This window comes from Pseudomonas sp. SMSB3 (assembly GCF_052041965.1).
In the GTDB taxonomy this organism is placed as follows: Bacteria; Pseudomonadota; Gammaproteobacteria; order Pseudomonadales; family Pseudomonadaceae; genus Aquipseudomonas.
In genome coordinates this window covers 1-114,130 of the sequence record NZ_JBKGGV010000013.1, presented here as the reverse complement: position 1 = coordinate 114,130, position 114,130 = coordinate 1, and the positions used below count along the sequence as shown (strand labels likewise).

The 114,130-nt window shown below is 63.3% G+C and carries 98 protein-coding genes (1 of these 98 cut by a window edge); 42 read left to right on the top strand and 56 right to left on the bottom strand.

Translation table 11 applies throughout. From position 1 onward, the window contains the following. From ACLEJW_RS19525 to pdxJ, 8 genes are all read left to right on the top strand, one after another. Positions 1-416, top strand: partial view of a MucB/RseB C-terminal domain-containing protein gene (locus ACLEJW_RS19525; RefSeq protein ID WP_313294964.1) — the final stretch only. Its footprint begins 559 nt before the window's first position; only the last 416 of its 975 coding nucleotides appear in the window; its start codon lies off the left edge, out of view; its stop codon occupies positions 414-416. Positions 417-635: 219 nt separating this feature from the next. Next, positions 636-2,042, top strand: coding sequence for a DegQ family serine endoprotease (locus ACLEJW_RS19520; RefSeq protein WP_371921264.1), 1,407 nt, complete (start codon positions 636-638; stop codon positions 2,040-2,042). A gap of 192 nt (positions 2,043-2,234) precedes the next feature. Continuing rightward, on the top strand, positions 2,235-4,034 hold the full coding sequence (gene lepA / locus ACLEJW_RS19515; RefSeq protein WP_313294962.1) for a translation elongation factor 4: 1,800 nt from the start codon (positions 2,235-2,237) through the stop codon (positions 4,032-4,034). Between the two features lie 5 nt (positions 4,035-4,039). Next, on the top strand, positions 4,040-4,894 hold the full coding sequence (gene lepB / locus ACLEJW_RS19510; RefSeq protein WP_145187934.1) for a signal peptidase I: 855 nt from the start codon (positions 4,040-4,042) through the stop codon (positions 4,892-4,894). Positions 4,895-5,055: 161 nt separating this feature from the next. After that, the gene (gene rnc / locus ACLEJW_RS19505; RefSeq protein ID WP_027917873.1) at positions 5,056-5,745 is read left to right on the top strand and encodes a ribonuclease III; all 690 of its coding nucleotides are present in this window, start codon (positions 5,056-5,058) and stop codon (positions 5,743-5,745) included. Next, the gene (gene era, locus ACLEJW_RS19500) at positions 5,738-6,640 is read left to right on the top strand and encodes a GTPase Era (protein WP_313456892.1); all 903 of its coding nucleotides are present in this window, start codon (positions 5,738-5,740) and stop codon (positions 6,638-6,640) included. The genes rnc and era overlap by 8 nt, the downstream gene beginning before the upstream one ends. A gap of 62 nt (positions 6,641-6,702) precedes the next feature. Then, a complete protein-coding gene (gene recO, locus ACLEJW_RS19495) occupies positions 6,703-7,386 on the top strand; it encodes a DNA repair protein RecO (protein ID WP_440778071.1) in 684 nt (227 codons plus the stop codon). Between the two features lie 61 nt (positions 7,387-7,447). Continuing rightward, positions 7,448-8,170: a pyridoxine 5'-phosphate synthase gene (pdxJ, locus tag ACLEJW_RS19490; RefSeq protein WP_371921263.1), complete on the top strand. Its 723-nt coding sequence runs from the start codon at positions 7,448-7,450 to the stop codon at positions 8,168-8,170. 62 nt (positions 8,171-8,232) lie between these two features. Here pdxJ and cmoB read toward each other — a convergent pair whose 3' ends face one another. The 7 genes from cmoB to ACLEJW_RS19455 all read right to left on the bottom strand — a co-directional run bounded on the left by cmoB (position 8,233) and on the right by ACLEJW_RS19455 (position 19,205). Then, positions 8,233-9,189 (bottom strand): tRNA 5-methoxyuridine(34)/uridine 5-oxyacetic acid(34) synthase CmoB, encoded by a 957-nt coding sequence (gene cmoB, locus ACLEJW_RS19485; protein ID WP_145187921.1) that lies wholly within the window; start codon positions 9,187-9,189, stop codon positions 8,233-8,235. Next, positions 9,186-9,929: a carboxy-S-adenosyl-L-methionine synthase CmoA gene (gene cmoA / locus ACLEJW_RS19480; RefSeq protein WP_313294958.1), complete on the bottom strand. Its 744-nt coding sequence runs from the start codon at positions 9,927-9,929 to the stop codon at positions 9,186-9,188. The genes cmoB and cmoA overlap by 4 nt, the downstream gene beginning before the upstream one ends. Before the next feature lie 89 nt (positions 9,930-10,018). Continuing rightward, positions 10,019-10,411 carry a protease inhibitor I42 family protein gene (locus ACLEJW_RS19475; protein WP_440778070.1) on the bottom strand — a complete coding sequence of 131 codons (393 nt, stop codon included), beginning with the start codon at positions 10,409-10,411 and terminating at the stop codon, positions 10,019-10,021. Positions 10,412-10,555: 144 nt separating this feature from the next. Further along, positions 10,556-12,976 (bottom strand): endopeptidase La, encoded by a 2,421-nt coding sequence (gene lon / locus ACLEJW_RS19470; RefSeq protein WP_145187905.1) that lies wholly within the window; start codon positions 12,974-12,976, stop codon positions 10,556-10,558. A 137-nt stretch (positions 12,977-13,113) separates the two neighbouring features. After that, the gene (locus tag ACLEJW_RS19465; RefSeq protein WP_440778069.1) at positions 13,114-15,525 is read right to left on the bottom strand and encodes a glucose/quinate/shikimate family membrane-bound PQQ-dependent dehydrogenase; all 2,412 of its coding nucleotides are present in this window, start codon (positions 15,523-15,525) and stop codon (positions 13,114-13,116) included. Positions 15,526-15,567: 42 nt separating this feature from the next. Then, positions 15,568-16,911, bottom strand: a complete 1,344-nt coding sequence (locus ACLEJW_RS19460) for a carbohydrate porin (RefSeq protein ID WP_440778068.1) — start codon at positions 16,909-16,911, stop codon at positions 15,568-15,570. Between the two features lie 230 nt (positions 16,912-17,141). Beyond that, entirely contained in the window at positions 17,142-19,205 is a 2,064-nt protein-coding gene (locus ACLEJW_RS19455; RefSeq protein ID WP_440778067.1) for a TonB-dependent receptor, read from the bottom strand. 165 nt (positions 19,206-19,370) lie between these two features. Between ACLEJW_RS19455 and ACLEJW_RS19450 the strand changes: the two genes are divergently transcribed. Together ACLEJW_RS19450 and ACLEJW_RS19445 are read left to right on the top strand one after the other, a co-directional pair. Continuing rightward, entirely contained in the window at positions 19,371-19,592 is a 222-nt protein-coding gene (locus ACLEJW_RS19450) for a VF530 family DNA-binding protein (protein ID WP_145187896.1), read from the top strand. Position 19,593: 1 nt separating this feature from the next. Next, on the top strand, positions 19,594-20,220 hold the full coding sequence (locus ACLEJW_RS19445) for a Pr6Pr family membrane protein (protein WP_313456876.1): 627 nt from the start codon (positions 19,594-19,596) through the stop codon (positions 20,218-20,220). 6 nt (positions 20,221-20,226) lie between these two features. On the opposite strand, the gene ACLEJW_RS19440 is transcribed toward ACLEJW_RS19445, so the two are convergent. From ACLEJW_RS19440 to ACLEJW_RS19420, 5 genes are all read right to left on the bottom strand, one after another. After that, the gene (locus ACLEJW_RS19440; RefSeq protein ID WP_313456873.1) at positions 20,227-20,985 is read right to left on the bottom strand and encodes a siderophore-interacting protein; all 759 of its coding nucleotides are present in this window, start codon (positions 20,983-20,985) and stop codon (positions 20,227-20,229) included. After that, positions 20,978-21,523 (bottom strand): PadR family transcriptional regulator, encoded by a 546-nt coding sequence (locus ACLEJW_RS19435; protein WP_145187887.1) that lies wholly within the window; start codon positions 21,521-21,523, stop codon positions 20,978-20,980. The genes ACLEJW_RS19440 and ACLEJW_RS19435 overlap by 8 nt, the downstream gene beginning before the upstream one ends. Positions 21,524-21,607: 84 nt before the next feature. Beyond that, complete coding sequence (locus ACLEJW_RS19430) at positions 21,608-24,745, bottom strand: transglycosylase domain-containing protein (RefSeq protein WP_313456870.1); 3,138 nt, start codon at positions 24,743-24,745, stop codon at positions 21,608-21,610. 108 nt (positions 24,746-24,853) lie between these two features. Next, positions 24,854-26,473, bottom strand: coding sequence for an FMN-binding glutamate synthase family protein (locus tag ACLEJW_RS19425; RefSeq protein WP_313456867.1), 1,620 nt, complete (start codon positions 26,471-26,473; stop codon positions 24,854-24,856). A gap of 119 nt (positions 26,474-26,592) precedes the next feature. After that, complete coding sequence (locus tag ACLEJW_RS19420; protein ID WP_440778085.1) at positions 26,593-30,894, bottom strand: DEAD/DEAH box helicase; 4,302 nt, start codon at positions 30,892-30,894, stop codon at positions 26,593-26,595. 134 nt (positions 30,895-31,028) lie between these two features. On the opposite strand from ACLEJW_RS19420, the gene ACLEJW_RS19415 reads away from it, so the two are divergent. Next, positions 31,029-31,442: an NUDIX hydrolase gene (locus ACLEJW_RS19415; RefSeq protein ID WP_145187879.1), complete on the top strand. Its 414-nt coding sequence runs from the start codon at positions 31,029-31,031 to the stop codon at positions 31,440-31,442. Here ACLEJW_RS19415 and metR read toward each other — a convergent pair. The 7 genes from metR to ACLEJW_RS19380 form a co-directional block, all read right to left on the bottom strand. Further along, a complete protein-coding gene (gene metR / locus ACLEJW_RS19410; RefSeq protein WP_313294947.1) occupies positions 31,426-32,343 on the bottom strand; it encodes a transcriptional regulator MetR in 918 nt (305 codons plus the stop codon). The genes ACLEJW_RS19415 and metR overlap by 17 nt on opposite strands. 138 nt (positions 32,344-32,481) lie before the next feature. Next, positions 32,482-33,810 (bottom strand): sigma-54-dependent transcriptional regulator, encoded by a 1,329-nt coding sequence (locus tag ACLEJW_RS19405; RefSeq protein ID WP_313456863.1) that lies wholly within the window; start codon positions 33,808-33,810, stop codon positions 32,482-32,484. After that, positions 33,807-35,711, bottom strand: a complete 1,905-nt coding sequence (locus ACLEJW_RS19400; RefSeq protein ID WP_440778066.1) for a sensor histidine kinase — start codon at positions 35,709-35,711, stop codon at positions 33,807-33,809. Before ACLEJW_RS19400 ends, ACLEJW_RS19405 begins: the two co-directional genes overlap by 4 nt. A 69-nt stretch (positions 35,712-35,780) precedes the next feature. Beyond that, a complete protein-coding gene (locus ACLEJW_RS19395) occupies positions 35,781-36,515 on the bottom strand; it encodes an amino acid ABC transporter ATP-binding protein (protein ID WP_145187866.1) in 735 nt (244 codons plus the stop codon). Beyond that, entirely contained in the window at positions 36,512-37,183 is a 672-nt protein-coding gene (locus ACLEJW_RS19390) for an amino acid ABC transporter permease (protein ID WP_145187863.1), read from the bottom strand. The genes ACLEJW_RS19395 and ACLEJW_RS19390 overlap by 4 nt, the downstream gene beginning before the upstream one ends. Then, positions 37,184-37,930 carry an amino acid ABC transporter permease gene (locus ACLEJW_RS19385; RefSeq protein ID WP_145187860.1) on the bottom strand — a complete coding sequence of 249 codons (747 nt, stop codon included), beginning with the start codon at positions 37,928-37,930 and terminating at the stop codon, positions 37,184-37,186. It abuts the gene before it with no gap. A gap of 146 nt (positions 37,931-38,076) precedes the next feature. Further along, positions 38,077-38,994: a glutamate/aspartate ABC transporter substrate-binding protein gene (locus tag ACLEJW_RS19380; RefSeq protein WP_313294942.1), complete on the bottom strand. Its 918-nt coding sequence runs from the start codon at positions 38,992-38,994 to the stop codon at positions 38,077-38,079. A gap of 330 nt (positions 38,995-39,324) precedes the next feature. Between ACLEJW_RS19380 and ACLEJW_RS19375 the strand changes: the two genes are divergently transcribed. After that, on the top strand, positions 39,325-43,455 hold the full coding sequence (locus ACLEJW_RS19375) for an NEL-type E3 ubiquitin ligase domain-containing protein (protein WP_440778065.1): 4,131 nt from the start codon (positions 39,325-39,327) through the stop codon (positions 43,453-43,455). Between the two features lie 39 nt (positions 43,456-43,494). Here ACLEJW_RS19375 and glpD read toward each other — a convergent pair whose 3' ends face one another. The 4 genes from glpD to ACLEJW_RS19355 all read right to left on the bottom strand — a co-directional run bounded on the left by glpD (position 43,495) and on the right by ACLEJW_RS19355 (position 48,436). Beyond that, complete coding sequence (gene glpD / locus ACLEJW_RS19370) at positions 43,495-45,021, bottom strand: glycerol-3-phosphate dehydrogenase (RefSeq protein WP_440778064.1); 1,527 nt, start codon at positions 45,019-45,021, stop codon at positions 43,495-43,497. A gap of 165 nt (positions 45,022-45,186) precedes the next feature. Then, a complete protein-coding gene (gene glpR / locus ACLEJW_RS19365; RefSeq protein ID WP_313294939.1) occupies positions 45,187-45,942 on the bottom strand; it encodes a DNA-binding transcriptional repressor GlpR in 756 nt (251 codons plus the stop codon). 101 nt (positions 45,943-46,043) lie between these two features. Beyond that, positions 46,044-47,543 (bottom strand): glycerol kinase GlpK, encoded by a 1,500-nt coding sequence (gene glpK, locus ACLEJW_RS19360; RefSeq protein ID WP_145187846.1) that lies wholly within the window; start codon positions 47,541-47,543, stop codon positions 46,044-46,046. A 41-nt stretch (positions 47,544-47,584) separates the two neighbouring features. Beyond that, positions 47,585-48,436: an MIP/aquaporin family protein gene (locus ACLEJW_RS19355; protein WP_145187843.1), complete on the bottom strand. Its 852-nt coding sequence runs from the start codon at positions 48,434-48,436 to the stop codon at positions 47,585-47,587. 301 nt (positions 48,437-48,737) lie between these two features. Here ACLEJW_RS19355 and ybaK point away from each other — a divergent pair, with 301 nt between their 5' ends. Further along, a complete protein-coding gene (gene ybaK, locus ACLEJW_RS19350; protein WP_145187840.1) occupies positions 48,738-49,208 on the top strand; it encodes a Cys-tRNA(Pro) deacylase in 471 nt (156 codons plus the stop codon). Between the two features lie 41 nt (positions 49,209-49,249). Here the strand turns inward: ybaK and ACLEJW_RS19345 are convergent, their stop codons facing one another. Both ACLEJW_RS19345 and argF read right to left on the bottom strand, forming a co-directional pair. After that, entirely contained in the window at positions 49,250-50,353 is a 1,104-nt protein-coding gene (locus tag ACLEJW_RS19345; protein ID WP_440778063.1) for an ABC transporter ATP-binding protein, read from the bottom strand. After that, positions 50,350-51,270 (bottom strand): ornithine carbamoyltransferase, encoded by a 921-nt coding sequence (argF, locus tag ACLEJW_RS19340; RefSeq protein ID WP_440778062.1) that lies wholly within the window; start codon positions 51,268-51,270, stop codon positions 50,350-50,352. Before argF ends, ACLEJW_RS19345 begins: the two co-directional genes overlap by 4 nt. 384 nt (positions 51,271-51,654) lie before the next feature. Here argF and ACLEJW_RS19335 point away from each other — a divergent pair, with 384 nt between their 5' ends. Continuing rightward, positions 51,655-53,763, top strand: a complete 2,109-nt coding sequence (locus tag ACLEJW_RS19335) for a molybdopterin oxidoreductase family protein (protein WP_145187831.1) — start codon at positions 51,655-51,657, stop codon at positions 53,761-53,763. Between the two features lie 91 nt (positions 53,764-53,854). Then, entirely contained in the window at positions 53,855-54,190 is a 336-nt protein-coding gene (gene grxD / locus ACLEJW_RS19330; RefSeq protein ID WP_136913238.1) for a Grx4 family monothiol glutaredoxin, read from the top strand. Positions 54,191-54,247: 57 nt separating this feature from the next. On the opposite strand, the gene bfr is transcribed toward grxD, so the two are convergent. Next, positions 54,248-54,721 carry a bacterioferritin gene (gene bfr / locus ACLEJW_RS19325; RefSeq protein ID WP_145187828.1) on the bottom strand — a complete coding sequence of 158 codons (474 nt, stop codon included), beginning with the start codon at positions 54,719-54,721 and terminating at the stop codon, positions 54,248-54,250. Between the two features lie 201 nt (positions 54,722-54,922). Then, complete coding sequence (locus ACLEJW_RS19320) at positions 54,923-55,144, bottom strand: bacterioferritin-associated ferredoxin (protein ID WP_145187825.1); 222 nt, start codon at positions 55,142-55,144, stop codon at positions 54,923-54,925. A gap of 212 nt (positions 55,145-55,356) precedes the next feature. Between ACLEJW_RS19320 and ACLEJW_RS19315 the strand changes: the two genes are divergently transcribed. Next, positions 55,357-55,959: a peroxiredoxin gene (locus ACLEJW_RS19315; protein ID WP_145187822.1), complete on the top strand. Its 603-nt coding sequence runs from the start codon at positions 55,357-55,359 to the stop codon at positions 55,957-55,959. 88 nt (positions 55,960-56,047) lie between these two features. On the opposite strand, the gene rnt is transcribed toward ACLEJW_RS19315, so the two are convergent. Both rnt and pyrC read right to left on the bottom strand, forming a co-directional pair. Beyond that, entirely contained in the window at positions 56,048-56,650 is a 603-nt protein-coding gene (gene rnt, locus ACLEJW_RS19310) for a ribonuclease T (protein ID WP_371921261.1), read from the bottom strand. Positions 56,651-56,706: 56 nt separating this feature from the next. Then, positions 56,707-57,753, bottom strand: coding sequence for a dihydroorotase (pyrC, locus tag ACLEJW_RS19305; RefSeq protein WP_313300557.1), 1,047 nt, complete (start codon positions 57,751-57,753; stop codon positions 56,707-56,709). A 129-nt stretch (positions 57,754-57,882) separates the two neighbouring features. Between pyrC and ACLEJW_RS19300 the strand changes: the two genes are divergently transcribed. Next, complete coding sequence (locus tag ACLEJW_RS19300; protein WP_440778061.1) at positions 57,883-58,791, top strand: flagellar protein MotY; 909 nt, start codon at positions 57,883-57,885, stop codon at positions 58,789-58,791. Between the two features lie 136 nt (positions 58,792-58,927). Further along, entirely contained in the window at positions 58,928-60,145 is a 1,218-nt protein-coding gene (locus tag ACLEJW_RS19295; protein ID WP_440778060.1) for an argininosuccinate synthase, read from the top strand. A gap of 95 nt (positions 60,146-60,240) precedes the next feature. On the opposite strand, the gene ACLEJW_RS19290 is transcribed toward ACLEJW_RS19295, so the two are convergent. Then, positions 60,241-60,681: a hypothetical protein gene (locus ACLEJW_RS19290; protein ID WP_313300565.1), complete on the bottom strand. Its 441-nt coding sequence runs from the start codon at positions 60,679-60,681 to the stop codon at positions 60,241-60,243. 297 nt (positions 60,682-60,978) lie between these two features. Here ACLEJW_RS19290 and ACLEJW_RS19285 point away from each other — a divergent pair, with 297 nt between their 5' ends. Beyond that, positions 60,979-61,605 carry a response regulator transcription factor gene (locus ACLEJW_RS19285; RefSeq protein WP_145187804.1) on the top strand — a complete coding sequence of 209 codons (627 nt, stop codon included), beginning with the start codon at positions 60,979-60,981 and terminating at the stop codon, positions 61,603-61,605. 43 nt (positions 61,606-61,648) lie between these two features. On the opposite strand, the gene ACLEJW_RS19280 is transcribed toward ACLEJW_RS19285, so the two are convergent. The 3 genes from ACLEJW_RS19280 to metG all read right to left on the bottom strand — a co-directional run bounded on the left by ACLEJW_RS19280 (position 61,649) and on the right by metG (position 64,693). Next, positions 61,649-61,825 (bottom strand): PA3496 family putative envelope integrity protein, encoded by a 177-nt coding sequence (locus ACLEJW_RS19280; RefSeq protein WP_178108329.1) that lies wholly within the window; start codon positions 61,823-61,825, stop codon positions 61,649-61,651. A gap of 104 nt (positions 61,826-61,929) precedes the next feature. Continuing rightward, complete coding sequence (nth, locus tag ACLEJW_RS19275) at positions 61,930-62,568, bottom strand: endonuclease III (protein ID WP_313300570.1); 639 nt, start codon at positions 62,566-62,568, stop codon at positions 61,930-61,932. A gap of 79 nt (positions 62,569-62,647) precedes the next feature. Further along, positions 62,648-64,693, bottom strand: a complete 2,046-nt coding sequence (gene metG, locus ACLEJW_RS19270) for a methionine--tRNA ligase (protein WP_440778059.1) — start codon at positions 64,691-64,693, stop codon at positions 62,648-62,650. 155 nt (positions 64,694-64,848) lie between these two features. On the opposite strand from metG, the gene apbC reads away from it, so the two are divergent. Beyond that, positions 64,849-65,943, top strand: coding sequence for an iron-sulfur cluster carrier protein ApbC (gene apbC, locus ACLEJW_RS19265; RefSeq protein ID WP_145187796.1), 1,095 nt, complete (start codon positions 64,849-64,851; stop codon positions 65,941-65,943). 125 nt (positions 65,944-66,068) lie between these two features. Here apbC and ACLEJW_RS19260 read toward each other — a convergent pair whose 3' ends face one another. After that, the gene (locus tag ACLEJW_RS19260; protein WP_016488765.1) at positions 66,069-66,278 is read right to left on the bottom strand and encodes a cold-shock protein; all 210 of its coding nucleotides are present in this window, start codon (positions 66,276-66,278) and stop codon (positions 66,069-66,071) included. Between the two features lie 328 nt (positions 66,279-66,606). Between ACLEJW_RS19260 and dcd the strand changes: the two genes are divergently transcribed. Then, complete coding sequence (gene dcd, locus ACLEJW_RS19255) at positions 66,607-67,173, top strand: dCTP deaminase (protein ID WP_145187793.1); 567 nt, start codon at positions 66,607-66,609, stop codon at positions 67,171-67,173. Between the two features lie 98 nt (positions 67,174-67,271). Beyond that, the gene (locus ACLEJW_RS19250; RefSeq protein WP_145187791.1) at positions 67,272-67,490 is read left to right on the top strand and encodes a hypothetical protein; all 219 of its coding nucleotides are present in this window, start codon (positions 67,272-67,274) and stop codon (positions 67,488-67,490) included. Here ACLEJW_RS19250 and pdeM read toward each other — a convergent pair. From pdeM to ACLEJW_RS19200, 10 genes are all read right to left on the bottom strand, one after another. Beyond that, entirely contained in the window at positions 67,476-68,150 is a 675-nt protein-coding gene (pdeM, locus tag ACLEJW_RS19245) for a ligase-associated DNA damage response endonuclease PdeM (RefSeq protein WP_440778058.1), read from the bottom strand. The genes ACLEJW_RS19250 and pdeM overlap by 15 nt on opposite strands. Continuing rightward, positions 68,147-70,591 (bottom strand): ligase-associated DNA damage response DEXH box helicase, encoded by a 2,445-nt coding sequence (locus ACLEJW_RS19240; protein WP_440778057.1) that lies wholly within the window; start codon positions 70,589-70,591, stop codon positions 68,147-68,149. Before ACLEJW_RS19240 ends, pdeM begins: the two co-directional genes overlap by 4 nt. Positions 70,592-70,657: 66 nt before the next feature. Further along, a complete protein-coding gene (locus ACLEJW_RS19235) occupies positions 70,658-71,773 on the bottom strand; it encodes a succinylglutamate desuccinylase/aspartoacylase family protein (protein WP_440778056.1) in 1,116 nt (371 codons plus the stop codon). 87 nt (positions 71,774-71,860) lie between these two features. After that, positions 71,861-73,519 carry an ATP-dependent DNA ligase gene (locus tag ACLEJW_RS19230; protein ID WP_440778055.1) on the bottom strand — a complete coding sequence of 553 codons (1,659 nt, stop codon included), beginning with the start codon at positions 73,517-73,519 and terminating at the stop codon, positions 71,861-71,863. Continuing rightward, entirely contained in the window at positions 73,516-74,532 is a 1,017-nt protein-coding gene (locus ACLEJW_RS19225) for a ligase-associated DNA damage response exonuclease (protein WP_145187776.1), read from the bottom strand. The genes ACLEJW_RS19230 and ACLEJW_RS19225 overlap by 4 nt, the downstream gene beginning before the upstream one ends. Positions 74,533-74,616: 84 nt before the next feature. Further along, on the bottom strand, positions 74,617-77,058 hold the full coding sequence (locus ACLEJW_RS19220) for a penicillin acylase family protein (protein WP_313300596.1): 2,442 nt from the start codon (positions 77,056-77,058) through the stop codon (positions 74,617-74,619). 115 nt (positions 77,059-77,173) lie between these two features. Beyond that, a complete protein-coding gene (locus tag ACLEJW_RS19215; protein WP_145187771.1) occupies positions 77,174-77,371 on the bottom strand; it encodes an SEC-C metal-binding domain-containing protein in 198 nt (65 codons plus the stop codon). A gap of 7 nt (positions 77,372-77,378) precedes the next feature. After that, entirely contained in the window at positions 77,379-77,855 is a 477-nt protein-coding gene (locus ACLEJW_RS19210) for an LEA type 2 family protein (RefSeq protein WP_313644484.1), read from the bottom strand. 2 nt (positions 77,856-77,857) lie between these two features. Next, on the bottom strand, positions 77,858-78,334 hold the full coding sequence (locus tag ACLEJW_RS19205; RefSeq protein ID WP_440778054.1) for a YchJ family protein: 477 nt from the start codon (positions 78,332-78,334) through the stop codon (positions 77,858-77,860). A 2-nt stretch (positions 78,335-78,336) separates the two neighbouring features. Beyond that, positions 78,337-78,831: a DUF6231 family protein gene (locus ACLEJW_RS19200; protein WP_440778053.1), complete on the bottom strand. Its 495-nt coding sequence runs from the start codon at positions 78,829-78,831 to the stop codon at positions 78,337-78,339. 158 nt (positions 78,832-78,989) lie between these two features. On the opposite strand from ACLEJW_RS19200, the gene ACLEJW_RS19195 reads away from it, so the two are divergent. From ACLEJW_RS19195 to ACLEJW_RS19185, 3 genes are all read left to right on the top strand, one after another. Further along, positions 78,990-79,688 carry an OmpA family protein gene (locus ACLEJW_RS19195; protein ID WP_145187759.1) on the top strand — a complete coding sequence of 233 codons (699 nt, stop codon included), beginning with the start codon at positions 78,990-78,992 and terminating at the stop codon, positions 79,686-79,688. A gap of 138 nt (positions 79,689-79,826) precedes the next feature. Continuing rightward, the gene (locus tag ACLEJW_RS19190) at positions 79,827-80,102 is read left to right on the top strand and encodes a DUF1145 domain-containing protein (protein WP_145187756.1); all 276 of its coding nucleotides are present in this window, start codon (positions 79,827-79,829) and stop codon (positions 80,100-80,102) included. Then, complete coding sequence (locus tag ACLEJW_RS19185; protein WP_145187753.1) at positions 80,095-80,853, top strand: collagen-like protein; 759 nt, start codon at positions 80,095-80,097, stop codon at positions 80,851-80,853. The genes ACLEJW_RS19190 and ACLEJW_RS19185 overlap by 8 nt, the downstream gene beginning before the upstream one ends. A gap of 48 nt (positions 80,854-80,901) precedes the next feature. On the opposite strand, the gene ACLEJW_RS19180 is transcribed toward ACLEJW_RS19185, so the two are convergent. Then, complete coding sequence (locus tag ACLEJW_RS19180) at positions 80,902-81,366, bottom strand: CopD family protein (RefSeq protein ID WP_313300612.1); 465 nt, start codon at positions 81,364-81,366, stop codon at positions 80,902-80,904. Between the two features lie 98 nt (positions 81,367-81,464). Here ACLEJW_RS19180 and dinG point away from each other — a divergent pair, with 98 nt between their 5' ends. The 6 genes from dinG to ACLEJW_RS19150 all read left to right on the top strand — a co-directional run bounded on the left by dinG (position 81,465) and on the right by ACLEJW_RS19150 (position 89,603). Beyond that, positions 81,465-83,609, top strand: coding sequence for an ATP-dependent DNA helicase DinG (gene dinG / locus ACLEJW_RS19175; protein ID WP_145187748.1), 2,145 nt, complete (start codon positions 81,465-81,467; stop codon positions 83,607-83,609). Between the two features lie 80 nt (positions 83,610-83,689). Further along, positions 83,690-85,927 carry a beta-agarase gene (locus tag ACLEJW_RS19170; RefSeq protein ID WP_440778052.1) on the top strand — a complete coding sequence of 746 codons (2,238 nt, stop codon included), beginning with the start codon at positions 83,690-83,692 and terminating at the stop codon, positions 85,925-85,927. Positions 85,928-86,028: 101 nt separating this feature from the next. Beyond that, complete coding sequence (locus tag ACLEJW_RS19165; RefSeq protein WP_145187742.1) at positions 86,029-87,174, top strand: serine hydrolase domain-containing protein; 1,146 nt, start codon at positions 86,029-86,031, stop codon at positions 87,172-87,174. A gap of 98 nt (positions 87,175-87,272) precedes the next feature. Next, the gene (locus ACLEJW_RS19160) at positions 87,273-88,274 is read left to right on the top strand and encodes an OmpA family protein (protein WP_145187739.1); all 1,002 of its coding nucleotides are present in this window, start codon (positions 87,273-87,275) and stop codon (positions 88,272-88,274) included. A 19-nt stretch (positions 88,275-88,293) separates the two neighbouring features. Then, entirely contained in the window at positions 88,294-88,941 is a 648-nt protein-coding gene (gene pdxH, locus ACLEJW_RS19155) for a pyridoxamine 5'-phosphate oxidase (RefSeq protein WP_313300624.1), read from the top strand. 197 nt (positions 88,942-89,138) lie between these two features. After that, positions 89,139-89,603 (top strand): glycine zipper 2TM domain-containing protein, encoded by a 465-nt coding sequence (locus tag ACLEJW_RS19150; protein ID WP_145187733.1) that lies wholly within the window; start codon positions 89,139-89,141, stop codon positions 89,601-89,603. A gap of 59 nt (positions 89,604-89,662) precedes the next feature. Here ACLEJW_RS19150 and ACLEJW_RS19145 read toward each other — a convergent pair whose 3' ends face one another. The 7 genes from ACLEJW_RS19145 to ACLEJW_RS19115 form a co-directional block, all read right to left on the bottom strand. Next, the gene (locus ACLEJW_RS19145; RefSeq protein WP_145187730.1) at positions 89,663-91,270 is read right to left on the bottom strand and encodes an NAD(P)/FAD-dependent oxidoreductase; all 1,608 of its coding nucleotides are present in this window, start codon (positions 91,268-91,270) and stop codon (positions 89,663-89,665) included. Positions 91,271-91,373: 103 nt separating this feature from the next. Then, positions 91,374-92,048, bottom strand: coding sequence for a COG3650 family protein (locus tag ACLEJW_RS19140; RefSeq protein ID WP_145187727.1), 675 nt, complete (start codon positions 92,046-92,048; stop codon positions 91,374-91,376). Positions 92,049-92,180: 132 nt separating this feature from the next. Beyond that, entirely contained in the window at positions 92,181-92,882 is a 702-nt protein-coding gene (locus tag ACLEJW_RS19135) for an ABC transporter ATP-binding protein (protein WP_145187724.1), read from the bottom strand. After that, complete coding sequence (gene livG / locus ACLEJW_RS19130) at positions 92,883-93,650, bottom strand: high-affinity branched-chain amino acid ABC transporter ATP-binding protein LivG (RefSeq protein ID WP_145187721.1); 768 nt, start codon at positions 93,648-93,650, stop codon at positions 92,883-92,885. It lies immediately after the preceding gene. Then, positions 93,647-94,903, bottom strand: coding sequence for a high-affinity branched-chain amino acid ABC transporter permease LivM (locus tag ACLEJW_RS19125; RefSeq protein WP_145187718.1), 1,257 nt, complete (start codon positions 94,901-94,903; stop codon positions 93,647-93,649). The genes livG and ACLEJW_RS19125 overlap by 4 nt, the downstream gene beginning before the upstream one ends. Then, positions 94,900-95,823 (bottom strand): high-affinity branched-chain amino acid ABC transporter permease LivH, encoded by a 924-nt coding sequence (gene livH, locus ACLEJW_RS19120; RefSeq protein WP_145187715.1) that lies wholly within the window; start codon positions 95,821-95,823, stop codon positions 94,900-94,902. The genes ACLEJW_RS19125 and livH overlap by 4 nt, the downstream gene beginning before the upstream one ends. A gap of 186 nt (positions 95,824-96,009) precedes the next feature. After that, positions 96,010-97,125, bottom strand: coding sequence for a branched-chain amino acid ABC transporter substrate-binding protein (locus ACLEJW_RS19115; RefSeq protein ID WP_313301942.1), 1,116 nt, complete (start codon positions 97,123-97,125; stop codon positions 96,010-96,012). Positions 97,126-97,485: 360 nt separating this feature from the next. On the opposite strand from ACLEJW_RS19115, the gene ACLEJW_RS19110 reads away from it, so the two are divergent. After that, positions 97,486-97,791: a DUF2288 domain-containing protein gene (locus tag ACLEJW_RS19110; RefSeq protein WP_145187709.1), complete on the top strand. Its 306-nt coding sequence runs from the start codon at positions 97,486-97,488 to the stop codon at positions 97,789-97,791. 151 nt (positions 97,792-97,942) lie between these two features. Here the strand turns inward: ACLEJW_RS19110 and ACLEJW_RS19105 are convergent, their stop codons facing one another. Beyond that, on the bottom strand, positions 97,943-100,126 hold the full coding sequence (locus ACLEJW_RS19105) for a hypothetical protein (protein WP_313456811.1): 2,184 nt from the start codon (positions 100,124-100,126) through the stop codon (positions 97,943-97,945). A gap of 194 nt (positions 100,127-100,320) precedes the next feature. Here ACLEJW_RS19105 and ACLEJW_RS19100 point away from each other — a divergent pair, with 194 nt between their 5' ends. Next, complete coding sequence (locus ACLEJW_RS19100; RefSeq protein WP_440778051.1) at positions 100,321-101,208, top strand: NAD(P)-dependent oxidoreductase; 888 nt, start codon at positions 100,321-100,323, stop codon at positions 101,206-101,208. On the opposite strand, the gene ACLEJW_RS19095 is transcribed toward ACLEJW_RS19100, so the two are convergent. Next, positions 101,108-103,372, bottom strand: coding sequence for a putative bifunctional diguanylate cyclase/phosphodiesterase (locus ACLEJW_RS19095; RefSeq protein WP_440778050.1), 2,265 nt, complete (start codon positions 103,370-103,372; stop codon positions 101,108-101,110). The genes ACLEJW_RS19100 and ACLEJW_RS19095 overlap by 101 nt on opposite strands. A gap of 210 nt (positions 103,373-103,582) precedes the next feature. Next, the gene (rapA, locus tag ACLEJW_RS19090; RefSeq protein ID WP_313301929.1) at positions 103,583-106,429 is read right to left on the bottom strand and encodes an RNA polymerase-associated protein RapA; all 2,847 of its coding nucleotides are present in this window, start codon (positions 106,427-106,429) and stop codon (positions 103,583-103,585) included. A gap of 131 nt (positions 106,430-106,560) precedes the next feature. On the opposite strand from rapA, the gene ACLEJW_RS19085 reads away from it, so the two are divergent. From ACLEJW_RS19085 to ACLEJW_RS19045, 9 genes are all read left to right on the top strand, one after another. Continuing rightward, positions 106,561-107,256, top strand: coding sequence for a M949_RS01915 family surface polysaccharide biosynthesis protein (locus ACLEJW_RS19085; protein WP_145187693.1), 696 nt, complete (start codon positions 106,561-106,563; stop codon positions 107,254-107,256). Positions 107,257-107,344: 88 nt separating this feature from the next. Then, complete coding sequence (locus tag ACLEJW_RS19080; RefSeq protein ID WP_145187690.1) at positions 107,345-107,674, top strand: aspartate-semialdehyde dehydrogenase; 330 nt, start codon at positions 107,345-107,347, stop codon at positions 107,672-107,674. Positions 107,675-107,740: 66 nt separating this feature from the next. Further along, the gene (locus ACLEJW_RS19075; protein WP_023379090.1) at positions 107,741-107,902 is read left to right on the top strand and encodes a hypothetical protein; all 162 of its coding nucleotides are present in this window, start codon (positions 107,741-107,743) and stop codon (positions 107,900-107,902) included. 135 nt (positions 107,903-108,037) lie between these two features. Then, positions 108,038-108,154: a cytochrome c oxidase subunit CcoM gene (ccoM, locus tag ACLEJW_RS19070; RefSeq protein ID WP_306102582.1), complete on the top strand. Its 117-nt coding sequence runs from the start codon at positions 108,038-108,040 to the stop codon at positions 108,152-108,154. Between the two features lie 164 nt (positions 108,155-108,318). Next, a complete protein-coding gene (locus ACLEJW_RS19065) occupies positions 108,319-110,307 on the top strand; it encodes an FUSC family protein (RefSeq protein ID WP_440778049.1) in 1,989 nt (662 codons plus the stop codon). After that, complete coding sequence (locus ACLEJW_RS19060; RefSeq protein ID WP_145187684.1) at positions 110,294-110,500, top strand: DUF1656 domain-containing protein; 207 nt, start codon at positions 110,294-110,296, stop codon at positions 110,498-110,500. Before ACLEJW_RS19065 ends, ACLEJW_RS19060 begins: the two co-directional genes overlap by 14 nt. Before the next feature lie 11 nt (positions 110,501-110,511). Further along, positions 110,512-111,381: an efflux RND transporter periplasmic adaptor subunit gene (locus ACLEJW_RS19055; RefSeq protein ID WP_440778048.1), complete on the top strand. Its 870-nt coding sequence runs from the start codon at positions 110,512-110,514 to the stop codon at positions 111,379-111,381. Between the two features lie 135 nt (positions 111,382-111,516). Further along, complete coding sequence (locus ACLEJW_RS19050; protein ID WP_440778047.1) at positions 111,517-111,837, top strand: DUF2025 family protein; 321 nt, start codon at positions 111,517-111,519, stop codon at positions 111,835-111,837. Positions 111,838-111,924: 87 nt separating this feature from the next. Further along, positions 111,925-113,019, top strand: coding sequence for an MBL fold metallo-hydrolase (locus ACLEJW_RS19045; protein WP_440778046.1), 1,095 nt, complete (start codon positions 111,925-111,927; stop codon positions 113,017-113,019). Between the two features lies 1 nt (position 113,020). Here the strand turns inward: ACLEJW_RS19045 and ACLEJW_RS19040 are convergent, their stop codons facing one another. Continuing rightward, positions 113,021-113,905: a formate/nitrite transporter family protein gene (locus ACLEJW_RS19040; RefSeq protein WP_145187672.1), complete on the bottom strand. Its 885-nt coding sequence runs from the start codon at positions 113,903-113,905 to the stop codon at positions 113,021-113,023. Between the last annotated feature and the right edge of the window lie 225 nt (positions 113,906-114,130).

The window sequence follows — 114,130 nt, the reverse complement described above, 5'->3', positions numbered from 1 at the left end:
TGGACACCGACCACGTGCCCAGCGATCAGGATCTGCAGGCCAGTGCTACCTGCCAGGCGGTCGAACCCGGTGCCACTGCCTCCAAAGAGACCGTTGCCGGTTGGCGTTCCGATTGGTTGCCGCCGGGCTTCGAGCTGGTGACCAGCAGTGTGCGGCGCGACGCGCAGCGCGATAGCAGCATCAGCAGCTTGATGTATGACGACGGTCTGGCGCGTTTTTCGGTGTTCCTGGAGCCGATCAAGGACGAGGGCGGTGCTGACGTGCGCACTCAACTAGGCCCGACCTCGGCTGTGTCGCGGCGTTTGAACACGCCCAAGGGCAAGGTCATGGTCACTGTGGTCGGCGAGATTCCGCTGGGCACGGCAGAACGGGTCGCGCTGTCGATGCGCCCGCAGGATGCCCAGGCGCGCCAGTGATGGCGCGTTTTTTCCGGGCTTGAGCAGGCTGCGGTCAGGCGGACGGACATGCGTCTGAAATGAAATTAAAGCATTGTCATTTGCATTCTTCCGGCAAATTTTCTATAGGTCAGGCTTCTGGGAGCCTGGCCTTTCCTGCGTTTTGCGGGGCCATTTCTAACTACCGCTCGTTGTGACGGGAGCCGTATGTCAATACCACGCTTGAAATCCTACCTATCGATGTTCGCCGCCGTGCTCATGCTTGGCCAGGTGCTCACGGCCCAGGCCGAGGAAGCCCTGCCGGACTTCACCACGCTGGTCGAGCAGGCTTCGCCTGCGGTGGTCAACATCAGCACCAAGCAGAAGCTGCCGGAGCGCCGCATCGCTGCCGGGCAGATGCCTGACCTCGAAGGCCTGCCGCCGATGTTCCGCGAGTTCTTCGAACGCAACCTGCCGCAACAGCCACGCTCGCCACGCGGGGATCGCCAGCGCGAGGCGATGTCGCTGGGCTCGGGCTTCATCATCTCCAGCGATGGCTACGTGCTGACCAACAACCACGTTGTGGCCGATGCTGATGAAATCATCGTTCGCCTGTCCGACCGCAGCGAGCTGCAAGCCAAGCTGATCGGCACCGATCCGCGTACCGACGTCGCCTTGCTCAAGGTCGACGGCAAGAACCTGCCAACCGTCAAGCTCGGCGACTCGGAAAAGCTCAAGGTCGGCGAATGGGTGCTGGCCATCGGTTCGCCGTTCGGCTTCGACCACTCGGTGACCAAGGGTATCGTCAGTGCCAAGGGGCGCACCCTGCCTAACGATACCTATGTGCCGTTCATCCAGACCGACGTGGCGATCAACCCGGGTAACTCCGGTGGCCCGCTGTTCAACATGCAGGGTGAAGTGGTAGGCATCAACTCGCAGATCTTCACCCGCTCCGGCGGTTTCATGGGGCTGTCGTTCGCGATTCCCATCGACGTCGCGCTGGACGTCTCCAATCAGCTGAAGAAAGATGGCAAGGTCAGCCGCGGTTGGCTGGGTGTGGTGATTCAGGAGGTCAACAAGGACCTGGCTGAGTCGTTCGGCCTGGACAAGCCGGCGGGTGCCCTGGTCGCGCAGGTGCTGGAAAACGGCCCGGCAGCCAAAGGCGGGCTGCAGGTGGGCGATGTGATCCTGAGCATGAATGGCCAGCCCATCGTCATGTCGGCCGACCTGCCGCACCTGGTCGGCAGCCTGAAGGACGGTCAGAAGGCCAAGCTCGAGATCATTCGCAACGGCAAACGCCAGACCCTCGACGTGGCCGTTGGTCCGATGCCTGACGACGATGCCGACATCGCCAGCGGCACCGGCCCTGAAGGCAGCGCCGAGCGCAACAGCAACCGCCTGGGGGTAGCCGTTTCGGACCTGACCGCCGAGCAGAAGAAAACCCTCGAACTCAAGGGCGGCGTGTTGATCAAGGAAGTGCAGGATGGCCCGGCGGCGATGATCGGCCTGCGTCCAGGTGACGTCATCAGCCACCTCAACAACCAGGCGGTGGTTTCGGCCAAGCAGTTCACCGAAATCGCCAAGGACCTGCCGAAGAACCGCTCGGTGTCGATGCGGGTACTGCGTCAGGGCCGTGCCAGCTTCATCACCTTCAAGCTCGCCGAATAACCGCGCGATCGCATGAAAAGGGCAGCTTCGGCTGCCCTTTTTGCTGGGTGCGGCAGTTCTTCAGCACCGCCGTGGCTGCTGGGAAACATTAAGTCCGATAGAGGAATCTCCCATATCCGGGCAGCATCAGGTACAATTCCCGGCTATTTTTCGGCGGGCGTCCCGGCTCGCAGCCTTTTCGAGTGTTGACCCGTGAGTGATTTGAGTCATATCCGCAATTTCTCCATCATCGCCCACATCGACCATGGCAAGTCGACGCTGGCCGACCGTTTCATCCAGATGTGCGGTGGCCTCACAGCGCGCGAAATGGAAGCCCAGGTACTGGACTCCATGGACCTGGAGCGCGAACGCGGTATCACCATCAAGGCCCACAGCGTCACGCTCAACTACAAGGCGCAGGACGGCAAGGTCTACCAGCTGAACTTCATCGACACCCCTGGCCACGTCGACTTCACCTATGAAGTCTCGCGTTCGCTGGCGGCCTGCGAAGGCGCCTTGCTGGTGGTCGATGCTGGCCAGGGCGTCGAAGCCCAGTCCGTGGCCAACTGCTATACCGCCATCGAGCAGGGCCTGGAAGTGATGCCGGTGCTCAACAAGATGGACCTGCCCCAGGCCGACCCGGACCGCGTCAAGGACGAGATCGAGAAGATCATCGGCATCGACGCGACCGACGCTGTGGCGTGCAGTGCCAAGAGCGGCATGGGCGTCGACGAGGTCCTCGAGCGCCTGGTGCACAGCATTCCTGCGCCCCAGGGCGATATCGACGCGCCGCTGCAGGCGCTGATCATCGACTCCTGGTTCGACAACTACCTGGGGGTTGTGTCGCTGGTGCGCGTGCGCCACGGTCGCGTCAAGAAGGGCGACAAGATCCTGGTCAAGTCCACCGGCAAGCTGCACCTGGTCGACAGCGTAGGCGTGTTCACTCCCAAGCACACTCAGACCGCCGATCTCAAGGCCGGTGAAGTGGGCTTCATCATTGCCAGCATCAAGGACATTCACGGCGCACCGGTGGGTGACACCCTGACCCTGTCGACGACCCCTGAGGTCGAGGTGCTGCCTGGCTTCAAGAAAATCCAGCCGCAGGTCTACGCGGGCCTGTTCCCGGTCAGCTCCGATGATTTCGAAGACTTCCGCGACGCCTTGCAAAAGCTGACCCTCAACGATTCGTCGCTGCAATACATGCCAGAAAGCTCCGATGCACTGGGCTTCGGCTTCCGCTGCGGCTTCCTCGGCATGTTGCACATGGAGATCATCCAGGAGCGCCTGGAGCGCGAGTACGACCTGGACCTGATCACCACCGCGCCAAGCGTGATTTACGAGCTTGAGCTCAAGACCGGTGAAACCATCGTGGTCGACAACCCGTCGAAGCTTCCGGATGTGTCGGCGGTAGCCGATTTCCGCGAACCGATCGTGACGGCGACCATCCTTGTGCCTCAAGAGCACCTGGGCAACGTCATCACCCTGTGCATCGAGAAACGTGGCGTGCAGCGTGACATGCAGTTCCTCGGCAGCCAGGTGCAGGTGCGCTATGACATGCCGATGAACGAAGTGGTGCTGGACTTCTTCGACCGTCTGAAGTCCACCAGTCGTGGCTATGCTTCGCTGGACTACCATTTCGATCGTTACCAGTCGGCCAACCTGGTCAAGCTGGACGTGTTGATCAACGGCGACAAGGTCGATGCCCTGGCATTGATCGTGCACCGCGACAACGCGGCCTACAAAGGCCGTGCGTTGACCGAGAAGATGAAGGAGCTGATCCCTCGGCAGATGTTCGATGTGGCGATCCAGGCAGCCATCGGTGGCCAGATCATCGCGCGGACAACCGTCAAGGCGCTCAGAAAGAACGTACTGGCCAAGTGCTACGGCGGTGACGTCAGCCGTAAGAAGAAGCTGCTGGAGAAGCAGAAGGCCGGTAAGAAACGCATGAAACAGGTCGGTAACGTGGAAATTCCACAGGAAGCCTTCCTCGCCGTGCTCAGGTTGGATAGCTAGGTCCTATGTCGCTAAATTTCCCGCTGTTGCTAGTCATCGCCGTTTTCGTCTGCGGTCTGCTGGGCTTGATCGACCTGTTGTTCCTGGCTCCGCGCCGGCGGGCAGCAGTCGCCACTTATCAGGGCAGCGTCACTCAGCCAGAAATGGCTGTGGTCGAGCGCCTGAACAAGGAGCCGCTGCTGGTCGAATATGGCAAGTCGTTCTTCCCGGTGTTGTTCATCGTGCTGGTGCTGCGCTCGTTTCTGGTCGAGCCGTTCCAGATCCCGTCGGGGTCGATGAAACCAACCCTGGAAGTCGGCGATTTCATTCTGGTCAATAAGTTCTCCTATGGCATTCGCCTGCCGGTGATCGACAAGAAAGTGATCGAAGTCGGTGACCCGCAGCGCGGCGATGTGATGGTGTTCCGCTACCCCAGCGACCCGAACGTCAATTACATCAAGCGCGTCGTCGGCCTGCCGGGCGACACGATCAGCTACACCAGCGACAAGCGGCTGTTCGTCAACGGTCAGCCGATTGCCGAGCAGTTGGTCGGTACCGAGCCGGGCACCCTGGGCAGCGCTGAGCTGTACAAGGAAAAACTCGGCGCTGCCGAGCACTTGATTCGCAAGGAAATGACCCGCTATCGCATGCCGCCGGACCAGCAATGGACCGTCCCGGCAGGCCATTACTTCATGATGGGCGACAACCGCGACAACTCCAACGACAGCCGCTACTGGGACGATCCGAATATCCCCAAGGCGCTGCACGGCATGGTCCCGGACCGCAACATCGTCGGCAAGGCCTTTGCGGTGTGGATGAGCTGGCCAGAGCCCAAGCTCAGTCACCTGCCCAACCTGTCGCGGGTCGGCCTGATCCATTGATACCCATCGGCGCTGTCCTGAAGACAGCGCCGAATGCATTTCTGACATAGGCTGTGTTTTCAAGGAACGAGAGATTCGCCGCTCGGCGCGACGAACCACAGCCCAACAGTCTTTCAGGATGTTGATTTGAACAACGCGTTTAACAACCCACGGGTGGCTGCATGAGTGCTTCCCTTGCCCGTCTCGAGCGCAAGCTCGGCTACACCTTCAAGAACCAGGAGCAAATGCTGCTGGCCCTGACTCACCGCAGCTATGCCGGACGCAATAACGAGCGCCTGGAGTTTCTCGGTGATGCCATTCTCAATTTCGTCGCTGGCGAAGCGCTGTTCGAGCGCTTCCCCCAGGCCCGCGAAGGGCAGCTGTCGCGCCTGCGCGCGCGCCTGGTCAAAGGCGAGACGCTGGCCCGCCTGGCGCGGGGCTTCGACCTGGGCGACTACCTGCGCCTGGGCTCCGGCGAGCTCAAGAGCGGCGGCTTTCGCCGCGAGTCGATCCTGGCCGATGCGCTGGAAGCGCTGATCGGCGCGATCTACCTCGATGCCGACATGCAGACCGCGCGCGAGCGCGTGCTGGCCTGGCTCACCGATGAGTTCGAAGGCCTGACCCTGGTCGACACCAACAAAGACCCCAAGACCCGCCTGCAGGAATTTCTGCAATCGCGCAGCTGCGAGCTGCCGCGCTACGAGGTGGTCGACATCCAGGGCGAACCGCACTGCCGCACGTTCTTCGTCGAATGCGAAGTGGTACTGCTGAACAACAAAAGCCGTGGGCAGGGCGTAAGCCGGCGTATCGCCGAACAAGTCGCCGCCGCCGCGGCATTGATCGCCCTGGGCGTGGAGAATGGCAATGACTGACAACAATCCGACCCGCTGCGGTTACGTGGCCATCGTCGGCCGCCCCAACGTGGGCAAGTCGACCTTGCTCAACCACATCCTCGGGCAGAAGCTGGCGATCACTTCGCGCAAGCCGCAGACCACACGCCACAACATGCTCGGGATCAAGACCGAGGGTGACGTGCAAGCGATCTACGTCGACACGCCGGGTATGCACAAGGCCAACGACAAAGCGCTGAACCGCTACATGAATCGTAACGCCTCGGCCGCCTTGAAGGATGTCGATGTGGTGATCTTCGTGGTCGATCGCACCAAGTGGACCGACGAAGACCAACTGGTGCTCGAACGCGTGCAGTACGTCACCGGTCCGTTGATCATCGCCGTCAACAAGACCGACCGCATGGAAGAGAAGGCCGAGCTGATTCCGCACCTGCAATGGCTGCAGGAACAGCTGCCAAACGCCGAAGTGATGCCGATCTCCGCGCAACAGGGTCACAACCTGGAAGCCCTGGAAGCACAGATCGCCAAGCACCTGCCGCAGAACGAGCACTTCTTCCCGGAAGATCAGATCACCGACCGCAGCAGCCGCTTCCTGGCCGCTGAGTTGGTGCGCGAGAAGATCATGCGCCAGCTCGGAGCCGAGCTGCCGTACCAGATCACCGTGGAAATCGAAGAGTTCAAGCAGCAGGGCCATGTGCTGCACATTCACGCGCTGATCCTGGTCGAGCGTGACGGCCAGAAGAAGATCATCATTGGCGACAAGGGCGAGCGCATCAAGCGCATCGGCTCCGAAGCGCGCAAGGACATGGAAGTGTTGTTCGACTCCAAGGTCATGCTCAACCTCTGGGTCAAGGTCAAGGGCGGCTGGTCCGACGATGAACGTGCCTTGCGCTCGCTGGGCTACGGCGACCTGTAATCCCGGCACCGCCAGCCCCCGGTAGGCGCGGCCAGTGCAACCCCGGGGCGAGTGATCTTTTCATGGAACAACCTGTCAGCCAGCCAGCCTACGTCCTGCACAGCCGGGCCTACAAGGAAACCAGCGCCCTGGTGGACTTCTTCACCCCACAGGGGCGCGTGCGCGCAGTGTTGCGCCGTGCGCGCGGCAAGGGCGGCAGCCTGGTGCGACCGTTCGTGCCGCTTGAGGTCGAGTTGCATGGCAAGGGCGAGCTGAAGAACGTCAGGCGTCTGGACACGGTCGGCATTGCCGCCTGGCTCATTGGCGATGCGTTGTTCAGCGGGCTGTACCTCAACGAGCTGCTGATGCGCCTGCTGCCTGGGGAAGCCCCGCAGCCCGAGTTGTTCGAGCACTACGCCCTGACCTTGCAGGCCCTGGCGGCTGGCAGGCCGCTGGAGCCGCTGCTGCGCGCATTCGAGTGGCGACTGCTGCAGGACCTTGGCTACACCTTCTCCTTGACCCTGGACGTCAACGACGAGCCGATCGCCGCCGATGGCTTGTACCGGCTGCAGGTCGATGCCGGGCTCGAGCGCGTGCACTTGCTGCAGCCGGGCCTGTTCAACGGTACCGAGTTGCTGGCATTGGCCGAGGCGAACTGGGAGGCGCCGGGCACCTTGCTGGCGGCCAAGCGCCTGATGCGCCAAGCACTGGCTGTGCACCTGGGGCCGCGACCGCTGGTCAGCCGGGAACTGTTTCGCAAGCGCTGAGCACGTCGTATGCTGTGTGGCTCAATCTTCAGGAGAGCCCTTCGTGACTCACAGCAACCGCATGCTCCTAGGCGTCAACATCGACCACGTGGCAACCCTGCGTCAGGCCCGCGGCACCCGCTACCCGGACCCGGTCAAGGCTGCGCTGGATGCCGAGGAAGCAGGCGCCGACGGTATCACCGTGCACCTGCGCGAAGACCGGCGGCATATTCAGGAGCGTGACGTGCTGCTGCTCAAGGACGTGCTGCAGACCCGCATGAACTTCGAGATGGGCGTCACCGAAGAGATGATGGCCTTCGCCGAGAAGATTCGCCCGGCGCACATTTGCCTGGTCCCGGAAACCCGTCAGGAGCTGACCACCGAGGGCGGCCTGGATGTGGCGGGGCAGGAGGCACGTATCAAGGCGGCAGTCGAGCGCTTGGCGCGCACCGGTGCCGAAGTGTCGCTGTTCATCGATGCCGACCAGCGCCAGATCGAAGCGGCGCAGCGCGTCGGTGCGCCGGCCATCGAGCTGCACACCGGGCGTTATGCCGATGCCCAGACACCGACCGAGCTCGCCGAAGAGCTGCAACGCATCAAGGAAGGCGTGGCATGTGGCATCGGCCAGGGGCTGATCGTCAATGCCGGCCATGGCCTGCATTATCACAACGTCGAGGCAGTGGCCGCGATCAAGGGTATCAACGAACTGAACATCGGCCATGCGCTGGTCGCGCATGCGCTGTTCGTCGGCTTCAAGGCGGCGGTAGCGGAGATGAAGGCGCTGATCGTCGCTGCAGCGCGCTGATTGCACTGCGAACTGGCCCGCGCCGGAAGCGGGTGCGGGCCAGTTGCGATCTGAGCTTGCGGCTATTTGCGGGCAACGAGCGTGGCGCGCAGTGGGGCAGGCAGCCCCTCGATCGTTTTACTGTGATCGTCAGGGTCGAGGAAGTCGCTCAACGACTGGTAACGCATCCACTCAGTGCTGCGTTGCTCGTCGACACTGGTAACGCTGACATCCACGCAGCGCACATCGCTGAAGCCTGCGCGGCGCAGCCAACGTGACAACGCCGGCACCGAGGGCAAGTACCAGACATTGCGCATCTGCGCATAACGGTCTTCAGGCACCAGCACCTGGTTTTCGTCACCTTCGATCACCAGTGTCTCCAGCACCAGTTCGCCCCCCTTGACCAGGCAATCCTTGAGCGCCAGCAAGTGTTCGATCGGCGAGCGGCGGTGATAGAACACGCCCATGGAAAACACCGTGTCGAAGCCCTCCAGGCCCGCTGGCAGCTCCTCCAGGGCGAAGGGCAAGTGCCAGGCGGGCAGCTCGGGCAGGTATTTCTGCACGGCCTGGAACTGGCAGAAGAACAGCCAGTTGGGATCGACGCCGACTACCAGGTCGGCACCGGCGCCGAGCATGCGCCATTGGTAATAGCCATTGCCACAGCCGACGTCGAGCACGCGCTTGCCGCGCAGATCCAGGTGCGGGCTGACCCGCGACCATTTCCAGTCCGAGCGCCATTCGGTGTCGACGTGGACCCCGAACAGGTCGAACGGGCCCTTGCGCCAGGGCGACAGGCCCATCAGTGCCTGACGCATCTGCACGCGGCTGGCGTCGTCGCACCGGCAATCCAGGCGCAGGCCGTTGACCAGGTCTATCTCGCTGGGTGTGAGGGCCGGCAGCGCCTGCAGCGCACCACGCCAGCGGTCGAGATCGCCGTGGCCTTTTTCCAGCTTGTTGTCGAGTTGTGCTTGCAGGCCTTGCGACCAGTTAGCCAGGGGCGTGCCGGCAAGACGCCGCACCAGTGGGGACAGATCGATCATGGCAGGGCTATCAGCGAGGCAAAGTTGAGGCATTGGAACCACGGCACCACCTTGCTGAAGCCGGCCGCGTAGAGGCGCTCCTGGTGGGCGTGCAGGGTGTCGGGCTTCATCACGTTTTCGATGGCGCTGCGCTTCTGGGCGATTTCCAGTTCGCTGTAGCCATTGGCCCGTTTGAAATCCAGGTGCAAGTCGTTGAGCAGGGCATGTTCATCGGCGTCGGCGAAGCGCAGTTTTTCCGAGAGAATCAACGCGCCGCCCGGCAGCAGGGCCTGGCGAATCTGCGTGAGCAGGGCCAGGCGTTGTTCGGGGGCGATGAATTGCAGGGTGAAATTCATCGCCACCACCGAGGCCGGCTGCAGCGCCAGGCTGAGGATATCGGCCTCGAGCACCTCGACCGGCAGCAACTCCTGGAACATCGAGTCCTGGGCGGTGAGGTACTGGCGGCAGCGTTCGACCATGGCGGCCGAATTGTCCACCGCGATCACCCGGCAACCCTCGCTGCGCACATGGCGGCGCAAGGCCTGAGTGACTGCGCCGAGGGACGCGCCCAAGTCATACAGCGCGGTGTTCGGCTGGGCGAAGCGGGCCGCGAGCACGCCAAGGTTTTCGACGATGGTCGGGTAACCCGGCACCGAGCGCTTGATCATGTCCGGGAACACGCGCACCACGTCTTCGTTGAACACGAAGTCAGGGACCTGCTCCAGAGGTTGGGCGAATAGGCGGTCGGGTTGTTTGCTCACGGTGAATCCAGGCGGCTTGCGACATGCAGGGCCGGCATTCTAGCCAAACCGCGCGGATGATGCATGGTTGCCTGACCAGCGCTGAGCGCTCAATGGACCCGAATGGCGCAATCGAAGCTCTGCACGGGGCGAACTTCCGGAGCCCAAGGCTGCTGATAGACCAGCACCAGCTGGCCGTTGCCTGCCGCGCGGGCCTGGAAGCGCCAGGTGGAAACCCCCGAACTGCCGACCAGGCCTGCGTCTTCCGGCGTGCTGTAGACCTCCGGGCCGAGGCTTTGCAGCACCGACGAGGCCGGGTTTTGCACGAGCCAGCGATAGCCGGTGGTGGGGTTACTGGGCAGGGTCAAGGTCAGGGTCTGGCCGACCTGCAAGCGCGCGGGGCACTCGCTGTCGGCATCCAGTTCGACGGTTTGCGAGCGCTGCTGGGCGCAGGCCCCGAGCAGCGCCAGGCTCAGGGGAAGAAGCAGACGCAGGGCAGTCATGGTAGCTCCTAGGCAGGTGAAGACCCGAGGATAACCGATGATCGAGGGATTTGGCGTGACTTTGCGCAATGCCGCGACCGTTGCCTCATTGTTTTCAGTCGTAGTGGGAACGCCAGCGCGGCGCTCCCACGTGTCGGTTAGCGGTCAGAACAATACCTTGGCCACGTCAGCGAAGCGCTTGGCGAAATGCACTGTCAGGCCCTCACGCAGGTACTCCGGCAGTTCCTCGAAATCGCCGCGATTGGGCTCTGGCAGAATCAGCTCGAAGATCTTCTGCCGACGCGCCGCAATCACCTTCTCACGCACGCCGCCAATGGGGAGAACCTGGCCGGTCAAGGTCAGTTCGCCGGTCATGGCCACGCCTTTTTTCGGCGCTTGATCACGGGCCAGCGACAGCAGGGCGCTGGCCATGGTGATACCGGCACTCGGGCCGTCCTTGGGCGTGGCGCCTTCGGGTACGTGCAGATGGATGAAAGCTTCGTCGAAGAACGTCGGATCCCCGCCGAATTGCGTGAGGTTAGAACTCACGTAGCTGTAGGCGATTTCCGCAGATTCTTTCATCACGTCACCGAGCTTGCCGGTGAGCTTGAAGCCGCGGTTAAGGGTGTGGATACGCGTCGCCTCGATCGGCAGGGTCGCACCGCCCATGCTGGTCCAGGCCAAGCCGGTGATGACGCCCTTGCCCGCCAGCACCTGCTCACTGCGAAACACCGGCATGCCCAGGGCGGTTTCCAGGTCTTTGTTGCCGATCTTGAGCTTGGCGTCAGGGTTGTCGATCAACTTGACCACCGCCTTGCGCACCAGTTTGCCTAGCTGTTTTTCCAGCTGGCGTACGCCGGCTTCACGGGCGTAGCCCTCGATCACCAGGCGCAGCGCGGTGTCGCTGATGCTCAGGCTGGTCTTGGCGACGCCAGCCTTGGCCAGTTGCTTGGGCCACAGGTGGCGCTTGGCGATGGCCAGTTTTTCTTCGGTGATGTAGCCGGAGAGGCGAATCACTTCCATCCGGTCGAGCAAGGGGCCTGGGATCGAGTCCAGCGTGTTGGCCGTGCACACGAACAGCACCTTGGACAGGTCCAGGCGCAAGTCCAGGTAGTGATCGAGGAAGTCGACGTTCTGTTCCGGATCGAGGGTTTCGAGCAGCGCCGACGCCGGATCACCCTGGTAGCTCTGGCCCATCTTGTCGATTTCGTCGAGCATGATCACCGGATTCATCACCTCGACGTCCTTCAGGGCCTGCACCAACTTGCCCGGCTGGGCACCGATGTAGGTGCGACGATGGCCCTTGATCTCCGCCTCATCGCGCATGCCGCCGACGCTGAAACGGTAGAACGGTCTGCCCAGGGACTCGGCGATGGATTTGCCGATGCTGGTCTTGCCCACGCCAGGCGGGCCCACCAGCAGCACGATCGAGCCGCTGATTTCGCCTTTCCAGGCGCCCACGGCGAGGAATTCGAGGATGCGTTCCTTGATGTCGTCCAGGCCGGCATGGTGCTGGTCGAGAATCTTGCGTGCATGCTTGAGGTCGAGCTTGTCCTTGCCGTACACGCCCCAGGGCAGGGCAGTGGCCCAGTCCAGGTAGTTGCGGGTCACCGCGTATTCGGGGGATCCGGTCTCGAGGATGGCCAGCTTGCCCATCTCTTCGTCGATGCGTTTGCGCGCCTGCTCGGGCAGGGTCTTGTCCGCCAGGCGCTGCTCGAACTGTTCCAGATCGGCGCTGCGGTCGTCCTTGGTCAGGCCCAGCTCCTGCTGGATGACCTTGAGCTGCTCCTTGAGGAAAAACTCGCGCTGGTGCTCGCCGATCTGCCGGTTGACCTCGGCCGAGATCTCGTTCTGCAGGCGTGCCACCTCGACTTCCTTGCGCAGCATGGGCAGGACTTTCTCCATGCGTTTGAGCATAGGCACGCAATCGAGCACCTCCTGCAGCTGGTTGCCCGTGGCGGAGGTCAGCGCGGCGGCGAAATCGGTGAGTGGCGAGGGGTCGTTGGGGCTGAAGCGATTGAGGTAGTTCTTGAGTTCTTCGCTGTACAGCGGGTTGAGCGGCAGCAGCTCCTTGATCGCGTTGATCAACGCCATGCCGTAGGCCTTGACCTCGTCGGTCGGCTCGGCAGGTTGGCGCGGATACTCGACCTCGACCAGGTAGGGCGGCCGGTGATGCTTGAGCCAGGTGCGGATACGCACGCGGGTCAGGCCCTGGGCGACAAATTGCAGCTTGCCGTTTTCGCGGCTGGCGTGGTGCACCTTGACCAGCGTGCCGTACTCAGGCAACGCAGAGGTATCGAAATGCCGATGGTCTTCGGGCGGGGTGTCCATGAAGAACAGCGCCAGCGAGTGATGGTCGGTCTTGGCCACCAGGTCGAGCGTTTCGGCCCAGGGCTCTTCATTGACGATCACCGGCAGCACTTGCGCAGGGAAGAAGGGGCGGTTGTGAATCGGGATCACATAGACCTTGTCCGGCAGCTGCTGGCCGGGCAGGGCAAGGGCATGGCCGGGAAGGGCCTGGGTGTCGGGTGGTTCTACTGCGCTGTGTTCGTCGGGTTGATCCGGCAAATCCTGCTGGTCGCTCATGGGGCACCTGCGTCAATGACTATGGTGCTTAGATGGGGCAGAGCGGCAGGGGTTTCAAGCTTCAAGCTGCAAGCTTGAAGCTGCAAGACAGAAGCGCATCCGCTTTTGCTTGCAGCCCGCCGCTTGCAGCCCGCCGCTTAGTCCCGAAGTTTGTAAGCGATGATGTAATCGCCCATGGTGGTGCCGAGCGAGCCATGGCCGCCGGCCACGATCAGCACGTATTGCTTGCCATCCTTGCCGGTGTAGGTCATCGGAGTGGCCTGGCCGCCTGCTGGCAGGCGCGCTTTCCACAGCTCCTTGCCGTCGTTCACGTCATAGGCACGCAGGTACTGGTCCAAGCTGCCGCTGAGGAAGCCGACGCCGCCAGCGGTGACGATCGAGCCGCCCATGCTCGGTACGCCGACCGGCATGCCGATCGGGATCGGGGTGCTGTCACGGGTGGTGCCGTTCTTGCGCTTCCAGACCACCTTGTTGGTGAACAGATCGATCGCCGCGACGTAGCCCCAGGCCGGCGCCTGGCATGGCACGCCCAGGGGCGACATGAACGGATGCATGGTGACTGCGTAGGGTGCGCCGGTGTTGGGCTGCACGCCGCTGGTTTCGCTCTCGCGCTTGCTCCCGGCCGCGACTTGCTCACGTGGCACCATCTTCGACACGAAGGCCATGTAGTTCGGCGAGGTGAACAGCAGCTGGCGTACCGGGTCGACCGACACGCTGCCCCAGTTGAACACGCCCACGTTACCCGGATAGATCAGGCTGCCTTGCTCGGACGGTGGCGTGTACTGGCCTTCGTAGCGCAGCTCGCGGAACTGGATGCGGCACAGCATCTGGTCGAACGGCGTAGCGCCCCACATGGCCTGTTCGGTCAGTTCAGGGCCGAGCAGGTTGAGGTCCGAACGCGCCTGGGTCGGCGCGGTGTGGTCGCCTTTGACCGCACCTTGCGGCACCGGAATCTCGCGGATCGGTACGATCGGGGTGCCGTCGCGGCGGTCGAGCACGTACAGGCTGCCCTGTTTGGTCGGCACGATGATCGCAGGCTTTACGCCGTCTTGAGTCTTCAGGTGAACCAAGGTCGGCTGGCTGCCGACATCCATGTCCCACAGGTCATGGTGAGTGAACTGGTAGTTCCAGCGCGCCTTGCCGGTAGCCAGGTCCAGAGCGACGACACCAGCGCTGTATTTTTCAGCACCCGGGGTACGATCGGCGCCCCACTGGTCTGGCGTCTGGTTGCCCAGCGGCAGGTAGACCATACCCAGTTCTTCATCGACGCTGGCCAGCGACCACATGTTCGCCGAGTTGCGGCTGTACAGCTTGCCGGGTGCCAGCGGCTGGGTGTCGTCGGGATTGTCGCTGTCCCAGTTCCACACCAGGCGACCATCGTGCACGTCGTAGGCGCGGATGACGCCCGAGGGCTCGTTGGTTGACTCGTTATCGGTGACATGGCCGCCGATGATCACCAGGCTGCGCGTTACCGCCACCGGCGAGGTGGAGTAGTAGCCACCCGCGGTGAACGGGCCGATACCGGTCGTCAGGTCGATCGCGCCCTGATTGGCGAAGCCTTCGCAAACCTTGCCGTTGTCGGCATTGATGGCGATCAGGCGCGCGTCGGCGGTCGGCAGGTACAGGCGGCGTGGGCATGCCTGTGCTACCGCCTGGCCGGCGTCGGAGACCTTCGGTGCCGGGCTGCCGTCGCGGCTGACATAGCTGTTTTCGTCGTAGTACGAAACGCCGCGGCAGGTCATGTGGGCAAAGCCCTTGAAGGTGCCGACCGGCGTCTTGATCTGCGGGTCGTAGCGCCAGATTTCGGCACCGGTATCCGGATCAAGGGCCAATACCTTGCTGTGCGCGGTGCACGCATAGAGCATGCCGTTGGCTTTGAGCGGGGTATTTTCGTTGGTCAGTTCCACCGGATCGTTGTCGGTGGGCAGGTCGCCGGTGCGAATGCGCCAGGCCTCTTCCAGGCGATAGGCATTCTGCGCGGTGATCTGGCGCAGCGGCGAGTAGCGATGACCGTGCTCGGTGCGTCCATAGGCCTGCCAGTCGCCATCGGGCATGGCCGGCGCGGCGCTGCCCATCTCACTGTTGTCACGGCCCAGCTCGCCGAACACTTCACCGGGGTGGGTGAACTGGCTGGCCAGGGCGCAGGCGCCCGACGCCAGCACCGCAACGCTCAGCAGTGCGGTATTGGCTTTGGCGCCGGGGCCGATCAACGGACGACGCGTCCACGGCAGCAGCAATACCACACCGATCGCGAACCAGATGGCCAGGCGCGGCACCAGTTGCCACCAATCCAGGCCGACTTCCAGCAAAGCCCACACCGTGCTGCCCAGCAGCACCAGGCCATACAGGCCCAGGGCCAGGCGTCGTTGTGCCAGCAGCAAGGCGCCAGAAACGGCGAAACCGATGCCGGCAATCAGGTAATACAGCGAGCCGCCGACCTGGCTCAGTTTGATGCCGCCCGCCAGCAGGGCCAGGCCCATCAGCAACAGCAGCACGCCCATCAGGCGCGGTAGCCAGCGGCGTCCTTGTTTGGCACTTTCAGTGCTCATCTTAGGTTCTCCGTTGTGTGAAGGTTGTCAGTGTGCGAAGGGTTAGAACGTGCTTTGAATCTTGAGACCGCCGACCAGCGCGCTGTCGACCTGCGACACCCCACCTGGATGGCGGATGTATTGCAGGTTCGGGCGCACCGTGAGCCAGTCGGCCAGATGAATGCCGTAATAGAGTTCGGCGCTGTACTCGGTGTCTTGCACCGGCAAGTAGCCAGGATTGTCGTAGTCGTCCAAGCCTGCCGCCTGGTTGGCCAGGCGCGCATTCTTGCGGTAGGCCGGGTTGGCGTGCACGCGGGCGACGGCAAAGCCGATGTCGTCCTTGGCGCGGGCGTCGAGAAGGCCTTTGTAAACCAGTCCAGCCTGAACGTAGTTGTCGATGACATTGGTTTTCTTGTCGTGCACCGTGGCGTTGGCGAACACGCTCAGGCCACGTGACTGGTCCGATGCCAGCGAGGTCACTTGCTGCTGGGCGCCAAGCCACATGCCGTGCTTGCTCGAACTGCTGCGGTAGGCGGCGCCACTGAGGGCGGCCGGCTGGCCGTTGCGGTCGTTGAGAACATCCTGGGCGTTGGCACTACTGTAGTAGTAGCCGGCGCGATATTCCCCCTTCAGACCTTGGATGCGTGGCGCCCACACCAGTTCGATCGGCATGACCGCGCCCTGGGTGCCGCTGCCGCTGAGCTTGAAACCGTTGCCCGATTGCAGGTTCGACGGGTTCTGCTCGTACACCCCGACCTGGGCGTACAACGCTGGGCTGAGGTTGTAGCGCACCCGCAGCGCCCATTGGCTGACCGGCCAGTTGTACCAGATGCCGCCCACCCAGTTGCCCACCTGGGAGCCGCAGAACGCCAGGTTCTGGAAGTCGCACGGGAAGCTGTTGAAGTCTTCACCTTCGCCAAAGCGGCCGAATTTCACGTCCAAGGCGCCGTCGAAATACTTTTGCTTGATCCACATTTGCGTCAGTCGCCAGGTTTCGCCCCGGCCCCAGACTTCCTGTGCCGAGGTGAAGCCACCGACGCGTGGGTCATTGATGCGGTCGTTGCTGATGTTGTCGCCGTGCCGTTCGGTCACGGTGAGCTGAAATTCGCTGTCGTGCCAACCGAGGATCTTCTGCAGGTCCAAGTGGCTAGTGAAGCTGAACTGATCGCTGTAGCGCGCGGTACGCTCGTGGTCATAACCGCCGTGCAGGTTGCTGCCCATCTCGCCGGTGTAGCCAAAGGTGAAGTCGTAGCCTTGTTCGAGCAGCTCACTGCGGCTACCGCCCCAGTCGCCGAACATCCATGGGGAATCCTGGGCGAATGGCTCGCTGGCATTGGCCGCGGCGCACAGTGAAACGGCCAGGGTAGTGGCTGCAAGGTGGGTGTAACGAATGTAAGGCAGTGGCATGAGGTAGCGCTGTCTTTTAATAATCGAGGAAACGGCGAACGCACCAATGAGCGTGCCCATCGATGCATCGAATAACGGGGAAGTGGCTGGTGAAGCGATTCAGCCAAGGGGCGGGGAGGATATAGGGGAAGCGCGTGGAAAAAAAGACAATTTGTCGCAGGGGATTGTTACCGTTGCGGCAACAGTAGTCTCGCGGGCAGCCAGTGCGTTGCCCGCGAGCCTCGTGGTGCTTAGAACGTAGTGCGCAAGCCGACTTCGACGCTGCGCCCTGGCGCCGGTGCGATGTCGCGCAGGATGGAACTGGCATAGCGCACGGTCTGATCGGTGAGATTTTCACCGCGCACGAATGCCAGCCACTGGCTTTGGCCGACATCGAAGCGATAGCCGACGCTGGCACCCAAGGTGGTATAGCCGTCGGTGCTGGTTTCGTTGGCCGGGGTGCGGTGCTGCCCAGCCGCGTACTGCACGTCGACCCGCGCCTGCCAGCGCTCCAGCTCCCAGACCAGGCCGCTGTTCAAGCGCAGTGGGGCAATGCGCGGCAGCGGTTGGCCATTGTCGAGGTTCTTCGCCCGGGTGTAGTCGCCAGAGAGCTCCAGCGCGAAACTGCCGTAGCGATTTTGCGCCAACTGCCAGCGATCCTGCGCCTCGATACCGTAGAAGCGCGCACGCACGCCTTGGTATTGATACTCGGGGAAGCCGCCCTCGTCATGCTCGTGATCGTGATCGTGATCGTGGTCGTGCTCATCGTCATCATGATCATGATCGTGCCCTTCGCGCAGATTGCCGGTGCCGATCAAGCCGATGTAGTTGCGAAAGTGACTGTAGAACACCCCGACACTGCCCTTGTGCGTGCCATTGTCGAAGCGCAGCGCCAGGTCGGTGGAAATGGCTTTTTCCTTGTTCAGGCTGGCGTCGCCGACCTCATAGGCCCCGGTGGCCACGTGAGCGCCATTGGCGTAAAGCTCATAGAAAGTCGGCGCTCGCTCGGTGTACGCCAGGTTGGCGGCCAGCGACCACACCGGATCGAGCTGATACACCGCACCTGAGGACAGGCTGAAGGCGTTGAAGCTGCTGCTGCCGTCGGCACCGGCGAAGGTCTCGTTGCCCTTGGCATCGGGCTCGACCCGGGTGTGCTCCAGCCGCGCCCCCAGGCTCAGATCCAGACGCTCGGTCGCCTGCCATTGTTCGAGCATGAACAGCGCCAGGCTATCGGTATCGGTGTGCGGGACGAAGGCTTCTTCACCCAAGGCGGAGAATTGGTTGCGGCTGACCTGCGCCCCGACCACGCCTTGCAGCGGCCCGAGCGGCTGGTGACGTGCCTCTATGCGGGCCTCATAGCCCTTGTTCTTGAAGGTGGTGTGCACCTCGCCTTGTTCAATCTCGCTATGTTGGTAGTCGGTGTAGCCGGCATCGAGCTTGACCGAACTGAACGGGCCGTCCAGATCGCGCAGTTCCGACGCAAACGCGTAGTGGTCCTGCTTCATGTCCAGGCGCACGCCGGATTCAGCGACCGAGCCGTAGTTGCTGTCATAGCGGCTGTAGGACAAGCCCGCATAGCCATGCTCCCAGTTGTAGGAGCCGCCGAGCGCGCCGCCATCCTGGCGACCGTCGCTGTTTTCCAGGCGGTGGCGGCTACCCGCGGCGTCGGCGTCGCGCACTTTGCTGCTAAGGGCGTAGCCGGGGATGCGCAAGTCGTTGAACTGGCGGCTGTTGGCATCCAGGTGCAAAGCGAAGGTGCCGTCGCCGGCTTCCAACTTGCCGGCGCTGCTGCGCGTGGTGTCGGCGCCACCGTAACGCAGTTCGCCCGCGCCGTGGATGCCGTCGATCGGCGCGTCGGGAATGCGGTTGTCAAACGTGTTGACCACGCCGCCAATCGCACTGCCGCCGTACAGCAGCGCCGCAGGGCCGCGGACGATCTCGACGCGCTCGACGCTGACCGGATCCAGCGGCACGGCGTGGTCGTAGGACAGCGCCGAAGCGTCGAGGGCGCCGACTCCGTTGCGCAGGATGCGAATCCGGTCGCCGTCCAGGCCACGGATCACTGGCCGGCTGGCGCCTGGGCCGAACCAGGTAGAGGCGACGCCAGGTTGCTTGTTCAAGGTTTCACCGAGACTGGCGTGCTGCTGTTGCAGCAGGTCGTCGCCTTCGAGCAAGGTGCTGGGGGTTGCCAGTTGAGCGTTGCCCAGGGGGTTGGCAGTGATCACTTGAGGTTGCAGTTCCACGGCGTGGCTCGGCAGGGAGGCCAGCCACAGCGCAGCAGCGAGAGGGGAGAGGCGAAGCGGTATGTGCAGCATGGGGATGAGGCGTTCCTTGGCAGATGCTTTTATGTTGTTACAATATAACATCACTATTTCAGCACAGAAGGTTTTGCCCCTGCCAGCGGTTTTTCAGCGCGCAACGCGCGCCCCACCCATCACTACACTGGTGTAAGGTGCGCATCTTTCCCACGGAGCACTGGCATGAGCACGGCCCACCACAACGCGCTGCACGGCAAGACCCTCGAACAGATCCTCACTGAACTGGTGGCGCACTACCAATGGCAGGGGTTGGCCGAACGCGTGGACGTGCGCTGCTTCAAGAGCAATCCGAGCATCAAGTCGAGCCTGACGTTCTTGCGCAAGACGCCCTGGGCGCGGGAGAAGGTCGAGCAGCTGTACATCAAGCTGCAGCGCCAGGCCTGACGTGCCTAAACGTCCCTGGCTGACGGCGATGGCGTTGCTCGGCTGGTTCGCCCTGGCGATCCAGGTCTATCTGGTGCTGCTGGACCGCTGGCAAGAGCAGGCCAGCCTGATCGGCGGGCTGATCAACGTCTTCGGTTACTTCACGGTACTGACCAACACCCTGGTGACCACGGTGCTGAGCTATGCCGGGTTCGGCCGTGAGTCAGCCGCCAAGCGCTTCTTTCTCTCGCCTGTGGTCAGCTCGGCGATCGCTGCCAGCATCATTCTGGTGGCCCTGGCCTACAGCGTGCTGCTGCGCCACCTGTGGCATCCCGAAGGCTGGCAGTGGCTGGCCGATGAGCTGCTGCACGATGTCATGCCTGCCTTGTTCACCCTGTATTGGTGGCGCGAAGTGCCCAAGGGCAGCCTGCGCTGGCGCCATCTGGCGCTGTGGGCGCTGTACCCGGCGGTGTATTTCGTCTATGCGCTGTGGCGTGGCAGTGAAATCGGCGTCTATGCCTACCCGTTCATCGACGTGGCCAGCTTGGGCTACGGGCAGGTGATGCTCAACGCCCTGGGCGTACTGGCGGGGTTCTGGGCCATCGCGCTGGTGCTGCTGGGGCTTGATCGGTGGCGTGGCCACCGATAGGCCAGGTCACTCGTCGTCTGCACTGCCTTCTGCGCGCCAGTAGGCGGCGGCCTTGAGGGCATCTTCGGCTACGCCCTTGTCGAGCAGCAAGGCCTTGGCCTGGCGGGTCAAGGATTTTTCCAGCGCTACCCAGCTGTAAAGCTTGCCTGCTGGCAGTTCCAGGCTGCGCAGCCGTGCCAGCAGGTCTTCGCTGCGGGGTATCCAGATCACTTCGACCTCGGCGGCGCTTGGCAACGGTTGGCGTTCCAGGTCATTTTCGATCTGGATCAGCGCCAGCACACGACGCCCAGCGGCCAGCGCTTGCAAGCGCCGGCCAATGGCGGGCATGGCCGTCTCGTCACCGATCAGCAAGTAGCTGTCGAAGATATCCGGCACCACCAGCGAGGCCCGCGGACCTGCGATGTTCAGCGTCTGGCCAGGCGCAGCCTGAGCCGCCCAGGTCGAGGCAGGGCCGTCGCCGTGCAGCACGAAGTCGATGTCCAGTTCATTGGCATCCAGGTCGATCCGGCGCGGTGTGTATTCGCGCATGGTCGGCCGAACTGCGCCATCACGGCCCAGACCGCGGGCGTCGATGGCCTGCTGTTGCTCGGCGGATTCGGCAAACAGCAGCTTGATGTGATCATCGCTCCCCAGGCTGGTGAAACCCTGCAGCTCAGGGCCGCCCAAGGTGATGCGGCGCATGCGCGGGGTGAGGTCGGTGACCCGCAGCACCTGCAGGCGGCGCTGGCGGATTTCATGGTTGACGCGATGGATGGAGTCACTCATGGGGGTTCTCCTTGACGGGATCGGCCGGCGCGCAGGCGATGGCCTTGGCGGTGTCGTTGAGCAGGCTGCGCACGCGCTCGATTTCTTCGGGGGTCCAGCGTCCGCTGTGCATGTGCAGGGCGTGGCGCAGGTTGCCCACCGCTTCATGGATTTGCGGCGGACGGTCGTGCCCACGCAGGGCGCGCTTGCTGACTTCAATGCGCATGCGCACGCCCTCCAGCGCCACCGCCTGATCGACAAGGGCACTGCGCCCGGCAGCGGTGATGGTGTACAGGCGCTTGCTGCCCTGCACCTGGCCGCTGATCAACTCGGCTTCTTCGAGAAAATTCAGCGTGGGGTAGATCACCCCAGGGCTTGGCGTGTAACTGGCGTCGAACAGGTTCTCGATCTGCCGGATCAAGTCATAGCCATGGCCGGGTTGCTCGGCGAGCATCGACAGCAGCAACAACTTGAGGTCGCCTGGGGCGAATACGCGTGGCCCGCGCTCGCCGCGGCCGGGGCGACGCTCGAACGGGTCATGGGTGGGGTGCTCACGCATGTGCAGGTCCTGTGTTCAGATATATCGCAAGATATTACTCAAGATATATCTAAACACAACCCGGCAAATGCCGATGATTATCATCTACGTTTTAGATGTGTCGCTGCCCTGCATGGCCACTTGCGGCGCTTTGCATTGATTCGGGTTGCCTGGCTGCAAGTAAGGCATGAGGATCGGCGCCATGCCCTTGAGCACCTGCACTGGCAGGGCCGAGGTGAATTTGAAGGCTTCGGCCGAGCGCCCCGGCACAAAGGCGGTGAGGGTGCCGAAGTGGTTGTCGCCGAGGAAGAACACGAACGTGGCAGTCCGATTGAGCGAGCGTGAGCCGATCAACCGGCCACCCGCGCCAAAACTCTCTATGCGGTTGTCGCCGGTGCCGGTTTTGCCGCCCATCACCAGAGGTGTGCCGTCATCGAGCTTGAAACTGCCGGAAATGCGCCGTGCCGTGCCGGCATCGACCACTTGCGACATTGCCCCCTTGAGCGCCCGCGCCACTTCGACCGGCAGAATCCGCACGCCTCGGTCCGGGTCGCTGATCAGTTTGGTCTCATAGGGAGTGGCGGCGGCGAAATGCAATGTGTCGATGCGCAGCGTCGGCAGGCGCACGCCGTCGTTCTGAATGATGCCTACCAGCTCCGACAGCGCTGCCGGGCGGTCACCCGAGCTGCCGATGGCGGTGGCCAGCGACGGCACCAGGTGGTCGAACGGATAACCCACACGTTTCCAGCGCTGGTGAATGTCGAGGAAGGCCTCGATTTCAACCATGGTCCGGATACGGCTGTCGCGAGCGCCTTGATGACGGCTCTTGAACAGCCAGCTGTAGACTTCCTGGCGCTCGAAGCGGCTGGCGTTGACCATTTCGCTCAAGGTGGAGCTTGGGTTTTTCAGCAGGTAGCCGAGCAGCCACAGGTCCAGTGGATGCACTTTGGCGATGTATCCTTGATCGGGCAGGTCATACTTGCCCGGCCCGTAGGCCTCGTACATCTGCGCCAGCTTGCCGTCGTTGAGCTTGCTCAAAGCCGCGCGGTCATCCTTGCTGTGGGCACGCACGAAGGCATTGAAGGTTTCCTGGCCGGCCTCGGGGAACAGATAGCGGTGCACTGCAGCCAGGCGCTGGGGCGTGGCGCGCATGCTGTCGAGGAAGGTGTCCAGGCGTTGCTGGGAAGTCTTGCGCTGGTACTTCTTCCAGAAGCGCATCAGGTAACTGGTGCCTTCCTTGTCGGCAAAGCGCGCCAGGTATTCCTGGCGTCGCGGGTCCGAATCATCCTTGAGCAGCGGTACGCGGTTGTAGGGCTGCTGGTAGGTCACATAACGCACCAGGTCGCGCATCAGACGAATGAAGGGCAGGTTGATCGATTCGCGCAGGGCATCCTTCAAAGTAGGATTGCGGCCGTTGTCTTCCTTGCGGAAGTTGTTGAACACATGCATGCCGCCGCCGGTGAAGAAGGCCTCGCCGGTATTGGCCGAGTACTTGCGCTCCAGCGCCGCATCGAGCATGGCGTCAAGGTTCTGGTTCCTGCTGTTCTGTGCCAGCCACTCCAGCGACCACTGGCTGATGCGATCGAGCTCGGCCACATCGACTTTTTTCAACTCGGCCACCGGTTTGCCCGCGTATCTGTCGTGCAGCTCGGCAATGATCTCCAGGTAGGTGGTGAGCACCCGCAGCTTGGCCGTGGAGCCCAGCTCCAGCTTGCTGCCCTCGTTGATGTCGAAAGGCTGGTTGGTGCTGTCGGTCTGCACCCGGACGCGCGAGCCGTCGGCAGTGCGTTCGAACAGGGTGAAGCTGTAGCTCACCTGGTCGGTGGTCTTGGCGGTCAGCAGGCGTTCACCGATCAGGCCGATCTGCGCGGCGAATTCGGGGTCAGCGAGGTTCTTCAGGTACTGGCTGACTTGCAACTGCAGGTCGGCCTGCAGCGTGCTGGTCGCCGACAGGTCCAGGCGGTCGAGGTCGTAGAGGGGACGGTTGAGCATCGCCGCCAGGCGATTGCGCGCCAGGCTGATGCCCTTGTTGGTGACGATCGGCACGATGGTCGGCTGCGCTACCCAGTCACGGTACACCGCCTTGCTGGCCAGCGCGGCGTCGGCCAGCGGCTGCTCGATGACCTTGCTCGCGGCCAGCACGCGGATGTGCGCGTCGGTCAGCTCGGCCAGCTCCACGCGGCCTTTGGACAGATAGTGGGACGGCCGGCGCTGGGCAATCATCAACGACAGCACCTCGCGCAAGGCCAGACCGCGTGCGGCCATGCTCTGCGGATCACTGGCGGTCGAGGTCAGGACCTTGTTGACCTCATCGAAGTCGGCGCCGTACCACACCCGCAGACCCTCGGCCATGCCATGCACTTCACCATGCCCAGGCACCGCCGACAACGGCACGCTGTTGAGGTAATCACGCACGATGCGCTGGCGCGCTTGGGTAGTGTCCGGGCCGCCCTGGTAGGCCCGAACGCTCGCCGAGATCATCTGGCGGATCTTTTCGCCACCGCTGACCGTCAGCCCGTCCGGCGAATGGCGGTATTTTTCCAGCTGGGTCGCCAGGGTACTGCCACCTGCCGACTGCCCTGGCAGGGCCAGGTACTTGGCGACCTGGCTATAGGCAGCCTTGGCGAAGCGCGGCCAGTCCACGGCCGGGTTGTTCTTCACGTCCTGGGTGTCGAGCAGGTCGCGGTTTTCGATGAACAGCAGGCTGTTGACGATCACCGGCGGAATCGACGCGAAGTTCGGGTACAGGTGCTGGGGATAGTTGTACTGATAGAGCATGTCGCCGCGGCAATCGGTGATCGCCAGCCCGGCCTGGATCTTCTCGATGTAGGGCGCGAACAGGCCATGATCGACATAGCGCATCAAGGCTGGGGAGAACTGCACCTGCTCGCTGATCAGATAATCGCGCTTGAGCAGGCGTGGCAGGAATTCGCCCAGCGCGCTGTAACCCAGGCGCTTGTCGAACGGGCCTTCACCTGGATAGACGATGGCGTCGCTGGGACCGGGTTGCAGCGAGTAGGTCAGGGTCGCCGCCAGTTTGCTGAACTCGCGCGATTGCAGCTCGGAGCTGCGAAACTCGTCATAAGCGGCAATGCCGATGGCGATCAGGGCCAGCAACAGGATCAACACGATCAGCCGCCACCACAGCCTGCGTTTACGCGGGGAAGGCGGTTGTGGTGGAGTGGCCTGCGCTGATTCAGGTGCTTGCGTTCTGGGTGGTTCCGATTGCCACAGTGCGCCCATAATCTTCTATCCGGCCAAATATTTTCGTCCTGCTTGCGTGAAGCTTAGACGTTGACGGGCCGAGGTGAAAAATTTGTCGAAAGGCCACTGCCGTGGCCCCGGACAGCCTCAGGCGGCCGCTTCGCTGTGCGGCTCGAAGCTGTCGGCCCGGGCCAGCTGCCACATGCGCGAGTAAAATTCGCCGTCCACCTCGCCGGTCAGCAGCTCGCCGGGCTTGAGGAACACGTGCATCTGCGAGAACAACTTGATCTCGGTGGCCGACACCCGCCGCACCAGGTGCTTGGCCTCCAGCTGCGCCGGGTGTTCCAGGCCTGCGGCGGCGAGCATCTCGGCCAGGGCGCGCAAGGTGTTGTGATGGAAGTTGCGTACCCTCTGGGCTTTGTCGGGCACCACCAGCGCGCGCTGGCGCAGCGGGTCCTGGGTCGCCACGCCGGTCGGGCATTTGTTGGTGTGGCAGCTCTGCGACTGGATGCAGCCGACCGCGAACATGAACCCGCGCGCCGAGTTGGCCCAGTCGGCGCCGATCGCCAGCACGCTGGCGATGTCGAACGCACTGACGATCTTGCCGCTGGCACCGAGCTTGATCTTGTCGCGCAGGTTCAGGCCGACCAAGGTGTTGTGCACGAACAACAAACCTTCGCGCATTGGCACGCCGATATGGTCGGTGAACTCCACGGGCGCGGCACCGGTGCCGCCTTCCTTGCCGTCGACGACGATGAAGTCCGGCACAATGCCGGTTTCCAGCATGGCCTTGGCGATGCCCATGAACTCCCACGGGTGACCCAGGCACAACTTGAAGCCCACCGGCTTGCCCCCAGACAGCTCGCGCAGCTGAGCGATGAACTGCATCAGTTCGAGCGGGGTGGAAAAGGCGCTGTGCCGCGAGGGTGAAATACAGTCTTCGCCCATCGGCACGCCACGGGTTTCGGCGATCTCCTCGCTGACCTTGTGCTTGGGCAGGATGCCGCCGTGGCCAGGCTTGGCGCCCTGGCTCATCTTGATCTCGATCATGCGCACTTGCGGGCTGCGCGCCTGGCTGGCGAAGCGCTCGGGGTCGAAGCGTCCGTCGGCGGTGCGACAGCCGAAGTAGCCGCTACCCAGCTCCCAGACCAGGTCGCCGCCATGTTCCCGGTGGTAAGGGCTGATGCTGCCCTCGCCGGTGTCATGGTGGAAATTGCCCAGCTTGGCGCCTTTGTTGAGGGCGCGAATGGCGTTGGCGCTGAGCGAGCCGAAGCTCATGGCCGAGATGTTGAAGATCGATGCCGAATACGGCTGGCTGCACTGCGGACCGCCGATGGTGATGCGAAAGCTCGCGGGATCAGCCAGCGGGGCCGGGCGCATGGAGTGACCGATGAACTCGAAGCCCGATTGGTACACATCGATCAAGGTGCCAAAGGGTTTGTCCGATACTTCGTTCTTGGCCCGGGCGTAGACCAGCGAGCGCTGCGCCCGCGAGAAGGGCAGGGCATCGCTGTCGGCTTCGAGCAGATACTGGCGGATTTCCGGGCGGATGGCTTCGACCAGGTAGCGGATATTGCCCAGAATCGGGTAATTGCGGCGTACCGCGTGGCGCTGCTGCAGCAGGTCGAACAGACCGATCAGGCTGAGGATCGCCGTGGACAGCGTGAATGGCCAGAGCCATTCATGCTGCACGAACGGCAGGCTTGCCAGGGTGAACAGAACACAGGCTGCGAAGCAGGCGTAACGGCTGAGAAGTGACAGGCTCATACAGATTCCTTGCAATGGCGCGGTCAGGCTCAGGGCCTGGGCAAACCCCGACCATAACCAAGTTGGCCGGTGCTGCACATTAAATCTGCATTAGCGGCACTCGTTCGCGCCGCCGCGCCTTACAGTGTCAGCCGCCCAAGCCCGGGCGTGGCACGCTGCAGCGCCTGCTGCCACAGCGCCTGCTCCTGCACCGAAGCCTGCACCAGGTAGCGACAGCGCCCTGCAATGCGCACCGCCACCGGCACGCCATCGCGATAGAGCAGCCGGTTGCCGCCCACTGCGGGCACCTTGGCGCCCGGCAACAACGAGCCAAGCAGGTTCAACGGGTCGCTGGCGCTAACCATGACCAAGGTTTCGTCTGGTTCACGCCGGCGTACCTGGCGCAGCAGCCCGACCGCCTCGGGCAGGGCGAATTGCTCACCTGCCAGGCCGGCGATGAAACGCCCGCCGCGAATCTCGCCACGCGCTTCAAGGCGCTGATAACAGCGCAACAGCTCGCGCCAGGGCGGCAGCACGTCGCTTTCGCGGGCCAGCAGGCGCCAGCACATCACGCCGTAGCGGCGCAGCAGGCTGTAGGCAATATGCTCCAGGCGCTGCTGTTGATCGACGTCTTCAGCGCCGCGGCGCAACACCGCCCAACGGCCGGCGTGGGCCATGCTGCTCGACAGCGGGGCAAAGCCGCGCCTGCTGCTGCGCGGCGAGCGCTTGGCGGCCGGGGCGATCAAGCTGCGCAGGCCGGTGAAACTGTCAGCGCCGACCAGGCCTGCCCCCACCAGTGCCTGCAACGCCGCTTCCAGCTCGCTGGGCAGCAGGCGTGCCTCACTGACCAGCTCGTCGAAGAACAAGGCCCCTTGCGTCTGCAGCACCTCCAGCACCCGTTGTGCCCGGCCGCCCAAGGTCTCCGGCGCCGGTACGCTCGCCAGGCTCCGCCACAGCTTCATGTGCTCGCGCGGCAGCAACACCAGCGGGGTACTGGCCAGGGTGTTGCTGGCCGGGTTCGCCGCCAGCCGGCTCCAGGCGTATTGCCCGCTGCGACAGGCGTCATCGAGCCACTGTGGACTGTAGTCGTGAATGCGCGCCGGCAGCAGTTCCGCTTCCCATGCGCCGGCAGCGCTGGGGAAGCCCTGCAGTTGGCCGAGCACCTGGGCAAGCGCCTGCGGACCGCGCAGACGCTCATCAGGCGCAATGTGCTGCCAGTCGAACAGAAAGCGCAGGTAGTCCTGCAGGCTGACCGGCTCGATCTCCCGGCGCAGCCGCTTGACCGTGTAGCGGTGGATGCGCGCCAGCAGATGCCGCTCGCACCATTGCAGGTCGCGCGCGTCTGGGCTGAAGTAGCCACGCAGCAGCTGCCCTTCGCCTTCCAGGCGGGCCAGCGCCTGTTCGATGCGCGCAGCCGGCAGGGCCAGCGGCGCGGCGATCTGCGCCAGGGTCAGCGGGCCATGGCCACTGAGCCGGGCGCGCAGCAACTCGGCCAGCGCGGCATCTTCATCGAGCGCCTGATCGAAGCCTGGCAGCACCTCCAGCGCCGGTTGCCGTTGCGCCTGGGGATACAGCGTTTGCAGCAGCTGCAGGCGCTCGCGCGCCAGCCACAGCCCGACATCGACCAAGCGCAGCGCCCGTCCGGCCTTGGCCAGTTGGCGCAACAAAGCGGCCCAGCTGGGGTTGCCCAGGACTTCGGCGTCGCTGACCGCCCCCAGGCTCATGAGCGCTTCATGCATTTCATCGGCACCGACCGGCTGCGGCCAGGCTTCGGCCTGCACCGCAGCGATCGCTTCCAGGTCCAGCGCGCCCAGGTCATCGGCGCTGTGCACCTCGCTCCAGCGCCGATTGAGCACGGCCTGGGTGCGCCGCTCCTCCAGCGGTGCGTCGTCCAGGAAGGCGTACGGCCGGGCATTGAGGATCGCCGCTGCCAACGGCGAAGGCGCTGGCAGGTCGCGGCACAACAGGCGCACCTGGCCGCTTTCCATGCGCCGCAGCAGGGCCAGCCAGCCTTCGCTGTCCATGGCCTCGTGCAGGCAATCGTCGAGGGTCTGCTCGATCAATGGGTGCTCGGGGATCTGCCGCTCGCCGGCGATGTTCTCAAGGCAGGCGATCTGGTCGGGAAACACCGCAGCGATCAAGTCTTCGCTTTTCATGCGCTGGATCTGCGGCGCGACCTTGCGCCCACCGACAAAGCGCGGCAAGGCCATGGCCACGCCCGCGTTCCAGCGCCAGCGCACCCCGAACAGTGGCGCATCGAGCAAGGCCTGGATCAGCACCTGCTCGGCGCTGCGGCTGTTGAGGTAGCGCCACACCTCATCGAGCTCAAAGCTGTGGCTGGTCGACAGCGACAAGACGATGGCGTCCTCGCTGGCCGCCGCTTGCAGCTCGAAGTTGAAGGTGCGGCAGAAGCGTTTGCGCAGGGCCAGGCCCCAGGCGCGATTGATGCGGCTGCCGTAGGGCGTGTGAATGACCAGCTGAGTGCCGCCGGATTCGTCGAAGAAGCGTTCCATGATCAGGGTTTGCTGCGAGGGCAGGGCGCCGAGCACTTCCCGGGTTCGTCCCAGGTAGTCGAGCAATTGGCTGGCGCAGGCCTCGCTCAGGGCGAAACTGCCCTGCAACCACTGCAGCATCGCCGGCCAGTGTCCTGCACAGAGGCCCAGCTGTTCGTCGATCGCTGCCTGCAGACGGGCGACCGCGACCGACAGCTCGTCACTGCGCCCTGGCGCCTCACCCAGCCAGAACGGAATGGTCGGCGGCAGGCCCTGGGCGTCCTCCACCCGCACGCGGCCGGGTTCCACGCGCAGGATGCGGTAGGAAGCATTGCCCAGCTGGAAGATATCGCCGGTGATGCTTTCCACCGCGAAATCTTCATTGACGCTGCCGATGTTCAGGGCCTGCGGTTCGAGCAGCACCGCGTAGTCGGCGGTTTCGGGGATGGTACCGCCACTGGTCAGCGCGGTCAGCTGGCTGCCCCGCCTGCCGCGCAGGGTGCCACTGACGGCATCCCGGTGCAGATAGGCGCTGCGCAGACCCTGACGGCCGTTATAGCCTTCGGCGAGCATGCGCAGCAACGCCTGGTACCGCGCAGGGTCAAGCTCGGCATAAGGGGTCGCCTGGCGCAGACAGTCGAACAGCGCCTGTTCGTGCCAAGGCTGGTTGCTGACCTCGGCGACGATCTGCTGCGCCAGTACGTCCAGCGGCGCCTTGGCGATGTGCACCTGGTCGAGTTCGCCACGGCGCACGCACTCCAGCAAAGCCACGCATTCGATCAGATCGTCCCGCGAGGTGGCGAACAGCCGGCCCTTGGGAATGCCGTCGACCTGGTGCCCCGAGCGTCCGACCCTTTGCAGAAACGCCGCGATCGAGCCGGGCGATTCGATCTGGCAGACCAGGTCGACATCACCGATGTCGATGCCCAACTCAAGGGACGCGGTGGCCACCAGCACCTGCAACTGGCCACCCTTGAGGCGCTGTTCGGCGTCCAGGCGCAGTTCCTTGGCCAGGCTGCCGTGGTGCGCAGCCACCGCCTGCTTGCCCAGGCGATCGCCCAGGTGGCGCGTCAGGCGCTCGGCCAGCCGGCGCGTATTGACGAACACCAAGGTGGTGCGGTGCTCGCGCGCCAGGTCCGCCAGGCGATCATAGAGCAACCCCCAGACATCGCTGGCCATCACCGCCCCCAAGGGCACCGGTGGCACCTCGATGGCCAGATCGCGCTCCCGCGCATGGCCCACGTCGACGATCGCACAGGGGCGTTGTTGGCCCACCAGAAACTGCGCCACGCGTTCCACCGGGCGCTGCGTGGCCGACAGCCCGATGCGCCGCAGGCTGCGTCCAGCCAGGCTTTGCAAGCGCTCCAGGGTCAGTGCCAGGTGAGCGCCGCGCTTGTTGCCGGCCAGCGCGTGAATCTCATCGACGATCACCGTGTGAACGTTGGCCAGGCCCTGCCGACCGGAGGCCGAGCCCATCAATACATAGAGCGATTCGGGGGTGGTGACCAAAATGTGGGGTGCGCGCCGACGCATCGCCGCGCGGTCCTTCTGCGGCGTATCGCCGGTACGCACGGCGCTGGTGATGCGCGGCGCCCGCAGGCCCTGTTCGAGCAGCGCAGCGCCGATGCCTTCGAGCGGCGCTTGCAGGTTCAGGCGGATGTCGTTGGACAACGCCTTGAGCGGTGACACATAGACCACCAGGGTTTGCTCGGGCAGTTCGCCGCCCAGCTCGAGGCCTTGGCGGAACAATTCATCGAGAACGGCTAGAAACGCGCTGAGGGTCTTGCCCGAGCCGGTCGGGGCGGCAAGCAGCATCGACTGCCCGCCATGGATCAGCGGCCAGGCCTGAGCCTGGGCGGCAGTGACCGTGGCGAAATGGCGGGCAAACCAAGTGCTCACCGCTGGATGAAACAGTTCGAGCACGGGATGCTGATGGGCTGGCAGGTTCATCTGATGGTTATGGCGGCTCGCCAGGCGCTTGGCAAGTGGCCATTCGTCTTGCCGCGTCGGCCTTGTCAGGCTGGCCGGCTGCATGGGATCCTCGCCGGCCTTTTCCCTGAGCCCTTTTATCCAGGATCAACCCCATGGCCAATATCATCCGCATCGCTGCCGCGTTGCTCATCGATCCCCAAGGCCGCACCTTGCTGGTGCGCAAGCGTGGGACCGAGGCGTTCATGCAACCCGGTGGCAAGATCGATGCCGGTGAAACCCCGGTTCAGGCACTGGTGCGCGAGCTGCATGAAGAGCTGGGCCTTGCCATCGACCCCGACCAGGCCCGATACCTTGGCCAGTTCAGCGCGCCAGCGGCCAATGAGCCGGGCTTCGTGGTGCAGGCCGAACTGTTTCGCGTCGACAGCGCCGCCACCGTGACCCCGGCAGCGGAAATCGAAGAAGTGCAATGGTTGGCCGCCGATCAGACCGCGACCCTGCCGCTGGCGCCGTTGACCCGCGACCTGATCTTGCCGCTGTATCGCGAGGCCGTCAGCGCACCGCACTGACCCCGTCGAGGGTGGCGAACGAGGTGTCTTTGGCGGTCAGCAGAAAATCGCGCATGTAGGGTGCATCGAGCATGTCGGTGCGCACCGCCGCATACAGGGTGGCGAACAGGCCTTTTTCGCCCAGGCGCTTGCCCTTGACGTAACCGCGCGAGCTGTATTCGTGCAGCGCCCAATGCGGCATGCCGCAGACGCCGCGGCCGCTGGCGACCAACTGCATCATCATCACGGTCAGTTCGGAGGTACGCACGGCGGCAGGCTCGATGTCGGCGGGCTCGAGGAAACGGGTGAAAATGTCCAGGCGATCGCGCTCCACCGGATAGGTGATCAGCGTCTGGTCGAGCAGATCCTGCGGCACGATATGGGCCTTGCCCGCCAGGGCATGCTGGTTGGCCACGGCCAACATGGCTTCATAGGTGAACAGCGGCACATAGGTTATACCGGCCAGGTCCAGCGGATCGGAGGTCACCACCAGGTCCAGGTCACCGCGTGCCAGGGCCGGTAGCGGGGCGAAGGCGAAGCCTGAGGCCAGGTCCAGTTCCACCTCGGGCCAGGCGTCGCGAAACTGGTCGATGGTCGGCATCAACCATTGGAAGCAACTGTGGCACTCGATGGCCATGTGCAGACGCCCGGCAGTGCCGCCGGCCAGCCGGGCAATGTCGCGCTCGGCGCCGCGCAGCAACGGCAGGGTGGCATCGGCCAGTTGCAGCAGGCGCAGGCCTGCGCTGGTAAAGCGGATCGGCTTGCTCTTGCGCACGAACAAGGGCAGGCCCAGGCGTTCTTCCAACTCCTTGAACTGGTGCGAAAGCGCCGACTGGGTCAGGTGCAAGCGCTCGGCAGCCTCCACCAGGCTGTCAGCTTCGCGCAGGGCATGAAGGGTTTTGAGGTGGCGGATCTCCAGCACGGCTGACTCCGAGAAAATATTTTATGTTAACGGGGAATCAGTTGAGTTTCGCTCATGTTGCAGGCGCCTGTCGACGGTGCAGGCAAACTGCTGGTGTGCGGAGCGTCGGACTATTACCGCAGTAGGCGAGGTCCAGGGTCAGCCAAGTCCGTATTTCTTGACCTTGTCGAACAGCGTGGTCTTCGCCATGCCCAGCTCCTGGCTGGCCTGGCTGAGGTTGCCGCCGCTGCGTTGCAGGGCATCGCTGAGCAAGGTGCGCTCGAAGGCTTCCACGGCTTCGGCGAAGCCAACACCCTGGCTGGCGGTGCCGCTCGGGCTCTTCTTGAACGCTGGCAGCCCCAGCGCATAGCGCTCGGCGACGTTACGCAGTTCGCGCACGTTGCCTGGCCAGTCGTGGGCCATCAGCCGGGACAGGGTCTGGCTGTCGAGGGTCGGCGTCTCGCGGTCGAAGCGCAGGGCCGATTGCTGCAAAAAGTGCTCGAACAACTGCGGTACGTCTTCGCGGCGCTCGCGCAAGGGCGGCAGCTCCAGGGTCACCACGTTCAGGCGGTAGTACAGGTCGCTGCGAAATTGCCCTGACTGGCCGAGGGCGTCGAGATCGGACTTGGTGGCCGCGATCACTCGACAGTCAACGGCGATGCTCTGGTTCGAACCCAGGCGCTCGAGGGTGCGCTCCTGCAGAACGCGCAGCAGCTTGATCTGCAGGTTGATCGGCATGCTTTCCACTTCATCGAGGAACAGGGTGCCGCCGTTGGCATGTTCGATCTTGCCGATGCGTCGCTTGCCCGCGCCAGTGAAGGCGTTGGCTTCGTGACCGAAAATCTCGCTCTCGAACAGGTTCTCTGGCAGGCCACCGCAGTTCAGCGCCACGAATGGCCCGGCCTGGCGCCGGCTGGCGTCGTGCAGACAACGCGCGACCAATTCCTTGCCGGTGCCGGTTTCACCTTCGATCAGGACGTTGGCCGAGGTGTCGGCGACATTGGCGATCAGCTCGCGCAAATGCTGCATGGCCGGGGAGCGCCCGATGATGCGGCCCTCCAGGCTGCTTTGCTCGACCAATTGCCGGCGCAGCGCCAGCACTTCGCGCGACAGCCCGCGTTGTTCCAGGGCGCGGCGCACCACATCGACCAGGCGCTCAGGGGAAAAGGGTTTTTCCATGAAATCGTAGGCGCCGTTGCGCATCGCACCCACGGCCATGTCGATATCGCCGTGCCCGGTAATGAGCACCACCGGCAGGCTCTTGTCGCGCGCCTTCAGGCGGGTGAGCAGTTCCAGACCATCGATGCCTGGCAGGCGGATGTCGCTGACGACGATGCCGGCAAAATCATCGCCGACCCGCTCCAGGGCCTGCTCGGCGCTGCCCACGCCCTCGCAGGCGATGTCTTCCAATGCCAGCGCCTGCTGGCAGCCAAGCAGCACATGCGGGTCGTCTTCGACGATCAGAACGGTAAGGGGCACTGGATTCATGGTTGCTCTGCCGATTCGCTGGGGGGCGGGACCAGCGGCAGGGCGAGGACGAAGGCGGTCCCGCCAGCGGCGGGGTGCTCCACATTCAGGCTGCCCTTGGCGGCGGCCGCGAGGCTTGCCGACAGGGTCAACCCCAGGCCCAGGCCGCGTTCGCCCGGTTTGGTGGTGAAGAAGGGTTCGAACAGGTGCTTGCGGGTTTCATCGTCGATACCGTGGCCGTTGTCGCGCACCCGCAGGCGGTACTTGTCAGCCGCCAGCTCACCCTCCAGCCACAGCGCCGGTAACGGTTGGCTGGCCATGGCGTCGAGCGCGTTGCCGATCAGGTTGACCAGGATCTGTTCCAGGCGGGTCTGGTCGATCGCCAGTTGCTGGTCTTCAAAGTCGCTGTGCAACTGCACCTGGCCGCCGGCGATGCGCTCGCCCAGCACCTGCAGGGCCGCGTCGACCGCCTTGGCCAGCGATGCCTGGCCGCTGTCATCACCGCGCCTGGCGAACGAGCGCAGGCTGGCGGTAATGCGGCCCATGCGATCGATCAGCTCGTTCATGGTACGCAGGTTGGTGCTGGCGGTTTCCAGCGCGCCACGCTCGAGAAAGCGCACGGTGTTGCCAGATAGGGTACGCAGCGCCGCCAGCGGCTGATTGAGTTCATGAGCGATGCTGGTCGACATTTGGCCGATTGCCGCCAGCTTGCCGGCCTGGACCAGTTCGTCCTGGGCATGGCGCAGGGTCTGCTCGGCGTGCCGACGTTCACGGATCTGGCCCTTGAGGCGCTCGTTGCTGGCGCGCAGGTCGGCGGTGCGGTTGGCGATGCGCTGCTCCAACTGGTTGTTGGCCTGTTGCAGCGCTTCGCGCGCGGCCAGGCGGGTGGCGATCACCTTGCGTCGCTCGTTCCAGGCGATGCCGAGGATCGCCAGCAGCGCGAACGCCACGCCTACCAGGATGCCCTGGACCATCGATTCGCGGCGCAGATCCTGCAGCGGGGTGAGCAGGGTGAAGTGCCAGGGAGTGTCCGCCAGACGCCGGGTCTGCGCCAGGTACGTCACTTCATGGGGTTTGCCCTGGGCGGTCTCGCTGTTGGCCGGGAAGGTGAGCTTTTCCACGCCATCGGCCAGGGTTTCCCGGGCCAGGGGCTGCAGCTCGTTCAGCGGCCACCAGTAATACTGCAGGCTGCGCGCCAGGCGCTCCTTCATTTGCGGCGACAACGGGCGCACCGACTTCAGGCGCCGGGCAGGGTCGCTGGAGAGGATGATGATGCCATTCTCATCACTGACGAAAGCCTCCAGGCGGGCGCGCTGCCAACGCTCTTCGAGGGTGTCCAGGCGTACCTTGATGACCGCGACGCCGATCACCTTGCCATGTTCTTCCAGGCCATGGGCCAGGTAATAACCAGCTTCGCCGGTGGTGCTGCCGATGCCATAGAAGCGCCCGGGCTCGCCGCGCACCGCGGTCTGGAAGTAGGCCCGAAACGACAGGTCTTCGCCCAGGAACGAGTCGGCGTCACGCCAGTTGCTGGTGGCCTGCACCCGGCCGCTGGTATCGAGCACGAAGATCGCCCGGCTGCGGCTGCGGCGGTTGAGGCCCTCGAGGTATTCGTTGACCGATTGCCGGTTGGCGCCATCGGGGTCGGTGAGCAGCCGCGAGACACTGTCTTCGAGCTCGAGCACGCTGGGCAGGTAGGTGTATTTACTGATTTCGCTCTCGACGGTGCGCGCATGCAGTTCGAGGGCGCGTTCACCGCTTTCGCTGAGCACCCGGATACCGTTGCTTTCACTGATCGAATAACCGGCCCAGCCGAGGCCGACCATCAGCAGGATGATCAAAGGTGGCAGCAGCAGTTGGCGGATCAGGCGGGATTTCACGGCGGGCTTGGCAGGCAGAAGAAGCGAGGGGTCGCATTTCATCACAGTGGCCTTGTCACGGCCAGCATCCGCTGCCGGCCTGAGCCGGGCAGCGCTGCCGTTGGTGCCGAATCAGTGTTGCAAGATCTTGCTGAGGAAATGCTGGGTACGTTCGTGGCGCGCTGTAGGGTCGCCGAAGAATGCCTCTTTCTGGCAGTCCTCGATGATGTGGCCCTTGTCCATGAAAATCACCCGGTTGGCCACTTTACGGGCAAAGCCCATTTCGTGGGTCACGCACATCATGGTCATGCCTTCATGGGCCAGTTCGACCATGACGTCGAGCACTTCATTGACCATTTCAGGGTCCAGCGCCGAGGTCGGTTCGTCGAACAGCATGACGATCGGGTCCATCGACAGCGCGCGGGCGATGGCCACGCGCTGCTGCTGACCACCGGACAACTGCCCAGGGTGCTTCTTGGCGTGGGCGCCAAGGCCGACCCGATCGAGCAGGGCGAGGCCCTTCTTGGTCGCTTCCGCCTCGCTGCGGCCGAGCACCTTGCGCTGGGCAATGGTCAGGTTCTCGGTGATGCTCAGGTGCGGGAACAGCTCGAAGTGCTGGAACACCATGCCGACCCGTGAACGCAGTTTGGGCAGGTTGGTCTTGGAATCGGCGATCGAGGTGCCATCGACCACGATGTCACCCTTCTGGAACGGCTCCAGCGCATTCACGCACTTGATCAAGGTCGATTTGCCTGAGCCCGAGGGGCCGCAGACCACCACTACTTCACCTTTCTTGACCTCGGTGCTGCAGTCGGTCAGCACCTGGAAGTCCCCGTACCACTTGTTGACGTTCTTGATGGAAATCATACGGTGATCCTTTTTTGCAGGCGCTTGACCAGCCACGAAGCGGAGAAGCTGATGACGAAGTACACGACCCCGGCGAAGATCAGGAACTCATGGGAGCGCCCGATGATGTCGCCGTTGGAACGTGCCGAATTGAGGAAGTCCACCAGGCCGACGGTGTAGACCAGCGAGGTGTCCTGGAACAGGATGATGCTCTGCTGCAGCAGCAACGGGGTCATCTTGCGGAACGCCTGCGGCAGGATGATCAGGCGCATGGTTTGCCCGTAGGTCATGCCCAGGGCCTGTGCCGCGCCCATCTGCCCCTTGGAGATCGACTGCACGCCGGCGCGGACGATTTCACAGAAGTAGGCTGCCTCGAACATCATGAACGCCACGACGCACGAGGTGAACGCGCCGACCGGGGTGTCTTCGCCGGTGATCCAGCGCAGCACGAATGGCACCGCCAGGTAGAACCAGGTGATCACCAACAGCAGCGGGATGGAGCGGAAGTAGTTGACGTAGGCCCCGGCCAGGCGCGACAGCAGCTTGCTTGAGGACAAGCGCATCAGGGCCAGCAGCGTACCCAGGACAATACCGCCGACCACGCCCATGACCATCAGTTGCAAGGTCAACAACATGCCGTCCCACAGAGCCGGCAGCGCGGGGATGATTTCGCTGAAATCCATTTCCATTTATTTGCCCCCCACGGAGATCAGGCCGGGCACGGCGACTTTCTTCTCGACCACACGCATCAGCAGCATCAGGCCCATGTTGAGGGTGAAGTAGATCAGCGTGGCCAGGGTGAAGGCCTCGAACAGGTTGGCGGAAAACTCGGCGGTCTGCTTGGTCTGCGCCAGCAGCTCCATCAGCCCGATCAGCGAGGCTACCGAGGAATTCTTGAACACGTTCAGGAATTCCGAGGTAAGCGGTGGAATGATGATCCGATAGGCTTGCGGCAGCAGCACGTTGGTGTAGATCTGCGGCAGGCTGAAGCCCATGGCCCGGGCGGCAGCTTCCTGGCCGCGTGGCAGCGCCTGGATACCGGTGCGTACCTGCTCGCACACCCGTGCGGCGGTGAACAGACCCAGGCAGATGATCACGCTGATCAGCGCCGAGGTGGTCGGGTTGAGATCCTGCTTGAACCATTCCTGCAGGCCTTCAGGCAGCAGGTCCGGCACCAGGAAGTACCAGATGAACAGCTGCACCAGCAGCGGCACATTGCGGAACAGCTCCACATAGGCGGTGGCGATCCCCGATACCAGACGGTTCGGCACGGTCCGCATGACGCCGAGGACAGACCCCAGCAGCAAGGCGATGATCCAGGCGCAGAGGGCAATCGCGATGGTCCAGCCCAGACCGGTGATATACCAGTCCAGATAGGTCTCGCTACCCACGCCGGTGGACTTGAAGAACACGCCCCAGTCCCAGTTGTAATTCATCGGGATTTCCCCTCAGACGGTTGTTTCACGGGCACCTTCGAGCATCCAGGGGCGCGGTGCGCCCTTGGATGAAAGGGTAGACACTAAAGCGTGGCCTGTGGGTTGGATCGTGTGCGGATGTGCACCAGGCCACTATCGGCTGAGGGTCAGGCCTTCTTGTCGTCGGCCGCTTTGTCGGTCGGCTCGGCGATCAGCTTCTTCAGCTCGTCGCTCATCTTGAACTGCAGGTTCAGGCCTTTAGGTGGGATTGGCTGCTGGAACCACTTGTCGTAGCTCTTGTTGACTTCGCCGGACTTGAAATAGCCCACGATGGCGTCATCGACCGCTTTCTTGAACGCATCGTCACCCTTGCGCACCATGCAGCCGTAGATTTCATAAGACTGCGGGGTGCCAGTGATGACCCAGTCCGAAGGCTTGCGCGCCTTGGCCATTTCGCCGGCGAGCAGCGCGTCATCCATCATGAATGCCACGGCGCGGCCGCTTTCGAGCATGTTGAAGGCTTCACCGTGGTCCTTGGCGGAAATCACGTTCATCTTCATCTGCTTGTCGGCGTTCATCGCCTTGAGCAGGCGCTCGGAGGTGGTGCCGGCCGTGGTCACGACGTTCTTGCCAGCCAGATCAGGGAAGTCCTTGTAGGCAGGCTGACCGTCCTTGACCTTGGTCAGCAGGCGGGTGCCGACTTCGAAGATGCCAACGGTGAAGCCCACCTGCTGCTGGCGTTCGACGTTGTTGGTGGTCGAGCCGCATTCGAGGTCGACGGTGCCGTTTTGCACCAGCGGGATGCGGGTCTGGGAGGTGACCAGGTTGTACTTGACCTTGATGTCGGTGCCCAGCTGTTTCTTCAGGGCATCGACCACGGCCAGTTGGATGTCATGGGAGTAGCCTACCGGCGTGCTGCCACCGGCAAGGTAGGAAAACGGGATGGAAGAGTCGCGGTGGCCCAGGGTGATGGTGCCCGAGTCCTTGATCTTCTTCAGGGTACCGGTCAGCTCTTCGGCCATGGCTGGCGAAGCGATGATCGCGGCGGCGATGGTTGCGCCCAACAGGTGACGAACGATGCGCATCAAATTTTCCTCGACGTGTTTGTTTTTTTTATGGAGCCGTTGGCGGACTCTTTCGTTCAACGAATGCCGCTGCAAGCGGGTGCATTCGGCTACCAAGTGTAGAGCATGAGTCGTGCCAAGCTCCGCCCTTGATGATAACGCTGCGAATTTGCTGAGGATTAACCTTTTATTACCTGGTGCTACAAATGCGTCCGTTCGGCTTCCCGAATGAATGTTCATCAATGGCTTCGGCTATCCGAACGAACAACGCGTCGTTGTGTTATTCCGATACGTCATCTCGGTGGCAGCGAGTTGTTGAGCTAGTGGGCTCACTTTCTAGGAGCTTCGCTCATGCCCGCTGCAGCTACCGATCCGAACGATTTCCTGCCAGGTTCCATACCCGCCCTGATCGCCAGTCGCCTGCCAGCCCATTGGCAGCATGCCTCGATCGACCGACTGCACGCGTTGCGCCGTGCCCTGCAAAGCCAGGAAACGGCAGTTGGCCGTTTGCAGGCGATTTTCGAGCAGATGCCGCCATTGGACCAATTCGCCAAGCCCTTGGTCGAAGCGCTGGCACAGCGCGCAGGTCTGGGGCAGATAGACAGCCGTGCGACCTGGGTGCGCGTCGAGCAACGCATTCTGTTGCCCACAGCGGCGCCGGTATTGAAGCCACCCAGCTATACCCACGTCTCGAAACAGACGCTGCTGGCGGCGGCCTTGCACAACTATCATGTGGCCGAAACGCGCCCGGACATCCTGCGCAAGGGTCAACTGCAAGACGCTGCCGGCAAGCGCCTGGCGTTGGGGTTCGAGCGCTTCGCTGGCTTGTGCCGTGCGCTGAACGTGGGCGCTCGCTACCAGGGCGTGCTGAAAGACCTGCTGCGTCCTGAACAGGATGCTGAACGTAGCGGGCAGGTGCATCTGGCATTCGAGGCCGCCTGGCGCAGCCATGTCGAAGTGGCGATGCGCCTTGCTGCCCTGGACGGTCAATTGGATGAAAGCTGTTTTCTGCATGTGCTCCCGCTGTTGAGCAGCAAGCCCAGCGTGGCGCCATTGCCGGGGGTGGTGCACGCCCGCCAGCTTTATCTGCTGGGCAAGCAGGTGCGCGGTGTGCTGACGCTCGAAGTGCGCGATAGCGCCGATGGCCCTGTGCGGCATGTGATTGCTTATTTCCCGGCCCAACCGGGGCAGACGGTTACGCGCTACGCGTCCTGGCAGGCGCTGTACCAGGATCTGGCGGTGCGCCTGCGCGATGGCGATTACCAGCGCTATTTCGCCCGTTTCATCAGTGAGCGTGATCGTGCCACGTTCTATTCCGCCTTGGCCCCTCAAGTGCAAGGGCCGGCTACGGCGATGCAGCTCGACGGTCGCAACCTGCCGATCGAGGCGAAAATCTATGCCTATCTGGCTCGCCAGCAGGTCGACAAGCTGTTCGATGATGCACGCGTGCTCGCGGTGCCGACCGCTGAAGAAGATGATGAAGATCGCCGTGCACGGCTCGATGCCTGGCAAAGCGCCGGCTTTGAGCTGCTCAATCTGGCAGGGATGTTCGTGCCGGTGCTGGGCGAAGTGATGCTGGCGGTCAATGCCGTGCAACTGGCCGGGCAGGTGTACGAAGGCTATGAGGCCTGGCGTATCGGCGACCGCGCGACGGCCCTTGATCACCTGTTCGGCGTGGCGGAAAACGTCGCCATTGGCGTGCTGGTGGCCAAAGGCAGCAGCATGCTGCGTACTCAGTTGGCGTCTGCGCCGTTTGTCGATGAGCTGGTACCGGTGGCGGCTGCCGATGGCCGGGTGAAATTGGCCGAGGCAGCGGCGGCAGGCTATGTCGAGCCGCAGCAGTGGGCCAGCGATGGGCAACTGCTGCGCGCCTTCGGCGCCGAACTGTCGACGGTCAGCGACGAACTGGCGACCCAGGCCATGCAGACCACGCGCGTGACGGCCGACCAGCTGCGGCATCTGCATCTGGCAGGCGAAGGCGCCCCGGCGCGTCTGGCCGATGTCGTCGAACTACACCGCTTGCATGAGTTGCACGTGACCGAGCAGGGCGAGGCTCTGCTGCAACGTCTGACAGGCCAGACCGACCAGCTAAGCGGCCTCGAAGCGCTTTTACAACGGGACTTCCCAAGCCTCACCCGACGCATGCGGCAGCACCTGGCTGGCAGTGCAGAGAGCACCCACCTCGACAGTTTCGAACGCACCGGTCGCGTCCCGCTGGTGCTGGCCGAACGCGCCCGCTGGCTGATCCAGGACAGCCGCCTGGACCGCGCCTGCGCCGGTTTGCGCTTGGCCAGGGCGGTTAACGAAGACACCGAACGCCTGGCCTTGAGCGTGCTCGACCGTTTGGCCCCGCCGGGTCCAGAGCGGCGCCTGGAACTGCGCGTGGGCAGTACAGAGGGGCGACTGGTGGCCAGCATAGGCAGCGGCGCTGAAGTCGAGGTTCTGGTGCGGGTCGGTGATGGCTACGTGCTTGATGACGGCCCAGGCCCTGCCCGGGGCTTGATCGAGGCGCTGCTGCAGAGCTTGGACGATGAGCAGCAGGCGCGTCTGGGCAGCGCCACGTCCTTGACCGGCGATGACTTGTCATGGCGTTTGCTCGGCGCTGCCAGCCAGAACCGCAATCAGCTCCTCGAGGCGTTGGACATGGTGTCGCCAGCCATCGGCGTGCGCGCGCCGCTGCGCTTGATCGATGGGCGCCTGGGCTACCCGCTCAGCGGACGCCTTGGCGGCGGGCGGCGCTCGATCAGGCGCGGCTTTCAACGCATTTACCCGCTGCTCACCGAGGACGAACTCGAAGCCTACCTGCTCGACGTGCTGGAGCACGGTGAAAGCCTCTGGGACCATTACGAGCATGTTCAGGCTCAACTGACACGCCTGCGCCGAGCGCTGAATGCCTGGCACAACGCTGCCAGCGGTATTCGCGACAGCTGGCGGCGGCGCCAGGTGGTCACTGCACTGCGCCGCGCCTGGCGCCGCAAGATCACCAACTATGCCGACGAGTTCGTGGTGCAAATCGATGGCGAACGCGTCGGTAGCCTGCCGCGCCTGCCGCGTGGCCTGCGCTTCGACCACATCCGGCGGCTGACCCTGCGCAACATGGACCTGAGCGAGATCGATGAAGACTTCCTGTCGCGCTTCGGCAATCTGGTCGAACTGGACCTGCAAGGCAATCGCCTGAGCACGGTGCCGCCTGGCGTAGAGCACTTGCGGCACCTGCGTCAGTTGCATCTGGGGCGCAATCGCATCGTCATGGATGGCGCTGGCGAACGGCGCCTGTCGGCCCTGGCGCAGTTGCAGGTACTCAACCTTTCGAGAAATCCGCTCGGCTATGCACCAGCGCTGCCGGGCCTGCGCCGCCTGCGTTCGCTGGCGCTCAATGGCACATCACTCAACGCCGTGCCTGCCCAGGTTACCTGGCAAGCGCACCTGGACCTGCGCGACAACAACATCAGCCAGATCCGCATGAGCCTGACTGACCTGCGCAACCAAATCGACCAAATGACGGTGCATGACAACCCGCTGGATGCGGTTAGCGAGGGCTTGCTCGACGAAGCCTCCGGTGGGGTGACGGCAGGCCAGAGGGGCAGTGCCAGTTACCGGCACGGGCCGATCGACGATGAGTTGCTCGAATGCTGGTTGGGCGATGGGCCCGCCGCCACCGCGAGTGAGCGCCGCACATGGTGGCACGCGTTGCACGCCGAGCAAGGCTCATCTGGCCTGTTTCTGTTTCTCGCCGACTTTGCCCGCGGCGACGACTTCAGTGAACACCCCGGGCATTACCGCGCACGAATCTGGCGCATACTCAAGGCGTGCGCGGAGCATGAAAGCGTGCGCGAGCGCCTGTTCCTCCAAGCCTCTGGCACCCGCACCTGCGAAGACCGCTTGTTGCTGTTGCTGGGCCAGATGGAAGTGGCGGTACAGGCGGAAAAGTACACCAGTAACCTGCCTCCTGCGGCGGTGCCCGGCAAGCTCATGGCGTTGGCACGCGGCCTGTATCGCCTCGATGAGGTGGATCGAATCGCGATGCGGCACATCGACCAGATGCGTGCTGCGAATAACCCGCATATCGATGAAATCGAAGTGCAGTTGTTCTACCGGGTGAAACTGGCAAGCGCCCTGGATTTGCCCATTGAAGCCGAAACCATGCATTACGAGGCCTTCGCCCACGTCACCACGCGGGACCTGATCGCCGCCCAGGAGCAGGTGCTGGCGGCCGAATCGCCACAAGCGCTGATTACATCGCTTGCACAGCGGCCGTTCTGGGAGGCCTACGCACGCGAACACTACGCCGAGCGTTTCGCTCAGGTGAATGCGCAGTCCCTGACCTTGTTGGAAGCGAGTGAAAAGGAATTGGAGAACGGCACCATAGACGAGTGGCTATTCAACCAGCGCAGCATAGGCTACATGCACGAGTACCAGGCTGCAGAGCGCAAACTGCTCAGGACATTGGCCGCTGAGTTATATCAGCGGCTCAACCCCTGAAGCGACAGGCGGCCTTGGCTGACGACGGGCCGCCATTGTTCAGGCAGCGCGCAGTGCAGGCATCTGCTTGAGGTAATCACGTAGCGCCTGCTGCTCGCTGGCGGTGGTGAACAAGCCCAGCTTGGTGCGGCGCCACAGGATGTCATCGGCGTCGCGGGCCCATTCCTCACGGCACAGGTAATCCACCTCGCGGCTGAACAGGCCACCGCCGATGGCCGTGCCGAGATCGTCCGGACCTTGAACGCCTTCAAGCAGGCGCCAGACGCGGTCGCCGTAGGTCACGGCCCAGCGTTTGGCAATGTCTTGCGCCAGCCAGCTGTACGCGGTCATCAGGCGCTCGACCAATGCGTGCGCGGTGCTCATGTTCTCGCCACCTGGCAAGGGTGCAGTGGCGGTCCAGCTGCCGCGCATCTGGGTAAAGAACGGCTTGAGTTCAGCCATCGCCGATTCGGCGAGCTTGCGGTAGGTGGTGAGCTTGCCGCCGAAGACCGACAGCAGCGGGGCCTGGCCCGCGCTTGCCGACAGGGCGAGGGTGTAATCGCGAGTCACCGCCGAAGGGTTGTCCGACTCGTCGTTGCACAGCGGACGCACACCGGAGTATGTGTGCAGGATGTCGTCGCGGCTTAGCTGATGATTGAAGTGATCGTTGACCACCTTCAGCACATAGTCGGTTTCCTGCTCGGTGATCGCCACCTTGGCCGGGTCGCCGGTGTATTCACGGTCGGTGGTGCCGATCAGGGTGAAACGCTCCAGGTAGGGAATGCAGAAGACGATACGCTGATCTTCGTTCTGCAGGATGTAGGCATGTTCACCTTCGTACAGGCGCGGCACGATCAGATGGCTGCCCTGGATCAGGCGAATGCCGTACGGCGCATCGAGCTTGAGGTCGTCCTTGATGAAGCTGGCGACCCACGGGCCTGCCGCATTGACCAGCGCCCGAGCCTGGATGGTCTGCAGGCTGCCATCGGCGTGCTGCAGATCAACCTGCCACAGGCCATCGACACGTTCGGCACGCAGGCAGCGAGTGCGGGTGAGGATGTGCGCGCCATGCTCGCGTGCAGCCATGGCGTTCAGCACCACCAGGCGGGCGTCGTCGACTGCGCAATCGGCGTATTCGAAACCGCGGGTGATCGTCGGCTTGAGTGGATAGCCTGGCCCGAAGCGCAGGCTGCGCGACGCGCCCAGGCGCTTGCGCTTGCCCAGGTGATCGTAGAGGAACAGCCCTGCGCGGATCATCCAGGCTGGCCGCAGATGCGGACGGTGGGGCAGCACGAAGCGCATCGGCTTGACGATATGCGGGGCCTTGGCCAGCAGCACTTCGCGCTCGGCCAGCGCCTCGCGCACCAGACGAAACTCGTAATGCTCGAGATAGCGCAAGCCGCCATGAATCAGTTTGCTGCTGGCCGAGGAGGTGTGCTGGGCCAGGTCGTCCTTTTCGCAAAGAAATACCTTCAGGCCACGCCCGGCCGCATCGGCAGCGATGCCCACACCGTTGATGCCGCCGCCGATCACGGCAACGTCAAAGCATTCGCTTGAGGGGAGCTGGGGCGAAACGGACTCGGTCACGGGCAAGGCCTCCTGGGCTGTTCACATCGAATATGAACATTAATGTTCGTTTCCGAAAATACTAGCGCAACAAGACGCGGGTCGCCAGTCAGTCCTCATAGAAAAAACTGATTGAATGACGCTTAAATGAACATTTGTGAAAATAGCAGCAGTCGCCGCCCCGGGTTAGACGACCTCGAGGCGTATCTTGTGTTGATCGAGAAGCTGACCCAGTTCCACACTGGGCGCCTGATCGGTCACCAGGCAGTCCACCAGGCTGATCGAGCCGAGTCTGACCATGGCATTGCGTCCGAACTTGCTCGAGTCTGCGGCCAGGATCACTTGCCGCGCATTGGCGATGATGGCCTGCGACACCCGCACTTCCTGATAATCGAAGTCCAGCAAGCTGCCGTCTTCGTCGATGCCGCTGATCCCGACCAGGGCGAAGTCCACCTTGAATTGATTGATGAAATCGACACTGGCCTGGCCCACCACGCCGCCATCGCGGCGCACCGTGCCGCCGGCGACCAGTACTTCGAAATCATCCTTGGCGGCCAGGATTGCCGCCACGTGCAGGTTGTTGGTGATGACCTTCAACTGACTGTGACTGAGCAGCGCCCGAGCGATGGACTCGGTGGTGGTACCGATGTTGATGAACAGCGAGGCATGGTCCGGAATCTGCTGTGCCACCGCATCGGCGATGCGCTGCTTCTCGTCACGCATCTGATCGGCGCGCATGGCATAGGCGGTGTTCTCGATGCTCGAATCGTAGGCCGCACCACCATGGTAGCGGCGCAGCAAGTTGAGCTCGGCCAGTTGGTTGATGTCGCGGCGAATGGTTTGCGGAGTGACGACAAACAACTGCGCCATTTCCTCGATACTGACGTAGCCGCGTTCGCGCACCAGTTCGAGGATTTGTTGTTGGCGGGGGGGCAGATTCATGGGCGGTCCTTAGGGGCTGCCGGACAAATGCTGCAATGATGCCGTAGGAAAGGGATGACGGCCAGTGCGCCATGGGGGCCGCAGTGCGGCCCCAGCGGCGATCACGCCTCGTGATCTTCCCAGTCACGGGTACGCTCGACGGCTTTTTTCCAGCCTGCGTAGAGTTTTTCCTGTTGGGCCGGGTCCAGTTGCGGGCTGAACTCGCGCTCGATGATGGCCTTGTCGCGCAATTCGTCCAGGCCGCTCCAGAAGCCGCAGGCAAGCCCGGCCAGGTAAGCAGCGCCAAGGGCGGTTGTTTCGCGCATTTTCGGGCGCTCGACACAGGTGCCGAGGATGTCGGCCTGGAACTGCATGAGGAAGTTGTTGGCGACCGCGCCCCCATCCACGCGCAATTCCGACAAGCGCTGGCCACAGTCCTGCTGCATGGCATCGAGCACATCGCGGGTTTGATAGGCGATCGATTCCAGGGCCGCACGGATGATGTGATCGACCTTGACGCCGCGGGTCAGGCCGAACAGCGCACCGCGCGCATAGGGGTCCCAATAGGGCGCGCCGAGTCCGGTGAACGCCGGCACCAGGTACACGCCGTTGCTGTCCTTGACCTTGCTGGCGAAATATTCGGTATCCAGCGCGTCGTTGACGATCTTGAGCTCGTCGCGCAGCCACTGCACGGTCGAGCCGCCATTGAACACCGCGCCCTCCAGGGCGTAGGCCACTTCGCCCCGCGGGCCGCAGGCGATGGTGGTCAGCAGCCCGTGGGACGACGTTACAGCCTTGTCACCGGTGTTCATCAGCAGGAAGCAGCCAGTGCCATAGGTATTCTTGGCCTGGCCAGGCTCCACACACATCTGTCCGAACAGCGCCGATTGCTGATCGCCGGCGATACCGGCGATGGCGATACCGCTCTTGGTGTGACCGTAGACTTCCGAGGACGAACGCACCTCGGGCAACATCTGCCGTGGGATGCCGAGAATCTCCAGCAGCTTGTCGTCCCACTGCAGGCTGTGGATGTTGAACATCAGCGTGCGCGAGGCATTGGTGTAGTCGGTGACATGCACCTTGCCGCCGGAGAATTTCCAGATCAGCCAGCTATCGACGGTACCGAACAGCAGCTCGCCACGCTCGGCGCGCTCGCGGGCGCCTTCTACGTTGTCCAGTATCCACTTGAGCTTGGTGCCCGAGAAATACGGGTCGGTGACCAGGCCGGTGGTCTCGCGAATATAGCCTTCGTGCCCATCGCGCTTGAGCTGGGCGCAGATCTCGGTGCTGCGGCGGCACTGCCAGACGATGGCGTTGTACACCGGGCGGCCGGTTTCCTTGTCCCAGACCACCGTGGTTTCACGCTGGTTGGTGATCCCCAGTGCGGCGACCTGGGCGTGGCTGATGCCGGCCTGCGCCAAGGCTTCGACCATGGTCGCGCTCTGTGTGGCGAAGATCTCCATCGGGTCGTGTTCGACCCAGCCAGCCTGCGGATAGTGTTGGGCGAACTCGCGCTGCGAGGTGCCAACCACGTTGGCGTCGCGGTCGAAAATGATCGCCCGCGAGCTGGTAGTGCCCTGGTCCAGGGCGATGATGTAGTTCTTATCCTGGGTGTCTGTCATGGTCGTAGGCCTTGCATAAAGAGGAGGTCAGGGCGCCGTCATCAGTTGACTTGAGTATCGCCCTGGCGATGGTCGTTTGTCTCTTCGGCCGCGCCGGGCGCAGCCGGTAGGTTGCGCGCGATCAAGCCGCGATAGCTCGCAGCGCCCAGGCAAGCGCCAAGGATCGGAGCGAACAGCGGAACCAGGAAATACGGAATATCCCGACCGCCAGTGAAGGCGATTTCGCCCCAGCCAGCCAGGAAGGTCATCAATTTTGGCCCGAAGTCGCGGGCCGGATTCATTGCAAAGCCGGTCAGTGGACCCATGGCGCTGCCGATCACCGCAATCAGCAGGCCGATCAGCAGTGGCGCCATCGGGCCACGCGGCAGGCCGTTGTTGTCGTCGGTCAGGGCCATGATCACCGCCATCAGAATGGCGGTGATCACCACTTCGACGAGAAAGGCCTGGCCAGTGGACAAGGCCGGGTGCGGGTAGGTCGAGAACACCGACGCCAGCTCGAGGCTGTCGGCGCTGCCACGCAGCATGGCGTGGGCTTGTTCGAAATCGAAGAACAGGTTGCTGTACAGCGTGTACACCAGCGCCGCGCCGCAGAAGGCGCCGGCGATCTGGGCGAGCACGTACAGTGGCAGCTTGCGTTTGTCGAAGCCGGCGAACAGGGTCAGGGCGATGCTCACAGCAGGGTTCAGGTGCGCACCGGAAATACCCGCCGTGAGGTAGATGGCCATGCTCACGCCGACACCCCAGATGATGCTGATCTCCCACAGGCCAAAGCTTGCGCCTGCGACCTTGAGCGCGGCGACGCAACCGGTGCCGAAGAAGATGAGCAATGCGGTGCCGAGAAATTCTGCCAGACATTGGCTGGACAGCGTGGGTTCACGTAGAGCAGTCGTCATGTATGACCTCGTTGTTTTTGTTGTGAGGCGCAGAGCGCTCGACAGCAAAGCCGGATGTCGATCCCCATTGACAGGCGGCGGGTAGATGACGTGCACCTTAAAAGGGCACCGTTTCTTCAGAAACGAAAAAATATAGACAAGAAACGCTGATGTCAAAGGTCGAAAGTGAACGGTCAGTCACGTTTTGAGCGCCTTTATGCAGGCCTGATCCGCGTGCTAGAGGCTCTGACGGGGCGCGCCGCTGGCTGCTGTGGTGCAGATGCCCTACAGTAGCGCCGAGCCGTCAGCATCGGAGCCAGGCATGACCCCCGCACTCGACCTGTTGAAAAAACACCGCGCCGCACACCGCGTGCACAGCTATCAGCACGATCCCAAGTCGGCGTCCTACGGACTGGAGGCGGCGGAGAAGCTCGGGCTCGACCCCCAGCAGGTGTACAAGACCTTGCTGGCGAGCAGCGAGAAAGGCGAATTGCTGGTCGCGGTGGTGCCAGTGGTCGGTACCCTGGACCTGAAGGCGCTGGCCCATGCGGCCGGCGTCAAGAAGTGCGAAATGGCCGACCCGGCTGTTGCGCAGCGCTCGACCGGTTATCTTGTAGGAGGAATCAGCCCACTAGGGCAGAAAAAGCGCTTGCGCACGTTCATCGACGACTCTGCGCAAGGTTTTGCAACCATTCATGTCAGCGCTGGCCGGCGCGGACTCGAGGTGGAGCTGGCCGCTGCGGTGCTTGCCGAACATACCCAAGGCACATTCGCCGCTATCGGCAAGGTCTGAGCAGAGCAGCAGGGGCCGAGCGCCGGCCCCTAGGGGTGGTTTCACGTCGCCGAGCTGTAGCGGCGTACACCATCCAGGCGCGGCAGTTGCGCCGCCACGCTGCCGGGCGCTGCGAACAGCACCAGATGGTCTGCCTTGACCGCAATGCCTACCGCATCGCCCAGCTGATGGTCGACGTGGCTGGGGAAGATCGCTTCGAGCTGACTGCCCGTTGGCAGCTGCAGACGGTACAACGTCGATGCACCCAGGAAGCTTTTGTCGATGATGCTCGCCTGCAGCGCGCTGCCCGGGGCGTGGATGATGTCATCCGGGCGTAGCAGGACGTCGACCGCGCTGCCGGGCGCCATGATGTAGGCGCGATTGCCGCGCAGTTCGCCGAGTTCGGTCATTACCGCTTCATGGCTGCTCATCTGGCCTCGGATGAAGTAGCCCTGGCCGATGAAGCTGGCCACGAAGGGTGTCTGCGGCTCGTGATAAAGGTTGTAGGGCGTATCCCACTGTTCCAGGCGACCTTCCTTGAAGACGCCGACGTGATCGCTGACGGCGAACGCTTCTTCCTGATCGTGGGTAACCAGAATGGCGCTGGTCCCGCGGCTCTTGAGGATGTCGCGGACCTCATGGCTCAAGCGTCGGCGCAGTTCTACGTCGAGGTTGGAAAACGGCTCGTCCAGCAGCAGCAACTGAGGCTCTGGGGCCAACGCCCGCGCCAATGCCACCCGCTGTTGCTGACCCCCGGACAGCTCATGCGGGTAGCGCCCGCCCAAGCCGCCGAGCTTGACCAGCGCGAGCATTTCTTCGATCACCTGGGCCTGGCGCGGATGCTTGGCGATGCCGAACGCGATGTTCTGCGCCACGGTCAGGTGAGGAAACAGGGCGTAGTCCTGAAACACCATGCCGATGCGGCGCTTCTCCGGCGCCAGGGTGAAGCCGGCCCGCGAGATCACCTCGCCGGCCAGCTGGATTTCCCCTTCGTGCACCGGCTCGAAGCCTGCGATGGCGCGCAGGGTGGTGGTCTTGCCGCAGCCTGAGGAACCCAGCAGGCAACCGATGTCGCCTGCATTGAGGTGCAGGTTGAGGTTCTGGACGATGCGCTGCTCGCCGTAGCCACAGGCGAGGTTGCGCAGATTCAGCAGTAGGGAACTCATGCGTGGTGGTAAGCCGGTTCGACAAGAAATTCGAGAAGGGCCTTCTGCGCATGCAAGCGGTTTTCAGCCTGGTCCCAGGCGACCGAACGTGGGTCGTCGAGCAGGTCATGGCTGATTTCCTCACCTCGGTGGGCGGGCAGGCAATGCATGAACAAGGCGTCGGGTGCCGCCAGGTCGAGCAGGGCACGGGTGACCTGGTAAGGCGCAAAATGCTTTAGCCGCCGTGCAGTTTCCTCTTCCTGACCCATGGAAGTCCAGACATCCGTGGTCACCAGGTGCGCGCCCCGCACTGCTTGCTGGGGGTCGCGCACGATTTGCACGTGATCGCCGCCCAGGGCCATGAAGCGCGGATCGGGTTCATAACCTTCCGGGCAGGCGATGCGCAGCTGGAAATCGAACTGCTTGGCCGCCTCGATGTAGGAATTGCACATGTTGAAGCCGTCGCCGATCCAGGCCACGGTCTTGCCCTGGATGGCGCCGCGATGTTCCAGGAAGGTCTGCATGTCGGCCAGCAGTTGGCAGGGGTGCGATTCGTCGGACAGCGCGTTGATCACTGGCACGCGCGATTTGGCGGCAAATTCGGTCAAGGTGCTGTGGGCGTGGGTGCGGATCATCACCACGTCGAGCATGCTCGACAAGACGATGGCGCTGTCGCCGATCGGCTCGCCGCGGCCCAGTTGGGTGTCGCGTGGCGAGAGGAAGATGGCCTGGCCCCCGAGCTGGATCATCCCGGCTTCGAACGATACACGGGTACGGGTCGAGGATTTCTCGAAAATCATGCCCAATACGCGGTTCTTCAGCGGCTCGAACAGCACGCCTCGCTTGCGCAGGTCCTTCAGCTCGATGCCTCGGCGGATCACCCCGAGCAGTTCGTCGGGGGTGAAATCCAGCAGGGAGAGAAAGTGCCTAGCGCTCATATTGACTACCTTATCTGCAACAGTATGCAGGTCGACCGTAGGTTTATTTTTAACAACGGGGGTGACCTGCGGCGTAAGCCGCACGGAGCGGACGAAATGGGGAAAGGCGCAATACTATATTTAAATGTCGCCTGAAACCAAGAGGGGAAACAGCGGCCGCGTATTGAGGCGACGGCCCCGGGTATCGTGACCCTGGTGTCCGAGCCGTTTTTTATTTGCTACAGCAGGTTGTACACGGCCTGCTGGGCACTTTGCAAACCGCTGTCGTGAATCGTCTGCCTGATGTCGCGCAATTCATGGCGCAAAGCCCGCTGGTCGACGATGAGCCTGCGCGGCATAGTCGAGTCTCGCTAACCCCATAATCACAACAAGGCAGAGGCGGCCATGACCAAGACCCTGCATCACCGTGCCTGTCACCTGTGCGAAGCGATCTGCGGGCTGAACATCGAAGTCAGCCATGAACCCAATGGGCACGCGGTGATCGGCTCGATCAAAGGCGACCCCCTGGATCCGTTCAGCCGCGGGCACATCTGCCCCAAAGCGGTGGCCTTGCAAGATATCCAGAACGACCCGGACCGCCTTCGTCAACCGCACCGGCGCATTGGCGAGCAGTGGCAGGCGATCAGTTGGGAAGAGGCGTTCAGCCTGGCCGCCGAGCGTCTGTGGGCGGTTCAGCAGGCCCATGGGCGCAATGCCGTGGCGGTGTACCAGGGCAACCCCAGCGTGCACAACTATGGCTTGATGACGCACAGCAATTACTTTCTGGGCCTGCTGAAAACCCGCAATCGCTTTTCCGCTACCTCCGTGGATCAGCTGCCGCAGCACCTGATCAGCCACCTGATGTACGGCCATGGTCTGCTCCTGCCGATCCCGGACATCGACCATACCCAATTCATGCTGATTCTGGGCGGCAACCCGCTGGCCTCCAATGGCAGCATCATGACCGTGCCGGATGTGGAAAAGCGCCTGAAGGCCCTGCGCGCGCGCGGAGGCCGCCTGGTGGTGGTCGACCCGCGGCGCAGCGAAACCGCCAACCTGGCCGATGACCATCTGTTCATCCGCCCAGGCGGCGATGCGGCGCTGCTGGCCGGCCTGCTCAATACCCTGTTCGAAGAAGACCTTGCCCGTGGCTCGCACCTGCCGGTCACTGGGCTCCAGCAGGTGCGTGAAGCGATCGCGCCGTTCAGCGCCGAGGCGATGAGCGTTCACTGTGGCATCGAGGCGGCGAGGATTCGCCAGCTGGCCCGCGACTTCGCTGCCGCCCAGAGCGCGGTCTGCTATGGCCGCATGGGCGTTTCTACCCAGGCGTTCGGCAGCCTGTGCCACTGGTTGATACAACTGATCAACCTGGTGACCGGCCACCTGGATCGCGAGGGTGGCGCACTGTGCACCGAGCCTGCGGTGGATCTGGTGGCGAGCACCTCCGGTGGCCATTTCAATGTGTGGCAGAGCCGCGTGTCAGCCTTGCCCGAGTATGGCGGTGAGCTGCCGGTGGCGGCGCTGGCCGAAGAACTGCTCACCCCAGGCGACGGCCAGGTACGGTCCTTGGTCACGGTCGCCGGTAACCCGGTGCTGTCCACCCCCAACGGCCGGCAGTTGGATACCGCGTTGGAAGGGCTTGAGTTCATGCTCAGCATCGACCTGTACATCAACGAGACGACACGCCACGCAGACCTTATCCTGCCGTCGACCTCGGCATTGGAAAACGATCATTACGACAGCACTTTCAACCTGCTGGCGGTGCGCAACGTGACGCGTTTCAACCGAGCCATTCTGGCCAAGCCCGAGGGCGCGTTGCACGACTGGGAAATTTTCGTCGGCCTGGCGCAGGCCTATGCCAGGCTTGCCGAGGTCGAGCTGAAGAACACCTGGTCACCGGCGCAGATGATCGACCTGGCCCTGCGTAAAGGTCGCTATGGCGAGGCCAGCCCGTGGAACCTGTCGTTGCAGACCCTTGACCAGCATCCCCATGGGCTCGATCTGGGGCCGCTGCGCAGTAACCTCGGTGCGCGCCTGGCCACCTCGAGCAAGACCGTCGAGGCGGCGCCGCAGGTGCTGATTGACGACCTGCAGCGCCTGGCGCAACTGGCGCCGCCATCCTCAGACGAGCTGCTGTTGATCGGGCGTCGGCATGTGCGCAGCAACAATTCGTGGATGCATAATTTTCAGCGCCTGGTCAAAGGCAAGCCGCGCCATCAACTGCTGATGCACCCGCACGACCTGCAGCAGCGCCAGTTGCACGATGGCCAGCGCGTGCGCATTCGCTCGCGCACGGGCGAAGTGGAGGTCCAGGTGCAGGCCTGTGACGACATGATGCCCGGCGTGGTCAGTCTGCCCCATGGCTTCGGCCACACCCGCCAAGGCGTGCAGATGCAGGTTGCCCAGGCCCACGCTGGGGTCAGTGCCAACGACTTGACCGACGAGCGCCTGCGCGACGCGGTGTCCGGCAACGCTGCGCTCAATGGCGTGCCGGTGCAGGTCAGCGCCGCTTGAGCATCGGCAAGGCCGAGCACGCTGCTCGGCTTTCCGATACAATGCGTCACCGTGCCGACGATCGCGTCGGAAAGTTCAGCCGAGGTGCTACATGGATATCATCGAAACGATCAAAGAGCAGATTGCCAACAACACCATTCTGCTTTACATGAAAGGCTCGCCGAATGCCCCACAGTGTGGCTTCTCCGCGCGCGCCTCGCAGGCTGTGATGGGTTGCGGCGAAAAGTTCGCCTACGTCGACATCCTGCAGAACCCGGAAATCCGCGCCAACCTGCCCAAGTACGCCAACTGGCCAACGTTCCCGCAATTGTGGGTCGGTGGTGAGCTGGTCGGCGGCAGCGACATCATGTTGGAAATGTTCGAGAAGGGTGAGTTGCAAACCCTGATCAAAGAGGCTGCTGCCAAGGCCAAGGCTTCCGAAGCCTGATAAACAGGCAGGCATAAAAAAACCCGCATCGAGCGGGTTTTTTTATGGGCGCCAGATTTACTCTTCGCCCATCTGCGATTGCAGGTAGTTCTCGATGCCGATCTTGTCGATCAGGCCCAGCTGGGTTTCCAGCCAATCGATGTGTTCTTCTTCGGATTCGAGAATGTCTTCGAGCATGTCTCGCGAGCCGAAGTCGCCTGCAGTTTCGCAATGGGCGATGGCAGCCTTGAGGTCGATCAGGCCTTTCTGCTCGATTTTGAGATCGCACTCGAGCATCTCTTTGGTGTGCTCGCCGATCAGCAGCTTACCCAGGTCCTGAACGTTAGGAATACCTTCGAGGAAGAGAATACGCTTGATCAACTTGTCAGCGTGTTTCATCTCGTCGATGGATTCCTTGTACTCGTGCTTGCCGAGCTTGTTCAGGCCCCAATCTTCGTACATGCGGGCGTGCAGGAAATACTGGTTGATCGCGACCAGCTCGTTTCCGAGGATCTTGTTGAGATGCTGGATGACGCTGATGTCGCCTTTCATGCCGGGTTCCTGCCCTGTAGAAGTGTGCCGATAGCGCAGAGTCTGAGCCTGGTGCTCACGACTGTCAAACCTAAGTTATTGAAAGTTAAGTGAAAATTAATAGGAATAAGAATGTTTGTGAACCGCGTTAAAGGCCTAACTTATTGATATGCGGGCATAAAAAAACCGGACGCGAGGTCCGGTTCTTTGAATTCGGTTGAATTACGCAGTGGTAAATTCCACGGGGTAGGGCAGGGCGGCTTGCTGGCTGACTTGCAGCTCGGTGAGCGTTTCGCGTACCACCTGCTTGGCCAGGCAGGCGCATTTGCCACACTGGCTGGCGACATTGGTCGCCGTACGGACTTCCTTGTAGCTGCAGCATCCTTCATAGATTGCTTCGCGGATCTGGCCGTCGGTGACGCCTACACAAAGACACACATACATAGGGCTGACCATCGCTGGTTGAGTCGATGGGTTGGAGCTTAATGTTAATGAGAATGCTTGTCAAAGTGGTTTCTGGTAATCCCCTCGACGGGCGACCGACGGTTGCATTCGGCCTGTCATGCCAAGCCGTGTATGATGGTCAGCCTTTGTTGGAAGTCGGGCAAGCTGCCTTGGCCCGGCAAACGGTTTCTCACCCTCATCAGGAGATAACAATGAGCGTACTCGTTGGCAAACAAGCCCCCGACTTCACCGTCCCAGCTGTGCTGGGCAATGGCGAGATCGTCGACAGCTTCAACCTGGCCTCGGCCATCAAGGGCAAGTACGGCCTGGTGTTCTTCTACCCGCTGGACTTCACCTTCGTCTGCCCGTCCGAGCTGATCGCGCTGGACAACCGCATTCCTGACTTCCAGGCGCGTAACGTGGAAGTGATCGGCGTTTCGATCGACTCGCACTTCACCCACAACGCCTGGCGCAACACCCCGGTCAACAACGGCGGCATCGGCCAGGTCAAGTACACCCTGGCTGCCGACATGACCCACGAAATCTGCAAGGCCTACGACGTTGAGTCCGAAGGCGGCGTGGCCTTCCGTGGCGCCTTCCTGATCGACACCAACGGTGTGGTCCGTTCGCAGATCATCAACGACCTGCCGCTGGGCCGTAACATGGACGAGTTGCTGCGCCTGGTCGACGCCCTGCAATTCCACGAAGAGCACGGCGAAGTCTGCCCTGCCAACTGGAAGAAAGGCGACAAAGGCATGAGCGCTTCGCCAGAAGGCGTTGCCGCCTACCTGAGCGAGAACGCTGGCAAGCTCTAAGCTTCCGGACCCCCAAAAAAAACCGGCCTTCGTGGCCGGTTTTTTTTGCGAAGCTACTCGCTACTCGCTTGGCCTTGCAGCTTGCCGCTCAATAACTCCAGCCGCCCATTTCTTTCCAGCGGTTGACGATGCCGCAGAACAGCTCGGCGGTTTTTTCGGTGTCATAGCGCGCCGAGTGTGCTTCGCGTCCGTCGAAATCGATGTCGGCGCTCTGGCAGGCGCGTGCCAGGACCGTCTGGCCGTATGCCAGGCCCGCCAGGGTGGCGGTGTCGAAGCTGGAGAACGGGTGGAAAGGGTTACGCTTGATATCGTTGCGGTTGACTGCCGCATTGAGAAAGCCCAGATCGAAGCTGCTATTGTGCCCGACCAGGATCGCCCGCTTGCAACCGTTGGCCTTCAGCGCCTTGCGCACACCACGGAAGATGTCGGTCAGCGCACTTTCTTCGCTCACGGCCATGCGCAGCGGGTGATCGAGCTTGATGCCGGTGAACTCCAGCGCAGCGGGCTCGACATTGGCCCCTTCGAACGGCTCCACGCGATAGAAATACGTATGCTCGGGGAACAGGAAGCCCTTCTCGTCCATGCCGATGGTGACAGCGGCGATTTCCAGCAAGGCATCGGTGGCGCTGTTGAAGCCGCCGGTCTCGACATCCACCACCACCGGCAGATAGCCACGGAAGCGCTCGGCCATCGGGTGACGCGAGCCGCCGCCCAGGCTGTCCTGGTCGTCTTCGTAATGGTCTTCGCTCACGCGTTGTCCTCCAGCAGGCGCCAGCGCAACGTCTCACCGGCGCGCAGCGGAATCACGGTCTGCTCGCCGAACGGCAGGCTGTCTGGAGCGGTCCACTCTTCGCGTACCAGGGTGATGGTGTCGGTGTTCGCCGCCAGGCCATAGAAAGCCGGCCCGTGCAGGCTGGCGAAGCCTTCGAGTTTGTCCAGGGCATTGCGCTGCTCGAATGCCTCGGCGTACATCTCGATCGCAGCGTAAGCGGTGTAGCAGCCAGCGCACCCGCAGGCCGCTTCCTTGGCATGACGGGCGTGCGGTGCCGAATCGGTGCCGAGGAAGAACTTCGGGTTGCCGCTGGTGGCTGCGTCGAGCAGTGCCACCTGGTGGGTGTTGCGCTTGAGGATCGGCAGGCAATAGAAATGCGGCCGAATACCGCCCACCAGCATGTGGTTGCGGTTGTACAGCAGGTGCTGGGCAGTGATGGTAGCGCCAACGTTGGCCGAGGCTTCGCTGACGAACTGCGCGGCATCGCCGGTGGTGATGTGCTCGAACACCACTTTCAAGGTCGGGAAGCGCTCGACCAGGCGGCGCATGTGCTCATCGATGAAGCGCTTTTCGCGGTCGAATACGTCGATCTCGCTGCGCGTCACTTCACCGTGGACCAGCAACGGCATGCCCACCTCGGCCAGTGCCTCGATGGCCGGGAAGATGTTGTCGATGCTGGTCACGCCCGAATCGGAGTTGGTCGTGGCACCGGCCGGGTACAGCTTGGCGGCGTAGACGATACCGCTGGCCTTGGCCGCACGGATGTCTTCGGGGCTGGTGCGGTCGGTGAGGTACAGCACCATCAACGGTTCGAAGCGGCTGCCGGCCGGGCGAGCGGCCAGGATCCGCTCGCGATAGGCGCCAGCTTCGACGGCAGTGCGCACCGGCGGAACCAGGTTGGGCATGATGATGGCACGGGCGAAAGTACGCGCCACATCACCAACGGTATGAGGCAGGACGGCACCATCGCGCAGATGGATGTGCCAGTCGTCGGGACGCAGGAGGGTCAGGCGATCGGACATTGGGGATTCCAGGCGGGTCGAACTCAGGCGCCAATGCTACCGGAAAACCCCGGTCCGAGCACGGCTATCAAGTTTTCAGCCAAGCGTCCGATAGCCTGCCTGTAGCAGTCAGAATTTGTGGAGCCGCCCGTGCGCCAGCGTTACCTAGCCCTGTTGACCCTTGTCGCCAGCCTGCCGGCCGGTGCATTGACCTTCCAGACCCGCGTGGAGAATGTCGCCTGGAAGGTCGAGGGTGATCAGTTCGAATGCCGCCTGATTCAGCCGATCGACGGTTTCGGCAGTGGCGAGTTCGTGCGCAAGGCCGGTGAGCAGCCAGTGTTCAGGCTGCGTTCGGACAGCAATGTGCTGGGCGCGGGCGCTGCAACCCTGCTCGCCGCCGCCGCCCCCTGGCAACCAGGGCGTGGCGACGTCAACCTGGGCGCGGTACGCATGGCCCGCAGTGGTGTGCTGTTCAGCTCTTCGCAAAGCCAGGCCAGCCGCCTGATCAACGGCTTGCTCGATGGCCGCAGCACGGTGGTGCGCAATTACACCGGCGAAGGCGGGCGGGCCATGGAGGTGCGGGTACTGCCGGTGAGTTTCGCCAAGGCCTATGGCGATTACCAGGTTTGTGCGAGCAAGATGCTGGCGATGAATTATGACCAGGTGCGCCAGACCCAGGTCGGCTTCCCGGGCGGCGGGTTGGAGCTGGACGCCAACGCGCGGGCGCGCCTGGACGTCATTCTGGACTACCTCAAGGCTGATCCGACGGTCAATCACATCGAACTCAATGGCCATTCGGACAACAGTGGCAATCGCCTCACCAACCGTGACACTTCACGGCGTCGGGCACTGGCGGTGGCCGATTACTTCAAGGCCCATGGTGTGCCTGAAGAGCAGATCGTCGTGCGCTTCCACGGTGAGCGCTACCCGCTGGTGAAGAACAACAGCGCAGCCAACCGGGCGCGCAATCGCCGGGTGAACATCGAGCTGGACCGAGTGGCAGCACCACCCAAGCCGGCGGTCGCGCCTGACGTGGCGGCGCCACCCAAGCAGCTGTAAGCGTGCCTGCGCCCACTGGCGTCGCCACGCAGAAAGTTCTTGTCGCTTTGTCGTCAGAAGCTGTCGCGCCTCTGTAAATTTATCGGCAACGCCGGTAGAATCGGCCGCTTTCCGTACAACCCCGTGGAGTGATGGCATGGCGGACGTAAAAAAGGTCGTACTGGCGTATTCCGGCGGCCTTGATACTTCGGTGATTCTCAAGTGGCTGCAGGATACCTATGACTGCGAAGTGGTGACGTTCACCGCTGACCTGGGTCAGGGTGAGGAAGTCGAGCCGGCACGCGCCAAAGCGCAGGCAATGGGCGTCAAAGAGATCTACATCGACGACCTGCGTGAAGAATTCGTGCGTGATTTCGTCTTCCCGATGTTCCGCGCCAACACCGTCTACGAAGGCGAGTACCTGCTGGGTACTTCCATCGCCCGCCCGCTGATCGCCAAGCGTCTGATCGAGATCGCCAACGAAACTGGCGCCGATGCCATTTCCCACGGTGCTACCGGTAAAGGTAACGACCAGGTTCGCTTCGAGCTGGGTGCCTATGCCCTCAAGCCTGGCGTCAAGGTCATCGCCCCGTGGCGCGAATGGGACCTGTTGTCGCGCGAGAAGCTGATGGACTATGCCGAAAAGCATGGGATTCCGATCGAGCGTCACGGCAAGAAGAAGTCGCCGTACTCGATGGACGCCAACCTGCTGCACATCTCCTACGAGGGCGGTGTACTGGAAGACACCTGGACCGAGCACGAAGAAGACATGTGGCGTTGGAGCGTTTCGCCAGAAAACGCCCCTGACCTGGCCACCTACATCGAGCTGACCTACCGCAACGGCGATATCGTCGCCATCGACGGCGTCGACATGACCCCGGCCACCGTGCTTGCCGAACTGAACCGCATCGGTGGTGCCAACGGTATCGGGCGCCTGGACATCGTTGAAAACCGCTACGTGGGCATGAAGTCGCGCGGCTGCTACGAAACCCCTGGCGGTACCATCATGCTCAAGGCACACCGTGCCATCGAGTCGATCACCCTGGACCGTGAAGTCGCTCACCTCAAAGACGAGCTGATGCCCAAGTACGCCAGCCTGATCTACACCGGTTACTGGTGGAGCCCCGAGCGCCTGATGCTGCAGCAGATGATCGACGCTTCGCAGGTCAACGTGAATGGCGTGGTTCGCCTGAAGCTGTACAAGGGCAACGTTGTCGTGGTCGGCCGCAAGTCCGACGACTCGCTGTTCGATGCCAACATCGCGACCTTCGAGGAAGACGGCGGCGCCTACAACCAGGCCGATGCTGCGGGCTTCATCAAGCTCAATGCCCTGCGCATGCGCATCGCTGCCAACAAAGGCCGTGGCATGCTCTGATCGCCACGCAGGCAATGTCGTGAAGCGCCTGGCGCGCAGACATCAAAAACCCTGGCAGCCGCCGGGGTTTTTTGTGCGCGTCACGCCGCTGCTGGTCAACGTTCACGGCGATAGCCTGGGGCTTGGCAGACGATCGACAGCAGCACGATGCGCTGTAACTCCTCGTGATGAAAACGCCAATGCCTGTCTGCCGGATGCACTTGGGTAACCGCCTGCAGCACCTCTTGCTGCAGGCGCGCCTGTGCATCAGGCCCGGAAAAGATCATGGTGACTGCCTGCGGCGGGTGCGGCTGTAACACCGGTTCAAGCGCAGCGCGGGGCTCGGCGGGATCGGGTTTGTAAAACGACTTGTAGTTGAAGTTCAGCGTCAGAAAGAACAGGGCGGTAAGAAAGAACGGAAAGCCGACGAGAAACCAAGTGTAGTAAGTCTGACTCTTTTCACTGAGAAACGGCAACGTGGCCAGGGCTGATGCCTCGATGATCCCCGCGAAGATGGCAATGATCGTCAACGGGGCTACAGGTTGGCTCTCGGTCATGATGGGATGCCTCCTTTCATATTGTCGGCTATCAATACCCGACTGAACGCCTCAACCAAATTGTGGACTCTTTCCGAGTCAGCGGGCGCGCCTGCTTATCGCTGCGTTGTGGGTTGAGTCACTAGGGCGAAGCACTTCGGCGCTTGTGCTGTAAATCGCCCCTTGTAGGAAATTTCCCAAACCATTGTAGGGAACATCTATTCGGCTATTTGCGCGGGGTATCGATGCGCCATTGCACCTTCGGCTCGGTTAAGGTGGGGCAATCGTCAATGCTAAATAACCAATGATGGATATCGCATGAATAAAGTCCTTATCGTGGATGATCATCCGGTCATACGCTTGGCCGTGCGCATGCTGATGGAGCGGCACGGGTACGATGTGGTGGCCGAGACCGACAACGGCATAGCGGCCTTGCAGCTTACGCGCGAGCATCATCCGGATATCGTGGTGCTCGACATTGGCATCCCCAAGCTGGACGGCTTGGAAGTCATCGCGCGCATGGCTGCGGCAAGTCCGGGGAGCCGCGTGCTGGTCCTCACCTCACAGGCCGCTGGGCATTTTTCCATGCGCTGCATGCAGGCCGGCGCTTCTGGCTATGTGTGCAAGCAGCAGGAACTCACCGAGCTGCTCAGCGCCATCAAGGCAGTGCTCTCAGGCTACAGCTACTTCCCTAACCAGGCCTTGCACAAGACACGGGGACGGGTGGGCGGTGCCAGCGAAACGGAGATGGTCGATCGTTTGTCGGCCCGAGAAATGATGGTGTTGCAGCAGCTTGCGCGCGGGCGCTCCAACAAGGAAATCGCCGACGCCATGTTTCTCAGCAACAAGACAGTCAGCACCTACAAAACCCGGCTGCTGCTGAAGCTCAACGCGCACTCGCTGGTCGATCTGGTCGAGTTGGCGCGACGGCATAACCTCAATTGAGATGGCCGCGCAGGCAGCCTCCTGCGCGCAGGCAACTGCGCGGCTACAGGTCGTAGTCGAAGTCGGCAAGTTGCCGTTGCAGTCGCCGCTCCTCGAGCAGGTTGTCGATGGTGCGACGCTTGCTCAGGTTGGTCTTCGCAGGCTCCACTTGCGGCTCTGCATCGTCCTCGACAGCTACAAAGTCATCTTCGATCGACAGGTCGTCTTTATCGTCACTCATGGGTCGCTCCAAGCCAAAGGGCTAATGGCCGTCCTTATAGCGAGAAAGCGAACGCGGGTAAAAAAGATTTTTTCAATCGAAACGCCGGCGTTTTTACTATCGGCTCAATCGTCGCTGGTCTTGTGCTTGTACTCGCACAAATCTTCGATGCGGCAGCTGCCGCAGCGGGGTTTGCGTGCCTGGCACACATAGCGTCCATGCAAGATGAGCCAATGGTGGGCATCTAGCAGGTAATCTTTGGGTACAAACTTGATCAGCTTCTTCTCGACCTCCAGCACCGTCTTGCCCGGCGCGATACCGGTTCGGTTACTGACCCGAAAGATATGCGTGTCGACGGCCATGGTCGGTTGGCGAAAAGCGGTGTTGAGCACCACGTTGGCCGTTTTGCGCCCTACGCCCGGTAAGGCCTCCAGGTCTTCGCGGGTTTGCGGAACCACACCGTCGTGGCGCTCGATCAGCAAGCGGCAGGCTTCGATGACATTTTTGGCCTTGCTGTTATACAGGCCGATGGTCTTTATGTATTCGCTCAACCCTTCGACACCCAGCGCATAGATAGCCTGAGGGGTGTTGGCGACCGGAAACAGCCGCGCGGTGGCCTTGTTGACGCCGACATCGGTGGACTGCGCCGAGAGCGTCACCGCGACCAGTAACTCGAAAGGGGTGGTATAAGCCAATTCCGTTTTGGGGTCGGGATTGTCTTCGTGCAGCCTGCGAAAGATCTCCAGGCGTTTGGCGGCGTTCATCGGTCAATGCATTCCTTGACGACAGGGCAGGGCCGGTTGCAGATGGAGCTGCCCCGGCGCTGAGGCCGGGGCAGGGGGATTACTTGATACGCTGACCGGGCTTGGCGCCGCTGTCAGGGCTGAGCAAGTAGATCTCCTCGCCACCCGGGCCTGCTGCCATGACCATGCCCTCGGACACCCCGAAGCGCATCTTGCGCGGCTTGAGGTTGGCCACCATCATGGTCAACCGCCCTTCAAGCTTGGAAGGGTCCGGGTAGGCCGATTTGATCCCCGAGAACACATTGCGCCGCTCATCGCCGATATCCAGCGTCAGCTGCAGCAGTTTGTCGGCGCCAGGCACAGCCTCGGCCTTGACGATCAGGGCAACGCGCAGGTCGACCGCATCGAAGGTGTCGAACTCGATTTGCGTGGCCAGCGGATCCTTGGCCAGCTCGCCGTTGCCGACCGGCGCTGGTGATTGAGCTTCGGCGGCCAGCAGGTCTTCCTTGCTGGCGGCCACCATGGCTTCGACCTTTGCAGGCTCGATGCGGCTCATCAGCGCCTTGAATGGATTGAGCGTGTGGTTTTCCAGCCGCGTGCTGTGGTCGTTCCAGGTCAGCGGGGCGACGTTGAGGAAGGCCTCGGCATCGGCGGCGAGCACTGGCAGCACCGGCTTGAGGAAAATCACCAGCTTGCGGAACAGGTTGATGCCCTGGGCGCAGATGGCCTGCACTTCATCCTGCTTGCCTTCCTGCTTGGCCAGCGACCACGGCGCCTTGTCGGCGATCCAGGCATTGGCGCGATCGGCCAAGGCCATGATTTCGCGCATGGCACGGCCGAAGTCGCGGCCTTCATAGGCTTCGGCGATCGACGGGGCGGCGGCAATGAAGGCCTCGGTCAATTCGGGCGCGGCGTTGCCGGCGACCATGACGCCGTCGTTGCCTTTGTGGATGAAGCCGGCGCAACGGCTGGCGATGTTCACCACTTTGCCGACCAGGTCGGAATTGACCTTCTGCACGAAATCTTCAAGGTTCAGGTCGAGATCGTCGACGCCACGGCCAAGCTTGGCTGCGTAGTAATAACGCAGGTACTCGGGCTGCAGGTGATCAAGGTAGGTGCGCGCCTTGATGAATGTACCGCGTGATTTGGACATCTTGGCGCCGTTGACCGTCAGGTAGCCGTGCACGTTCACCGCGGTTGGCTTGCGGAACCCTGCGCCTTCGAGCATGGCTGGCCAGAACAGCGCATGGAAGTTGACGATGTCCTTGCCGATGAAGTGGTACAGCTCAGTGGTCGAGCCCTCGTTCCAGAACGCATCGAAGTCCAGCTCCGGGCGACGTGCGCAGAGGTTCTTGAAGCTGGCCATGTAGCCGATCGGCGCATCCAGCCAGACATAGAAGTACTTGCCCGGCTCGCCTGGGATCTCGAAGCCGAAGTACGGCGCATCGCGCGAGATGTCCCACTCCTGCAGGCCGGCATCGAGCCATTCGGCCAGCTTGTTGGCTACCGCATCCTGCAGCGTGCCGCTGCGGGTCCACTGCTGCAGCATGGCCTGGAAGTCCGGCAGCTTGAAGAAGAAATGCTGGGAATCGCGCAGCACTGGCGTGGCGCCGGAGATTGCCGACTTGGGGTTCTTCAGCTCGGTCGGTGCGTAGGTCGCGCCGCACTTCTCGCAGTTGTCCCCGTACTGGTCTTCGGCCGCGCATTTGGGGCAGGTGCCCTTGATGAAGCGGTCGGCCAGGAACATGCCCTTTTCCGGGTCGAAGTACTGGGTCACCGAACGCGTGGCGATGTGCCCGGCGTCCCGCAGACGGGTGTAGATCAGGCTCGACAGTTCGCGGTTTTCTTCACTGTGGGTGGAGTGGAAGTTGTCGAAGTCCACCAGGAAATCAGCGAAGTCAGCGCTGTGCTCGGCTTGCACATTGGCGATCAGTTGCTCGGGGCTGATGCCTTCTTTCTCGGCGCGCAGCATGATGGCCGAACCGTGGGCGTCGTCGGCGCAGACATAGATGCACTGGTTGCCACGCAGCTTCTGGAAGCGCACCCACATGTCGGTCTGGATGTACTCCAGCATATGGCCAAGGTGGATGGATCCATTGGCGTAGGGCAGGGCGCTGGTAACGAGAATCTGGCGTGGCTCGGACATGGTGGCTCGGCTACTTATAGGGCTCAGGTGAACATCAGGGTGATCGGCCACTATAAAGGCCCAGCGAAGATATTTCACCCCAAGCACGCATCTGCTGACGATTGACGGTTAGGATAGGTGCCTGTTTTGAACTCAGTTTGCCAATGGGAGTGTTCATGAGTGCCGTCACCCGTGCCGCCGTCGAAGGCGTGCTTCGCCAGTACACCGACCCTTATCTGAACCAGGACCCGGTCAGCGCCGGTTGTGTGCGCGCCATCGATATCCAGGGTGACCGGGTCGCCGTGCACCTGCAGTTAGGCTACGCCGCTGGGCTGTTCCGCAATGGCTGGGCGCAGGTGCTGCAGACGGCGATCGAAAACCTCGACGGTGTCGGTTCGGCCCAGGTGTCGATCGATTGCGTGGTCGCGGCGCACAAGGCCCAGGCCCAGGTGCCGAGCATGGCCAACGTCAAGAACATCATCGCCGTGGCTTCGGGCAAGGGCGGCGTCGGCAAATCGACCACCGCCGCCAACCTGGCGCTGGCACTGGCGCGCGAAGGCGCCCGGGTCGGCATCCTCGATGCCGATATCTACGGCCCCAGCCAGGGCGTGATGTTCGGTATCGCCGAAGGCACGCGCCCCCAGATCCGCGAGCAGAAATGGTTCGTGCCGATCCAGGCCCATGGCGTGCAAGTGATGTCCATGGCCTTTCTGACCGACGACAACACGCCGATGGTCTGGCGTGGGCCGATGGTCTCCGGCGCGCTGCTGCAGTTGGTGACCCAGACTGCCTGGGATGACCTCGATTACCTGGTCATCGACATGCCGCCAGGCACCGGCGACATCCAGTTGACCCTGGCCCAGAAGGTCCCGGTGGTTGGCTCGGTGATCGTCACCACACCCCAGGACCTGGCCCTGCTCGATGCCAGAAAGGGCGTGGAAATGTTCCGCAAGGTCAACATTCCGGTGCTGGGCGTAGTGGAAAACATGGCCGTGCATATCTGCTCGAACTGCGGTCATGCCGAACACCTGTTCGGCGCAGGCGGGGGCGAGAAGCTTGCGGCTCAGTATGGGGTCGAGCTGCTGGCTTCGTTGCCGCTGTCGATGCTGATCCGCGAGCAGGCCGACAACGGCAAGCCGACGGCCATCGCCGAGCCTGAGAGCCAGATCGCCATGGTCTACCAGGAGTTGGCGCGCCAGGTCGGTGCGCGCATCGTCCAGCAGGAGGCGGCGGCACCCGCCATGCCCAGCATTACCGTCAGCGACGACTGACAGCTACCGCGCGCCGCTGGGCGGCGGGTCCGCCCGCTTGCCCAGTGGCTGGCCTGGTGCAATCACCAGGCATAAAAAAACCCGCCAGGAGGCGGGTTTTTTTGAAGCGAGGAAGCGAGATCGACTTAGGCGATCTGGACTTCTTCAGCCTGCATGCCTTTCTGGCCGCGGGTAGCGACGAAAGTAACAGCCTGGCCTTCTTTCAGGGTCTTGAAGCCGTCAGCTTGGATGGCTTTGAAATGCACGAACAGGTCGTCGCCCGACTGAGGGGTGATGAAGCCGTAGCCTTTCTCATCGTTGAACCACTTGACGGTACCGGATTGACGGTTGGACACTTTTCTGTCTCCTTGGACAAAGTTGATGGCGGCCAGGAAAAGCCCCAGCCGTGAACTGAGTGCAAAGGAGCAGAAGGAGTCTTGCAGATGGGCCGATGTGAATCGTGCATCAAACAGATCTTCGGTGTCGCGTGCAGCACAGTGGCGTCACCTTAACCCACTTTCACTGACCTGCCAATAACCGGTGAAAGGTTTGTCGAAATTCAGATCGGCGGATACTCCAGGCCGCAGCCGACGCGGGGTGTGGGTTGGAACTTTAACCCAGGCGCCGGGACCGGTAAGATGCACGCCTGGATTTTCCCCTCGCAACTCTTCAGGACACCCCGCCATGAGCATCAAATCGGACAAGTGGATTCGCCGCATGGCGCAGGAACACGGCATGATCGAGCCCTTCGTCGAGCGCCAGGTGCGCGGCGAGCACGACAGCCGGGTCATCTCTTTCGGCGTTTCCAGCTATGGCTACGACGTGCGCTGCGCCGATGAATTCAAGGTGTTCACCAACATCAACTCGGCCACCGTCGATCCGAAGAACTTCGACGCTGGCAGCTTCGTCGACATCAAGAGCGACGTTTGCATCATCCCACCGAACTCTTTCGCCCTGGCCCGCACCGTGGAGTACTTCCGGATTCCGCGCAATGTGCTGACCATCTGCCTGGGCAAGAGCACGTATGCCCGCTGCGGCATCATCGTCAACGTCACGCCCCTCGAGCCTGAGTGGGAAGGTCACGTGACGCTGGAGTTCTCCAATACCACGACGCTGCCCGCCAAGATTTACGCCAACGAGGGCGTGGCGCAGATGCTCTTCCTCGAGTCCGACGAAGAATGTGAAGTGTCGTACAAGGATCGTGGCGGCAAGTACCAGGGGCAACGCGGCGTTACCCTGCCGCGCACCTGATCCGACGAGCGCGGGGAATTAGTTTCCCGAACGGCACTCCAACACAGTGAACAGCGCCGACTCGCATGAAGCGAGACGGCCCTCGTCTGGAGGTGCCAATGAAACTCAACCCCACCATCAGTGAGAAGCTGGCCGTGCTGCAGCCCAATCAGATCGGTCTGTTGGCGTGGTCACTGCTGGCACAGCCCCTGCCGATGCAGCTTGGCGGCGTGCCAGGGCAGCCGGGTCCGGATACGCCGCAGCCGGGCGATCAGCCGCCGACCGAACCGGGTGAGCCGACCATTCCCGACGAGCCGCCTCCCTCACCTGTCGCCTGACGGCAGGGCCAGTGCCCAGACCTGCTCGGCGCCTGCGACGAATACGCGGGTGCTGTTGGCAGGCTCCACGTTCCAGCCACCGGTGAACTCGCCGAATGCCGGCAGCAGGCTGACCTGCTGATCCAGCAGGAAACAGGGCAGGCGCAGCCGTTGCCGTCCCCGACCGCGCAGCACGTAGACCGGATGCACATGGCCCGCCAGTACAGGAAAGCCAGGGTGTGCCTCGGGTTCATGCTTGAGCGCGAACGGCGCCAGCAGCAGCGGCTCATCCACCACCGCGATGCCCAGTTCCGCAGGCGGATCGCCGGCGTGCTTGTCATGGTTGCCGCGTACCAGGATCACCTTCAGCCCTGGATGCCGATTTTTCCACGCCTGCAACGCGGCCAGCGTTGCAGGGGTCCGAGCCGTGCGGGCGTGCAGGAAATCGCCGAGCACGATCAGCTGTTCGCAGGCATAGCGAAGCAGCAATTCATCCAGGCGTGCCAACGTCGCCGTGGTCGTGCCCCGTGGAACCGGCTGATGCAACGCGCGGTAGCTCGCAGCCTTGCCGATGTGGACGTCGGCGACCAGCAGCGCCCTGCGCGCTGGCCAGTAGATGGCTTTGTCGGGCAGCAGCCATAGGGTCTGGCCGCAGTGTTCGATACTCAAATGCACAGTCATGTCCGGTTCGCTGCTTTTTCCAGGTCTGCCACCATCCGCGCGATGCGGTCGGCCAGTTTTTCCGTGCTCAGGGTTTCGCGCATGCCCTCGACGAGCAAGGCGAAGGCCAGCGGCCCGGGCCGTTGCAGGACGCGCAGGTCCAGGCGCAACCCCTGCATTTTCAGCAGCTGCTGATGCAGCCGCTCGATCTCCAGCTCTTCACTCAACACTTCGTCTCGCGCCTGCCCGAGCAGCAGGTTATCGGCATCGTGCTTGCGAAACACTTCATAAAAGAGGCCGCTGGACGCCTGGATCTGTCGGGTGCTTTTCTGCGCAGCCGGGTAGCCGCCAAACACCAGGCCGGCGATCTGCGCGATTTCGCGAAAGCGCCGCAAGGCCATTTCCCCGGCGTTGAGGCTGGCCAATACGTCTTCAAGCAAATCTTGCCCCGACAGTGCCTCTGGCAAGCAGCCTGCCCAGTCCACAGTGCTGGGGCTGAGCAGCTCGAAGCCGTAGTCGTTGACCGCGATCGATACCGACAGCGGTTGCACCCGGCTCACTCGCCAGGCGATCAGATTGGCCAGGCCAAGGTTGGCCATGCGCCCGGCAAACGGATACAGAAACAGGTGCGAGCCCTGGCGCGAGCTCATGGTTTCAGCGAGCAGGGTCGTGCGGGTGGGCAGCGCCGACCACTGTGCCTGCACCTCCAGCAGGGGCCGTACTGCCTGCAATTCCGGAGCCTGATAGCGGCCATGAGCGGCGCCATCGAGTTGTTCGACCAAAGCATCCGCCAGCTCGCTGGACAGCGGCATGCGCCCGCCATTCCAGCGCGCGACGGCAGCCTTGCGTGCGGTGCTGCGGCGTACGTAGGCGGTCATGCCCTCGACCCGCACCAATTCCAGCACGCGACCTGCGAACACCAAGGTGTCGCCTGGACGCAGGCGGGCGATGAAGGCTTCTTCGACGCTGCCCAGGTGCTTGCCGCCGCCGCCTTTGCTCCAGTACTTGAGCTGCAGACTGGCCTCGCTGACGATGGTGCCGATGCCCATGCGGTGACGCCTGGCCAAGCGCTCGCTGGCGACCCGCCAGAGGCCGTCCGGGTGCGCTTCGACCCGTTGGTAATCCGGATAGGCGGTCAGGGAAAGGCCACCATGATTGACGAAGTCCAGCGCCCATTGCCACTGGCTGTCGCGCAGGTCGCGAAAGGCCCAGGTGCTGCGCACTTCCTCAAGCAATTGATCGGGACGGAAGCCGCTGCCCAGTGCCATGCTCACCAGATGCTGCACCAACACATCCATGCTCAGCCGTGGCGAGCGGCGGGCCTCGATGTGCCCGGCAGCCAATGCCGCTCGCGCGGCAGCAGCCTCAACCAGTTCCAGGCTGTGGGTGGGCACCAGGGTGATGCGCGAGCGCCGCCCCGGCGCGTGGCCCGAACGACCGGCGCGTTGCATGAGCCGGGCAATGCCTTTGGCCGAGCCAATCTGCAAGACTCGCTCGACCGGCAGAAAGTCCACGCCAAGGTCCAGGCTCGAGGTGCAGATCACGGCTTTGAGAGTGCCTTGCTTGAGGCTCTGCTCAACCCAGTCGCGGGTTGCCCTGGCCAGCGAGGCGTGGTGCAAGGCGATCAGCCCGGCCCACTCGGGGCGGGCATCGAGTAGGGCCTGGTACCACAGCTCTGCTTGGGCGCGGGTATTGGTGAACACCAGGCTGCTGGTGCTGACATCGAGTTCATGGGCCACCTGATCGAGCATCTTCAGACCCATGTGCCCGGCCCAGGGAAAGCGTTCGATGGCCTTGGGCAGCAGCGTGTCGACCAGCAGTTGCTTGTCCTGGCGGCCCTTGACCAATTGGCCGCCTGTTGGCAGCAGCACGTCCAGGGCATGTGGCAGGTTGCCCAGTGTGGCCGACAGGCCCCAGGTCACCAGCGCCGGTTGCCAGCGGCGCAGGCGCGCCAGCGCCAATTGCAACTGCACCCCGCGTTTGTTGCCGAGCAGCTCGTGCCATTCATCCACCACCACCATGCGCAGGCTGGCGAAGTCTTCGGCCGCCTGGGCGCGGGTCAGCAGCAACGTGAGGCTTTCGGGGGTGGTGATCAGCACGCTGGGTAGGCGCCGCGCCTGGCGCGCCCGTTCGGCGCTGCTGGTGTCGCCGCTGCGTACACCCACGGTCCAGTTCAGGCCGAGTTCATCGACCGGTGCCTGCAAGGCCCGCGCGGTGTCGGCAGCCAGGGCGCGCATGGGCGTGATCCACAGCACCTGCAAGGGCGCCGGCTGGCGGGCGTTGGCGGTTTTGGCGAAGGCGCGCAAGGCTGCCAGCCACACTGCATAGGTTTTGCCTGCGCCGGTGCTGGCATGCAGCAGACCGGATTCGCCGCGCTCCACCGCTGCCCAGACCTGGCGCTGGAATGCGAATGGTTTCCAGCCGAGGGCGGCAAACCAGGCGTTGGCAAGATCGGAGGGCATGCGTGGGCGCGGTCCTGAAGGGCTGTGTTCTACAGACCACCGGTCGCGCCCATTGGTTTTACTCGATCAGTTGGCCAGCAGGTAGCCGCTGCGACATACCTCGGTGCCGGCGACATGGGCGATGACCATGCCAGCGGTGGCCATGCGCCGCACACCGCGCGCATATAACAGGCCTGGCTGGCGATTGCGTACCTCGCCGACCTGATCGCTGAGCGGGTCGATGATTTCGGCGACCAACTGCCCGGCTTGCAAGTAGTCGCCGGGGCGTGCGTGATAGACCAGCAGGCCGCCCGAGCTGGCCACCAGCGGCTCGACAGCTGCCAGTGGGGTGGCCGCCCGCGGCAGGGGTGGCAGCGCAGGGCTGGAGCCGCTGATGGCACCGGCGTGGGTCAGGTAGCCGACGATGGCGTTGCAGTCTTTGCTCGCCAGTTCGTGGTTGACGTCGGCCTGACCGCGCAGTTCGATGGTCACCGCGACACTGCCCAGCGGGATGGGGAAGCGCTTGGCGAAGCGCTGCTGCAACTGCCACCAGACCAGGCTGAAGCACTCGTCGAACGACTGTCCGCCGCTGTCGGTGGCCAGCAGGCTGGCCTGCGCGCCCAGCAAGCGTGCCAGCGGCTCGACCTGGGGCCAGGCTTCCGGCGTGGTGTACAGGTGCTCGACCGCCTCGAAGTCACAGTGCAGGTCCAGGACCAGATCGGCATCGCAGGCCAGCCGTTGCAGGGCCAGGCGTTGCGACTGCAGGGGCGTGTGCGCCGGGTGTGCGGCCAGGCCACGGCGCAGGTGGTCGCGGATCAACGCCAGGTTATGGGCCGGATCCTGGGTCAGCAGGCCTTCGACCTGATCGCCGATGCTGTCGGACAAGTCGACGAAGTTGCGATTGAAGTTCTCACCGCTCTGTAGCTCGAAGCGGCCCAGCGGCGCGTCCAGCATGACCTGCTCCAGGCCTACGGGGTTGGCCACCGGCACCAGGACGATTTCGCGCTGCAGGCGCCCTTGTCGCTCCAGCTCGGCCAGACGCCGCTTGAGGTGCCAGGCCACCAGCATGCCAGGTAGTTCGTCCGCATGCAGCGACGCCTGAATGTACACCTTGGCGCCGCTCCGGGGGCCAAAGTGGAAGCTGTGCAATTGCCGGGTGACGCCCGGCACGGGGGAGAGCAAATCGTGAGTCGAGTGGTGCATGGTGGTCCTGGCTGCGTGACGAAAAACGGACTGCGACACGTGTCGGCCCACAGATAGAAGCATAGTTTGCCCGTTTTCGCCTGCTCTTCAGGCCAGCAGCGCCTGCAAGGTGGCCAGGTCGTCAGCCTCGTCCACAGGCTTGTCCAGACGCCAGCGCAGCATGCGCGGGAAGCGCACGGCAATGCCGCTCTTGTGCCGTTTGGACAGCGCGATACCCTCGAAACCCAGCTCGAAGACCAAGGTTGGCGTGACACTGCGCACCGGCCCGAAGGTTTCCACGGTGGTCTTGCGCACGATCGCATCGACCTTGCGCATCTCGGCATCGCTCAGGCCCGAATAGGCTTTGGCGAAGGGGACCAAGGCCCGATCGGGCGTGCCGGGGGGCGCATTCCACACGGCGAAGGTGTAGTCGCTGTACAGGCTGGCCCGGCGGCCATGACCGCGCTGCGCATAGATCAGCACGGCATCGACACTGAACGGGTCGATCTTCCATTTCCACCACAGGCCCATGTCCTTGGTGCGGCCCACGCCGTACAGGGCGTCGCGTTGCTTGAGCATCAACCCTTCGACGCCCAGGTTGCGCGACTGTTCACGCTGTTCGGCCAAGGCCTCCCAGCTGTCACCCTCCAACAGCGGCGACAGCAACAAGGGGGCCAGGGGATGCGCCTGCACCAGCCGCTCCAGCTGCGCGCGGCGTTCATGCTGGGCACGGTTGCGCCAATCCTCGCCTTGCCACTCCAGCAAGTCGTAGGCCTGCAGCACCACCGGGGCATCGGCCAGGACCTTCTTGCCGAGGGTCTTGCGGCCGATGCGTTGCTGCAGCAGGGCGAATGGCTGAACGGCGGGCTTGGCGGCATCGGCGCCGGGCTTCCAGACCAGGATCTCGCCATCGATCACTACGCCGTCGGGCAGGCTTTCGGCCATGCCGTGCAGTTCGGGAAAGCGATCGGTCACCAGCTCCTCGCCACGGGACCAGATCCACAGCTGACCCTCGCGCTTGACCACCTGGGCGCGGATGCCATCCCATTTCCATTCGATCTGCCAATTGCTGGGCGGGCCCAGCAAGGTATCGAATTGCTCGGTCGGTGCTTGCAGGGCGTGGGCGAGAAAGAATGGGTAGGGCTGGCCACCGCGCTGGCTGTGCTCGTCCGCCGACTCCTCGGCAATCAGCTTCTGATAGCTGGCGGCTGTCGGCCGGTGGCTGATGTCGGTGTAGCCGACCAGCCGTTGCGCCACACGTTTGGCGTCCAGCTCCGCCAGTTGCGCCAGGGCGCGGGTGACCAGCAACTTGGACACGCCAACGCGGAAGCTGCCGGTGATCAGTTTCAAGCACAGCATCAGGCTGGGGCGATCCAGTTGCGCCCAGAGCTGGGGCAAGCGTTGCTGGATCTCCTCGGCCGGCAGCCCACGCAGTGGCAGCAGGTGCACCTCGACCCAGTGCGCCAGGCCCTCGTCGCTGGCATGCGCCGATTCCGGCAGCAGCAGGGAGATGGCCTCGGCCAGGTCGCCGACGGCCTGATAGCTTTCCTCGAACAACCATTCCGGCAAGCCCGCCATCGCTGTGGCCAGCTCGCGCAGTACGCGGGTCGGGACCAACTGGCGCGGGCGGCCGCCGGCGAGGAAGTACACCGCCCAGGCCGCGTCGGCCGCCGGCGCGCTGGCGAAGTAGTCGCGCAAGGCTTGCAGCTTGGCGTTGCTCGAGGTGGTGGCGTCCAGGCGCAGGTAGAGCTGGGCAAAGGCTTTCATGCGTCGGCCTGCGTTGAGTGAGTGTCGTCTTCGTCGCCATATTCGGTGACGAAGGCGCGGGCATCCAGGCCCAGTTCGGTGAGGTAGCGCACCAGCACGTTGACCGAGCCATGGGTCACCATCACCCGCTGCGCTTCAGTCTCTCGGATGGCCCACAGCAGGCCTGGCCAGTCGGCATGGTCGGACAGCACGAAACCGCGATCGACACCGCGCCGGCGCCGCGTGCCGCGCAGCAACATCCAGCCGCTGGCGAAGGCATCGCTGTAATCGCCGAAGCGGCGCATCCAGCTGCTGCCGCCAGCGGACGGCGGCGCCAGGACCAGGGCCTGGCGCATGAGCGGGTCGTTGCGCGCTACATCGCCGGCATAGCGGGTTTGCGGCAAGTACACGCCGCCTTCGCGGTATACCCGGTTCAGTGGCTCGACGGCGCCATGGACCAGGATCGGGCCGATGTCCGGGTCCAGACCATGCAGGATGCGCTGAGCTTTGCCGAAGGCGTAGCAGAACAGCACGCTGGCCTTGCCCTGGTCACGGTTGCTGCGCCACCACTGGTTGATCCCGGCGAAGATCTCGGCCTGGCTCGGCCAGCGGTAGATCGGCAAGCCGAAGGTCGATTCGGTGATGAAGGTATGGCAGCGCACCGGCTCGAAGGCGGCGCAGGTGCCATCGGGTTCGACCTTGTAGTCGCCGGACGCGACCCAGACCTCACCTTGATATTCCAGGCGCACCTGCGCCGAGCCCAGCACATGACCGGCCGGGTGCAGGCTCAAGGTGACGCCGTGGTGCTGGATGCGTTCGCCATAGGCCAAGGTCTGCAGGTCGATGTCCTGGCCCAGGCGACTGCGCAGGATGCCGGCGCCTGGGGCGGCGGTGAGGTAATGGCGATTACCGGTACGGGCATGGTCGCCGTGACCATGGGTGATCACCGCGCGGTCGACCGGGCGCCAAGGGTCGATGTAGAAGTCGCCGGGTGGGCAGTACAGGCCTTCGGGGCGGGCGATCACAAGGTCCATGGCGGTGCCTGTGCTGGTCGGGATTACCAGTTAGGAGCCGCCATGGACAGCGGAAGTTCGGCTGCGATGCGCGCGGCGGGTCGCTTAGCGCCCCGGCACCAAGGTCAGGCGCTGGTTGCCGTAGGCCTTGGCGAAGTGCTGCGGTTGCAGCGGCAGGCTCATGAACCGACCCTTGAACCAGGCATCCAGGGCGTCCTGGTAATGACCACTGTCCGGATTGCCGGACTGGCCGCTGCTGGTCAGCACCTGCAACGGCTCGGCCTGGCCGAAGTCGACGATCATGCGTGCCGAGGCAGGCAGGTAGGTGTCGAAGTCATTGCCCCACGCGTAGGGGGTCATGGCCAAGGTGCTGAAGTCGCCACCGGTAGCGATCGGTGCACGGCGCAGTGCATCGCCCAAGCCGTGGTAGCTCGGCGCTGGCCATCGGTACTGGTGCAGCGTGCCCCACTGCCAGGCGCGGCGGTCAGCGCCCAGCAAGGCGCTGCCGGTGTCGATGGCGCCGGCCAGGCTGCGGGCGAGGATGGTCGGCTTGTCTTCTTTGTGCGGCGTGCTGCGATCGTCCCAGAACGGGCTGTCATCGCGGCCGAGCAGATGGTCGGCCTGGGCCGAATACGACAGCCGTGCATTGCCGACGAAGGCCCGCCAGGCCGGACTTGAGGCCGGGCCCAGGTCATCGAGGAAGGTCTGGCGCGTCACCTCTTGCAGGAACAGTTCGTACAGCGCGGCATCGGCTGACGTCGGGCTCAGGCGCCCATCGAAGGCCTGCAACCGCGCCAGGGCTTCGCGGGCCTTGTCCCGCTGGGCTGGCGCCAGAGCGGCGATGGCCTGGTCGAGCGGGCCGGCCATGCCGGGGGCGTTGAACATCTGCTTGAGCTTGCCGGCCAGCAATGTCACCTGGTCGTTCTGCAGCGCCATCAGGCTGCGGCTGTCGTGCCGGCCATTGCCAGCCAACTGGCCAAGACGCTCGGCGCGCTCGGGGTAATACCACGTGCTCGACAGCTGCATGCCATAGCCGCGTGGCAAGCTGCGCTGGTTGGCGTGGCCGATCCAGCCAGCCGGCGGATCCTGATCGTACGGGTGCAGCATGGGGTCGGCATAGCCGTCCCAGTCATAGCGCCCGTCCCAGCCAGGTGAGGGCAGCAGGCCCTGGCCTTCGCGGCGGTTGGGGTAACGGCCGCTGACCTGCCAGCCGATGTGCTCAGGTTCGGCGAAGACGAAATTCAACGCTGCGCTGGCGACCTCGCGCGTGCTGTCGAAAGCGCGCTCGAGATTCTGCGCGCGGGTCAGGTCGAACAAGGCGTCGAGGCTGCGCTCGCCTTGCAGCTGCGGCAGGCTCAGGGCCAAGCCCAGGCTGGCGCCCCGGGTGTCGCCCAGCAGGGTGCCGTGACGGGTGTCGTACATGACCTCACGCTGCGGACGCTGACCGCGGACCAGGAAGGTTTCGTTGCGCGCGCGCGCGGCCAACCACTTGCCGTCGGCCAGGTAACTGACCTGGTTGCCGGCATGGCGCAGTTGCTCCAGGTACAGGTCCTGGTTGTCTGCCATGACCGCGCTGCTGCTCCAGGCCAGCTTGCCGTTATAGCCGGCCAGCACGATGGGCAAGCCCGGCAGTGACAGCCCGGCGACCTGATATCTGGCAGTGTGGATCTGCACCGGGCTCAGCGCCCAGCTGGCACGGCTGTCGCTGGCCAGCAGGCTTTTGCCGCTGCGGCTGCGCTGCGGGCCGAGCGCCAGGTTGGCCGAGCCTGGGCTGCCGAGCAGGCCCAGATCGGCCAACTGCTGGCTGGCTGCGGCCAGCTCGCTCAGCCCGGGCAACTGACGGGCCAGGTTCAGGCCCTTGAGTTTTTCTGGCTCGGCATCGGCCAGCGGTTCATCCGGGGCGCCGGGCAGCAGCCAGGCCAGCTTATCGCTGCCCACCTGCTGCGCCAGGACCAGGGCGCTGAGCTCTTCGTGCACATTCACCGATTGGCTGAAAGCGTACAGGCTGAAGATCAGCGCCGAATCTTCGGCTTTCCAGTACTCGGGTCGGTAGCCGCTGCTGGCCAGCTCGCCCGGCAGCCGGTCGCGGTAGCGGAACAGGTAGGCATTGACCCCGCGGGCGTAGACCTCGAAGAAGCGCTTGAGGCGCGGCGAGGCATCGGCGTACTGCTGGGCTGCGCGTTGCTTGAGGTTGGCTGCACGCATCAGGCGGTCGATGGGCAGCGCCTGACTGCCGGCAAGTTCGGCGAGCCGGCCCTGGGCCAGCAGGCGCATGGCGACCATCTGTTCCAGGCGATCGCTGGCATGCACGTAACCCAGGCTGAACAGCGCATCATGGAAGTTGCTGCTTTCGATCAGTGGCGCGCCCAGCGCATTGCGCCGTACCGAAACGTTCTGCGCCAGCCCCTTGAGCGCTTGCACGCCGGTGGTCGGCGGCACACTGTCCCGCACGCCGCCGGTCTGGCAGCCGGCAAGCCCGAGCATGCCGAGCAGCGTAGCGGCGGCGGTGAACCGCAGGCGGAAAGGTGGAAGCACGGGGGCGGCCATGACGAAGGCTCCTGGGGGGCGTGGCGAGGAATAGGGGGCAGAGGGGTAAAGGTAGCATGCAGCCACGGTCAGGCGCCGATCAGGCCGCGCGCCTGACCGGCTCAAGGCGTGGCGATCAGGCGCCGTGGCACTTCTTGAACTTCTTCTGGCTGCCGCATGGGCACGGATCGTTGCGGCCGACGTCCTTCAGGGCGTTGCGCACCGGTTCCTGGTGGCCGTGGTTGCAGTGCGGGCCGTGGACATGGCCGTGATCGTGGTCATGATCGTGACCATGGTTGCAGTCGGGGCCATGAACATGGGGTTGCTGGGTCATTGCAGGGTCACTCCGGTATGAAAGTGCCGGGGATTATCTCACCACTGCGCGTGATATGCAGGTCCCGATGGATGATCAAACCGCTGCGCAGTTCACCCTGCAGGCGGTAGTGCAACGGCGCGTCGCTTTTGAGCAACTTGGCCAGCGGCTTGAGCTGGCGCCACAGGTTGGTCCGCGCGGTGATCTTGAAGGTGCGTCGGGCGTGCGCGCCGACACTGCGCCACAGGCTGACCTCGTCCTCGGCCAGCAGCACATCGCCCAGCCACACCGAGTAGGTGAGGTTGCGAATGAACAGGCGGCTGTCGTCTGGGTTGTCGATACGCAGGTGCAAGAGAAATTCCTGCTGCAGCAGCCGCGCCTTGACCGTTTCAACACGTGTCAGGTGCACCTCGGGCGGGCGCCAGTCGTCCCCACCCCAACTCGCGCAGCCGGCGAGCCCCGCTAGCAGGGCAGCAAGCAGCAGCAGGCGGGCGGCGGCGATCATCGTCAGTTACCGACGTAGCTGGCGCAGCATTTCTTGAATTTCTGCCCACTGGCGCAGGGGCAGGGATCGTTGCGCCCGGCGCGCAGGGTGACCGTGGGGTCGATGAAGTACCAACGCCCCGCGTGTTGCACGAAGGCTGAGCGCTCGCGGTGCTGATGGTCGCCGTGCGCATCGTGCCAGCGCGCAGTGAAGGTCACGAAGCCATGTTCGGGTTGGCCGCCCAAGACCTCGGCGCTCTCCACCTCAAGGCCCAGCCAGGTGCTCTGGGCGCTCCAGGCTGCCATGGCGGCGCTGTCCAGTGCGGCTTGCTGCGCGGGCAGGGTGGTGCCGACCAGGTAGTCGACCAGTCCCAATACGTAGGCGCTGTAGCGCGAGCGCATCAGTGTCTGCGCATCAGGCGCCGGCGTACCGGCATGGTAGTGCCCGCAGCAGGCGTCCAGCAGGTTGCCGCTGCCACAAGGGCAAACCGAGACACTCATCATCACCACCAGTACTTGCCGAAGTTTTCAGGGTTGGCCCAAAACTTGGCGTTGAGCCAGTCGGGGACCTGCTTGTAATCATGTAGATCATAGGTGAACAAGCTCAGGACCTGCTCGCCTCGGCTGAATTTCTCGCTGGCCGACAACGCCAGGGCGAAGAAATCGGTGTCGTGCCAGCCGCAGACGGGCAGGTCGGCCAGCACTGCGACCCGGCTGGCATTGAGGTTGCGAATGCCGCCCAGCAGGTGCAGGCCGGTGCGCTTGGGCAGATGCTCGAGGCAGTCGACCAGCAGCGCCAGGTCGAAGCGCTGCGCGGCCAGCGCCGGTGGCAGAGGGCCTGGTGCGCAGGTTTCGATGATCACCTGCGGGTGGGCCTGGGCAAAGGCCTCCAGGGCAGGGAAACGTGTGCCCACCAGCAGCAGGCGTTGCGGGGTGAAGCGCTCGAGCAGAGCAGCCAAGGCTTGCTGCGGCGTGCGCTGGGAAGAACCATCGGTCATTGCCATTCCTCGTTCAGGTGCTGCAAGACTAGCGGGCTGCGGGCCGCCGGCATAGAGGCCGCTCGCAGCGTCATGGCGCATTGCTGGCAGGGATGGACGACGCGGTCTTTACTGGCAGGGATCGGCCTGACGCCGATTCCCATGGAGAGACTGAGAATATGAGCATAGTACGCGCAGCGTTACCCTTGGTTCTATTCAGCAGTGTGCTGACCGGTTGTGCCGGTCTGCAAAAGACCGACTGGCCGAAGTGCGCTGCCGTCGGGGGTGTCGGCGGCGCCGCCCTGGGTGCCTTCGAAAGTACCAGCTGGGCCGGTTGGGGCGCCTTGCTCGGCGGTGGTCTGGCCGCGGGCTACTGCTGGGCGCATGGCGACGGTGACGAGGATGGCGACGGCGTACCGGACAGCCGCGACAAGTGCCCTGGCACGCCGCGCGGGGTGCAGGTCGATGCCAACGGTTGCCCGCCGCAGGTCGAGGAAGTGGCGGTGGTCGAGGAAGTGGTGGTGGTCAAGGAGGAAGTCATCGTCATTCGCGACGTGCACTTCGAATTCAACTCAGCCGGGCTCACGCCTGCCGACCGCGAACGCCTGAGCAGCGTCGCCACGCGCTTGAAACAGGAAGCGCCCAGCGCCCGCCTGAGCGTGACCGGCCACACCGACAGCGTCGGTTCCGATAGCTACAACCAGAAGCTCTCAGAGCGCCGTGCCCAGTCGGTGACCCGCTATCTGATCGAAAGCGGCGTCCCGCGCGCCAGCTTCGTCTCGGTCATGGGGGCCGGCGAAACCCAGCCAGTGGCCGACAACGCCACCGCCGAAGGACGCGCCATGAACCGTCGCACCGAGATCAAGATCCAGCGTTGAGCCGCAAGCGCCTGCGTCACCCTCTTGCAGGCGCGTGTTCGACTGGCGAAGGCCTGGCCGAGTAGGTAGTGTTGGCTGGGTCGCTCGCTGCAGCGGGTACGCCGGGATAACTATAAATAGACACAAGGGGAGCAGGGCATGAAATTCATCCTGGGCCTGGGCAAGGTCCTGACGGTGGCGTTCTGGGGGGTGGTGCTGTTCAATCTGCTCATGCCGCAACCGTTGCCGCTGAATCTGTTGATCAATGCCGTAGGCGTCTTCGTGTTCGGCCTGCATCTGCTCGAAGTGCTGTTGTTCAACACCAGCTTGCGCGGGCGCAGCCATCGGTGGTTCGACCGTTTGCAGATTCTGCTTACCGGTATCTTTCATGTCATGTCCATTCCCCGTCCGCAGGAGGCGCCTCGCCATGCGTAAGATGATGTTGCTGGCGCTGTTCGTGGCCCCGCAGGTGCTGGCTCAGAGCCTGGAAGTCGCTCCGCATTCGATGCTGCGCTTGCCGAGCAAGTCGGCCAGCGTGCACCTTGAGCAGCTGCGCGTGGCAGACTCGGCGACCTTGCTGTTGCCGGCCAGCCTGACCGAGCTGAAGATCGATGACCTGCACTTGGGCCGTGAAGCACGCATTGCCATTGCCCCCGCCGAGTCGGCCTTGGCCATCGACGTGCGCCGTGCGGTGCTGGGCGAGGGTAGCGAAATCAGCGCGCCTGGCGCTGCAGGCAGCTACGAACGGGCGGCGCGCTCAGGGCGCAGCCTTGAACTGACGCTGGCCGAACTGGACGCCGAGCGCCTGGCCATCGATGCCCGAGGCGGCGCCGGAGCGCCGGGCTACGTCGGTCTGGATGGTGCCAATGGCCAGGCTGGTGGCTGCACCTGGGGCCAGGCAAGCCGTGGAGCCAATGGCGACGACGGCGGCAATGGGCATGACGGCGCACCCGGCGGGCGAATCCGCCTGCATGTGCCCCGAGACTTTCCCGAAGAGCGCATCGTCGTGCGCCTGGACGGCGGTGCGCCCGGCAAGCCCGGCGCGGCCGGCAAGGCGGGCAAGGGCGGGGCGAGCAAGGGTTGCCTGGTCTACCGTACCGACAAAGGCGCCAATGGCCGGCCGGGTCAGGAGGGCCAGCCCGGGCTGGCTGGCGCTCAAGGTGAGCTGATCCTGCAACGCTTGTGAGGCTTCACTCCGAGCGCGGCGTGCCGGGCGTTCGGGGTCAACGTTCGATCAGATCGGCAGGCGGGCACTGGCCACGGCGACGATGGCCAGGCCCAGCAACAAGTTGGCGCCCACCAGGCGCCGAATCCGCGCCAACGCCGCGGCTGCGGCCGGCCAGTTCTCGGCCTGCACCGCCGCCTTCAGCTCTGGCAGCAACAAGGCCTGGATGCGCATGAACAGCGCGAACATGGCGATCGCCCCACCGATCATCACCTGCACGTACCTGGGCGCGGTTTCGAAGCCGCTGAAGCGCAGGTGCAGCATGCCAATACCACTGATCGCCAAAATCGCCACGGCCAGCCAGACCCAGACGAAGAAGCGTCGGAAAACTTCCAGCCACAGGCGTAGCCGCGCGGGCCCCTCCAGCGCTGAAACCGTTGCCGGACGCAGCACCAGCCAGGCGAAGAACATGCCGCCCACCCACACCAGGGCGGCAAGAACATGCAGTGTGTAAGGCAAGGCAAAGGCAAGCATCCGGATCTCCATGCGGCACAATGGGCAATAGCGGGGTATGATAGCCGCCCCATGCGCAACACTGAAAATATATCCAGCCCTACGGGCGCCTGCAGACCATGATCAGCAACGAACTCAAAGCCACCATCCAGGGCGCCTACTCGCGTTTTCTCGAAGCCAAGAGCCTCAAGCCACGCTACGGCCAGCGCCTGATGATCGCCGAAGTGGCCAAGGTGCTCGGCGACATCGCCTGCGACGACGAAGGTCGCCGCAGCGGTGAGCCTGCGGTGGTCGCGGTGGAAGCGGGCACCGGTACCGGCAAGACGGTCGCCTACAGCATGGCCGCGATTCCAGCGGCCAAGGCTGCCGGCAAACGCCTGGTGATCGCGACTGCGACCGTGGCCCTGCAGGAGCAGATCGTCTTCAAGGACTTGCCCGACCTGATGCGCAACAGCGGCCTGAATTTCAGCTTCGCCCTGGCCAAGGGTCGCGGCCGTTACCTGTGCCTGTCCAAGCTCGACATCCTGCTGCAGGAGGGCCATGCGCAATCGGCTACCGCTCAGCTGTTCGAGGAAGAGGGCTTTCACATCGAGGTCGACGAGCGCAGCCAGAAGCTTTTCAACAGCATGATCGAGAAGCTCGCCGGCAACCGTTGGGACGGTGATCGTGACAGCTGGTCAGAGGCCATCGACGACCAGGATTGGGCGCGCCTTACCACCGACCATAGCCAGTGCACGGGCCGCCATTGCCCGAATTTCCAACAGTGCGTGTTCTACAAGGCCCGCGAAGGCATGGGCAAGGTCGATGTGATCGTCACCAACCATGACATGGTCCTGGCCGACCTGGCCCTGGGCGGCGGCGCCGTGCTGCCCGATCCGCGCGACACGGTCTACGTGTTCGACGAAGGTCATCACCTGCCCGACAAGGCCATCGGCCACTTCGCCCACTATTCCCGCCTGCGCTCGACGGCCGATTGGCTCGAGCAAACCGCCAAGAACCTCACCAAGCTGCTGGCCCAGCACCCACTGCCGGGCGACCTGGGCAAGTACATCGAGCAGGTACCTGAGCTGGCCCGCGAGGTGCGTACCCAGCAGCAATTCATGTTCACCCTGTGCGAGCAAGTCGCCGATTTTCGTCCAAGCGAAGATACCGAGGGCCGTGAGCGGCCACGCTACCGTTTCGAAGGCGGCGTGGTGCCGGAGCAGATCCGCGAAGTCGGCATCGAACTCAAGAAAGGCTTCGCCCGCCTCAATGACCTGTTCACCCGGCTGGCTGACCTGCTCAAGGAGGGCATGGATGGCGAGGTCAACATCGGCATCGCCAGCCACCAGGCCGAAGAATGGTACCCGCTGTTCGGCAGCCTGGTGACCCGCGCCCAGGGCAATTGGGAGCTGTGGACCGCCTTTACCGCCGAGGACCCGCAGGACAGCCCGCCCATGGCGCGCTGGCTGACCCTGGCCGAGAGCGGCGCGCTGTTCGACATCGAAGTCAACGCAAGCCCCATCCTGGCCGCCGAAATGCTGCGGCGCAGCCTCTGGAGCGTCGCCCATGGCGCATTGGTGACCTCCGCAACCTTGACCGCACTGGGCAAGTTCGACCGTTTCCGCATGCGCTCGGGGTTGCCGCGCGATGCCGTAACCTGCGTGGTACCCAGCCCGTTCGTGCACGGCGATGCCGGGCTGCTGCGGGTTCCGGACCTCAAGGCCGATCCGCGTGATGCAGCGGCGCACACCGCCGCGATCATCCGCGAGCTGCCGAACATCGTCGAAGATGCTCGCGGCGCGCTGGTGCTGTTCTCTTCGCGCAAGCAGATGCAAGAGGTGTTCGACGGCCTGGACCGCGACTGGCGCAAGCTGGTGCTCATCCAGGGCAATCTGTCCAAGCAGGAAACCTTGAACAAGCACAAGGCCCGGGTCGACGATGGGCAGCACAGCGTGCTGTTCGGCCTGGCCAGCTTCGCCGAAGGTGTCGATCTACCCGGTGCCTACTGCGAACACGTGGTGATCGCCAAGATCCCCTTCGCCGTGCCCGATGACCCGGTCGAGGCGGCATTGGCCGAATGGATCGAGGCGCGAGGCGGCAACCCGTTCATGGAAATTGCCGTGCCCGACGCCTCCCTGCGCCTGATCCAGGCGTGCGGACGGTTGCTGCGTACCGAGCAGGACCGCGGCGTCATCACCTTGCTCGACCGGCGTCTGGTCACTCAGCGCTATGGCAAAGCTATTCTCAACGCGCTACCGCCGTTCCGGCGAGAGATTTCCTGACGGCCGGCGCACGATGCGCCGGCCTGTTGTCCATACTCAGTCGCGGGCTCATGAGGGTCCGGAAGGAGAGCCCCAGCCCTATGATCCGCCGCAGCTTGCCCGTGGTACTCACCTTGTTGTTCAGCACGCCGTCGCTGGCTGGGCAACAGACGCTGTTCAGCTTCGTGCGCCCAACTTCGCAGGTCAGCGTGGCAACCGAGAACAGCGGCATGCCCCAGTACAATGCGGAGCAGACGGCCGAGGGCGAAGTGCTCAGGCGCGTGGTGTTCAACCCTGTCGAACGCCCGACCTTGCGCCTGAGCCCGCAGGCCGGCGTATGGGACTGGTCGGCTGGGCAGTTTCTGACCCTGCGCATGCAGAGCGCCCAGGACTGGGCCTTGACCGTCGATGTCACGGTGCTCGGCAGCGATGGCCGCAGCCTCACCAGCCGCGTCGACCTGCCGGCAGGCCCTGCGCAAACCGTCATGGTGCCGCTCAAGGCCATGTCGCCGCTGAGCCAAGGCATGCGTGCGGGGCCGCCAATGCCTTGGATGCACCAGGGGCAGCGGGTGCTGCTGACCAGCAGCGCTGGGGCACTGGACCTCAAGCAGGTGGCTTCGGTCAGCCTGAGCATTGCGAATCCGAACGTTGCACAGAACCTGTTGATCGAGAAAGTCGGCATTCAGGATGACGACCAGGCTTATCAAGCCGCTTATCGCGACTTGATCGACGCCTACGGCCAGTTCTCCCGAGGCCGCTGGCCGGAGAAGATCACCAGCGACGAGCAGCTCAAGGCGGCGGAGCTGCGCGATCAGCAGCAGCTCAAGGGCTGGCTTGCCGAGCGCCAGCAGTTGCGCCTGGACAGCTACGGCGGCGTGGTGGCCGGGCCGGCTTTCGAAGCCAAAGGGTTCTTCCGCACCCACAAGCGCGACGGCCGTTGGTACCTGGTGACGCCGGAAGGCCATCCGTTTTTCTCGCTGGGCGTCAATGCCGTCGCCGCCGATGGCGGGCGCACCTATGTCGCCGGGCGCGAAGCCATGTTCCAGGCCTTGCCTGCAGAAGGCGATGCGCTGTCGGCATTCTATGGCCAGGGCAACAATGACGATGGCAATGCCTCCTCGCAGGGACGTGCCTTCAAGCAGGGCCGCTGGTTCGACTTCTATGCCGCGAACCTTCAACGCAGTCACGGCACGCCGTGCGCGCCTGCGGTCGAAGGGCAGGCTGCAGCGCCGTGCCCCACCCCGATGCTCGATGCAGCCCGCTGGCAGGCGCATACCCTGGATCGCCTTCAGGCCTGGGGCTTCAACACCCTCGGCAACTGGAGCGACCCGGCCCTGGGTCAAGCGCGGCGCATGCCCTATACCTTGCCGCTGTCAATCGTGGGCGACTATGCCAGCATCAGCACCGGCATGGACTGGTGGGGGCGCATGCCCGATCCGTTCGACCCGCGCTTTGCCATGGCCACCGAGCGCGCCGTTGCCATCGCCGCGCGTGACCACCGCGACGACCCGTGGTTAATCGGTTACTTCGCCGACAACGAACTGGCCTGGGCCGCCCCCGGTAACGATCCCAAAGCCCGCTATGGCCTGGCCTATGGCACCCTGCGCCTGACCACCGACGTGCCGGCCAAGCGCGCCTTTCTCAAGCAGCTGCGCGACAAGTACCGCAATCAGGAGGGCCTGTCCAAGGCCTGGGGCATCGAGCTGCCGGCCTGGGAGCTCATGGAAGATCCAGGCTTCGAAGCGCCGCTGCCCGACCCGCAGCACCCGGAGATCGAGCGTGATTATCAGTACTTCCAGCAGGTATTTGCCGAAACCTACTTCAAGACCATCGCCGATGCGCTGAACTGGCATGCGCCCAACCACCTGCTGCTCGGCGGACGCTACGCCGTGAGTACCCCGGAAGCGGTGAAGGCGTGCGCCGAGTTCTGCGATGTCCTGAGTTTCAACTTCTATACCCTCAAGCCCGAAGATGGCTACGACTTCGCTCGCCTGGCCGAGCTGGACAAACCGGTGTTGGTGTCGGAGTTTCAGTTCGGTTCGCGCGACCGCGGGCCGTTCTGGCCTGGCCCGGTGGAAGTCGCCCGGGAAGAGCAGCGCGGGCCGGCCTATGGCAATTTTCTCGACGCGGCCCTGGCCCAACCGGTGATCGTCGGTGCGCACTGGTTCCAGTACCTCGACCAGCCGGCCAGTGGGCGTCTGCTCGACGGCGAGAACGGTCACCTGGGGCTGGTGGCGATTACCGATGTGCCGTACCCAGGCTTCGTCGAGGCTGTGCGCAAGCATAATGTGCAGTTGCTTGGGCAATTGCGTAAGAAGCTTGAGCCAAAGGCCCCTTGACGCTCGGCAGTTGGCGACCATCGAGCGACAGCCAGTTTGCAAAACAGCCAACTACTGAAACAATGCACCCCTTTTCAGCCATGTCGTATGGAGAATAGCGGGTGCAGATCCAGGGCCATTACGAGCTGCAGTTCGAAGCGGTACGCGACGCCTTCGCCGCATTGTTCGAAGATCCCCAGGAGCGCGGCGCCGCGCTGTGTGTTCAGGTCGGTGGGCAGACTGTGCTCGATCTGTGGGCCGGCAGCGCCGACAAGGACGCTCAGCACGCCTGGCACAGCGACACCATCGCCAACCTGTTCTCCTGCACCAAGCCCTTCACCGCCGTCACGGCGCTGCAGCTGGTCGGCGAGGGCAAGTTGGCATTGGACGTACCGGTAGCCCACTACTGGCCCGAATTCGCCCAAGCTGGCAAACAACACGTCACCCTGCGCCAGTTGCTCAGCCATCGCGCCGGGTTGCCGGCGATCCGCGAGCTGCTGCCGGCCGAGGCGTTGTATGACTGGCAGGCCATGGTCGATGCCCTGGCCGCCGAAACTCCGTGGTGGACGCCTGGCACCGAGCATGGCTATGCCGCCATCACCTATGGCTGGCTGATCGGCGAGTTGATCCGGCGGGCCGACGGCCGCAGCCCTGGGCAGTCGATCGTCGACCGTACGGCCCGGCCATTGGGCTTGGACTTTCACGTCGGCCTGGCCGACGAGCAGTTCCATCGGGTCGCGCATATCGCGCGCGGCAAGGGCAACCTTGGGGATGCGGCCGCCCAGCGCCTGCTGCAGGTCACCCTGCGCGAGCCCGAAGCGCTGTCTACCCGTGCCTTCACCAACCCGCCAGCGATCCTTACCAGCACCAACAAGCCTGAGTGGCGGCGCATGGAGCAGCCAGCGGCCAACGGCCATGGCAATGCACGTAGCCTCGCCGGTTTCTATGCCGGTCTGCTCGACGGCAGCCTGCTGGAGTCCGAACTGCTCGATGAGTTGACCCGCGAGCACAGCCTCGGCCAGGATCGCACCTTGTTGACCCAGACCCGCTTTGGCCTCGGTTGCATGCTCGATCAGCCCGAGGTCGCCAATGCCACCTTTGGCCTCGGCGCCCGCGCGTTCGGGCATCCTGGCGCGGGCGGCTCGGTGGGGTTTGCCGACCCTGAGCGCGATGTCGCATTCGGCTTCGTGGTCAACACCCTCGGCCCTTATGTGCTCATGGACCCGCGCGCCCAGCAGCTGGTGCGCGTGCTGGGGACTTGCCTTTGATCGGGTAATGCGGGTATTACGCGAACCCTTTGACTATCCTCAATACCAACGCCTGGTTGCCTGGGCAAAATCTCTTTCAATTTCATGGTGTATCGCTGATGTCTTCACATAAAACCTTAGCTCTTGCCCTGTGCTTGGCCGCCATGACCGGCTGCGCCAGCCATTCCCAGGATGCCGCCAACGAAGGCGTCAGCAGCTGGTGGCCATTCGGTTCGGACAAGGTCGCCGACAAGGAAGTGAAAGAGGCGGTCACCGAGAAGGTCGCCAAGGCCGACGCCAAGTCCGAGAGCGCCAGCCGCTGGTGGTGGCCATTCGGCAATGAAGAGAAACAGGCCCAGGCACCCGCTGTACCGAAGATCGATGAAAAGGCCACTCAAGCCTGGCTCGACCAGTACGAGCCGAAGCTGCGTGAAGCGGTCAAGGACAGCAAGCTTGAGGTGGAGCGCCGCGACAACGTACTGGTCGTGACCATTCCAGTGGACAGCTCCTACAACCCCGACCGCCCGAACATGTTGCTGCCCATGACCCTCGGCCCGATCACCCGGGTCGCCAAGGCTGTCGAGGGCGACAACAAGACCGCCGTGCTGGTGCTTGGCCACGCCGATACCAGTGGCGCTGCAGCTTTGAATCAGAAGCTCAGCCTGGAGCGTGCAGCGTCGGTTTCGGCCATCTTCCGCCTCAGCGGCCTGCAGCGTGATCGCCTGTCGCTCAAGGGCATGGGTTCGGAAATGCCGCGTGCGGCCAATGACAGCCCAGAAGGTCGCTCGCTCAACCGCCGCGTGGAAATGCTGCTGACGCCGCAGAACACCATGCTCGCATTGATGGCCAAATACCAGCGCGCCGTTCCGGTGTCGGCGCCAGCGTCGATGGTTGCCGTGCAGGACAGCAAGGCACCGGCTGCCGCAGCCGCACCTGTGGCCAAGCCTGCTGCCAAAGCCGCAGCCAAGCCGGCTGCGAAAAAAGCTGCGACCAAGCCTGCGGCCAAGACCACCGCCAAGGCCAGCGCCAAGAAAAAAGCGGCGCCGGCCAAGCCTGCCGCCAAGAAGGCTGCCGCCGCCGACAAGAAAGTAGCTGCCAACAGCCCTGCGAAGACCAACTGATCGTCAAGGAAACGCAGTCATGACCCAATCCCTGGCCGATATGCGCCGCGACTACACCCGAGATGGCCTGGCCGAAACCCAGGCCCCGGATGAGCCGTTCGCGTTGTTCCAGCAGTGGTTCGGCGATGCGGTGAAAACCGAGCAGCCGCCGGTGGAGGCCAACGCCCTGACCCTGGCCACCGTCGATGCCGACGGTCGCCCGCACTGCCGGGTGTTGCTGCTCAAGGGTCTGGACGCGCGCGGTTTCACCTTCTTCACCAACTACGACAGCGCCAAGGGCCAACAATTGGAGGCCAACCCGTTCGCGGCGATGACTTTCTTTTGGCCAGCATTGGAGCGGCAGGTGCGTATCGAAGGCCGGGTGGAGAAGGTCAGCGCCCGGGAATCGGACGAATACTACCAGGTGCGCCCCTTGGGCAGCCGCCTGGGTGCCTGGGCTTCGCCTCAAAGCCAGGTGATTGCCAGCCGCGAAGAACTCGAGGGCATGGTCAAGGCCACCGAGGCACGTTTCAGCGACACCCAGCCTCACTGCCCGGAGCATTGGGGCGGCTACCGCCTGCTGCCGGAGCGCATCGAGTTCTGGCAGGGCCGGCCAAGCCGCCTGCACGATCGCCTCAACTACCGCTTGGTCGACGGCCAATGGCAGCGGGAACGGCTGGCGCCGTGATGCTTGCACAAGGGCCGCACTGCGGCCCTTTTTCTTGATACCGGGCCGGGCGATGCAGCAATCGGCGGCCAGCGCTTGTCTTAGCCTGAAAGGTGCCTGTACCGGCGCTGAACGAAATCATTTTTATTACATGTGCGTCGTGACAGCGCGCAGCACGAAGCGTCTAATGGACACATAACCTTTTGGAGACCGTACCCATGCGTAAATCTGCTTTGCTGGTGGCGACCTTTACCACTGCGTCGCTACTGCTGGGCGGCTGTGCCTCGAGCCTGACCGGCGACAGCTACTCCCGTGATGAGGCCCGCCGCGTGCAAACCGTGCGCATGGGGACCATCGAATCCCTGCGCCCGGTCAAGATCGAGGGTACCAAGACCCCAATCGGCGGTGGCGCCGGTGCCATTGTCGGTGGTGTCGCCGGCAGCGCCGTCGGCGGTGGCCGTGGCAGTGTGGTGGCTGCGGTGATCGGAGCCTTGGCTGGCGGCCTGGCAGGGTCTGCAGCCGAAGAAGGCATCACCCGCACCCAAGGTGTCGAGATTACCGTGCGCGAAGATGACGGCAGCATGCGTTCCTATGTACAGGCTGTCCAAGAGAATGAAATCTTCCGCGTTGGCGAGCGGGTCCGAATCATGACCGTCGACGGCACCAGCCGCGTCACCCACTGATCCTCAGCCATAAAAACCCCGAAGCGGCGTGGCCGCTTCGGGGTTTTTTAATGGGTGTCTCAGAGACCGAGGATATCGCGCGCCACGGCTTCGGCAATGCGGATGCCATCCACGCCCGCCGATAGAATGCCACCGGCGTAACCGGCACCCTCACCGGCCGGGAACAGGCCCTTCATGTTCAAGCTCTGCAAGTCGGCGCCACGGGTGATGCGCAGGGGCGAGGAGGTACGCGTCTCGATTCCGGTCAGCACTGCATCGTGCAGGTTGTAGCCCTTGATCTGCCGGTCGAAAGCCGGCAGTGCCTCACGGATTGCCTCGATGGCGAAGTCGGGCAGCGCCGGCGCCAGATCGCCCAAAGTGACACCCGGTTTGTAGGATGGCTCGACGCTGCCCAAGGCGGTCGTCGGCCGACCTGCGACGAAGTCGCCCACCAGCTGTGCCGGCGCCTGGTAGTTGCTACCGCCCATGACATAGGCATGGGCTTCCAGGCGCTCCTGCAACTCGATACCGGCCAGCGGCCCGCCCGGATAATCGCGCTCCGGGTCGATGCCCACGACGATGCCGGAGTTGGCGTTGCGTTCGTTACGCGAGTACTGGCTCATGCCGTTGGTGACCACACGCCCTGGCTCGCTGGTGGCGGCCACTACGGTGCCGCCTGGGCACATGCAGAAGCTGTAGACCGAGCGACCGTTCTTGGCGTGATACACCAACTTGTAGTCGGCCGCACCGAGTTTCGGGTGCCCGGCATACTTGCCCAGGCGCGCCTTGTCGATCAATGACTGCGGATGCTCGATGCGAAAGCCCACCGAGAACGGCTTGGCTTCCATGTACACGCCCCGGGCGTGGAGCATGCGGAAGGTATCGCGGGCACTGTGGCCCAATGCCAGGACCACGTGGCGCGAATGCAGTTGCTCACCGCTTTCGAGCACCACGCCGGTCAGTTGGCCATTATCGCTGAGCAGGTCGGTGACCTTCGCCTCGAAGCGTACTTCAGCACCCAAAGCGATCATGTCCTGACGCATCTGCTCGACCATGCCAGTCAGGCGGAAGGTGCCGATATGGGGTTTGTTGATGTAGAGAATCTCGTCCGGCGCGCCGGCCTTGACGAACTCTTCCAGCACCTTGCGCCCGTGGTGGTTTGGGTCCTTGATCTGGCTGTAGAGCTTGCCATCGGAGAAGGTTCCGGCGCCGCCTTCGCCGAACTGCACGTTGGATTCGGGGTTGAGCACACTCTTGCGCCACAGACCCCAGGTGTCCTTGGTGCGCTGGCGCACTTCCTTGCCACGCTCGAGGATGATCGGCTTGAAGCCCATCTGCGCCAGCAGCAAGCCGGCGAAGATTCCGCACGGGCCGAGGCCGACCACGATAGGACGCTCCTGTAGATCGGCCGGCGCCTGGCCGACGTATTTGTAGGTTACGTCCGGCGCCACGCCGATATTGCGATCGTCGGCGAACTTGCGCAGCAGCTCGGCTTCGTTGCTGGCGTGCAGGTCGATGGTATAGATGAACAACAGTTCGCTGTTCTTCTTGCGCGCATCGTAGCTGCGCTTGAACAGGTTGAAGCTCAGCAGTTGCGCGTCGTCGATGCCCAGGCGCTGGACGATGGCTTCACGCAGGGCCTCGTCGGGATGGTCCAGGGGCAGCTTGAGTTCGGTGATTCGTAGCATGACAGGGTCCAATATCCCGGCCATGGGCGGCCGGCGGCTTTACACAAACCGCCAAGTATAAGCTGTTAGCCACCCTGACTGGCAGGATAAAAGCGCCCGGCCATCAGTTGTCGCGGGCACCGCCGTAGTAGCCGCAGCCGTGCAGGGTCTGACCATCGATGCGCAGTTCGGCGCGCAGATGGCGCACGGCGCCGCTGGCGGCATCGACGCAGCGCTGCGGGGCGACCCACAATTCGACGTGTTGGCCGTTGGCTTCGCTGCTCAGGGTCAGACCGCCGCCTGGGACCTCTTCCTCGAGAAACGGCAACGGCAGCGGCTCCTTGCCCGCGCGATCGAGCACCATGCCCCGGCCACTGGCCTGCACCTGCCACTCAGGCGCATGACCGTCGGCACGCAGGGTCAGTTGCTTGAAGTTGGGGTCGTCGCAACCCTGGCGCGATGGCTCCAGACGGTACAGGCGGCTGACCTCGAGCTGACCGTCGTTGTCGGCCTGCTTGGCACCGGTCAGACGGCCACGGACATCGGCAAACAGCTTGGCATTGGCGTCCTTGGCCAGGCTTGCCGACTCTTGCAGGATGCCCGTGGCGGCTACGTCATTGATCACGAAACGTCGCGCTTCGCTGCACGGCTTGAACAGCAGTCGGCCACCCCCGGCGCTGAGCTCGCCCTGCATGCGCGTGGTGCCGATGTTCGGATCACGGGGCTGCTCGGCCAGCAGCTGGCAGCCAGCGAAAAAAGGCAACAAGGCGCTGAGCAGCAGGGTAGGGGTGAGGCGCATCGGGCGGGCTCCGCAAATCGGGTTCAAAGAGCTGGCCACGTTACGCAGGGTGAGCGGGTATCACAAGTGTTTGCTGGCGCGGTACGGCTTGCCTCGCGCAAAGAGAAAAGGGCCCGTAGGCCCTTTGCTCATTCAGCCGCCCAGGTAGGCGTCGCGCACCTTGGGGTCGGTCAGCAGCGCTTCACCGGTCCCCTGCATCACCACCCGGCCGTTTTCCAGCACGTAGGCCCGGTCGGCGATCTTCAACGCCTGGTTGGCATTTTGCTCGACCAGGAACACCGTCACGCCATCGCGGCGCAGTTGCTCGATGATGTCGAAGATCTGCTGGATGATGATCGGTGCCAGGCCCAGCGAAGGCTCGTCGAGCAGCAGCAGCTTGGGTTTGCTCATCAGGGCGCGGCCGATCGCCAGCATTTGCTGCTCGCCACCAGACATGGTGCCGCCACGCTGGATGTAGCGCTCCTTGAGGCGCGGGAACAGCTGCAGGACCTTGTCCAGCTGCGCTTCGTAGTCGCCCTTGTCGGTGAAAAAGCCACCCATGGCCAGGTTTTCTTCCACCGTCAGGCGGGCGAACACACGGCGGCCTTCGGGCACCACGGCGATGCTCTTGCGCATGATGTGCGACGACGGCTGGCCCACCAGCTCTTCGCCCAGGTACTTGATGCTACCGCTGTGCGCCTGCGGCGAGCCGCACAGCGTCATCAGCAGGGTCGACTTGCCGGCGCCGTTGGCACCGATGAGGGTGACGATCTCGCCCTGGTTGATTTCCACGTTGACGCTGTGCAATGCCTGGATCTTGCCGTAGAAAGTGGAAACGTTCTCGAACTTCAGCATTTACGCTTCCCCCAGGTAGGCTTTGATCACATCAGGGTTGTCGCGAATCTCCTCCGGCGTGCCATGGGCCAGCGGCGTGCCCTGGTTGATCACGACGATGTGGTCGGAGATGCTCATCACCAGCTTCATGTCGTGCTCGATCAGCAGCACGGTGACGTTGTGCGACTCGCGCAGGTAGCCAATCAGCGCCTTGAGGTCCTCGGTTTCCTTGGGGTTCAGGCCCGCAGCCGGTTCGTCGAGCATGATGATGCGCGGCTGGGTCATCATGCAGCGGGCGATTTCCAGGCGTCGTTGCTGGCCGTAGGCCAAGGTGCCGGCAGTACGGTTGGCGAACTCGGTCAGGTTGACCTTATCCAGCCAATACTGCGCGCGCTCCATCGCTTCTTGTTCGCTGCGGCGGAACCCTGGGGTCTTGAACAGGCCAGCGAAGAAGTTGGTGTTCAGGTGGCGGTGCTGAGCGATCAGCAAGTTTTCCAGCGCGGTCATTTCCTTGAACAGGCGCACGTTCTGGAACGTGCGCACCACGCCCTTGCGGGCGATCTGATGGCCCGCCAAGCCTTGGATCGGCTGACCGTCCAGCAGGATGGTGCCGCCGCTTGGCTTGTAGAAGCCGGTCAGGCAGTTGAACACCGTGGTCTTGCCGGCACCGTTGGGGCCGATCAGCGCCACGACCTGTTTTTCCTTGACGGTCAGGGCGACGCCGTTGACCGCCAACAAGCCGCCGAAGCGCATGCTCAGGCCGCTGACTTGCAGAATTTCGCGGCTCATCGACGCAGCTCCAGGTGAGGACGTTGCATAGGCAGCAGGCCTTGCGGACGCCAGATCATCATCAACACCATCAGCGCACCGAACATCAACATGCGGTATTCGCTGAACTCACGCATCAACTCAGGCAACAAGATCATCACGATGGCCGCCAGAATCACGCCCAATTGAGAACCCATGCCGCCCAGGACCACGATGGCGAGGATGATCGCCGACTCGATGAAGGTGAACGACTCAGGCGTCACCAGGCCTTGGCGAGCGGCGAAGAAGCTGCCGGCAAAACCTGCGAAGGCGGCGCCCAAGGTGAACGCCGAGAGCTTGATCACGGTGGGGTTCAGTCCCAAGGCACGGCAGGCGATCTCGTCTTCGCGCAGCGCTTCCCACGCCCGGCCGATCGGCATGCGCAGCAGGCGGTTGATGACGAACAACGCCAGCAGTGCCAGGAGCAGGGCGACCAGGTAAAGGAAGATGACCTTGTTGATCGAGTTGTAAGGCAGCCCGAAGAACTCATGGAAGGTCTGCATGCCTTCGGCTGCGCGACGTTCGAAGGTCAGGCCGAACAGCTCTGGCTTGGGGATGTTGCTGATGCCGTTGGGGCCGCCGGTCCAGTCGGTGAGGTTGCGCAGGAACAGGCGGATGATCTCGCCAAAGCCCAAGGTCACGATCGCCAGGTAGTCTCCACGCAAGCGCAGTACCGGGAAGCCGAGGAGGAAACCGAAGGTCGCCGCCATGAGGCCCGCGATCGGCAGGCAGACCCAAAAACTCCAGCCCAGATAATGCGAGAGCATCGCGTAGCTGTAGGCGCCAACGGCGTAGAAGCCGACATAACCCAGGTCGAGCAGGCCGGCCAGCCCCACCACGATGTTCAAGCCCAAGCCCAGCAGCACGTAGATCAGGATCAGCGTGGCGATGTCGACCGCCCCACGTGAGCCGAAAAACGGCCACACCAAGGCGGCGACGATCAGGCCCATGATCACGTAACGCTGGGTTTTCGGCAGGGTCAGGTAGTTGCTGACAGCCGGCGGGATCAGCTTGCGATCCGAACGGCGGCCCATCACCGCATTCCACTGGCGGTCGAAGAGCACGCGCAGGAACATCAATACCGAACACACGGCGATGATGCTGATGGTGAACGAACCTTGGCTGTGCACCACAAGGCTGATGCCATCGATGCTCAGCTTCAGGCCCAGCACCGGAAATGCCACGGCCCAGACCAGCAAGGCGCTGAAGAACGCCTGTTTGAGATTTCTGTTCATACTTTTTCAACCTCCGGGCGGCCGAGAATGCCGGTCGGCCGGAACAGCAAGACAAGAACCAACAAGCCGAATGCCACCACATCCTTGTACTGGTCGCCGAAGATGTCGGCGCCGAAGGCCTCGGCCACGCCCAGCACCAGCCCGCCGAGCATGGCGCCCGGAATGCTGCCGATGCCGCCCAGTACCGCCGCGGTGAAGGCCTTCAGGCCCACCAGGAAGCCGGCGTTGGGGTTGATCACGCCGTACTGCATGCTCAGCAGCACGGCCGCCACCGCAGCCAATGCGGCGCCGATGACGAAGGTGAGGGCGATGATGTTGTTGGTGTTGATGCCCAGCAGGTTGGCCATCTTGATGTCCTCGGCGCAGGCACGGCAGGCGCGCCCGAGGCGGGAACGGGAGATGAACAGGGTGAGGCAGGTCATGGCTACCAGCGTGACCACGAAGACCAGGATCTGCATGTAGCTGACCAGGACCTCCTCGGCGCCGCCTGGCCCGAACGAGAAGCTGCCAGGGATCAGGTTGGGGATGGACTTGTCCTTGGAGTCTTGCGAGAGCAAGACCGTGTTCTGCAGGAAGATCGACATGCCGATAGCGGAAATCAGCGGGATCAGCCGGTTGCTGTTGCGCAAGGGGCGGTAGGCAACCCGTTCGATGCTGTAGCCGTAGGCACTGGTGACGCAGATCGTCGCGACGAAGGCGACGGTCATCAGGATCGGTAACGAGTGGATACCCATCATGGCCAGGCCTGCCAAGGCGATGAAGGCCACGTAGGAACCGATCATGTAGACCTCGCCGTGGGCGAAGTTGATCATGCCGATGATGCCGTACACCATGGTGTAGCCAATGGCGATCAAGGCGTAGGTGCTGCCGATGGTCAATCCATTAACCAGTTGTTGGAAGAAATGGTAGATCTCAGGCATTACAGCGCTCCTAAAAACCTGATTTGCATTTCGCTGGCAGGGGTACGGCCAGGAAACCGCGGGTGACGGTTTTAAGATTTTCAGGTGGGCACGCCCCCGGATCGCGGGGATCAGGCCCATGAACCTCGTAAAACAAAGCCCACTGCTCGCACAGTGGGCTTCAACGGTCAGCTATTAGTCACGCAGTTACTGAGGGGAGACTTCGGTCTTCGGCTTGCCGAAGTGCCATTCGTAGACCACGAACTTGAAGTCTTTCAGGTCGCCTTTCTCGTCGTACGACAGGGTGCCGGTCGGGGTCTTGAACGAGCCCTTGTGAATGGCCTCGGCCACCTTGTCGGTGTCTTCGGACTTGGCCGCTTCGATGCCTTTGGCGATCAGCTCCACAGCAGAATAGGCCGGGAACACGAACGGGCCGCTTGGGTCCTTGCCATCGGCTTTGATGGCGTCGACGATGGCCTTGTTTTCCGGATCGGCATCGAACGACTTGGGCAGGGTCACCAGCAGGCCTTCGGAGGCGTTCTGGGCGATCTGCGAAATGGAGTCGTTACCCACGCCTTCCGGGCCCATGAACTTGGCTTTCAGGCCTTTTTCCTGGGCTTGGCGCAGGATCAGGCCCAGCTCTGGGTGGTAGCCGCCGTAGTAGACGAAGTCGACGTTGTTCTGCTTGAGCTTCTGGATGATCGAGGAGAAGTCCTTGTCACCGGCGTTCAGGCCTTCGAAGACCGCAACCTTGGTGCCTTTCTTCTCCAGGGTTTGCTTGACCGCGGTGGCGATGCCTTCACCGTATTGCTGCTTGTCGTGCAGAACGGCAACGACCTTCGGTTTTACGTGGTCGGCGATGTAGTTGCCGGCAGCCGGGCCTTGGGCGCTGTCCAGACCGATGGTGCGGAAGATCAGCTTGTAGCCGCGGGAGGTGATTTCCGGCGAGGTGGCGGCGGGGGTGATCATGATCACGCCTTCGTCTTCGTAGATGTCGGACGCAGGCTGAGTAGAGCTGGAGCACAGGTGGCCAATCACGAACTTGACGCCATCGTTGACCACTTTGTTGGCGACCGCCACGGCCTGTTTAGGGTCGCAGGCGTCGTCGTATTCCTTGGCTTCGAGCATTTTGCCATCGACGCCGCCCTTGGCGTTGATGTCCTTGATGGCTTGCTTGGCGCCGATGAACTGCATGTCGCCGTACTGGGTCACAGGACCGGTCTTGGGACCTGCGATCCCGATCTTGATGGTATCGGCGGCAAACGAATGGCTGGCTACCCCGGCCAGTACCATTGCGGCGAACAGCTTGGAAATCTTGATCATAGTGCTCCACTCATTCTGTTGTAATTCTTATAGTCCTGGCGGCCAGGGCTACAGACTGGGCGGGATTTGCGGCATGGTCACGCCACGCTGCATGCCCACCTTCCCCCGGAACATGTCCCGGAACTGTACCGGTACAGTGTAGAGCGCTGTCTGCGCGCTTGAAAAGCCGGCAAAAAGTGCCTAGATCGCGGGTTGTCGCATGATCGACAGAAAGATACAGAAAAGCGCCATCACTTTGCCTGCATCTACGGCCCCACCCCACAAGTTCGGGGCCAATCGACCAAATTACATATTTGAAACCGGGTTTTTCTGCAAAAATGCCGACCTTTTTTCATTGGCTATTTTTGCGGATAAAGACCCATGACTGATCAAACAAGCACCCTCTATGCCAAATTGCTCGGCGAGACGGCGATCATCGAGTGGAAAGCTTTGGAGCGTTTCTGGGCCAAGGGTGACCTGATTTGGGTCGAGCCCTCTCTCGACCTGATCGAAGTCGCTGCTGCAATGGCGGAAAATCGCAGCGAGATGGTTGCCAAATGGCGCAACGATGGCACTGTCGGGCCGGTGACCGCCGAGCAGGCGAGCGATCTGCAAAGCCGCGATCCAGAGATCTGGGCGGTGGTGGTTTCGCCGTTCATCGTCATCCAAACCAAAGCCCGTGGGTAAGCGAGATCCGTTTCAGTGCACGCAAATGCACAAGCGCACCTAAAGCGTGCGCGTTGACGCGCACGTAAGGTGGAAGTTGGTAACAGTCGCTTGGCGATTCGGCGGGGCGGTAACAGTTTACGCACAGCGTAATTACCGCTCGCCAGGTTGCCTAGTAGTCGATCCGTCCGGTGTGGTTGTTCAGGGAAATGACCCGGGTCTTGCCGATGCGGTGACGAAAGATCTCGCGCAGGTACTTGATGGCCTTCTTCACGCACTCGCTCGACAGGCGGATATCGTTGATCGAGACGAAACGGCCTTTGTCACTGATCAGCTCACGGTACTTTTTTTCGTACATGGGCTTGATCGCATACCAATTGGTATCAAGAATTTTCGCCGGGTTTTCGAACTCATTGAGCAGCTGATCAATGCGTTCCTCCTGGAAGTGCTCGCTGGTGATGAAGTCGAGCATGGCATTGTCCAGGGTGTCGTCGAAGCGGTACGGCGGCCTGGCGAAGCAGCGCTTGATGAAGGCTACGATCAAGGTCAGGAAATCGTCCGACAGGCATGGACTCTTGGCGATCAGGGTGGTCAGCGACAGGTTGGCCGAGGCCCCGATCACCAGGGCATAGCGCTTGAGCGTGGTGTTGGGAAACAGGCTGTTGAGGTGGGTCTTGAGCCGGTTCAGGTCCATGTAAGAGAGCTTGTAGTCCTTGGGCAGCGAGACGATCGACACCACCGACGAGCAGTTTTTGAAGAAATGCAGGTCGTGCAAGGCAGCGGCGTCGAAGCCAGAAGCCTGATACTGCTCCAGAGCTGCGCGGTAGCGTTGCGACTCGATCGGCAGCAGGCTGATGCCTTCGATGGCCTGGGTCTGCTTGTTGAAATGCGGCAGGTCGATCGAGCGCAGAAACAGGTCGTCGATGTCCATGCGCGGTGTGTCGCGTTCGAAGACCTTGAACTTGTCGGAGCTCGGCGTCGGCGCTTCGGGCACGACCGACTCGGCATAGGCGATCGCTACAGGCCCGGCGAGGCTCATGAACAGGTCGTTGGCATCCAGGCGGATGGTTTCGCCGATGTCGATGCCGGCACGGCGGAAATAATTCTGGTCGTAGTCGGTGGTCACCGCCTGGGCGGTCAGGATGTTGAAGATCTGCTGGGAGATATACTGGTTGGCGTGTTTCTCCATGGCATTGACGTCGATGTTGTGAATCGTGCCATCGTCGCTCTGCTCGGCATAGCGCATGATGTCGTTGGAAATCAGCATCATCGCGTTCCACGGGCGGATGCGCCCCATCACGCTGGCCTCGCCGCTGTCCTCATTGGCGAAGTTGTATGAAAAATCCCACTCCTCGCTCAGGTACTTGCACAGCAGCCGCCCGGCATTGATGTGCAAGGCTTCGGACATTTCACTGCGGTTGTCAGACGCATTGGGAAGCACGCAAATGCCGCTGGTGAAGATCGGTTCGAACACGAACGAGTGACCGCTCTTGCCGTCGTTGTCTTCGACGGGTTTGGTGTCGAAGGTCTTGTTCATGTAGGCGTACTGCTGGGCCAGGCCGAACTCCGAGGCCATGCCTGAGCCAGTGCCGCCGCCGGCGCTGAAAATGTAGAAGTACAAGCGCGACTGGTTGGCCTTGATGCCGCAGGAGTCGATCAGGTAGGAATGCACCAGCTTCCACTCGGCGCTGGAGAAGCGCTGGGTTTCGCGGTTGAGGATGATCCTGGCCAAGTACTGGCCCAGAATCGGCGCGTTGCCGGCACCGCCAGCGTGGACCTCGGACAGGTCCATGATCTTCATCTTGCTGTAGTCGCGCAGAAAGCCGCCGCGCTCACCCTTGCGCGAAAAACGAATGCGCCCGGCAATGTCCTTGTCGAGGTCGCCGAGCATGACCAGCGGCTCGACCAGAAAGACCGGTTTGGCGCCTTTGTTCTGCACCAGCCGCAGGTTTTGCCGTATCCACCGCGCCGGGCTGTAGTCGGGCTCGCCCCTGGGACGGTCTTCATTGTTGAACTCATTGAGGAAAAACGTGCGCGCGTTGTACACCAGCTCCGCCACGTCCAGGGCGATATTCGAACCGCAGCGACCCAGGCCGATCAGGCACACCGATGGAAACTGCTGCTCCAGGCGCAAGGCGTCTTCGTCTTCGGCGTGCAGGGTGCTGGGAAATACCAGATCACGCAGGCCGTCGAGGTTGTCGAGAATGCTCTGGATGTCCTGTTCGGTGAAGTACAGGTACTGCTGGGGGAGCGGGCGCGAGACGCTGGCGGGCGACCGCGGATCGCTGCTGCTCGGCGCGGCTGGCAAGGCTGAAGACTCATGGGCCGCATTGGCAGAATTGTTCGCAGAGGTCATAGTGCGCCGTTTGCCTTCTAGATGGGATCGTGAGGGTTATGCCACATGGCCAGTACGGGTATAGCGCGACTGTAGCAACGGACTCTTCGGCCATGCGATAGGGGTTTCCCTTACGAGTTCTAAGGTTTTTACGCTGAATTGGCACCTGCACACCCGCTGGTGCGGGTTCTTCGATTTGCTGCCTGGAGTTGCTCATGAGTAAAGCATTGCCTTCGCTGGGGTTTGCCGGAATTGGCCTGATGGGCCTGCCGATGTGTCAACGCCTGTTGGCCGCTGGCTATCCCCTGACGGTATGGAACCGCAGCCCGGACAAATGCGCGTCGTTGCTCGCGGCCGGTGCGCGCCTGGCCAGCCATCCGGCCGAGCTGTGCCGCAGCAGCGACATGGTAGTGCTGTGCCTGGCCGATACCGCCGTCGTGCGTGAGGTGGTGTTCGGCGCGCAGGGCATCGCACAAGGCGGACGCAGCGGCCAACTGCTGATCGATTGCTCGAGCCTGGAAGCTACCGCCACCCGGGAAATGGCTGCGGAACTGGCAGCCCGGTGCGGCATGGCGTGGCTGGATGCGCCGGTCTCCGGCGGCGTCGCGGGCGCGCAAGCCGGTAGCCTGGCCATCATGGTGGGCGGCGAAGCCGCTGATCTGCAGCGTGCTCGCCCAGTGCTGCAGGTGCTCGGCCAGCGGGTTACGCACATGGGCGGGGTAGGGGCAGGGCAGGTGACCAAGACGTGCAACCAGATGATCGTGGCCTGCAATGCCCTGGTCATCGCCGAAGTGGTGGCATTGGCCGAGCGCTCAGGGGTGGACGCCAGCCTGCTGGCCGACGCCCTGGCCGGTGGTTTCGCCGACTCCAAGCCGCTGCAGATCCTTGCACCGCAGATGGCCAAGCGCCAGTTCGAACCGGTCAGATGGCACGTGCGCACGTTGCTCAAGGACTTGGACGGTGCGGTCAAGCTGTCTCGCGAACACGGCGCCGCAACGCCCGTCAGTGGCCTGGCTGCGCAGTTGATGCGCTTGCACGGTGGCCAGGGTTATCTGGAAAAGGATCCGGCGACCCTGGTGGAGCTTTATCGCAGCGAGGAGTAAGCGCCCAGGCTTGGCTGTCGAGCCGCTCGAGCAGGGCGCGCAGATCGCCCATCGGCAGTGGACGACTGAGCAGGTAGCCTTGCAGGTAGTCGCAGCCGCTACTGGCCAGAAAGTGATGCTGATCGGGCGTCTCCACGCCCTCGCTGACCACCTTCAGGTGCAGGGTGTGGGCCATCGCGATGATGGCCTGGACGATCTGCCGGTCCTTGGAGTTGGTGGGCACATCGTGCAGGAACGTGCGGTCGATCTTCAGCACGTCCAGGGGTAGACGCTTGAGGTAGGCCAACGATGAGTAGCCAGTACCGAAATCATCGATTGACAGGCCAACGCCCTGGCTACGCACGCGCTTGAGCAGGTTGACGGTGTGCTGGATATCGCCCATCAATGCATGTTCGGTGACTTCCAGTTCCAAGTACCTCGGCGCCAGGCCCGCCTGGTCCAGCGCCATCGCCACTTCGTTGGGCAGGGACTCGTGGCCCAGGGTCACCGCCGAGCAATTGACCGTGATCCTGAGGTTGGCATGGCCATGCTGGTGCAGGCGAGCCAGATCCTGACAGGCGTGGCGCAGCACCCACAAGTCGAGGTCGACGATCAGGCCATTGGTTTCGGCGACGCCGATGAACCGGTCAGGCCCCATCAAGCCATGCAGCGGGTGCTGCCAGCGCACCAGGGCTTCGAGCTTGGCCACCTGGCCGCTGGCAGCGTCGAAGATCGGTTGGTAATGCACGCACAGACCGCGCTCCTCGAGCAAAGCGATGCGCAGCTCCTCCTCCAACTGCAGGGCCAGGCTGGCCCGGCTTTTCAGCGAGCTGTTGAAAAAATGCAGGCTGTTGCGCCCGTTGCCTTTGGACTGGTAAAGGGCAAGGTCGGCGTGCTTGAGCAGCTCTTCTGCTGTCAGCCCGTCATCGGGATACAGGCTGATGCCGATGCTGGTGGTCATGACCATGCGCCGTCCACCCAGGTCGATCGGATCTTTCATCCGTTGCATGATGCGCTGGGCCAGATGACGCGCATCGTCCCGGTTGTTGAGGCTGGTCACCACACAGAATTCGTCGCCCCCCAGGCGCGCCACCAGGTCCTGGCTACGCGTCGCGGCGCTAATGTGCTCGGCGATCGCCTTGAGCAGTTCATCGCCTGCGTCATGCCCAAGGCTGTCGTTGATCCGTTTGAAGTGGTCGATGTCGAGGAACATCACCGCCAGACGACTGTGATTGGCATCCTGCTCGGCCAGACGCTCGGCGAACAGCTGGTTGAAGCCGCGGCGATTGACCAGGTTGGTCAAGGCATCGTAATGGGCAGCTTGCTGCAACGAGGCGCGGGCTTGATCCAGTTGGCTGAGCAGGACGCCGTAGCGACGCAGGTCTTCTTCCTTGCTCTGCAGCTTTTTGTCGGCCAGCGCAGCACTGATGCTGCTGCCGCTGATGAGCAAGGTGATGAAGGCCACCGTCAGGCTCAGTTGCAGGCTGTTGTCAGCAGAAGGCAGGGTAAGTGCGGTGTCGGCAGGTATGACCAGGGTCATGGCAGCCATGCCGGTGAAATGGGTAGCGACGATGCCGCTGGCCATCAATAGGCTGGCGCCATACTTCATCGCTTGATGCACGACGCCGCTGCCGTTGCGAAAAAAGCGCGCCAGCAACAGGGCACCCAGGCTGGTGATCACCGCGATGGCCGCGCTGGCCAGCAGCAGGCTGGTCTGGTAGTACTGCTGCGCGCCGGTCTGCATCGCCGCCATGCCGACGAAATGCATGAGGATGATGCCCACGCCGATCAGCACCGCGCTTTGCACATAATGATGCGCGCGCATGTCGCTGCGATCGAGGCTGGTCATGGCCAGCCACGCCGCAGCCAGTGCGATCAGCAAGGACAGGCCAGTGAGGGTGGCGTCGTAGTGCATTTCCAGCGGCGCCTGGAAGGCCAGCATGCTGATGAAATGCATGGCCCAGATGCCGCCGGCCAGGCAGCAGGCGCCCAGTAGGCGCCATTGGCGCTGGGCGGCGGCGTGGCGGCTGTGGGATTGGCGCTCGGCCATGTCGAGGGTAGCAAAGCACGCCGCGCTGGCCACGGCAAAGGCGATCACGATCAATAACGGCTCGTGGCGGCAGTCCATGACGATCTGCCCGTGTGCCGGCAGTCCGGCGAACAGTTGCAACCCCAGCCATTCCATAGCATGCCCTTTGTTCGAGTTCGCCAGATCGTCGTCGTCAACCGCGTGGGCGGTCCCGAGGCAGTATAGAAAGACGCGTCGAAAGCTTCCTCAATAATGGCACTTTGACTTCAATGATTTGGTTATGGACCAAATAGCGGCGTCGCATAACGAAAAAACCCCGCGCACCTTGCAAGGATGCGCGGGGTTCCGGGGCCAGCGAATCCAGTGCTAGCCGGCTACCAGCACGCGGATGGCTTCGAGCCGCAGGGCGGCCTTGTCCAACATGGCCAGACCTTGCTCGCGCTGCTTGCGCAGGGCGTCGATCTCGCTGTCACGCACGCTTGGGTTGACGGCCTTGAGCGCGGTGAGGCGCGCCAACTCCTCGTCAGCCTCCGCTGCCAGGCGCCGCTGGGCTTCGGCGACACGTTCGACATGGGTCGGCATGATCTTCGCTTCGCCGCCGCTGATGCGCTGGGCGAGCACGTCGCGCTGGGCCTGGATGAACTTGTTGGCGCTGGCGCGCGGTACGCTTTCAAGCTGATCGTTGAGGGTCTCGAAGGCCACGCGCGAGGCCAGGTCGTTGCCATTGGCATCGAGCAGGCAGCGCAGCGCTGCCGGGGGCAGGTAGCGACCCAGCTGCAGGCTGCGCGGGGCTACTACCTCGCTGACGAACAGCAGTTCGAGCAGTACCGTGCCGGGCTTGAGCGCCTTGTTCTTGATCAGCGCGACCGCGGTGTTGCCCATGGAACCGGACAGCACCAGGTCCATGCCGCCTTGCACCATGGGATGCTCCCAGGTCAGGAACTGCATGTCTTCGCGCGACAGTGCCTGGGCGCGATCGTAGGTGATGGTCACGCCCTCGTCATCGCCCAGCGGGAAGCTGGCATCGAGCATCTTCTCGCTTGGCTTGAGGATCAGGGCGTTCTCCGAATGGTCCTCGCTGTCGATGCCGAACGCGTCGAACAGGGTTTCCATATAGATCGGCAGGGCGAACTGATCGTCTTGCTCAAGAATCGCCTCGACCAGGGCCTGGCCTTCACCGGCGCCGCCGGAGTTGAGTTCGAGCAGGCGGTCGCGACCGCTGTGCAGCTCGGCCTCCAGGCGCTCTCGCTGTGCGCGGGCTTCGCTGACCAAGGCAGTCCAGGCCTTGGCCTCACCGCCAGCGAGCTGCGCCAGCAAGCGTGAACCGAACTGATGCTGCAGGGCGTTGCCGGTCGGGCAGGTATTGAGGAAGGCATTGAGGCCTTCGTGGTACCACTGGAACAGGCGTTCTTGGGGGCTGTCCTGCAGATAGGGCACGTGCAGCTCGATGATGTGCTGCTGACCGATACGGTCAAGACGACCGATACGCTGTTCGAGCAGGTCGGGGTGCGCCGGCAGATCGAACATCACCAGATGGTGGGCGAACTGGAAGTTACGGCCCTCGCTGCCGATCTCGGAGCAGATCAGCACTTGCGCGCCGAACTCTTCATCGGCGAAGTAGGCGGCTGCCCGATCGCGCTCGAGGATGCTCATGCCTTCGTGGAATACGCTGGCCGGAATGCCCGAGCGCACGCGCAGGGCGTCTTCCAGGTCCATGGCAGTTTCGGCATGGGCGCAGATCACCAGCACTTTGGTGCGCTTGAGCATCTTCAGGGTGTCGATCAGCCAGTCGACACGTGGATCGAAGCGCCACCAACGTTGCTCATCGGCCGTCTCGCCCTGGGCCTGGAAGGCGACTTCCGGATACAGTTCGGCGCGCTCGCCAGCGGGCAGCGCCTGGTATTGCTCCGGGTTGGCCAGCGGGTACGGGTGCAGTTGACGCTCGGGGAAGCCTTGCACCGCCGCCCGGGTATTGCGGAACAGCACACGGCCGGTGCCATGGCGATCGAGCAGCTCACGAATCAGGCGCGCGCTGGCCTGGGTGTCGCCATCGCTGACCGCTGCCAGCAGGGCTTCGCCCTCGGCGCCGAGGAACCCTTCGATGGTCGCGTGGGCCTCGGGCGACAGGCGACCTTGATCGAGCAGCTCCTGCACCGCTTCGGCCACCGGGCGATAGTTTTCGCTCTCGGCGCGGAAAGCGGCCAGGTCATGGAAGCGGTTAGGGTCGAGCAGACGCAGGCGCGCGAAGTGGCTGTCCTGGCCAAGCTGCTCAGGGGTAGCGGTCAGCAGCAGCACACCAGGAATCACTTCGGCCAATTGCTCGACCAGGGCGTATTCGGCGCTGACCTGGTCTTCATGCCATACCAGGTGGTGCGCTTCGTCGACCACCAGCAGGTCCCAACCGGCAGCGAACAGCGCGTCCTGGGCCTTTTCGTCCTCGACCAGCCACTCCAGCGCCACCAGTGCCAGTTGCGCATCCTCGAACGGGTTGCTGGCATCGCTCTCGATGAACCGCTCGGCGTCGAACAAGGCTACTTGCAGGTTGAAGCGCCGGCGCATTTCCACCAGCCACTGGTGCTGCAGGTTCTCCGGCACCAGGATCAGCACGCGGCTGGCGCGGCCAGAGAGCAGCTGGCGGTGAATCACCAGGCCGGCTTCGATGGTCTTGCCCAGGCCCACTTCGTCGGCCAGCAGAACACGTGGGGCGCTGCGGTCGGCCACTTCACGGGCAATGTGCAGCTGGTGTGCGATCGGTTGCGCGCGGCAGCCGCCCAACCCCCACAGTGCCGACTGCATCTGCTTGCTGGTGTGGTGCAGGGTGTTGTAGCGCAGGCTAAACCACGACAGCGGGTCGATCTGCCCGGCGAACAGGCGATCGCTGGCCAGGCGGAACTGGATGAAGTTCGACAGCTGGGTTTCCGGCAGGGTGCGTGGCTGGTTCTGAGCATCCAGGCCGTGGTACACCATCAGCCCGTCGATGTCCTCGACTTCACGCACGGTCAGCTTCCAGCCCTCGAAATGGGTGATCTGGTCGCCCGGCGAGAAGCGCACGCGGGTCAACGGCGCATTGCGCAGGGAATACTGGCGGGTATCGCCAGTGGCGGGATAGAGCACGGTCAGCAGGCGGCCATCCTGGGCCAGGATTGTCCCAAGGCCAAGCTCCGCTTCGCTGTCACTGATCCAGCGTTGCCCCGGTTGATACTGCTGCGCCATACTGCCTGAACTCCCGCGATGAAAAGCCGGCTATGTTAACGGATCAGGGGGGCGGACCATACCCCAGAAGTCGATCAGTCTAGCTGTTTCATCGCAGAACACCGTCTCGCTGACAAGGGTTGCGCGCCGTTATGTCGTTCACGCACCGCTGGTTGCACACCTGTATGGCCATCGGCAGCTTGTCGTTGCTGGCTGCCTGTGAACAGAAAAGCTTTGAAACCCTGCCTGCCATACCGGTCGAGCAACTCGAAGTGCTGGGTGTGCAGACGCCGCTCAAGAGCGTGCATTTTCGCGATCACGACGGCGAGGGCTTGTTGGTACTGAGCCGCAGCGACGGGCAGGCGGTGGATGCCGAGTCGGAGCAGGAAGTCGACCGGGTGGTGCTCAAGGCCACGCTCTATGGGCGTGCCGCCGAGCGCGATGCGTTTGTTCCGCGCTGGCAGATCGAACAGGAAACCACCTGCCCAGGGCTCGACCTGGACGCCGACTTCTATACCGATGTCAGCGACGTCACCGACCTGAACAAGGACGGTGTCGCCGAAGTGACCGTCGCCAGTCATGCCTACTGTGGCGGTGGCATCGACCCGCATGACATCTCCATCGAAATGCGTGAAGGGCAGAAGGTCTACACCATCACCGGCCAATCGCTGATCAGCCCGGCCGGGGAGCAGCCGATCGGCGGTGAGCGCGAAGACAGCGCCTCGCTCAAGACCGCCCCCGCGGTGCTGCGCGAGCACCTTGATGGGCTGTGGCAGCAAGTCTACAAGCGGCCCTGGAGCGAGGTCAGCGCGCCGCCAGACGATGACCCCGAGGACGATCTGCAGTAACCGCTGTCTACCTAGGCACGCTGCGTACCGATCCGCCACGCTCAAGCCGGCCTGGGGTCGGCCGATACAGGGGTACAGGAGAACTTGCATGCTGCCGCCGATCATCCCGCTCAGTGCCGCGCCCGTGACTTCGCAACAGGACCCGGTCAAACAGACCCCCGACATCAAGCCGGTGGTCCCCGTGCAGCCGTCGTCCAGCGAAAGCGCGATCGACCTCAAGCACCAGCGCGATCCGCAGGAGCAGGTATTGCTCTTGCGTGAGGAGCAGCGTCGCCAGCAAAAGCGCCGCAACCCGCGTGAAGACGAGCTCTACAGTGCTGTGCCGGGTGATGAGCTCAACGCCGACAACACCGTGCCGGTGGCACCGTTGATGGGCGAAACCCCGCGCCAGGGTCTGCTGGTGGACATCGAAGTCTGAGCGGGGGCTGGTCAGCGCGGCTAGCCGGCGGCATGATGCAGGTTCTGTAGACGGTCGAGCCCACCCATGAGCCAAGACAACCTCATCGACTTCGATGCCGAGCGCGCCAAGCGCATCCATGACCTCAAGGAAAAACGCCTGAACGAGGTGCGCCAGGCGTTCGAGCAGGCCATGCCATTGGCAGGCGCCAAGAAAAAGAAGCCCAAAGGCAAACCCAAGAAGCGCTGAAATTTGACGCAGGTCATCCCTGCGCCCGCCTCGTGAGCCCAGTTCTGGGCGAAGTTGACCCTGATCAATTTTCTCCCCCGCCAGATTGGTTACCTTGCATCCATCGGACGACGGCAAACCTATCAGGAGGCCAGCATGTTTCTCGACAACGTGGTTATCGCGGGGGTGGTAACGGTCGGGTTGATGTTCGCCTTCTTTGCCGGTCTGGGCATTTTCATCTGGAAGGACGCCAACAAGCGCAAGCCGCGCTGAGGTTCCGGATTCACGAGCACGCAAGGCATTTAGGGCGACTTCGGTCGCCCATTTTTTTGTGCGCGTGGTTTATATAGATGATTAGCTAGCTAATTAAAAAGTCGCGCATTATGCTATCTGCCGTTGTCTATCGTGTAACTAGCCACCGCGCATAAGGTTCGTCCGTGCCCATCACCCTCCAGGCGCTTTTCGCACCCAGCAGCCTTGCCATCAAATTCGCCCTCAAGACCTTGCTTGGGGGAGCCCTGGCGCTGTGGCTGGCCATGCGCTGGGGGTTGGAGCAGCCGGCGTGGGCGTTGATGACCGCGTTCATCGTCGCCCAGCCGTTGTCCGGCATGGTTGTGCAGAAGGGCTTGGCACGCCTGGCCGGCACCCTGGTGGGCACGGTCATGTCGGTGTTGTTCATCGGCCTGTTCGCGCAGACGCCGTGGTTGTTCCTGCTGGCCTTGGCCCTGTGGCTGGCGCTGTGCACCGCCGCTTCCACGCAGCTGCGCAGCGCCTGGGCCTACGCCTTCGTGCTGGCCGGCTACACCGCCGCGATCATCGCCTTGCCGGCGATCGGCAACCCGTTGCAGGTATTCGACCAGGCTGTGGCGCGCTGCACCGAGATCTCCCTGGGGATCGTTTGCGCCACTGCCAGCAGCGCCTTGATCTGGCCGCTGCGTGTCGAGCAGCAATTGACCGGGCAGGCGCGCCAGGCCTGGACCAACGGGCTGCAGGCGGCTAGCGCCATGCTCGGCGGCGAAGACGAGGCGCGCAAAGGGCTGCTCGACAGCCTCGGGCGCATCGTCGCCATCGACACCCAGCGTGAACACGCCTGGTTCGAGGGGCAGCGCGGCCGGCAGCGGGCCAGAGCGATTCGCAGCTTGAGCCACACGCTCATGGTGCTGCTGCGCATCGCCCGCTCGGTGCGCCGGCAGTGGCTGCAACTCGATGCGCATGAAGCTGCGCGGCTTGCGCCGTGGCTCGAGCAGTTGCGCACGCAGTTGCTCGACTCCGATCAAGCAGGCTTGCTGCTGTTGCGCCAGCGTCTGTGGGATGCAGCCCACGATCAGCAGATCAGCCCGGCCGAGCACTATTGCCTGGCGCGCATGACGTTGCTCCTGGATAACGCCATGGCCGCGCGCCAGTCGTTGACCGATGTCGAAGCCGGGAGGGCAGGGCGGAGCTCCGCCCAGGGGCTGGCCGTGCACCGCGACTGGTCGCTGGCCTTGCTGTTTGGCTCACGCAGTGCCCTGGCATTTCTGGCCATGAGCAGTTTCTGGCTGGCAACCGCATGGCCGTCGGCACTCGGCGGGCTGGTCTTGACCTGCGTGGTCTGCAGCTTGTTCGCCAGCCGTGAAAACGGCGCGCAGATCGGCCTGAGCTTTCTGCGCGGGATCTTGCTGGCGATCCCGGTTGCACTGTTGGTAGGGCAGATACTCCTCCCGCAGTGGAGCAGCTTCGCCATGCTGTGCCTGGGCATGGGCGTGCCGCTGGGTTTCGGCGCGCTCGGCATGGCGCATCCGCGTACCGGAGCGACGGCGACCTCCTACTGTTTGCATTTCATCGTCCTGGTAGCACCGCTCAATGCCATGACCTTCGGGGTGGCGAGCATGCTCAACAGTGCCTTAGCCATGTTGGTTGGCGTGGGCGCGGCGGTGATGGCGTTCCGTCTGCTGGTGTTTCGCCACCCTGCGTGGCTGGGGCGACGCCTGCGCGCGGCGACCATCAACGACCTGGTGCGCTTGACCCGCCGGGATTTGCGCGGCGCCGACACCTGGTTCGGCGGGCGTATGGCTGATCGGCTGATGCAACTGGCGCGGCATGCGGGCGAGTTGTCGAACCACCGGCGCAAGCGCTGGGACGATGGCCTGCATGGCTTGGACCTGGGCGATGAGCTGGTGCATCTGCGCATGTGCCTGGCGTTGGCCCAGGTGCCGTTGGCGGGTGCTGATCGCGACTACTTGCGCCAGGTCGAGGCGGTATTGGCGCAAGGGCCAGCGGCCGGCCGCGAACATCGTCTGGACAGCGCCAGCGCACGGTTCATCGAAGCGCTGCAGCAGGCGCCGGCCAGCGACCCGTTGCGCCTGGCGCAAGGTGCGGTGCTGCAGTTGAACAACAGCTGGCGCAGATGGTGCCGCTCGCAGGAGGATGCCGATGGGCTTGCGTGAATGGGCGCTGGGCGGGGTGTTGCTCAGCCCGTTTCTGATCTATGTGTTAATGGCACTGGCGTTGACCGCCGTGCTGCGCTTGTTGGTGCAGGCAACGCCGCTCGGGCGTTGGATCTGGCACGAAGCGCTGTTCGATGCGGCCTTGTTCGTGTGTGTGCTGTATCTGGTGGTGCGTCTGCTTGGGCCTTTGTGAGGAGTGATTGAATGCGTGCTGTGGTTCGCGTACTGGTGACTTTGTGCGTGGTTGCCGTCGCCGTTCTGGCGGGTTATCAACTCTGGCAGTACTACATGCTCACGCCGTGGACCCGCGATGCGCGGGTGCGTGCCGATGTGGTGGTGATCGCTCCAGACGTCTCGGGCTGGGTGCGCGAGCTGAAGGTCGAGGACAACCAGCAGGTCAAGACCGGTGATGTGCTGATGAGCATCGATCGCGAGCGGTTTCAGGCGGCGTTCGAGCAGGCCAGCGCCGTGGCTGAAACCCGCGCCCAGCAATTGCACCTGCGCGAGCGTGAGGCTGCGCGGCGCACGGCGCTGGGCCCGGAGGCGATAAGCGCGGAGCTGCGTGAAAACGCCCAGATCAACGCGGCTATCGCCCGCGGCGAGCTGCACGAGGCGCAGGCGCAATTACAGGTGGCCAAGATCAACCTGGTGCGTAGCGAGGTGCGCGCCCCGCGCAGCGGGCATATCACCAATCTGCGCCTGGCCCAGGGCAACTACGTCAATGCCGGGCAGGCGGTGATGGCGCTGGTGGACGACTCGACCTTCTATATTCAGGCGTATTTCGAGGAAACCAAGCTGCCGCGCATACGCGTGGGCGATCGCGTCAGCGTCTGGCTCATGGGCGCAGGTGAGGCCATGCAGGGCCATGTACAAAGCATCAGCCGTGGCATTACCGACAGCAACAGCAACCCCGACGGTCAACTGTTACCGGTGGTCGAGCCGACTTTCAACTGGGTACGCCTGGCGCAACGCATTCCGGTCCGCATTAAGCTCGATAGCATTCCCCAGGGCGTGCACCTGAGTGCGGGGATGACCGCCAGCGTGCAGGTCCATGAGGATCAGTCGCGGCGCTGATCGGCGCTTGCAATTTGCCACGAAAATCCTTCGCCGCACCCGCTGGGCATGCGCTAGTCTGGCGGCTGTGAGTCGTCCAGTAGAGGCGACCGCGGGCCTTGCGTGCGTTCTTTCGTTCAATTGCGAGGTTACCTCATGGCCATCACTTCTCAAGATATCTGCAGCGCAGCGGACCAACTCAAAGGCTTCGTCGGCTTTCATGGCAAGCGCGGCGAGCATATCGTGCGCTTTTCCGAAGACGCCTTCGGCATGGACGTGGCAGACGACAGCATCACCCCGTGCAGCGAATTCGTCTGGCGGGCGCAGCAGGGTACGCGCATGGCCCTGTGTCGCGAGCGCCTGGCACTGCTGCTGAGCCAGCACGTCGATGACCGGCTCAATATTGCCGAGCCACTGCGCATCTATATGCAGCGCGAGGATCTGCCGGAGATCGTGGCCGAGCGGTCATTGCGCTGAGCAGGCAGCGAACTATGCTCCACGCCAGGCAAGCCTGAGCACGGCTTATCAGGCCATTTACGGTTGATGTGATCCCGGTGGGGTAACATGAAGCCTTCGTTGTTGCTTGGAGTGTTGCTGCTTATGGCTCCCTTGGCGAGTTCCGGCGACCCCGTCGCCCCTCAGCGTGACGGGCGTTTTCACAATCAGGCCAGCCTGCCCCAGGACGGCTTCCTGAAAAAGCTGCGCATTGGCCTCAAATACCTGTTGCTGCGCAAGCCGCCAGAGACGCGGCCGGCGGGTGCGATCAGGGTGCAGGCGATGAGCCGTCAGCAGGTGCTCGATGCGCCTGACCACAGCCTGTGGCGCCTGGGCCACTCGACGGTATTGCTCAAACTGCGTGGGCGCTACTTCATCACCGACCCGGTATTCGCCGAACGGGCATCGCCGGTGCAGTGGGCCGGGCCGCTGCGCTTTCATGCCCCGTCACTGGGGCTCGATGACTTGCCGCCACTGGCTGCGGTGGTGCTCTCGCACGATCACTTCGATCACCTGGACGAACAGGCGATTCGCCGCCTGGCTTCGCGCGCCGAGCGTTTCCTGGCGCCGCTGGGCGTGGGTGACCTGTTGGTCGAGTGGGGGGTGCCGGCGGCCAAGGTCACCCAGCTTGACTGGTGGCAAGAGACCGAGGTGCACGGGGTGCGCTTTGTCGCGACACCTGCACAGCACTTCTCCGGCCGCGGGCTGTTGGACAGCAACCGCACCCTATGGGCGTCCTGGGTAATCGTCGATGAGCAAACGCGACTGTTCTTCAGTGGCGACACCGGTTACTTCGCGGGCTTTGCGCAGATTGGCGAGCGCTATGGGCCGTTCGATCTGACCTTGATCGAGACCGGTGCCTACAACGTCGCCTGGCCCAATGTGCACATGCAGCCCGAGCAGAGCCTGCAGGCGCATGTGGATCTGCGTGGGCGGTGGCTGCTGCCGATCCATAACGGCACGTTCGATCTGGCCCTGCATGCCTGGCAAGAGCCGTTCGAACGCATCGTCGCGCTGGCAGCCCAGGCCCAGGTGAAGCTCAGCACGCCGCAAATGGGAGAGCGAGTGAGCATCGATATGCCCCATGAAGGGCCGCGCTGGTGGCAACCGCACCCATCGCGCCAGGGCGAGAGCACGGTTGAGCGGTCAGTGGCGCAGCGCTGATTCAATCGCGCTCGCGCTGTTCCTGCTTGTCGTCGCTCAGCAGCTTGGACGGTGACTTGCCGCTGTCGCTGCGCACCTGGGCGTGGCTGATCAGCGCGAAGATGAAGCTGCCGCCAACGATATTGCCGGCCAAGGTCGGCAAGGCGAAGTGTAGCCAGAAGCGGCTCCAGGTCTCTTCACCGGCCCATACCAGGTAGGACACTTCCACCGAGCCCACGACGATATGGGTGAAGTCGCCCAGCGCCATCAGGTAGGTGATCATCAGGATGATCCAGATCTTGGCGTGCTCCATGGACGGAATCATCCAGACCATGGTGGCGATCATCCAGCCCGATACGATGCCCTTGGCGAACATCTGGCTCATATCGTTTTCCATGACCTTGCGCCCGACTTCCAGGAAGGCGACGTCGGTCTTGCTGTCGAAGATAGGCAGTTCCAGCATGACCCACGCCACCAGCAAGGTCCCGGCAAGGTTACCCAGCAGCACCACCCCCCACAGTCGCAGGAGGCGGCCGAGGTTACCCAGGGTAGGGGTGGTCATGACCGGCAGCACGGCAGTCAGGGTGTTCTCAGTGAACAATTGCTGGCGGGCCAGGATCACCGCCAGGAAACCCGCGCTATAGCCAAGGGCGGCGATGACCTGGGAACTTTCGCCATCGGGCAGGCGTGAATACAACAGCCCCATGGCCATCAGCGACAGGCCCATGGTCAATCCGGCGGCCAGGGCCGACCACCACAGCGCGGCCAGGGTGCGTTCCAGTTCATGGTCGCCCTGGGTACGGATGATCTCGTGCAGCACCGCGGCGCGCGGGGGCTGGTTGTCATCGATTTCCTTCTCTTCATCTGCCGACAGGCCGGGGGTCTTTTCGCTTTGCGCATCGCTCATTGCCAGTACGCTCCTAGGGGGTTTCTCTACAGAGCGGTGCTGCATGCATTTAGTTGCCGGTCAGGCGCAGGGGACGAAAATAAGTTTTTTAGATCAAGGTGTTGACTCTGATTTCAAAGCGCGTATTATTCGCCTCCTCGCAGCGTTGAACGCAACGAGGCAAGCGGTAAGTTGTTGAAGTTGAACGCTTTCGTAAGAAAGCCGCTTCGAAAAAACTTCAAAATA

Coding starts and splice junctions, on each gene's coding strand:
- ACLEJW_RS19415 (WP_145187879.1), top strand. CDS start 31,029: ATGGCCAATATCATCCGCATCGCTGCCGCGTTGCTCATCGATCCCCAA.
- pdeM (WP_440778058.1), bottom strand. CDS start 68,150: ATGACTGTGCATTTGAGTATCGAACACTGCGGCCAGACCCTATGGCTG.
- ACLEJW_RS19200 (WP_440778053.1), bottom strand. CDS start 78,831: ATGACCGATGGTTCTTCCCAGCGCACGCCGCAGCAAGCCTTGGCTGCT.
- ACLEJW_RS19225 (WP_145187776.1), bottom strand. CDS start 74,532: ATGGACCTTGTGATCGCCCGCCCCGAAGGCCTGTACTGCCCACCCGGC.
- ACLEJW_RS19170 (WP_440778052.1), top strand. CDS start 83,690: ATGATCCGCCGCAGCTTGCCCGTGGTACTCACCTTGTTGTTCAGCACG.
- ACLEJW_RS19355 (WP_145187843.1), bottom strand. CDS start 48,436: ATGACGACTGCTCTACGTGAACCCACGCTGTCCAGCCAATGTCTGGCA.
- ACLEJW_RS19180 (WP_313300612.1), bottom strand. CDS start 81,366: ATGCTTGCCTTTGCCTTGCCTTACACACTGCATGTTCTTGCCGCCCTG.
- ACLEJW_RS19125 (WP_145187718.1), bottom strand. CDS start 94,903: ATGAACAGAAATCTCAAACAGGCGTTCTTCAGCGCCTTGCTGGTCTGG.
- ACLEJW_RS19375 (WP_440778065.1), top strand. CDS start 39,325: ATGCCCGCTGCAGCTACCGATCCGAACGATTTCCTGCCAGGTTCCATA.
- ACLEJW_RS19095 (WP_440778050.1), bottom strand. CDS start 103,372: ATGGAATGGCTGGGGTTGCAACTGTTCGCCGGACTGCCGGCACACGGG.
- glpK (WP_145187846.1), bottom strand. CDS start 47,543: ATGACAGACACCCAGGATAAGAACTACATCATCGCCCTGGACCAGGGC.
- glpR (WP_313294939.1), bottom strand. CDS start 45,942: ATGAATCTGCCCCCCCGCCAACAACAAATCCTCGAACTGGTGCGCGAA.
- ACLEJW_RS19465 (WP_440778069.1), bottom strand. CDS start 15,525: ATGAGCACTGAAAGTGCCAAACAAGGACGCCGCTGGCTACCGCGCCTG.
- ACLEJW_RS19395 (WP_145187866.1), bottom strand. CDS start 36,515: ATGATTTCCATCAAGAACGTCAACAAGTGGTACGGGGACTTCCAGGTG.
- nth (WP_313300570.1), bottom strand. CDS start 62,568: ATGAACGCCGCCAAACGCCTGGAGATCTTTCGCAGGCTGCACGAAGAC.
- ACLEJW_RS19450 (WP_145187896.1), top strand. CDS start 19,371: ATGAGCACGGCCCACCACAACGCGCTGCACGGCAAGACCCTCGAACAG.
- ACLEJW_RS19135 (WP_145187724.1), bottom strand. CDS start 92,882: ATGCTGAAGTTCGAGAACGTTTCCACTTTCTACGGCAAGATCCAGGCA.
- ACLEJW_RS19100 (WP_440778051.1), top strand. CDS start 100,321: ATGAGTAAAGCATTGCCTTCGCTGGGGTTTGCCGGAATTGGCCTGATG.
- ACLEJW_RS19110 (WP_145187709.1), top strand. CDS start 97,486: ATGACTGATCAAACAAGCACCCTCTATGCCAAATTGCTCGGCGAGACG.
- dinG (WP_145187748.1), top strand. CDS start 81,465: ATGATCAGCAACGAACTCAAAGCCACCATCCAGGGCGCCTACTCGCGT.
- ACLEJW_RS19385 (WP_145187860.1), bottom strand. CDS start 37,930: ATGAATTACAACTGGGACTGGGGCGTGTTCTTCAAGTCCACCGGCGTG.
- ACLEJW_RS19420 (WP_440778085.1), bottom strand. CDS start 30,894: ATGAACCTGCCAGCCCATCAGCATCCCGTGCTCGAACTGTTTCATCCA.
- ACLEJW_RS19115 (WP_313301942.1), bottom strand. CDS start 97,125: ATGATCAAGATTTCCAAGCTGTTCGCCGCAATGGTACTGGCCGGGGTA.
- ACLEJW_RS19475 (WP_440778070.1), bottom strand. CDS start 10,411: ATGACTGCCCTGCGTCTGCTTCTTCCCCTGAGCCTGGCGCTGCTCGGG.
- ACLEJW_RS19240 (WP_440778057.1), bottom strand. CDS start 70,591: ATGCCCTCCGATCTTGCCAACGCCTGGTTTGCCGCCCTCGGCTGGAAA.
- ACLEJW_RS19455 (WP_440778067.1), bottom strand. CDS start 19,205: ATGCTGCACATACCGCTTCGCCTCTCCCCTCTCGCTGCTGCGCTGTGG.
- ACLEJW_RS19440 (WP_313456873.1), bottom strand. CDS start 20,985: ATGAGTGACTCCATCCATCGCGTCAACCATGAAATCCGCCAGCGCCGC.
- ACLEJW_RS19195 (WP_145187759.1), top strand. CDS start 78,990: ATGAGCATAGTACGCGCAGCGTTACCCTTGGTTCTATTCAGCAGTGTG.
- lepB (WP_145187934.1), top strand. CDS start 4,040: ATGTCGCTAAATTTCCCGCTGTTGCTAGTCATCGCCGTTTTCGTCTGC.
- ACLEJW_RS19460 (WP_440778068.1), bottom strand. CDS start 16,911: ATGCCACTGCCTTACATTCGTTACACCCACCTTGCAGCCACTACCCTG.
- ACLEJW_RS19215 (WP_145187771.1), bottom strand. CDS start 77,371: ATGACCCAGCAACCCCATGTTCATGGCCCCGACTGCAACCATGGTCAC.
- ACLEJW_RS19295 (WP_440778060.1), top strand. CDS start 58,928: ATGGCGGACGTAAAAAAGGTCGTACTGGCGTATTCCGGCGGCCTTGAT.
- rnc (WP_027917873.1), top strand. CDS start 5,056: ATGAGTGCTTCCCTTGCCCGTCTCGAGCGCAAGCTCGGCTACACCTTC.
- pyrC (WP_313300557.1), bottom strand. CDS start 57,753: ATGTCCGATCGCCTGACCCTCCTGCGTCCCGACGACTGGCACATCCAT.
- ACLEJW_RS19250 (WP_145187791.1), top strand. CDS start 67,272: ATGAAACTCAACCCCACCATCAGTGAGAAGCTGGCCGTGCTGCAGCCC.
- ACLEJW_RS19085 (WP_145187693.1), top strand. CDS start 106,561: ATGTCGTTCACGCACCGCTGGTTGCACACCTGTATGGCCATCGGCAGC.
- grxD (WP_136913238.1), top strand. CDS start 53,855: ATGGATATCATCGAAACGATCAAAGAGCAGATTGCCAACAACACCATT.
- ACLEJW_RS19060 (WP_145187684.1), top strand. CDS start 110,294: ATGGGCTTGCGTGAATGGGCGCTGGGCGGGGTGTTGCTCAGCCCGTTT.
- bfr (WP_145187828.1), bottom strand. CDS start 54,721: ATGAAAGGCGACATCAGCGTCATCCAGCATCTCAACAAGATCCTCGGA.
- ybaK (WP_145187840.1), top strand. CDS start 48,738: ATGACCCCCGCACTCGACCTGTTGAAAAAACACCGCGCCGCACACCGC.
- ACLEJW_RS19400 (WP_440778066.1), bottom strand. CDS start 35,711: ATGAAATGCGACCCCTCGCTTCTTCTGCCTGCCAAGCCCGCCGTGAAA.
- lon (WP_145187905.1), bottom strand. CDS start 12,976: ATGAGCGACCAGCAGGATTTGCCGGATCAACCCGACGAACACAGCGCA.
- metG (WP_440778059.1), bottom strand. CDS start 64,693: ATGTCCGAGCCACGCCAGATTCTCGTTACCAGCGCCCTGCCCTACGCC.
- ACLEJW_RS19380 (WP_313294942.1), bottom strand. CDS start 38,994: ATGCGCATCGTTCGTCACCTGTTGGGCGCAACCATCGCCGCCGCGATC.
- ACLEJW_RS19425 (WP_313456867.1), bottom strand. CDS start 26,473: ATGAGCCTGTCACTTCTCAGCCGTTACGCCTGCTTCGCAGCCTGTGTT.
- ACLEJW_RS19230 (WP_440778055.1), bottom strand. CDS start 73,519: ATGAAAGCCTTTGCCCAGCTCTACCTGCGCCTGGACGCCACCACCTCG.
- recO (WP_440778071.1), top strand. CDS start 6,703: ATGGAACAACCTGTCAGCCAGCCAGCCTACGTCCTGCACAGCCGGGCC.
- ACLEJW_RS19080 (WP_145187690.1), top strand. CDS start 107,345: ATGCTGCCGCCGATCATCCCGCTCAGTGCCGCGCCCGTGACTTCGCAA.
- ACLEJW_RS19335 (WP_145187831.1), top strand. CDS start 51,655: ATGACCAAGACCCTGCATCACCGTGCCTGTCACCTGTGCGAAGCGATC.
- livG (WP_145187721.1), bottom strand. CDS start 93,650: ATGAGCCGCGAAATTCTGCAAGTCAGCGGCCTGAGCATGCGCTTCGGC.
- ACLEJW_RS19345 (WP_440778063.1), bottom strand. CDS start 50,353: ATGAGTTCCCTACTGCTGAATCTGCGCAACCTCGCCTGTGGCTACGGC.
- livH (WP_145187715.1), bottom strand. CDS start 95,823: ATGCCTGAGATCTACCATTTCTTCCAACAACTGGTTAATGGATTGACC.
- rnt (WP_371921261.1), bottom strand. CDS start 56,650: ATGGCCGAGCGCTTCCGTGGCTATCTGCCGGTGGTGGTGGATGTCGAG.
- argF (WP_440778062.1), bottom strand. CDS start 51,270: ATGAGCGCTAGGCACTTTCTCTCCCTGCTGGATTTCACCCCCGACGAA.
- ACLEJW_RS19220 (WP_313300596.1), bottom strand. CDS start 77,058: ATGGCCGCCCCCGTGCTTCCACCTTTCCGCCTGCGGTTCACCGCCGCC.
- ACLEJW_RS19190 (WP_145187756.1), top strand. CDS start 79,827: ATGAAATTCATCCTGGGCCTGGGCAAGGTCCTGACGGTGGCGTTCTGG.
- ACLEJW_RS19520 (WP_371921264.1), top strand. CDS start 636: ATGTTCGCCGCCGTGCTCATGCTTGGCCAGGTGCTCACGGCCCAGGCC.
- ACLEJW_RS19290 (WP_313300565.1), bottom strand. CDS start 60,681: ATGACCGAGAGCCAACCTGTAGCCCCGTTGACGATCATTGCCATCTTC.
- ACLEJW_RS19050 (WP_440778047.1), top strand. CDS start 111,517: ATGGCCATCACTTCTCAAGATATCTGCAGCGCAGCGGACCAACTCAAA.
- rapA (WP_313301929.1), bottom strand. CDS start 106,429: ATGGCGCAGCAGTATCAACCGGGGCAACGCTGGATCAGTGACAGCGAA.
- pdxH (WP_313300624.1), top strand. CDS start 88,294: ATGACCCAATCCCTGGCCGATATGCGCCGCGACTACACCCGAGATGGC.
- pdxJ (WP_371921263.1), top strand. CDS start 7,448: ATGCTCCTAGGCGTCAACATCGACCACGTGGCAACCCTGCGTCAGGCC.
- era (WP_313456892.1), top strand. CDS start 5,738: ATGACTGACAACAATCCGACCCGCTGCGGTTACGTGGCCATCGTCGGC.
- cmoB (WP_145187921.1), bottom strand. CDS start 9,189: ATGATCGATCTGTCCCCACTGGTGCGGCGTCTTGCCGGCACGCCCCTG.
- ACLEJW_RS19235 (WP_440778056.1), bottom strand. CDS start 71,773: ATGCACCACTCGACTCACGATTTGCTCTCCCCCGTGCCGGGCGTCACC.
- ACLEJW_RS19405 (WP_313456863.1), bottom strand. CDS start 33,810: ATGAATCCAGTGCCCCTTACCGTTCTGATCGTCGAAGACGACCCGCAT.
- ACLEJW_RS19075 (WP_023379090.1), top strand. CDS start 107,741: ATGAGCCAAGACAACCTCATCGACTTCGATGCCGAGCGCGCCAAGCGC.
- ACLEJW_RS19285 (WP_145187804.1), top strand. CDS start 60,979: ATGAATAAAGTCCTTATCGTGGATGATCATCCGGTCATACGCTTGGCC.
- ACLEJW_RS19140 (WP_145187727.1), bottom strand. CDS start 92,048: ATGCGCCTCACCCCTACCCTGCTGCTCAGCGCCTTGTTGCCTTTTTTC.
- ACLEJW_RS19145 (WP_145187730.1), bottom strand. CDS start 91,270: ATGCTACGAATCACCGAACTCAAGCTGCCCCTGGACCATCCCGACGAG.
- ACLEJW_RS19435 (WP_145187887.1), bottom strand. CDS start 21,523: ATGCGTGAGCACCCCACCCATGACCCGTTCGAGCGTCGCCCCGGCCGC.
- ACLEJW_RS19185 (WP_145187753.1), top strand. CDS start 80,095: ATGCGTAAGATGATGTTGCTGGCGCTGTTCGTGGCCCCGCAGGTGCTG.
- apbC (WP_145187796.1), top strand. CDS start 64,849: ATGAGTGCCGTCACCCGTGCCGCCGTCGAAGGCGTGCTTCGCCAGTAC.
- ACLEJW_RS19105 (WP_313456811.1), bottom strand. CDS start 100,126: ATGACCTCTGCGAACAATTCTGCCAATGCGGCCCATGAGTCTTCAGCC.
- dcd (WP_145187793.1), top strand. CDS start 66,607: ATGAGCATCAAATCGGACAAGTGGATTCGCCGCATGGCGCAGGAACAC.
- ACLEJW_RS19150 (WP_145187733.1), top strand. CDS start 89,139: ATGCGTAAATCTGCTTTGCTGGTGGCGACCTTTACCACTGCGTCGCTA.
- ACLEJW_RS19210 (WP_313644484.1), bottom strand. CDS start 77,855: ATGATCGCCGCCGCCCGCCTGCTGCTGCTTGCTGCCCTGCTAGCGGGG.
- ACLEJW_RS19055 (WP_440778048.1), top strand. CDS start 110,512: ATGCGTGCTGTGGTTCGCGTACTGGTGACTTTGTGCGTGGTTGCCGTC.
- ACLEJW_RS19205 (WP_440778054.1), bottom strand. CDS start 78,334: ATGAGTGTCTCGGTTTGCCCTTGTGGCAGCGGCAACCTGCTGGACGCC.
- ACLEJW_RS19040 (WP_145187672.1), bottom strand. CDS start 113,905: ATGAGCGATGCGCAAAGCGAAAAGACCCCCGGCCTGTCGGCAGATGAA.
- ACLEJW_RS19390 (WP_145187863.1), bottom strand. CDS start 37,183: ATGGAAATGGATTTCAGCGAAATCATCCCCGCGCTGCCGGCTCTGTGG.
- ccoM (WP_306102582.1), top strand. CDS start 108,038: ATGTTTCTCGACAACGTGGTTATCGCGGGGGTGGTAACGGTCGGGTTG.
- ACLEJW_RS19280 (WP_178108329.1), bottom strand. CDS start 61,825: ATGAGTGACGATAAAGACGACCTGTCGATCGAAGATGACTTTGTAGCT.
- ACLEJW_RS19315 (WP_145187822.1), top strand. CDS start 55,357: ATGAGCGTACTCGTTGGCAAACAAGCCCCCGACTTCACCGTCCCAGCT.
- ACLEJW_RS19045 (WP_440778046.1), top strand. CDS start 111,925: ATGAAGCCTTCGTTGTTGCTTGGAGTGTTGCTGCTTATGGCTCCCTTG.
- ACLEJW_RS19430 (WP_313456870.1), bottom strand. CDS start 24,745: ATGGGCGCACTGTGGCAATCGGAACCACCCAGAACGCAAGCACCTGAA.
- ACLEJW_RS19320 (WP_145187825.1), bottom strand. CDS start 55,144: ATGTATGTGTGTCTTTGTGTAGGCGTCACCGACGGCCAGATCCGCGAA.
- ACLEJW_RS19160 (WP_145187739.1), top strand. CDS start 87,273: ATGTCTTCACATAAAACCTTAGCTCTTGCCCTGTGCTTGGCCGCCATG.